This window comes from Micromonospora parva (genome assembly GCF_000718515.1).
GTDB lineage: Bacteria > Actinomycetota > Actinomycetes > Mycobacteriales > Micromonosporaceae > Micromonospora > Micromonospora parva.
Genome location: NZ_JNZS01000003.1, coordinates 57,302 through 172,644 on the forward strand (window position 1 = coordinate 57,302; position 115,343 = coordinate 172,644).

The 115,343-nt window shown below is 69.7% G+C and carries 105 protein-coding genes (2 of these 105 running past the window's edge); 54 read left to right on the plus strand and 51 right to left on the minus strand.

What is annotated here, in order from left to right:
• Positions 1-73 carry the 3' portion of a cupin domain-containing protein gene (locus IF22_RS0103495; protein ID WP_030328307.1) on the plus strand. Its footprint begins 455 nt before the window's first position, so the window shows 73 of its 528 coding nt (coding positions 456-528); its start codon lies off the left edge, out of view; its stop codon occupies positions 71-73.
• 4 nt (positions 74-77) lie between these two features.
• On the opposite strand, the gene IF22_RS0103500 is transcribed toward IF22_RS0103495, so the two are convergent.
• Together IF22_RS0103500 and IF22_RS0103505 are read right to left on the minus strand one after the other, a co-directional pair.
• Positions 78-587 carry a hypothetical protein gene (locus IF22_RS0103500; RefSeq protein ID WP_245233508.1) on the minus strand — a complete coding sequence of 170 codons (510 nt, stop codon included), beginning with the start codon at positions 585-587 and terminating at the stop codon, positions 78-80.
• Positions 584-1,096 carry a DUF1772 domain-containing protein gene (locus IF22_RS0103505; protein WP_036410727.1) on the minus strand — a complete coding sequence of 171 codons (513 nt, stop codon included), beginning with the start codon at positions 1,094-1,096 and terminating at the stop codon, positions 584-586. The genes IF22_RS0103500 and IF22_RS0103505 overlap by 4 nt, the downstream gene beginning before the upstream one ends.
• 195 nt (positions 1,097-1,291) lie before the next feature.
• On the opposite strand from IF22_RS0103505, the gene IF22_RS0103510 reads away from it, so the two are divergent.
• Both IF22_RS0103510 and IF22_RS0103515 read left to right on the plus strand, forming a co-directional pair.
• Positions 1,292-2,440 (plus strand): sensor histidine kinase, encoded by a 1,149-nt coding sequence (locus IF22_RS0103510; protein ID WP_030328313.1) that lies wholly within the window; start codon positions 1,292-1,294, stop codon positions 2,438-2,440.
• Positions 2,437-3,099, plus strand: a complete 663-nt coding sequence (locus tag IF22_RS0103515; RefSeq protein WP_030328315.1) for a response regulator transcription factor — start codon at positions 2,437-2,439, stop codon at positions 3,097-3,099. Before IF22_RS0103510 ends, IF22_RS0103515 begins: the two co-directional genes overlap by 4 nt.
• A 33-nt stretch (positions 3,100-3,132) precedes the next feature.
• Here the strand turns inward: IF22_RS0103515 and IF22_RS0103520 are convergent, their stop codons facing one another.
• Positions 3,133-4,065 carry a helix-turn-helix domain-containing protein gene (locus IF22_RS0103520; RefSeq protein WP_036410730.1) on the minus strand — a complete coding sequence of 311 codons (933 nt, stop codon included), beginning with the start codon at positions 4,063-4,065 and terminating at the stop codon, positions 3,133-3,135.
• Between the two features lie 181 nt (positions 4,066-4,246).
• Here IF22_RS0103520 and IF22_RS0103525 point away from each other — a divergent pair, with 181 nt between their 5' ends.
• Positions 4,247-4,621 carry a CU044_2847 family protein gene (locus IF22_RS0103525; protein WP_051708143.1) on the plus strand — a complete coding sequence of 125 codons (375 nt, stop codon included), beginning with the start codon at positions 4,247-4,249 and terminating at the stop codon, positions 4,619-4,621.
• On the opposite strand, the gene IF22_RS0103530 is transcribed toward IF22_RS0103525, so the two are convergent.
• Positions 4,554-6,716: a peptide deformylase gene (locus IF22_RS0103530; RefSeq protein ID WP_156057265.1), complete on the minus strand. Its 2,163-nt coding sequence runs from the start codon at positions 6,714-6,716 to the stop codon at positions 4,554-4,556. The two genes, IF22_RS0103525 and IF22_RS0103530, sit on opposite strands and share 68 nt — an antisense overlap.
• On the opposite strand from IF22_RS0103530, the gene IF22_RS0103535 reads away from it, so the two are divergent.
• Entirely contained in the window at positions 6,628-7,332 is a 705-nt protein-coding gene (locus IF22_RS0103535) for an HAD family hydrolase (protein WP_209444474.1), read from the plus strand. The genes IF22_RS0103530 and IF22_RS0103535 overlap by 89 nt on opposite strands.
• Before the next feature lie 47 nt (positions 7,333-7,379).
• On the opposite strand, the gene IF22_RS0103540 is transcribed toward IF22_RS0103535, so the two are convergent.
• From IF22_RS0103540 to IF22_RS33575, 4 genes are all read right to left on the minus strand, one after another.
• Positions 7,380-8,366, minus strand: coding sequence for a hypothetical protein (locus IF22_RS0103540; RefSeq protein WP_030328324.1), 987 nt, complete (start codon positions 8,364-8,366; stop codon positions 7,380-7,382).
• A 5-nt stretch (positions 8,367-8,371) separates the two neighbouring features.
• Positions 8,372-9,382: a S1 family peptidase gene (locus IF22_RS0103545; protein ID WP_030328326.1), complete on the minus strand. Its 1,011-nt coding sequence runs from the start codon at positions 9,380-9,382 to the stop codon at positions 8,372-8,374.
• A complete protein-coding gene (locus IF22_RS0103550; protein ID WP_030328328.1) occupies positions 9,379-9,723 on the minus strand; it encodes a CU044_2847 family protein in 345 nt (114 codons plus the stop codon). Before IF22_RS0103550 ends, IF22_RS0103545 begins: the two co-directional genes overlap by 4 nt.
• A 608-nt stretch (positions 9,724-10,331) precedes the next feature.
• Positions 10,332-11,657: a lipase/acyltransferase domain-containing protein gene (locus tag IF22_RS33575; RefSeq protein ID WP_081883677.1), complete on the minus strand. Its 1,326-nt coding sequence runs from the start codon at positions 11,655-11,657 to the stop codon at positions 10,332-10,334.
• 101 nt (positions 11,658-11,758) lie between these two features.
• Here IF22_RS33575 and IF22_RS0103560 point away from each other — a divergent pair, with 101 nt between their 5' ends.
• A complete protein-coding gene (locus IF22_RS0103560) occupies positions 11,759-16,033 on the plus strand; it encodes a WD40 repeat domain-containing protein (RefSeq protein ID WP_030328332.1) in 4,275 nt (1,424 codons plus the stop codon).
• Positions 16,034-16,059: 26 nt separating this feature from the next.
• Here IF22_RS0103560 and IF22_RS0103565 read toward each other — a convergent pair whose 3' ends face one another.
• The 5 genes from IF22_RS0103565 to IF22_RS0103585 form a co-directional block, all read right to left on the minus strand.
• A complete protein-coding gene (locus IF22_RS0103565) occupies positions 16,060-18,186 on the minus strand; it encodes a B12-binding domain-containing radical SAM protein (RefSeq protein WP_051708146.1) in 2,127 nt (708 codons plus the stop codon).
• Between the two features lie 10 nt (positions 18,187-18,196).
• On the minus strand, positions 18,197-19,594 hold the full coding sequence (locus IF22_RS33580; RefSeq protein ID WP_051708147.1) for a TfuA-like protein: 1,398 nt from the start codon (positions 19,592-19,594) through the stop codon (positions 18,197-18,199).
• Complete coding sequence (locus IF22_RS0103575) at positions 19,587-20,753, minus strand: YcaO-like family protein (protein WP_030328338.1); 1,167 nt, start codon at positions 20,751-20,753, stop codon at positions 19,587-19,589. Before IF22_RS0103575 ends, IF22_RS33580 begins: the two co-directional genes overlap by 8 nt.
• A gap of 27 nt (positions 20,754-20,780) precedes the next feature.
• Positions 20,781-21,155: a class IIb bacteriocin, lactobin A/cerein 7B family gene (locus tag IF22_RS0103580; RefSeq protein WP_030328340.1), complete on the minus strand. Its 375-nt coding sequence runs from the start codon at positions 21,153-21,155 to the stop codon at positions 20,781-20,783.
• A gap of 147 nt (positions 21,156-21,302) precedes the next feature.
• Positions 21,303-21,665: a hypothetical protein gene (locus tag IF22_RS0103585; RefSeq protein WP_156057267.1), complete on the minus strand. Its 363-nt coding sequence runs from the start codon at positions 21,663-21,665 to the stop codon at positions 21,303-21,305.
• Positions 21,666-21,988: 323 nt separating this feature from the next.
• Here IF22_RS0103585 and IF22_RS0103590 point away from each other — a divergent pair, with 323 nt between their 5' ends.
• Positions 21,989-22,768: a MerR family transcriptional regulator gene (locus tag IF22_RS0103590; RefSeq protein WP_051708148.1), complete on the plus strand. Its 780-nt coding sequence runs from the start codon at positions 21,989-21,991 to the stop codon at positions 22,766-22,768.
• 8 nt (positions 22,769-22,776) lie between these two features.
• Here the strand turns inward: IF22_RS0103590 and IF22_RS35570 are convergent, their stop codons facing one another.
• The 7 genes from IF22_RS35570 to IF22_RS0103625 form a co-directional block, all read right to left on the minus strand.
• Entirely contained in the window at positions 22,777-25,818 is a 3,042-nt protein-coding gene (locus IF22_RS35570) for an ATP-binding cassette domain-containing protein (protein WP_209444475.1), read from the minus strand.
• A 24-nt stretch (positions 25,819-25,842) separates the two neighbouring features.
• Positions 25,843-28,026: an NHLP family bacteriocin export ABC transporter peptidase/permease/ATPase subunit gene (locus tag IF22_RS0103600; protein ID WP_030328348.1), complete on the minus strand. Its 2,184-nt coding sequence runs from the start codon at positions 28,024-28,026 to the stop codon at positions 25,843-25,845.
• Complete coding sequence (locus tag IF22_RS0103605; protein ID WP_030328351.1) at positions 28,023-28,832, minus strand: HlyD family efflux transporter periplasmic adaptor subunit; 810 nt, start codon at positions 28,830-28,832, stop codon at positions 28,023-28,025. The genes IF22_RS0103600 and IF22_RS0103605 overlap by 4 nt, the downstream gene beginning before the upstream one ends.
• Entirely contained in the window at positions 28,829-30,292 is a 1,464-nt protein-coding gene (locus tag IF22_RS33585) for a SagB/ThcOx family dehydrogenase (RefSeq protein ID WP_051708149.1), read from the minus strand. Before IF22_RS33585 ends, IF22_RS0103605 begins: the two co-directional genes overlap by 4 nt.
• Before the next feature lie 81 nt (positions 30,293-30,373).
• Entirely contained in the window at positions 30,374-32,644 is a 2,271-nt protein-coding gene (locus IF22_RS0103615; RefSeq protein ID WP_051708150.1) for a TOMM precursor leader peptide-binding protein, read from the minus strand.
• Between the two features lie 146 nt (positions 32,645-32,790).
• Complete coding sequence (locus IF22_RS0103620; protein ID WP_156057269.1) at positions 32,791-33,816, minus strand: hypothetical protein; 1,026 nt, start codon at positions 33,814-33,816, stop codon at positions 32,791-32,793.
• Positions 33,817-33,967: 151 nt separating this feature from the next.
• Positions 33,968-36,847, minus strand: coding sequence for a helix-turn-helix transcriptional regulator (locus IF22_RS0103625; protein WP_081883678.1), 2,880 nt, complete (start codon positions 36,845-36,847; stop codon positions 33,968-33,970).
• A gap of 742 nt (positions 36,848-37,589) precedes the next feature.
• Between IF22_RS0103625 and IF22_RS0103630 the strand changes: the two genes are divergently transcribed.
• The 5 genes from IF22_RS0103630 to IF22_RS0103650 all read left to right on the plus strand — a co-directional run bounded on the left by IF22_RS0103630 (position 37,590) and on the right by IF22_RS0103650 (position 41,237).
• Positions 37,590-38,894 carry a hypothetical protein gene (locus IF22_RS0103630; RefSeq protein WP_030328362.1) on the plus strand — a complete coding sequence of 435 codons (1,305 nt, stop codon included), beginning with the start codon at positions 37,590-37,592 and terminating at the stop codon, positions 38,892-38,894.
• 286 nt (positions 38,895-39,180) lie between these two features.
• Complete coding sequence (locus IF22_RS0103635) at positions 39,181-39,777, plus strand: sulfite oxidase-like oxidoreductase (protein ID WP_030328363.1); 597 nt, start codon at positions 39,181-39,183, stop codon at positions 39,775-39,777.
• Positions 39,747-40,487, plus strand: a complete 741-nt coding sequence (locus tag IF22_RS0103640; RefSeq protein WP_030328365.1) for a ferredoxin reductase — start codon at positions 39,747-39,749, stop codon at positions 40,485-40,487. Before IF22_RS0103635 ends, IF22_RS0103640 begins: the two co-directional genes overlap by 31 nt.
• A 2-nt stretch (positions 40,488-40,489) precedes the next feature.
• Positions 40,490-40,783, plus strand: coding sequence for a DUF6510 family protein (locus IF22_RS0103645; protein ID WP_051708151.1), 294 nt, complete (start codon positions 40,490-40,492; stop codon positions 40,781-40,783).
• Positions 40,784-40,829: 46 nt separating this feature from the next.
• Complete coding sequence (locus IF22_RS0103650; protein WP_051708152.1) at positions 40,830-41,237, plus strand: GNAT family N-acetyltransferase; 408 nt, start codon at positions 40,830-40,832, stop codon at positions 41,235-41,237.
• A 49-nt stretch (positions 41,238-41,286) separates the two neighbouring features.
• Here IF22_RS0103650 and IF22_RS0103655 read toward each other — a convergent pair whose 3' ends face one another.
• Complete coding sequence (locus IF22_RS0103655) at positions 41,287-42,204, minus strand: alcohol dehydrogenase catalytic domain-containing protein (protein WP_030328371.1); 918 nt, start codon at positions 42,202-42,204, stop codon at positions 41,287-41,289.
• A 444-nt stretch (positions 42,205-42,648) separates the two neighbouring features.
• Between IF22_RS0103655 and msrB the strand changes: the two genes are divergently transcribed.
• The 8 genes from msrB (at position 42,649) to IF22_RS34845 (ending at position 49,231) form a co-directional block, all read left to right on the plus strand.
• Complete coding sequence (msrB, locus tag IF22_RS0103660; RefSeq protein ID WP_030328373.1) at positions 42,649-43,140, plus strand: peptide-methionine (R)-S-oxide reductase MsrB; 492 nt, start codon at positions 42,649-42,651, stop codon at positions 43,138-43,140.
• Positions 43,137-43,643, plus strand: coding sequence for a peptide-methionine (S)-S-oxide reductase MsrA (gene msrA / locus IF22_RS0103665; RefSeq protein WP_030328375.1), 507 nt, complete (start codon positions 43,137-43,139; stop codon positions 43,641-43,643). Before msrB ends, msrA begins: the two co-directional genes overlap by 4 nt.
• A gap of 283 nt (positions 43,644-43,926) precedes the next feature.
• Positions 43,927-44,583 (plus strand): TetR/AcrR family transcriptional regulator, encoded by a 657-nt coding sequence (locus IF22_RS0103670; protein WP_030328377.1) that lies wholly within the window; start codon positions 43,927-43,929, stop codon positions 44,581-44,583.
• A 472-nt stretch (positions 44,584-45,055) separates the two neighbouring features.
• Positions 45,056-45,484: an OsmC family protein gene (locus IF22_RS0103675; protein WP_081883679.1), complete on the plus strand. Its 429-nt coding sequence runs from the start codon at positions 45,056-45,058 to the stop codon at positions 45,482-45,484.
• Positions 45,485-45,982: 498 nt separating this feature from the next.
• Entirely contained in the window at positions 45,983-46,411 is a 429-nt protein-coding gene (locus tag IF22_RS0103685; protein WP_051708180.1) for a carboxymuconolactone decarboxylase family protein, read from the plus strand.
• 78 nt (positions 46,412-46,489) lie between these two features.
• The gene (locus IF22_RS0103690) at positions 46,490-46,921 is read left to right on the plus strand and encodes an NUDIX domain-containing protein (RefSeq protein ID WP_036410734.1); all 432 of its coding nucleotides are present in this window, start codon (positions 46,490-46,492) and stop codon (positions 46,919-46,921) included.
• 134 nt (positions 46,922-47,055) lie between these two features.
• Positions 47,056-48,348, plus strand: a complete 1,293-nt coding sequence (locus IF22_RS0103695) for a serpin family protein (RefSeq protein WP_030328386.1) — start codon at positions 47,056-47,058, stop codon at positions 48,346-48,348.
• A gap of 88 nt (positions 48,349-48,436) precedes the next feature.
• Positions 48,437-49,231, plus strand: coding sequence for a hypothetical protein (locus IF22_RS34845; protein ID WP_167337269.1), 795 nt, complete (start codon positions 48,437-48,439; stop codon positions 49,229-49,231).
• Here the strand turns inward: IF22_RS34845 and IF22_RS0103700 are convergent.
• The 3 genes from IF22_RS0103700 to IF22_RS0103710 form a co-directional block, all read right to left on the minus strand.
• A complete protein-coding gene (locus tag IF22_RS0103700) occupies positions 49,146-50,030 on the minus strand; it encodes an alpha/beta fold hydrolase (RefSeq protein ID WP_081883698.1) in 885 nt (294 codons plus the stop codon). The two genes, IF22_RS34845 and IF22_RS0103700, sit on opposite strands and share 86 nt — an antisense overlap.
• Positions 50,031-50,049: 19 nt before the next feature.
• Positions 50,050-50,619, minus strand: a complete 570-nt coding sequence (locus tag IF22_RS0103705) for a DJ-1/PfpI family protein (protein WP_030328390.1) — start codon at positions 50,617-50,619, stop codon at positions 50,050-50,052.
• A 96-nt stretch (positions 50,620-50,715) separates the two neighbouring features.
• Positions 50,716-51,459: a GntR family transcriptional regulator gene (locus IF22_RS0103710; protein ID WP_030328395.1), complete on the minus strand. Its 744-nt coding sequence runs from the start codon at positions 51,457-51,459 to the stop codon at positions 50,716-50,718.
• A gap of 356 nt (positions 51,460-51,815) precedes the next feature.
• Between IF22_RS0103710 and IF22_RS0103715 the strand changes: the two genes are divergently transcribed.
• From IF22_RS0103715 to IF22_RS0103745, 7 genes are all read left to right on the plus strand, one after another.
• Positions 51,816-53,174 carry an extracellular solute-binding protein gene (locus IF22_RS0103715; RefSeq protein WP_245233510.1) on the plus strand — a complete coding sequence of 453 codons (1,359 nt, stop codon included), beginning with the start codon at positions 51,816-51,818 and terminating at the stop codon, positions 53,172-53,174.
• Between the two features lie 47 nt (positions 53,175-53,221).
• Positions 53,222-54,121, plus strand: a complete 900-nt coding sequence (locus tag IF22_RS0103720) for a carbohydrate ABC transporter permease (RefSeq protein ID WP_036410793.1) — start codon at positions 53,222-53,224, stop codon at positions 54,119-54,121.
• A complete protein-coding gene (locus tag IF22_RS0103725) occupies positions 54,121-55,032 on the plus strand; it encodes a carbohydrate ABC transporter permease (protein ID WP_030328402.1) in 912 nt (303 codons plus the stop codon). The genes IF22_RS0103720 and IF22_RS0103725 overlap by 1 nt, the downstream gene beginning before the upstream one ends.
• Positions 55,032-56,099, plus strand: a complete 1,068-nt coding sequence (locus IF22_RS0103730; RefSeq protein ID WP_030328404.1) for an ABC transporter ATP-binding protein — start codon at positions 55,032-55,034, stop codon at positions 56,097-56,099. The genes IF22_RS0103725 and IF22_RS0103730 overlap by 1 nt, the downstream gene beginning before the upstream one ends.
• Positions 56,099-57,175, plus strand: a complete 1,077-nt coding sequence (locus IF22_RS0103735; RefSeq protein ID WP_030328406.1) for an ABC transporter ATP-binding protein — start codon at positions 56,099-56,101, stop codon at positions 57,173-57,175. The genes IF22_RS0103730 and IF22_RS0103735 overlap by 1 nt, the downstream gene beginning before the upstream one ends.
• Positions 57,176-57,370: 195 nt before the next feature.
• Positions 57,371-58,831, plus strand: a complete 1,461-nt coding sequence (locus IF22_RS0103740) for an NAD-dependent succinate-semialdehyde dehydrogenase (protein ID WP_030328408.1) — start codon at positions 57,371-57,373, stop codon at positions 58,829-58,831.
• A gap of 63 nt (positions 58,832-58,894) precedes the next feature.
• Positions 58,895-60,148 (plus strand): iron-containing alcohol dehydrogenase, encoded by a 1,254-nt coding sequence (locus tag IF22_RS0103745; protein WP_030328410.1) that lies wholly within the window; start codon positions 58,895-58,897, stop codon positions 60,146-60,148.
• Between the two features lie 97 nt (positions 60,149-60,245).
• Here IF22_RS0103745 and IF22_RS0103750 read toward each other — a convergent pair whose 3' ends face one another.
• Positions 60,246-60,854, minus strand: a complete 609-nt coding sequence (locus IF22_RS0103750; RefSeq protein WP_030328413.1) for a VOC family protein — start codon at positions 60,852-60,854, stop codon at positions 60,246-60,248.
• 113 nt (positions 60,855-60,967) lie between these two features.
• Complete coding sequence (locus tag IF22_RS0103755; protein ID WP_030328415.1) at positions 60,968-61,324, minus strand: VOC family protein; 357 nt, start codon at positions 61,322-61,324, stop codon at positions 60,968-60,970.
• Between the two features lie 146 nt (positions 61,325-61,470).
• On the opposite strand from IF22_RS0103755, the gene IF22_RS0103760 reads away from it, so the two are divergent.
• Positions 61,471-64,269, plus strand: coding sequence for an ATP-binding protein (locus IF22_RS0103760; RefSeq protein ID WP_245233511.1), 2,799 nt, complete (start codon positions 61,471-61,473; stop codon positions 64,267-64,269).
• A gap of 102 nt (positions 64,270-64,371) precedes the next feature.
• Here IF22_RS0103760 and IF22_RS0103765 read toward each other — a convergent pair whose 3' ends face one another.
• From IF22_RS0103765 to IF22_RS0103780, 4 genes are all read right to left on the minus strand, one after another.
• Entirely contained in the window at positions 64,372-64,599 is a 228-nt protein-coding gene (locus IF22_RS0103765) for a ferredoxin (RefSeq protein WP_030328420.1), read from the minus strand.
• Positions 64,596-65,825, minus strand: coding sequence for a cytochrome P450 (locus tag IF22_RS0103770; protein ID WP_030328422.1), 1,230 nt, complete (start codon positions 65,823-65,825; stop codon positions 64,596-64,598). Before IF22_RS0103770 ends, IF22_RS0103765 begins: the two co-directional genes overlap by 4 nt.
• A gap of 185 nt (positions 65,826-66,010) precedes the next feature.
• Positions 66,011-66,640, minus strand: coding sequence for an NAD(P)-dependent oxidoreductase (locus IF22_RS0103775; RefSeq protein ID WP_030328423.1), 630 nt, complete (start codon positions 66,638-66,640; stop codon positions 66,011-66,013).
• Entirely contained in the window at positions 66,637-67,584 is a 948-nt protein-coding gene (locus IF22_RS0103780; RefSeq protein WP_051708155.1) for an EamA family transporter, read from the minus strand. Before IF22_RS0103780 ends, IF22_RS0103775 begins: the two co-directional genes overlap by 4 nt.
• A 79-nt stretch (positions 67,585-67,663) precedes the next feature.
• Here IF22_RS0103780 and IF22_RS0103785 point away from each other — a divergent pair, with 79 nt between their 5' ends.
• Positions 67,664-68,569, plus strand: coding sequence for a LysR family transcriptional regulator (locus IF22_RS0103785; RefSeq protein ID WP_051708156.1), 906 nt, complete (start codon positions 67,664-67,666; stop codon positions 68,567-68,569).
• Positions 68,570-69,125: 556 nt separating this feature from the next.
• Here the strand turns inward: IF22_RS0103785 and IF22_RS0103795 are convergent.
• The gene (locus IF22_RS0103795; protein WP_030328428.1) at positions 69,126-69,509 is read right to left on the minus strand and encodes a VOC family protein; all 384 of its coding nucleotides are present in this window, start codon (positions 69,507-69,509) and stop codon (positions 69,126-69,128) included.
• 1,121 nt (positions 69,510-70,630) lie between these two features.
• Here IF22_RS0103795 and IF22_RS0103800 point away from each other — a divergent pair.
• Genes IF22_RS0103800 through IF22_RS0103830 form a run of 7 tightly spaced genes read left to right on the plus strand, consistent with a single transcriptional unit; the run spans position 70,631 to position 78,251 of the window.
• Positions 70,631-71,806, plus strand: a complete 1,176-nt coding sequence (locus tag IF22_RS0103800) for an aminotransferase class I/II-fold pyridoxal phosphate-dependent enzyme (RefSeq protein WP_030328429.1) — start codon at positions 70,631-70,633, stop codon at positions 71,804-71,806.
• Positions 71,803-72,789 (plus strand): UbiA prenyltransferase family protein, encoded by a 987-nt coding sequence (locus IF22_RS0103805; protein ID WP_030328430.1) that lies wholly within the window; start codon positions 71,803-71,805, stop codon positions 72,787-72,789. Before IF22_RS0103800 ends, IF22_RS0103805 begins: the two co-directional genes overlap by 4 nt.
• Position 72,790: 1 nt before the next feature.
• Positions 72,791-73,840 (plus strand): thiamine-phosphate kinase, encoded by a 1,050-nt coding sequence (locus tag IF22_RS0103810; protein ID WP_030328431.1) that lies wholly within the window; start codon positions 72,791-72,793, stop codon positions 73,838-73,840.
• Positions 73,840-74,835 (plus strand): NAD-dependent epimerase/dehydratase family protein, encoded by a 996-nt coding sequence (locus IF22_RS0103815; protein ID WP_030328432.1) that lies wholly within the window; start codon positions 73,840-73,842, stop codon positions 74,833-74,835. Before IF22_RS0103810 ends, IF22_RS0103815 begins: the two co-directional genes overlap by 1 nt.
• The gene (locus IF22_RS0103820; protein WP_030328433.1) at positions 74,822-75,742 is read left to right on the plus strand and encodes a diacylglycerol/lipid kinase family protein; all 921 of its coding nucleotides are present in this window, start codon (positions 74,822-74,824) and stop codon (positions 75,740-75,742) included. The genes IF22_RS0103815 and IF22_RS0103820 overlap by 14 nt, the downstream gene beginning before the upstream one ends.
• Positions 75,743-75,762: 20 nt before the next feature.
• The gene (locus IF22_RS0103825) at positions 75,763-77,076 is read left to right on the plus strand and encodes a glycosyltransferase (protein WP_209444477.1); all 1,314 of its coding nucleotides are present in this window, start codon (positions 75,763-75,765) and stop codon (positions 77,074-77,076) included.
• Positions 77,073-78,251, plus strand: coding sequence for an acyltransferase family protein (locus IF22_RS0103830; RefSeq protein ID WP_051708157.1), 1,179 nt, complete (start codon positions 77,073-77,075; stop codon positions 78,249-78,251). The genes IF22_RS0103825 and IF22_RS0103830 overlap by 4 nt, the downstream gene beginning before the upstream one ends.
• 66 nt (positions 78,252-78,317) lie before the next feature.
• On the opposite strand, the gene IF22_RS0103835 is transcribed toward IF22_RS0103830, so the two are convergent.
• Both IF22_RS0103835 and IF22_RS0103840 read right to left on the minus strand, forming a co-directional pair.
• A complete protein-coding gene (locus IF22_RS0103835) occupies positions 78,318-79,655 on the minus strand; it encodes a cytochrome P450 (protein WP_051708158.1) in 1,338 nt (445 codons plus the stop codon).
• A 252-nt stretch (positions 79,656-79,907) separates the two neighbouring features.
• Positions 79,908-81,563 (minus strand): glycoside hydrolase family 43 protein, encoded by a 1,656-nt coding sequence (locus IF22_RS0103840; RefSeq protein WP_036410737.1) that lies wholly within the window; start codon positions 81,561-81,563, stop codon positions 79,908-79,910.
• A gap of 789 nt (positions 81,564-82,352) precedes the next feature.
• Between IF22_RS0103840 and IF22_RS0103845 the strand changes: the two genes are divergently transcribed.
• Positions 82,353-83,375: an AEC family transporter gene (locus tag IF22_RS0103845; RefSeq protein WP_030328438.1), complete on the plus strand. Its 1,023-nt coding sequence runs from the start codon at positions 82,353-82,355 to the stop codon at positions 83,373-83,375.
• Positions 83,376-83,517: 142 nt separating this feature from the next.
• On the opposite strand, the gene IF22_RS0103850 is transcribed toward IF22_RS0103845, so the two are convergent.
• The 4 genes from IF22_RS0103850 to IF22_RS0103865 form a co-directional block, all read right to left on the minus strand.
• On the minus strand, positions 83,518-84,582 hold the full coding sequence (locus IF22_RS0103850) for a trypsin-like serine peptidase (RefSeq protein WP_245233513.1): 1,065 nt from the start codon (positions 84,580-84,582) through the stop codon (positions 83,518-83,520).
• A gap of 265 nt (positions 84,583-84,847) precedes the next feature.
• Complete coding sequence (locus IF22_RS0103855; protein ID WP_030328441.1) at positions 84,848-85,825, minus strand: ABC transporter permease subunit; 978 nt, start codon at positions 85,823-85,825, stop codon at positions 84,848-84,850.
• Entirely contained in the window at positions 85,822-86,721 is a 900-nt protein-coding gene (locus IF22_RS0103860) for an ABC transporter ATP-binding protein (protein ID WP_030328444.1), read from the minus strand. The genes IF22_RS0103855 and IF22_RS0103860 overlap by 4 nt, the downstream gene beginning before the upstream one ends.
• Positions 86,718-87,113 (minus strand): GntR family transcriptional regulator, encoded by a 396-nt coding sequence (locus IF22_RS0103865; protein WP_030328446.1) that lies wholly within the window; start codon positions 87,111-87,113, stop codon positions 86,718-86,720. Before IF22_RS0103865 ends, IF22_RS0103860 begins: the two co-directional genes overlap by 4 nt.
• Before the next feature lie 279 nt (positions 87,114-87,392).
• Here IF22_RS0103865 and IF22_RS0103870 point away from each other — a divergent pair, with 279 nt between their 5' ends.
• On the plus strand, positions 87,393-89,240 hold the full coding sequence (locus IF22_RS0103870) for a heavy metal translocating P-type ATPase (protein WP_081883680.1): 1,848 nt from the start codon (positions 87,393-87,395) through the stop codon (positions 89,238-89,240).
• A gap of 140 nt (positions 89,241-89,380) precedes the next feature.
• On the opposite strand, the gene IF22_RS0103875 is transcribed toward IF22_RS0103870, so the two are convergent.
• Complete coding sequence (locus IF22_RS0103875; protein WP_036410739.1) at positions 89,381-90,268, minus strand: DUF1963 domain-containing protein; 888 nt, start codon at positions 90,266-90,268, stop codon at positions 89,381-89,383.
• A gap of 94 nt (positions 90,269-90,362) precedes the next feature.
• Positions 90,363-90,989 (minus strand): TetR/AcrR family transcriptional regulator, encoded by a 627-nt coding sequence (locus tag IF22_RS0103880; protein WP_036410805.1) that lies wholly within the window; start codon positions 90,987-90,989, stop codon positions 90,363-90,365.
• 134 nt (positions 90,990-91,123) lie between these two features.
• Here IF22_RS0103880 and IF22_RS0103885 point away from each other — a divergent pair, with 134 nt between their 5' ends.
• From IF22_RS0103885 to IF22_RS0103905, 6 genes are all read left to right on the plus strand, one after another.
• Positions 91,124-91,594 carry an ester cyclase gene (locus IF22_RS0103885; protein WP_030328456.1) on the plus strand — a complete coding sequence of 157 codons (471 nt, stop codon included), beginning with the start codon at positions 91,124-91,126 and terminating at the stop codon, positions 91,592-91,594.
• Between the two features lie 39 nt (positions 91,595-91,633).
• Positions 91,634-91,951, plus strand: coding sequence for an NIPSNAP family protein (locus IF22_RS0103890; RefSeq protein WP_030328458.1), 318 nt, complete (start codon positions 91,634-91,636; stop codon positions 91,949-91,951).
• 162 nt (positions 91,952-92,113) lie between these two features.
• Positions 92,114-92,248, plus strand: coding sequence for a hypothetical protein (locus tag IF22_RS36120; protein ID WP_280940595.1), 135 nt, complete (start codon positions 92,114-92,116; stop codon positions 92,246-92,248).
• Between the two features lie 95 nt (positions 92,249-92,343).
• Positions 92,344-93,195: a hypothetical protein gene (locus IF22_RS32820; protein WP_036410741.1), complete on the plus strand. Its 852-nt coding sequence runs from the start codon at positions 92,344-92,346 to the stop codon at positions 93,193-93,195.
• A gap of 266 nt (positions 93,196-93,461) precedes the next feature.
• Entirely contained in the window at positions 93,462-93,950 is a 489-nt protein-coding gene (locus tag IF22_RS0103900) for a hypothetical protein (RefSeq protein WP_156057277.1), read from the plus strand.
• A gap of 152 nt (positions 93,951-94,102) precedes the next feature.
• Positions 94,103-94,672 (plus strand): P-loop nucleotide/nucleoside kinase family protein, encoded by a 570-nt coding sequence (locus tag IF22_RS0103905; RefSeq protein WP_030328462.1) that lies wholly within the window; start codon positions 94,103-94,105, stop codon positions 94,670-94,672.
• 36 nt (positions 94,673-94,708) lie between these two features.
• Here IF22_RS0103905 and IF22_RS0103910 read toward each other — a convergent pair whose 3' ends face one another.
• Positions 94,709-95,269, minus strand: coding sequence for a hypothetical protein (locus IF22_RS0103910; protein ID WP_030328464.1), 561 nt, complete (start codon positions 95,267-95,269; stop codon positions 94,709-94,711).
• A gap of 83 nt (positions 95,270-95,352) precedes the next feature.
• Between IF22_RS0103910 and IF22_RS0103915 the strand changes: the two genes are divergently transcribed.
• Positions 95,353-95,877: an RNA 2'-phosphotransferase gene (locus tag IF22_RS0103915; protein ID WP_209444487.1), complete on the plus strand. Its 525-nt coding sequence runs from the start codon at positions 95,353-95,355 to the stop codon at positions 95,875-95,877.
• 88 nt (positions 95,878-95,965) lie between these two features.
• On the opposite strand, the gene IF22_RS34855 is transcribed toward IF22_RS0103915, so the two are convergent.
• The 8 genes from IF22_RS34855 to IF22_RS0103955 form a co-directional block, all read right to left on the minus strand.
• The gene (locus IF22_RS34855; RefSeq protein WP_156057279.1) at positions 95,966-96,109 is read right to left on the minus strand and encodes a hypothetical protein; all 144 of its coding nucleotides are present in this window, start codon (positions 96,107-96,109) and stop codon (positions 95,966-95,968) included.
• A gap of 76 nt (positions 96,110-96,185) precedes the next feature.
• The gene (locus IF22_RS0103925) at positions 96,186-97,178 is read right to left on the minus strand and encodes a hypothetical protein (protein ID WP_245233525.1); all 993 of its coding nucleotides are present in this window, start codon (positions 97,176-97,178) and stop codon (positions 96,186-96,188) included.
• A 108-nt stretch (positions 97,179-97,286) separates the two neighbouring features.
• Entirely contained in the window at positions 97,287-97,550 is a 264-nt protein-coding gene (locus tag IF22_RS35305) for a hypothetical protein (protein ID WP_167337266.1), read from the minus strand.
• Positions 97,551-97,737: 187 nt separating this feature from the next.
• Positions 97,738-98,646: an alpha/beta fold hydrolase gene (locus IF22_RS0103935; protein ID WP_030328471.1), complete on the minus strand. Its 909-nt coding sequence runs from the start codon at positions 98,644-98,646 to the stop codon at positions 97,738-97,740.
• Positions 98,639-99,106, minus strand: coding sequence for a hypothetical protein (locus tag IF22_RS35740; protein WP_030328474.1), 468 nt, complete (start codon positions 99,104-99,106; stop codon positions 98,639-98,641). The genes IF22_RS0103935 and IF22_RS35740 overlap by 8 nt, the downstream gene beginning before the upstream one ends.
• A gap of 442 nt (positions 99,107-99,548) precedes the next feature.
• On the minus strand, positions 99,549-100,280 hold the full coding sequence (locus IF22_RS0103945; RefSeq protein WP_030328476.1) for a class I SAM-dependent methyltransferase: 732 nt from the start codon (positions 100,278-100,280) through the stop codon (positions 99,549-99,551).
• Between the two features lie 393 nt (positions 100,281-100,673).
• A complete protein-coding gene (locus IF22_RS0103950) occupies positions 100,674-101,819 on the minus strand; it encodes a hypothetical protein (RefSeq protein ID WP_156057283.1) in 1,146 nt (381 codons plus the stop codon).
• Positions 101,816-102,388, minus strand: coding sequence for an RNA polymerase sigma factor (locus IF22_RS0103955; RefSeq protein ID WP_030328480.1), 573 nt, complete (start codon positions 102,386-102,388; stop codon positions 101,816-101,818). The genes IF22_RS0103950 and IF22_RS0103955 overlap by 4 nt, the downstream gene beginning before the upstream one ends.
• A 263-nt stretch (positions 102,389-102,651) precedes the next feature.
• Here IF22_RS0103955 and IF22_RS0103960 point away from each other — a divergent pair, with 263 nt between their 5' ends.
• The 3 genes from IF22_RS0103960 to IF22_RS36355 all read left to right on the plus strand — a co-directional run bounded on the left by IF22_RS0103960 (position 102,652) and on the right by IF22_RS36355 (position 105,144).
• Positions 102,652-103,092, plus strand: a complete 441-nt coding sequence (locus IF22_RS0103960; RefSeq protein ID WP_030328481.1) for a hypothetical protein — start codon at positions 102,652-102,654, stop codon at positions 103,090-103,092.
• A gap of 40 nt (positions 103,093-103,132) precedes the next feature.
• Complete coding sequence (locus IF22_RS32825) at positions 103,133-104,503, plus strand: glycoside hydrolase domain-containing protein (RefSeq protein ID WP_245233514.1); 1,371 nt, start codon at positions 103,133-103,135, stop codon at positions 104,501-104,503.
• Between the two features lie 437 nt (positions 104,504-104,940).
• Positions 104,941-105,144 carry a hypothetical protein gene (locus IF22_RS36355; protein WP_425339839.1) on the plus strand — a complete coding sequence of 68 codons (204 nt, stop codon included), beginning with the start codon at positions 104,941-104,943 and terminating at the stop codon, positions 105,142-105,144.
• 78 nt (positions 105,145-105,222) lie between these two features.
• Here IF22_RS36355 and IF22_RS0103975 read toward each other — a convergent pair whose 3' ends face one another.
• Both IF22_RS0103975 and IF22_RS0103980 read right to left on the minus strand, forming a co-directional pair.
• Positions 105,223-106,467: a family 16 glycosylhydrolase gene (locus IF22_RS0103975; protein ID WP_051708161.1), complete on the minus strand. Its 1,245-nt coding sequence runs from the start codon at positions 106,465-106,467 to the stop codon at positions 105,223-105,225.
• A gap of 109 nt (positions 106,468-106,576) precedes the next feature.
• Positions 106,577-107,701: an ROK family transcriptional regulator gene (locus tag IF22_RS0103980; protein ID WP_030328489.1), complete on the minus strand. Its 1,125-nt coding sequence runs from the start codon at positions 107,699-107,701 to the stop codon at positions 106,577-106,579.
• An 87-nt stretch (positions 107,702-107,788) separates the two neighbouring features.
• On the opposite strand from IF22_RS0103980, the gene IF22_RS32830 reads away from it, so the two are divergent.
• The 5 genes from IF22_RS32830 to IF22_RS33590 all read left to right on the plus strand — a co-directional run bounded on the left by IF22_RS32830 (position 107,789) and on the right by IF22_RS33590 (position 112,744).
• A complete protein-coding gene (locus tag IF22_RS32830; protein ID WP_081883684.1) occupies positions 107,789-109,105 on the plus strand; it encodes an ABC transporter substrate-binding protein in 1,317 nt (438 codons plus the stop codon).
• The gene (locus IF22_RS0103990; protein WP_030328490.1) at positions 109,098-110,039 is read left to right on the plus strand and encodes a carbohydrate ABC transporter permease; all 942 of its coding nucleotides are present in this window, start codon (positions 109,098-109,100) and stop codon (positions 110,037-110,039) included. The genes IF22_RS32830 and IF22_RS0103990 overlap by 8 nt, the downstream gene beginning before the upstream one ends.
• Positions 110,036-110,842, plus strand: coding sequence for a carbohydrate ABC transporter permease (locus IF22_RS0103995; protein ID WP_030328492.1), 807 nt, complete (start codon positions 110,036-110,038; stop codon positions 110,840-110,842). The genes IF22_RS0103990 and IF22_RS0103995 overlap by 4 nt, the downstream gene beginning before the upstream one ends.
• 10 nt (positions 110,843-110,852) lie before the next feature.
• Positions 110,853-112,115, plus strand: a complete 1,263-nt coding sequence (locus IF22_RS0104000) for a Gfo/Idh/MocA family protein (RefSeq protein ID WP_036410748.1) — start codon at positions 110,853-110,855, stop codon at positions 112,113-112,115.
• Between the two features lie 167 nt (positions 112,116-112,282).
• The gene (locus tag IF22_RS33590) at positions 112,283-112,744 is read left to right on the plus strand and encodes a barstar family protein (RefSeq protein WP_081883685.1); all 462 of its coding nucleotides are present in this window, start codon (positions 112,283-112,285) and stop codon (positions 112,742-112,744) included.
• 59 nt (positions 112,745-112,803) lie between these two features.
• Here the strand turns inward: IF22_RS33590 and IF22_RS0104010 are convergent, their stop codons facing one another.
• Positions 112,804-113,043, minus strand: a complete 240-nt coding sequence (locus tag IF22_RS0104010; RefSeq protein ID WP_245233515.1) for a GNAT family N-acetyltransferase — start codon at positions 113,041-113,043, stop codon at positions 112,804-112,806.
• A gap of 463 nt (positions 113,044-113,506) precedes the next feature.
• On the opposite strand from IF22_RS0104010, the gene IF22_RS0104015 reads away from it, so the two are divergent.
• On the plus strand, positions 113,507-115,343 hold the 5' portion of the coding sequence (locus tag IF22_RS0104015) for an MMPL family transporter (RefSeq protein WP_245233516.1). Its footprint extends 245 nt past the window's final position; 1,837 of the gene's 2,082 nt are visible here — the first part of the coding sequence; its start codon is at positions 113,507-113,509; its stop codon lies beyond the right edge, outside the window.

Sequence of the window (115,343 nt, forward strand, 5' to 3'; positions counted from 1 at the left end):
CGATGACGAGCTGGCAGAGCGCCGGCGACGCGCGGCCGACCTGGCTCCCGAATACCGCACCGAGATGCTCTGACCGGTCAGCAGTGCGGTGGCCGAGTCCCCCGCGCGTCGTCCGGCCCGCCCCACGTCTGCTCGACCGGCTGCTCGGCGGCTCGCCGCGACCCCATGACGAAGCGACTCAGCGCCGCCGCCACCGCCCCGGCCACCACCCCGGTGAGCACCCCGGTGACGAGACTAGAGAACACCGCCGCCACCCGAAGGATCGCTTCCTGCGCCCGAGGGTCGACGGTGCCGAGTCTCGGCTCGGTCGCGCCGAATGCCTCGTCCCACAGCACCTGGTGACCAACCGCGAGAAGAACACCGTGGACCGCCCCGATCACCACCACCGTCAGGAACGGACGCGGCGGACGCCGCCACAGCACGGCGGCCACCCAACAGATCAGGGGTACGACCGCGAGCAGCACGGCGGCTGGCTGCCCTCCCTCCACGACGCGCAGGTCGTGCAGGATCACCCGCGGTACGGCCAACGCGGCGAGCCCGACCAGGGCCGGCCACGAGAACCCGAGAGTACGCCGCGCGGCGCTCATCGCTCGCCCCGTACCGGTGCGGTCTCCCGGGCGAAACGCAGCAGGGCGGTGAACGCCAGCGCGGAGGTCACCGCGCCGCCGGCGAGGCGTACCCAGTGGCCGGCGACGAACTCCTCGGCGACCTGGCGCAGATACTCCGGGGAGTGCGTGCCGACCGGGTCGACGAACATGATCTCGTTGCGCGGCCAGAAGAACACCACGGAGAACAGGAACTCGCAGGCGATGAAGACCACCGCGGCTGCCGCGACGTACCACCGCAGTCGCCGATTGCGCCAGGTGAGGGCGGTCGCGGCGAGGCTGGTCAGCACGACCGAGGCGCCCAGCGGTGGGAAGTAGTCGCTCGGGCCGCCGGCGACCAGGAACTCGCGGGCCCGGTCCAGCGAGGCCGGCGCGTCACCGAAGATGTTCGGGTAGAGCATCACGGTCTCGGCCGCGACCCCACCAAAGGACATCATCGCCGCCCAGACGAGCACGATGAGCACGATCCACGTCAGCTTGATACGGGACACAGCGGCACTTCTCCGTCATTTCCGGGCCCTGGTGGGCACGATCGGTGATGTCGCCGTCGACGCTAGGTCGCCGACTCGGCACCGTCTGCCGCGCGGCCGCGCGAGCTGGCATCGCTTCTCGACGTACCTGGCGGGGTGGGGGTGTTGCCTGCGGACGGCAGCGGCGCGGGTCCGCACCGACTTAGGCTCACGGACGTGCCGGCCACCTCACCCACCCGAACCGAGGCGCTGCTCGCTGTCGCCATCCTGAGCCTGGTGACGGCGGCGGTGGTGACCGAGGACGCGTCCGCCGCCCAGGCGGCGTTGGCCGGCGGATTCGGGGCCGGGTGGGCCGCCCTGCTGCTGGTGGCCCGGCGTTGGACGGTTCCGGCGCTGCTGGCGACCGCAGCCGGCATCCTCGGCTACTACGCGCTGGAGCTGCCGCCGGTCGGCGTGGCCGCCCCGGCCGCCGCCATCCTCTACCTGGCCGCCCAGCGGGGTCGGGTGCAGCCGGCCGCCGCTGTCGGCGGGGGCCTGCTGGCCGTCTCGGTGGCCGCCCGGCTCATCGAGGGAGACGACATCTCCGTCGTGATCGGTGCTGGTCTCGGCTCCGAGGCGGCCCTGATGCTCGCCGTCATCGCTCTCGGTGACGCCGTGCGCAACCGGCGTTCGCTACGGGCCGCATTGGCCCGGCAGGCCGCCTCGGCGGCCGAGGAACGCCGTCGGGAGGCCGCCCGGCAGGTCGAGGCCGAGCGGCTGCGCATCGCCCGGGAGGTGCACGACACGCTCGGACACACGATGTCGGTGGTCACCCTGCAGTCGGCGGTGGCCCGGGAGGCCCTTGCCGATGCCGAGCCCGGACAGGCCGAGGCCGCTCTGGCCGCGATCCACGCGGTGAGTGGCAGCGCCATGGCCGAGCTGCGGGCCACGCTGGGCACGCTGCGCCGCGAACCCGGACCGCGCGAGCCGGCCCCCGGTCTCACCCAGTTGGGCCCGCTCGTCGAGGGCGTGCGCAGTGGTGGGCTGGCGGTCGAGCTGCGTCTCGACGGTCCTGTCGACGCCCTGCCCACGGTGGTCGGCAGCACCGTCTACCGGATCGTGCAGGAGGCCCTGACCAATGTGCTGCGCCACGCCCACGCCACCCGCGCCACGGTGACGATCCGGGCCACCCCGGCCCGGCTGTCGGCGGAGGTCGTCGACGACGGCCGGGGATCTCCCGGCGCCGCCGGGGTGGAGACGGGTCAGGGGCTGCGCGGCATGTCGGAGCGGGTTGCCCTGCTCGGCGGAACCTTCGCCGCCGGCGAGACCGCCGAGGGCGGCTTCCGCGTCTCGGTCCACCTACCGCTGGCCGGGGTCCCCGCATGAGCGACGTACGCGTCGTCCTCGTCGATGACCAGCACCTGGTGCGCACCGGGCTCCGCGCGTTGCTGGAACGCGCCGCGGACATCACCGTGGTCGGCGAAGCCGGCGACGGCCGAGCGGGCCTGGCGGTCGTTCGCGAGCACCGGCCCGACGTGGTGCTGATGGACGTCCGGATGCCCGGCGGCGACGGTATCGAGGCAACCCGGCGCATCCTCACCGACCCGACGCTGGCCGACGTCCGGGTGGTCATGTTGACCACCTTCGACGACGACGAGTACCTCTTCGAGGCCATTCGCGCCGGCGCGGCCGGCTTCCTGCTCAAGGACACCCCGCCCGACGCCCTGCGGGACGCGGTCCGCGTGGTGGCCGGCGGGGACGCGCTGCTGTCACCGGCGGTGACCCGGCGGGTGATCGCCGCGGCGGCCCGCACCCCCGTCGCGGACCCGGCCCGGCTGACCGGGCTCACCGGGCGGGAACGCGACGTGCTGGCACAGGTCGGCAGCGGCCGGTCGAATGTGGAGATCGGGGCGGCCCTGCACCTCAGCCCGGACACCGCCCGCACCTACGTGAGTCGCCTGCTGCACAAGCTGAACGCCCGTGACCGCGCCCAGCTCGTGGTCATCGCGTACGAGAGCGGGTTGGTCCGCCCCGGCGAGGGCTGACCCCGCGCATTGCGCGCGGGCGCGTCGCTCCGGTCACCGCAGACTCAGGTCGGGGTAGCGCCAGTTCAGCCGGTACTGGGCGCGTAGCCGGGGCCGGGGCACCTCCCACTCGTACTCGACCAGACCGTCGCGCTTTCGGGAAGACGGAGTCACGTCGGTCGTCACATCGGTGGTGAAGGATGTCTCGCTGCCCCAGACCGCAGGATGGCTGGAGGAGGGGAACGAGAGCCTGATGTTCAGTCGCCGCGTGGGCAGCCGGATGTCGCGCTGGAGCCAGTCGCCGAACTTCCACTCCGGCACCCGGTAGGCGTAGTGGATCAACGTGCGCTGACCAGGATAGAGCGGGTAGGGAACCCCGTCGCTGCCGAACAGAAGAACGATCTTCAGGAAGGCGTTTCGGCTGCGGGTGACCTTCCACTTCATGGGTTCCGGCTGGTCGACGCCGATCGAGGCCCGGAAGTCGACCTCGTCGGTGCTGAGCGGATGGCGGGCGTGAAACGCCATGGATCGTTCGGGGTCGTCGGGGAACCGGTCGATGTCGATCTGCACCGTGTGCCGGGTGATCGGCTCGGTGCCGACGCTGTGCAGGTGCCGCCAGATCCGGCACTCGTACCAGCCGTCGACGAGGGCGAGGGAGGCCAACTCTTCCTCGATCACCAGGTGCGGGCCAGCCGGCGGCGCGATCGCGGTAGGAGCGGGAGCCAGGCTCAGACCACGCTGCCGTCTGGTGCCGGCGAAGACGACGTACCGCTGCCACACGCGGTTCCCGGTCTCCAACACCGCCTCGACACGGCGGGCGAACTCCTCTGTGGGCTGATGCCGCCCGCTCTCCATGTGGCTGACGTACGAGGGGTCGAACCCGATCCGGCCGGCGAGCGTCTTCTTGGACATCGCGCGGTAGCGGCGCCAGTACGCGAGCTCGCGGACGAACGCCGCAGCGGCCTCGTCCTGAGCGGAGGTGTCCATCGCCCGTCCCCCCATCGAGCTCAAGTCTGACCAACGCGGTGCGTCCGCGCCAGCACCGTGGACCGGGATCGCCCCCGGCGCACCGGCCGCGACCCGTTCGCCTTCCGCTGACGGGCGATCAACTGCTACACATTGCTCAGACGACAGACACGGTTCGTGACATCAAACCCGGGGAGAGTGCATGAGCACTGTGCTGCTCAAGGTTCCGGTCGCCGAGGGTAGCGATGAATACGTGGAGGTGGAGGTGGACCGCCGCGACCTCGCGGGGATCGAACTCGCCGCGGCGGACGACGGCCGGGGCCAGTGGGCGGCGACCACGTTGACCGCGTCGCTGGAGAGGGTGCTGCCCGCGTTGCGTACCGTCATCGGCCGGCTGCGGTCGGCGGCGGCGCCGGATGAGATCTCCGTCGAACTCGGCCTGGCCATCGGCGGAGAGACCGGTCTCATCTTCACCAAGGGAACCACCGAGGCGACGTTCACCGTGAACGTCACCTGGCGGCGGAGTGAGCCCCTGGCTGCTGCCACCTCAACTGCGTCGGGGGCACCGGCGCGGTGAACGCGCCCTCCTCCCGCAGCCGACGGTAACGGGGGACGTCGACAGGCTCCTCGCCCTCGGGCATGCGGTCAGCGTCGGTGTAGACCTTGCCGTTCAGGTGGTCGATCTCGTGAGCGACGCTGCGGGCGAGCCCTCCCGTGAGTACGACGTCTCGCAGGTCGCCCGCTGCGGTCCGATGGCGTACGCGAAGACCGTAGGGCCGTTGAACGATGCCGCGGACGTCGAAGAAGCTCAGGCATCCCTCATAGTCGCGGACCTCCTCGTCGGTCCGCTCCAGCACGCTCGGGTTGATCAGCTCGATGTAGTCCCGTGAACCTGGCACCTTGACGATCGCGATGGCGTAGGCCATGCCGAGCTGAGGGGCGGCGATCCCCATACTCACCTCGGGCTTGAACGAGTGGTACCGGTTGACCCATCCGGCGACGCGGCGCAGGTGCGCGAGCACCCGCCCGGCCAGTAGCCGGTCGCTCGGTGAGTCGAAGTTGATCTCCCGCGTCTTGACCGGCAGCTCCGACGCCCGTCGCCCGCGTGCCGCGCCCCGCAGCTGCCTGATGCCGAACTGCCGAAGGACGCTCGGCGCGTCGGCGCAGACACTGCTGTCCGGGATGCGCTTCCAGAAGAACCAGTCCAGCCGGATGCGACGCTCCTCGGCGAGGTCGTCCTCCTCTGCGGTTCGATCCCAGGAGTAGATGGTGTGGTCATCCTCGACCCGTATCTGGACGTCCGGCAACGGTTCGAGGTCCGTCTCCGACGGCAGCGAGGTCACGCCCCAGCACTCCGGCTCCAACTCGCTCGGCAGGTGCGCCTCCACCGACAGCCGGTCGGTGTTCGGCTTGATGTTGCGCTTGTACCACTGCCCCCAGATCTCGTCACTGACGCGGTACGTGTACTCGACGACAACCTGCTGCCCCGGGGTCAGCAGTTTCGACGCCGGAAAACAGAGGTCGAAGTTGATCTCCTCGTGCCGCACCTTTGTCGGCTTGGCATCCATCGGATGGGATTCACCGTCGAAAACGCACCAGGCTCGCAGGCCGATGTCACGAACAGGGTCGTCAACACTGAGTGGGTGTTGCGCGTGGTGGCGCAGATTACGCACGGCCTCGTCGTTGAGAAAGCGCTGCACTGACACTTTCATCTCGTACTTCGCGCGCGGGGCGGTGCCGCCGTGGTGCAGCACACGCCGTTGGCGCAGGGTGTATTGCGTGCCGTCGTAATGGACCTCGCCGTGGTCGTGTATCAGCACCAGACCGGGTCGCGCGGTGGCGACCGCTGCCAACGCCCGCTCCAGCAAGGCGCCGTCGAGCACGAGCACCTCGGCCGAGTCGTCGGTGGTGATCGCCTGGAGCATGCCGAACACAGCGGAGGTGGCGGGATCCCAGACCGGCCCTCCGCTGAACCCGCGCTGAACCCGAAAGACCCGGTGCACCACCTCGTCGACCTGCAACCGGTGTCTGCCGACCGCGCCGAGCAACCGACCCTGCACATGCCTGCCCAGGTCACGCCCCTGGCCGGGCCCCCACATCTGCACCGGCACGTTGTAACGGTCCTTCAGGTCCGCCCGGATGCGAAGCGGTTCCGCGCCACTGCCGGCAAGGCCCTCGCCGAGCCTGAGCACCGCGACGTCAGCGACGTCGAAGTCGTCACCGGTCGGCAACCACGCCACCACCTCGGCGCTGCGTTCGATCCAACTGTTCGACGCCCCCAGCAGAGCGAAATGCAGCGAGACGCGGCTGTTCTTCGGAACTCTTTCCACCTGTCGGGCGGGACGGCCCAGCGCCACATTCACCACGTGCGCGCAGGTCAGCATCAACCGCTCCCCGACCAGGAAGGCAAGTCCGACGGGGTCGGCCTTCGCCCGGTCGAGAACGAAGGCGATCGCTTGCTCGACCCGGTACATCAGCACATCCTCCGTCGGGAAAGCGGTTCGCCGATCGTATCGGCCAGCATCCTGGCCCAGCCAGGATGGCGCGTTGATTCGTGGCCTACCGAGGAGCACCATGACCGGCATGGATGAGTGGGCAGTGCTGTTCGACCTCGACGGCACCCTGGTCGATACCGCGCCAATCTGGCGGTCCGCTTTCGTAGCCCTGATCAACGGGCGACAGCCCGTTCCGGCCGGGGCGACTGACGGCCTGCTCGGCCTCACCGCGCTGGAGGCCGTCACGACGATCCACCGCCGGATCGGCTGGTCCGGGTGGGACCCGGCGGCAGATGTGGCGGAGGTCGAGGCGGCGGTGCGGCAGCTCTACCGTGACCGGGCGACGAGCTGGCAGGCCGACGGCGTACGCCTGATCACGGCGCTGCGGGCGGACGGTGTGCCCGTCGGGCTCGTCACGTCGAGCAGCCGGTACATCCTCGACGCTCTGCTTGGTCATCCCGGTGCTCCCCGCTTCGACGTGGTGGTCTGCGGCGACGACGTGAAGCGGACGAAGCCCGCCCCCGACCCGTACCTGTTGGCGGCACGGCGGCTGGGTCTGCCGCCCGGCCGTTGCGCCGTCGTCGAGGACTCCCCCACGGGTGTTGCCAGCGCGGTCGCCGCCGGATGCCCGGTGGTGCTGGTCGGTGACCAGGGGCAGCTCGGGGCGGTCCAGGTGCCGAGCCTCGGTCAGCTCACCGTGTCCGCGCTGCGTCAGGTGGTGTCTCCCGCGACCCACGGTGCATCGGGCGATGCCCACACGACACCGGGACCAGCGCGCCACCGGCACGGCTGACCCCAGCGTCGTCGACCTTCGTGGTCACCGCGCCGACGTCGTCGGCGTCACTCCGGGCCGAGCGGTGGCAGCGGCGGGAGGCTGCTGGGCATGCTCGTCTGCCCCGAGATGCCGCCGTTGTGACGGCGTAGGTATTCCCGAAGGGTATGGATCATGCCCTCGGTGGTCGAGCCCGAGACACCCTCGATGTGGAGCTGGTCGGTGGCGGAGATACCCATCACCAGCTCGATGGCGGGTCGTCCGGCGACCATGAGCCGCAGCGTCTGCCTGCCGGTCACGTGCACGATGCTCCCGGTGGCGGTGGCGATCGGGATCGCCGTCGGGTTCTGCGGCATCGGCTGGCCGGGGGGCGGCGCCTGGTTCGCCGGCGGGAGGAAGAAGTTCACCCGGTCACTGGCGGTCTCCAGGCCGTCCACACTCTGCAGGTGGTATTCCTTCGTCGCGTCGCTGACCGTCGCGCCGGTCCGCATGTCGAGGATGGACTCGTAGGTCAGGAGCCGATAGTTCGACAGGTAGACCACCAGGATCTTGTAGAGCGAGGCGCGCAGGACGCCGTCAGCACCACGAGCGATCTGGTACGGGATCTCCGGCGGCAGACCGTGGAAGACCAGGAGGTTCTCGCCCCACTTGAGGGTGACTTCGCCCGGGTGCCGGTTCAACCGCCGACGACCGGCGTCCGCCGCGTAGTTCTCACCCTCCTGCAGCCAGCCGTCCATCTGGCTGTCGGTGGCGCGGGGATAGGCCGCGGCGACCGCCGAGTTGTAGGCCGAGTACGTCCCGGCGAGCTTGATCCCACCGAAGACGACGGCGGCACCACCGCCGAGGATGCCCAGGCAGCCAAGGCATGCCAGACCAGCCAGGCCGCTGTCGGCGGAGGCACCGACGAGCGACAACAGGCCGACGACCAGGAGCAGGCCGCCGCCGCCGAGCGCGATCAGGGCCCCGACGTACGAGGGCTTCTGCGGCACCAGGTTGAAGTACTTGTGTACCAACTCTTGCCGAGTGGGGTTCTGCGTCGTGTGGTTCTGTGTCATGCCACTCATCCCATGGATCGCCGATAGAGGTTGCGCCAGGTCAGACACTCCGTCGCCGGGACGTGGCTGACGATTTCGATCGCGTGGCCGGTCGACACGTGGCTTGTGGCCGGGTCGTAGTGGCCGTCGCGACCTGACACCGGCAGGCTGCGCAGGCCGTAGTAGTCCTCACGGACCAGCGCCAGGAGCGCCTTCGCGTGTGCCGAGCCCGGGTCGAGGCGGCACGCCTCGCCCAGCAGCCGCTCGATGCCGTCGATGACCTCGCCGGAGTGGTTCGCCGGGCGGACACCTTGGAGCAGCACGAGTGCCCAGTAGTAGTACAGATCCGAGCTGCGGCGGTGCCTGCTGTGCAGATCGGGGAGGCGGTCGAGAGCCGCGGTGTAGCGCCGGGCGTCGAGGGACCGCAGCACGGCGACGTGGTCGGGGTCTCCGGCGAGCGGGTCGGCGAGCACAGCGGCGAGCCACGGCGCGCTCCCGACGATGGTGTCGTTGGGAATGATCCAGGCGGATCGCTCCGCGAGCGACCTGTCCGCGCTGACGACCATGCCGACGACGAGTCCCGTGGCAGCGTCCGTGGCGGCACCGCCACTGAACCCGGGCTCGACCCATGCCGTGTGGCCGTGGACGGCGTCGATCTGGAGCCATTCGCCGGTGCGACTCGGGCCTGAGACGCGCGCCTGACTGCGGCGGCCTTCCTGGCCGCGGTCCGGAAGCCCGAAGAGGTCGAGGATCGTTCCCGGAGCGGGTCGGGTTGCCGGCCCCATCGGCGCGACGGCGTCCGCCGGATGACCAGTGATGTCGATCGTGGCAACGTCCGGAACCGGGTTGACGCCGCTGTCAAAGGCACTGGGCACGTCCACCGCACGGATGCCGGGCAGCGAGGCGACCCGGCACTGCCGTTGGCCGGGTGCGATGAGGTGGGCGCAGGTGAGCGCGCGGGTGGGTGTGACGGCGAAGCCGCACCCCGTGCTGGCGCCGGTCACCTCCAAGCGCCACGCCTCATCCACACCGGTCATGGCGTGCGGGTGTCCGTGGAGTCGTCGCGGCGCCAGAGCAGCTCAACCGAGATGTTGCCCTCCACCGCGGAACGGGCGATCACCGCGCCCACCTCGGTCGTCAACTTCACCCCGAATCCGATCTTGATCTCGTCGGGGCTGGACGCTCTGCGCAGGTCGGCGAGGACGGCTTCGGCCGCATCGCGGATATGGGTCAGATTCACCTCGAAGAATTCCCGCGCCTCCCGGACGCCATTCACCCGCCTGCCGGCGGGAGTCGAGCCCCGGCGCTCCTCCTCCACCTCGACAATGACCGAGGTGCCGTCACGGACAACAAATCTGACAAGTTCGGTTTCCGGCATCGTTCCCCCCAGGATTGGGCTCGACCATACCAAGATGGACAGTCGGCAAAGACACCCGAACGTTCACCGTCAATCAACGCACGGTCGTCGCGTCCGAGCCGAGTTACCACATCGGACGGATGGGTGGTAGGAGCTTCATCCGACGCTTCGGGCATGACGTACGCCGATCGACGATGGTGGCCTGGACGGCCCTTGTGGACGACGAAGCCCAGCTCGGCCCGGATGCTTCCGGCGTCTGTCCTCAGTGACCGGCCGAGGCGCCCGATGGGAAGATGACGCCTTCCGCCAGGCCGGCATCGCGCTGCTCCGGTACGCCAATCAATACGTCGGCCAACCGATTTCCGCTCAGCTCGCCGGGGCCGATGTTCGTGTGTCTTGTTTACGACAGAGGCATTCCGTCGTGCGAGAAGAACGCGACGATGTCGCGGCCGTTGTTGACACCGTCCGGGAAGAGCGGAAATAGATACTCCACCTGTCGCGGTGGCAGGACAGGGAGCCCGGTATGACCAAGGACCAGTTCCGGAAGGCGCGGGCTCTCGCGCCCCGGAAGGCGCACGAGTGCTGGAGTTTTGTTCCAGCGTCACGCCGGCTCGATGGACGAAGCTGAGCTAGCCGGCCGCCACGACGATGTCGCCGACCTCGGTCGCTGGTGAGATCCCCGAGGTCCGGACCGACACGTGCCAGACCCCGCCCGGCAACACCGGGGCGGCGTGGTAACCGTCCCCGGCCAGCCGCAGTGCCGTCGGCGGACCGAGTGGCCGGCCGTGCAGGTCTTCGATGTGCAGCCGCAACGGCAGGTCCTCGACATCGGCGGTGACATGGATGGGGCAGGGCACGCCCGGCCGCACCACCTCGGGGAGTGTCAGGCTCAGCTCCGGTTCGGGGCCGAGCGCGGCGCCGAGGTCTATCCCGTTGACGGCATCGACGAGATGATCCAGCACGCGAGGGTCGCTCTGCAAGCCGGAGTGCCGCACCGGCCAGTACGTCGCCTTGTCAGTCGAATCATGCCCGGCCGGCAGGCAGGAGAACGGGGCGACGGTGCCATCCCCGGCCAACGCCGACACATCGAGGTCGGGGAGGTCCGGGTGGTAGGTGACGCCGGTCGCGTCGAAGGTAAGACTCAGATCCGTCGGCTGCCGGCGCCCGCCGAAGTGAATCATCGTCGGCCCGCCGCTCGCCGGTCCCTCGCCCTGCCACGGGCGGGGCCGCCACCTCACTCTGCCGGTCAGTGTCGGGACATCCACCTGGTCCAGGCGCTTCCGTCCGTCGTCGCCACGCACACAGCGGTACGTCGGCAACAGGTCGGCGACCGACGGAAAGCTCGACGCCAGCTCGGCGAGAGTGTCGTTGAGTCGCGGCACAGCGGGCGCGAGGTGGCCCGTGAAGGCGCGTACCGCCTTGACCGAACCGCTGAACGGGGTGCCGATGGTGATCACCCGACGAGTGATCTCTCGGCCCACCCCGGCGGCGAAGGTGGCGGCGATGAGGCCACCCATCGAGTGGCAGACGAGAGTCACCTTGGCCTCGTGTTCTCCCGGCTCGGAGCGCCACCGTTCCAGCTCACGCTGCACCCGCACCGCGAGCTTGGCAGCGTTGTGGGCAACAGACAGGCGCCAGTCGTACGCGAAGGCGACCACACGCTGCGGCGCGGGCAGGCGGGACAGGCGACGCAGCAGCCGGTGGTAGCCGGCGCCGGCCCACAACCCTGGCAGGACGTGCCACCCCTGCACCAGGCCACAGGGTTCCAGCCGGTGCGGGCCCTCAGGCTCACCGTCGCCTATGCCCTCCGGCAACCGCAGCAGGTGCAGCATCTCGCGGTGGTGCGTGAGACCGGCCCACACACTCGGGGCCGACCTGTTCCACACCTCTCGCTGATCGTCGCGTAACACGCTGCCCATCAGCCCGGGCACGACGACCACGAGGTCATGTCCCATCGACCGATTATGCCGACCTGTCGCCTTTCGCGCGATGCACGCCCCCACCGCACTCAACTATTCTGGCCGCCTGTCCCACCATCATCTGTCGAGGACGGCGCATGTCCGCGAAGGAAGTCGCTGCGACGGGGAACGGATGCATCGCCTCGGTCGTCATCGACGAGTTCGATCATGTGGCTCCGCTGCGGATTCTGCGCCCCGCCGTCGCGGCGGTGGTCGCCGAGTTCGGCAGATTCGGTCTGACCGTCGACCCGTTCGACCTGGCCCGTGATGGTTCCGAGCCGGCGATCCGGCGAGCGTTGGGCGAATGGATACCCAGTTCGGACGCGCTTGTGGTGCTGTACTGGGCGGGTCATGGCAGCACGCACGGCGACCATCTCTACCTCTGGTCGCGGGAAACGCCGATGCGTCCGCGCGACGACAACGCGGTGGCCGGCCGGACGCTGGGACAGTTGCTCGCCGCGAAGAAGGTGAAACAGATCCTCCTGCTCATCGACGCGTGCAGCGCGGCCGGTGGCGTGCAGGACATCGCCGCGGCGTTCCGTGCGGAACTCCAGCGGTACACCTTCGCGGACCCGCGCAGCAAGCCCAGCCTGGCGGTGATCGGATCAGCCGATCACGACCAGCCGGCCAGAGAGGCGGCATTCACCACCGCGCTCGCCCTGGTGCTCCGCGACGACACCTGGTGGACTGAGAACGACCGGTACGTCTACACGATGGACATCGTCGACGCGGTCACCGCCCGGTTCGACGAGTTGGGCCTGAGCCAGGCGCCGCAGCACGACATGGTGGGATCAGTGCGGTTGCCGAACCCGCACTACAACGCCGTGTCCCTGGACGGCAGCGTGCCGACCAAACAGTGGCGGCGGAGAGCGCTGTCGAGCCGTGCCGCCCAGCACTTCGTCCTCAAGTACCGGGGAATCGACCTGCCCGCCGACGATGGCTGGCACTTCGCCGGCCGACGCGATCCCCTGCTGGCGATCGTCGGCTGGCTGCGGACCAGGCCGAACGGGATGCTCGTGGTGACGGGCTCGCCCGGCTCGGGCAAGTCTGCACTCCTGGGCCGGTTGGCGGTGCTGTCGGACCCGTACTGGCGGGGTGTGGCCGTCAGGGCCAAGGCGTTTGATCCGGAGTGCCAGGATGACACCGACCCGGGTGTCGGTGCCATAGACGTCGGCCTGCACGCCAAGAACAAGACCCTGCTCGACTGCCTTCAGGACCTGGCCGACGCCCTGGACCTCCCGAGTCCGATCGGAGGCTGGAGTTTCCCCGGCCGACTCGTCGCCGCGGTCGGCCGGCTCCGGACCCCGCTGACGATCATGCTTGACGCGCTCGATGAGGCCCAGGCCGTCGACCAGTGGCTGATCGTCACCGACCTGCTACGGCCGCTGTCCGAGCTGCCGTTCGTGAAAGTCATGGTCGGCACGCGGCCGCACCGGGCGAATCGGGACGAGGCCGAGGAGCGGGAAGCGCTTCAGGCGCGAGGGCTCGTTGAGGTCCTCGCACCGGAGACCGTCGTTCAGCTCGACGACGATCCCGGGGCCGTCGACGCCGTTGCCGAGTACGTGCGACGACGGCTGCTGCTTGAGCCCGGTTCCGCCTACCGGCAGGACACGCCCGCCGCCGGCATCGCGGCTCAGACGATCGCCGAACACAGCGGCGGTGTCTTCCTTTTCGGACGTCTGATCAGCAGTGCGGTGGCGCACAGCGGCCGGATCGTCGATTTCACGAGTGCCGGCGGGAAGCAGCTGCTCACCGGTGGCGTGGGCGAGGCCTTCGCCGCCGACCTGCAGCGTTACGGTGACGATGCCAGGAGGGTGCGGGAGTTACTGCTTCCGCTCGCGTGGGCGCAGGGTCACGGTCTGCCGCGGCGGCAGATCTGGCTGACCTTGGCCAACGCGCTCCGCGACCGGAGCCGAGGGGCGGACTATCGGGCGGCCGACATTTCCTGGATTCTCGCTCATGCGGGCGCCCACATCATCGAGTCCGGCGAGGACGAACAGACCGTCTACCGGCTGTACCACCAGTCGTACAACGACCACCTGCGGAGCCATGCCGACGTCACGGCCGTGCAGAGCACGATCACGTCGTCTCTCGTCGCGCTCGTGCACGCTGGCGGACGCCGCTGGGACGAGGCGAGCCCCTACCTGCGTCGTCACCTCGCGGCCCATGCCGCTGCCGCCGGACGACTCGGCGAGTTGGTCGCCGACCCGCACTTTCTCTACCACGCCGAGCCGCTGCGCCTGCTGCAGGTGCTGGGCACCGTCGACTTCACCGACCATGTGCTGTGCCGGCTGTACTGGCGGGCGGCCGACGAGATGGCCAACGCCTCCCCGGTCCAGCGGGCCGCGCTCCTGCAGGCCGTCGCCCTGCGTGACGAGCCAACCGCCGTGTCGCTCCTGGACTCACCCGCGGGGCTGCCCTGGAAGGGACTGTGGAGCAAGGGACCGAGTGCGCACTTTCACCGCCGGCTGCCGGGCCACCGAGGCCGGGTGCAGGCCATCGCCTTCGGGGAGGCCGACGGCCGGCAGATTGTGGCTACCGGTGGCACTGACGCGACCATCCGCATCGCCGAGTCGGCCACCGGGCAGTACCTGAGGACGCTCCCCGGCCACAGCCGAGGCGTGGAACAACTGGCCTTCGGATCCATCGCCGGGCAGGCGGTGCTGGCCTCCGGAAGCGCTGACGGCACGGTACGACTCTGGAACCCGGCGACCGGGGAACGCCTCCACACGATCAGCGTGAACTCCGCTGGCGTCAGCAGCCTGGCGTTCTGCACACTTCAGGGTCAGACCCGGCTGATCACCGGTGGTGCCGAGGGTCGCCTGTGGATCTGGGATCCCGCCTCGTCCACCCGGATCAGAGAGTTGCCGGGACACACGGGTGGGGTCCGCGGTCTGGCCGTGCTGGACCTGACCGACGGCCCGATCCTGGCCTCAGCCGGCGGTAGTGACCTGACCGTGCGGCTGTGGGATCTGGCGACCGGGGCGTGCACCCGGGTGATCAAGGGGCACCGAGACTGGGTGAACTCGGTGGTGCTCGGCAGGCACGGACACACAGTCGTGGTCGCGAGCGGTGACAGCAAGGGGGTTGTTCAGCTGTTCGACGTCAGCAGTGGGCAGCTTCGATGGCGGCAACAGATCCGCGGCTGGATCCACGATCTGACGTTCGTCAAGGTGCGCGGCGTCAACCGGCTCGCACTGGCGCGCGAGGGCCTCACGATCCCCCTTTTCGACCCCCAAGACGGCACCAGTTCCGGTGCTCTGATCGGCCACTACTCCGACACGACCGTCCTGGCCACCGCCCAGGTCGCCGGCCGATCGGTGCTCGCGAGCGGTGGGCGCACCGGTTTCACCAGGCTGTGGGACTGCGATTGGTTGACCGATGCCATGACGGCTACCCACGCCGAGACGGCTGGGGTGGTGATCCGCGCGCTCCCGCCCAACGGTGGTCGATCGCTGATCGTGTGGCAGGACGGCACCGGCGTAACCACCGTCGGCGAGGTGGCCACCGGTGAACCGCTGGCCACGATCCCGGCGGGCCCCTTCGACGCGGTCACCGTACGTTCTGACCGCCGACGTAGCCTTCTCGGCCTGGTCGAAAGTGGGCACGTCCACGTGGTGGACGTCGACGGCCGGCGACCCGCCATCAGCTTTCCCCTGCCCCGAATGACCGTCGCGAACCTGGCGCTCGACGAGTTCGGCGACGAGCTGGTCATGGCCGCCGGATCACCGACCGAGCCGGTCGTGGAAGTGTGGACGGGCAAGCCCAACTCCCGGACGTTCCGGCCGTCGGTCACGCTGCTGCCGATAAGTCAGACGCAGCCCAGGTACGGGCCGGCGGGTGCCCGGCTGACGCAGCTCATCCGAGTGGGCCAGCGAACGGTGGTCGTCGCGGCCAGCACGGAAGGGATCCTGCACTTCTGGGACGGCAGGAGCGGTGAAGTGCTCAAGCTGCACAGCCCCGCTTCCGACTACCACGACTTTCGACGCGTTGGCGCGGTAGCGACATACGAGACACCCAGGGGGGCGAGGCTTGTCACGGCGTTCGAGTTGATCGAAATCGAGGCGACCCAGACCGGCCTGGAGATCAGACACGTCAGGGCTCTTCCGTACGACGCCGGCTATCCCACCGCCGTCAATCTCGCCGAGGTGGCGGGTGAAATTCTCATCGTGATCGGCAACGACGCGGGCTGGGTCGGGGTCTGGCACTGGGAGTCCAAGCAGCTGTTGTGGCGGGTGTGGCAGGGCTACAAGCCGTCACATGTCGCGCTCTTCCCCGAGCCGACTGGCCGCTTGCGCCTGCTGGCGTCGGGGTCGGGACGGATCACGACGTACGACCTGAACTACCTGGCTGACGACCGGCCGGGCGCCTAGCGGGAATCCCCGGCCGGGCGGTCGGCTCACCGCGCCGGCTCGGCGGGGAGCCGATGCCGGCGGATCAGCCGCTGCCCGATGAAGGTGCGCCAGACCCGGTCCGCGACTGTCGGTTCGACGATCCAGAGCCGACGCTGCGCCTCGGCGAGGGTGAGCGGCGCGCTGAAGAGGTCCAGGAACAGCCGGCTGCTGCGGTTGAGTGCGAACACCTGACCGTCGATCCGGCGGAACAGGTGCCGGTCGGCCGGCAGCTCGCCGGGGACGCCGTCCTGCTCGTCGGAGCGGATCCGCCGGTACGCCTCCCAGACCTGTTCGTCGTCGCGGTCGACGAAGGAGCCGTTGGCGAGGAACTCGGTCTGGTCGTCGGTGTCGTGCCGGACCCGGTCGTTGGCGAGGACGCCACGCACCGCAGTGCCGTACCGGTCGTGGTAGAAGAACGTGTGCGGGGTGTCGGTGCTGCCCAGCCACGGGCGGTGGTAGTGCCCCGGGTTCAGGCCCGCCTTGGCCTGGGCGACCTCGGCCTGGGCCGCCTCGGTCACCGGCTCGTCGTACTTGAGCATCCGGACGATGTCGGAGCCTTCCACCGGCCGCACGTTGGTGATGCCGAACCGTTCGGGTTCCTTGGCGACGATGGCGCCCGGGGTGAGCATGAAGTCACCGAGCCCGCCGAGGGTCCACAGGTCCGGGTTGTCGCGCAGGAAGGTGACGCTGTCCAGCGCCTCTTCGCGGGTCTCGGTGGGGAAACCGGTGAAGCCCATCATCTGCACGCCGATGTTGGCCTTGGTCATCGCGGTCATGGTGCGGCGTACCTGTTCGGGTTTGGTGCCCTTGTCGATCAGGTCGAGGATGCGTTGGTTACCGGACTCGAAGCCGACCGAGATGGCCACGCAGCCGCTGCGCCGCAGCAGTTCGCAGCGCTCGTCGGACCAGTACTTCTCCAGCCGGATCTCAGCACCCCAGCGGAAGTCCAGCCCTCGCTCGACGACCTGCTCGGCGAAGCGCAGGATGGTCGCGGGGGCGAGCACGTCGACGGAGAAGTAGATGAACTTGGCGAACTTCGACAGCTCGGTGACGTCCGCGACCATGGTGGCCACCGTGTCCTGCCGCCATGGGCTGGTGGGGCCGTCGGTGTTCAGTCCGTAGTCGCAGAACGTGCACTTGTTCCAGTAGCAGCCCCGGGTCGGCGAGTAGTAGACGAACCGCTCCGGGCTGAGGTAGAGGTCCCAGGGCAGGCCGGAGAAGTCCGGCACCGGCACCTGCGCCAGGCGTTCGTAGCGCAGCGGCAGGTGACGTTGGCGGCCGTACTTGGGGTGCAGCCGGACGTTGGGGTGCCCGGCCGGCAGGGTGCCGGCCGCCACCGCGTCCAGGATCTCCGTGTACGCGCTCTCCCCCTCGCCGACCACTATCGCGTCGAAGTCGGCGAGCACCTGGAAGACGTACTCGGGTTTGCTGGCGCACTTCCAGACGTCGGAGATCTCCGTGCCCCCCGCGATGAGGAAGACGTCCGGGCAGGCCTGCCGGACGAGTCGGGCGATCCACAGCGCGAACGGCAGCTGCCACTGGTAGGTGGCGCTGATGCCGATCACCTGGTGCCCGCCCGCGGCGAGCCGTGGAATCAGCACGTCCTCGTAGTACGGCAGGAAGGGCCGGTTGAGCCGGGCGAGCAGCGCTTCGTCGGTCAGCGCGGCCACCGAACCGATCGAGATCATCGGCGGTGGGTGCAGCCGGAAGCCGGCGTGGAACTGCCCGGGAAACCCGACCGAGCCGAGCGCGTCCATCCAGGAGATCACGCCCTCGACGGCGTCCTGGTAGTGCCGGTAGTCGTAGAACAGGGTCGGATCCTGCAGCACGCCGATCGACCGACGCAGCCGCTCCGGATCCGGGTCGGGCAGGCCGAGCTGGTTGGCCCGGGCCATCAGCGCGTCCGGGCCGCTCAGGTCGTCGATCGAGAGCCGGGACAGTTCCCGCCGCAGCCAGTCGTACGCCGACGGTGTGTACGAGTGGTGGAACGCCTCGATGTTGGCGTCGATGATCTCCGCCGGCTGGTGCCCCTGGGCCCGGGCGTACGAGTCGAGGTAGTTCAGGGAGTGGTATCCCGAGGTGGGATCGGTCAGCGGGGGGTAGATCAGTGCCGCCTTCACCGTGCCGCTCATCGACGCCTCCTCAGCCGACCCGGGCCGCTGGACCGGCCAGGGTGCCCTCCTGCGCCCGCGTGCCCACGGTGGGCAGTCGCGGGGAACCGAACGCCTTGACGTACGCGACCAACGGTTCGGCGGCGTACCGGAACGCCGCGAGGTCGACGAAGCCCCGGTCCCACGCCGCCGCTTCCATCTCGTCGACGGCACAGCCCCACAGCCGGGCGAAACACGCGTCGACGATCTCGGTGCGGAAGTGCAGCCGACCACCCGGGCGGCGACGCCCCGTGGTCCGCGGGACGAGCGTCTCGTTCAGCGACGCCGCGGTTGCCGCGACCTGCCGCGCCGCGGTGAGCAACGCGGGGGTACGCAGCGGCGCCGCGACCATCCACAGCGCCAGGCTGCGGTACGGCGTGGTGCCGAACGCGCGCACCAGCACCCGCAGCACCGCCTCGCGGTCGTCGAGATCCCGTTCCCGGTCGGTCAACCAGTCCCACCCGCTCGCCGGGGCACCGGTCAGCCCGCGTCGGCGGGCCACCTCGCTGGCGCGTTCCTCGACCGCCGGGTCGGTGATGTCGACCTCGGCCAGCCCGGCCAGCACTCCCCGCCGGTGCCAGGTCGGCGACTCGGGATGCAGCAGCATCAGTACCGCGGCGGCCTCCCGGTCGCTGGTCCAGTGACCGCCGACCGATTCGCCGGCGAACCGGGAGCGCCAGCTGTCGAGAAAGCGGGTGTGCAGGTTGTCGATCGGTTGGTCGCCGGGGTGCGCCGGGCACAGCTCGGGGGCGTTGTCCGCCGCCATCGACAGCAGCAGCCGCGCGTCGGCGCCCTTGGCGTCGCTGGGGTCCTGCCGGTGCCATGTGAGGAACCGGTCCACCACGTCTTTCGCCTCGGGTGGCGCGCTGCGTTCCAGCGCTCGGTACGACCGTCGGCGGAAGGGCAGGTCCCGGCCGATGTTCAGCAGCAGCACCGCCTCGGTGTCGCTGAGCACGCCGGCCGCGACGGCGCGGCGCAGCGCGACCCGGATGTTCACCAGCGGAACGCTCAGGGCGCGGTGGCCGTCCTCGGCGGGGCCGTGCACTACGGCCACCTCGTCGTCGCCCGTGACGACCCCGTCGCGGTAGAGCTGGAAGACCTCGCCCACGCCACGCATGCCGAACGGCCACAGCTCGGCGGCGCGCAGTGCGCCCATGCTGGCCGCGCCGGCCACTGTCACGCCACGGTCGAGCAGGTCGAGGATCTCCCGGTGGCGGACCGGCGGGTGTTGCAGGAAGAACCCGTCGATGACGAGGACCCGGTCGCCCGGGGCGACGTCCAGGCGGAGCAGGTCGCCGTGCGCGACGGGGGGCAGCACCACCGCGTCGGGCAGCAGCCGACCGACCTCGTCGGCGGGCAGGCTCGGGCCGATGAAGACGACGTCAGTCACGGGGCACCCCCGGTCGGGTACTCAGCGCCCGCTCGTCGAACATCCGTAGGCCGGGGGCGAACACCTTGCTCACCGCGATGCCGATGTCGTCGTGGGTCAGGTCGACGCTGAACGGCTCGACGCCGGTGACCCGCTGCACCCGGGACGCCAGCTCGCGCAGCACCTGGGTCACGTCCCCGACCGGTGGTGGATTCCGGCGGACCGGCCGGACTGGCCGGTCGACGGTGGGCGGCGGCACCGGCGGCGCGCCGACATCGTGGTACGCGGTGGCGTCGATGTCGTCGCGGGCTCCGGAGACCATGACGAGGCGCGACTGTGCCGCCTCCGCCATGGCTCGACCGACGGCGATCTCCGGGTCCACGTGGCAGCCGAAGCCGCCGAAGGTGACCGGCAGGTCCTCCGACCAGATCGAGGCGGCGTAGCAGGGCACGTCGACGGCGTTGGTGATGTCGCAGACCTCCACCCAGCAACCGGCGCGTACCAGCGCGTCGTGCACCGTGCGGGTCATCGCGTTGGTGGCGGTGCCCGGGTCGGCGTAGGTGCGCTCGGCCAGCGGCGCGGTGCAGTACGGGGCGATGCAGTCGCGTTCGACGACCTCCAGCAGGGCGTGCAGGCTGGCCTCGGCGAAGGTGTTCCCGGTGGCCAGCCCGTTGCTGCTGGGGGTGAACAGGGCGCGGTCCCAGCCACGCCGGATGGTGAAGTCCAGTTCGATGGTGGCGCGCGGCACCAGGCAGTGCGCCCCGGTCACCAGCCCACGGCCGGCCACCCAGTCGAGTTCGACGGCGGGGGTCACTGGTGACCGTTCCGCCAGGTGCAGCCACCGGACGTCGTAGGGCAGGTCGAGCGCCTCGGCCGGGGACCGGACGACGGTCCCCGGCCGGAGGTTCTCGGCATGCCAGGACTCGATGCTCTCCATGACCGCGCTGACCCGGGCCTGCATCGCCGTGGCGCCGGTGCCGACGCTCACCGCCATGGTGGCTCCCACCGGCCGGTAGGCGACGTGCACCGGTAGGCCGATCTCGTCGAGCCGGGTGATGTCGGCGACCCGGGTGATCCGGAACCGGTCGAGCAGGTGTCCGACCCGCTCCCAGGTCTGCTCCACGGTGGCCGTCCGGTAGGTGCCGGATCGAAAGGCGATGGTCTCGGTCGTGTCAGTCATCGAGGCTCCCGGCGGGGGGTAGGGAACTCAGAGGATGAGGACGGCGATAATGTTGACGTTGTTGTCGGCGATGGGGGCCACGCCGCCGGCGACCGTCTCCAGCTCGGCCTCGGTGAGCTCGTTGAGGTCGACCAGCGGCACCTCGGGCACGTGCAGGATGTGCAGGCCGGGCGTGCCGGCCCAGTCGGCGACGATCTGGTCCTTGGTGTAGAGCGTGGCGGGCTGGGCGCGGTCGACCTCGACCCGGGCGCCGGGGGTGACCGGCAGGCCGGCCGCGGTCGCGTAGCCGGTCGGGTCGGCGAGCAGGCGCTGCAGTTCCTCGTCGCTGCGCCACACTGCGGTGACCAGTTCCGAGTATTTGGTCACGAACCTCGCGCCATATTCCTGTTCGTCGTTGCTCATCGTTCGGTCCTTTCCTCGGGTGGCTGCAAGACGGGGTGTGATCGTCGTGGCGAGAACGCTACGAAGATCGAGCTTCGACAATCAATGTTTCTCGGCTGTCTGCCATCAGAATCTGCCGTGGCGGAGAATGGGCGGCAGACTTCGGTGTCAGGTGCAGCAGCACGGGCAACAGCAGGCGCAGCTGGGGTCCAGGCCGGCGACGACGCTGTCCAGTTCGTCCTCGGCCAATTCCGCCTGAGCCACCGGCAACAGCGACGGCACGAAGAGCACGAACGTGCCGGTGCTGCCGGCCTGTTGCCAGGACTCGACCTGCACCTCCAGGTCCGGATCGGCGTCGGTGATGTCCCGGACGACCCGGACCTGCACGTCCTCGGACAGTTGGAGCCCGTAGCCGGCGAGGAAGCCGCGCGGGTCGCGGTCGAGCGCCTGCTCCTTGGCCGGGTCGGCCCAGACGTCGGCGACCAGCCGGCTGTACGCGGCCACGAAGACCGCTCGATCGACAGGTGTCACACCCTGCTCCCTTCGATGGTCGGCCGCCGATGGCGGCGACAGGCAGCGCGGGAGGGTCCGGGCCGCCGGTTTCGCTTCATCGTGGGTCACCGGTGGATCCGGTCGGCTCAGCGAGCGGGAATTTCACCGAATGTGGCCGCGAAAAGGTCGCGCTGCGGCGAAAGCCGGGTAATTGGGAATCAGCGAGTTGCGGCGGATGGTGATCCTAATGATTGTCACCACTGTGGACAAGTAGTAATTCCTCGCCTTTCACCCGCCCGGTGCCCGCACTTACGCTGCGAGCGGCGGACCGCCCAGCGTGACAGCGGTTCGACGGGGTTGCCGTGTTCCGTCACCGAGTGCTGCCGGAGGCCACCGTGACCATCGACGAGGTGACGACGACGTCCGGCGCTCCGGTCGGGTACAGCGTGGAGGAGCTGGCCCGCAAGGTGGGGATGTCGCCGCGCAACATCCGAGCCCACCAGGCCCGGCGGCTGCTGCCCCCGCCGGTGCGCCGCGGTCGGGCCGCGCTCTACGACGACACCCACGTCCGCCGGCTGGACGCGATCCTGGCCCTGCAACGACAGGGTTTCAACCTGGTGTCCATCGAGGCGATGCTCGGGGTCCGGGCCAGTGACGACGCGCCCGACGGGCTCACCGCGATGCTGCAACGGCTGACCGCCGACCGTCCCGCGTTGGCCCACGCGTTGACCCGGCACGGCGTGATCGGCCGGACCACCGACGGCACCGTCCGCACCGTCCGGCCGCGTCCGCTGCGCGCCGCCCTGGACCTGCACCGGGTACGGGTGGGCACGGTACCGGCACTGCAGACCCTCAGCGAGGTGCTGGACAGCCTCCGACCGGTGGCCGACGAGCTGGTCGCCGCCGTCACCGCCCGGCTGCTGACTCTCGCTCCGGAGCTGGTACGCAGCGACGCCCGGTCGTCCTGGGCCGATCTCGACCGGGAGACCCTGTTGCTCACCCAGGGCGTGGTCAACGTGCTCACCGAGGCGTTCCGACTGGCGGTGGAGAACCAGTCGGAGGCACACATCGCCGAACTGCTGGAGAACCACCTCGACGCGGACGTGTGCCTGGAGGACAGCACCGTCATCGACAACGGCTGACCGGACCGTCAGCCGGTCGCGGGCTGACCGTCCGCCTGTCGGCTCTCCGGCACGGCGTCGGAGCGTTCCGGTTCGGTGAGCAGTTGCCGCCGCGCCAACCGGTGGAACAGCCCGTCACTGTCGCCCATCAACTCGTCGAAGGTGCCCCGCTGGACGATCCGCCCCGCTTCGAGGACCACTATGGTGTCCGCCGCGCGGACCGTGGACAACCGGTGGGCGATGACCACCCGGGTCGCGGCCAGCGCCGCGGTGCTGCGGCTGACCACCTCCTGGGTGCGGTTGTCGAGGGCGCTCGTCGCCTCGTCGAGGAAGATGATCCGGGGTAGCGGGGCCAGCGCGCGGGCGATCAGCACCCGCTGACGTTGCCCGACGGAGAGCGTCCCGCCGCCGAACGGCACCATCGTGCTCATCCCCATCGGCAGCGCCTCCAGGTCGTCGGCGAGGCCGGCCATCCGCGCCGCCTCCCAGACCTGGTCGAGTCCGAAGCTGCCGGCGCCGCAGATGTTGTCGCGTACCGAACCGGCGAAGAGCTGACCGTCCTGCAGGACCACTCCGCACTGCCTGCGGACCGCGTGCACGTCGAGTTCGGAGAGGTCCTGCCCGTCGTAGAGCACGGCGCCCTGCTGCTGGCGTTCGAAGCCGAGCAGTAACCGCAGCAGTGTGGACTTCCCGCAGCCACTCGGCCCGACGATGGCGACGAACTCGCCCGGGCGGATGTGCAGGTCGATGTCGACGAGCACCGGCGGCTCGTCCGGCTGGTAGGCGAAGGTGAGCCGGCGCAGCGCGATCTCGCCGCGCAACTCGCCCGGGTCCACCCGGTCCGGCCGCGCCTCGGGGTCAGCGCGCAGGATCTCCCGCAGGCTGCCCAGCCGGGGCACCGCCGCGATCACCTCGACCCCGGCCGACACCAGCACCAGCAGCCCGCCCAGCAGCATCGCGAAGCCGACGTTGAGGATGAAGAAGTCGGCCGGCGCGACCCGGCCGGCGAGCGGCCCCATCAGCACGGCGAACAGGACCAGTTGACCGGCGACCGGCAGCACGGTGCCGAAGGCGACCAGGCCCGCCTGACTCTGCCGGACCCGTTGCAGCGCCGCTCGGGCCGTCGCGGCCACCTCCGACCAGCGCGCGTGGGCGCGGGTTTCGGCGGCCGCCAGTTTGATCTTGACGATGCCGCCGAGCAGTTGGTTGGTCATCGCCGCCGCCCGGTGCTCGGCCGGCAGCGCGGACCGTTGCTGGTGGACGATCAACACGGCGAACCCGCCGAAGGTCAGCATGGTGACGGCGACGATCCCCGCTGCCCAGAGCCCGAGCACCGGCTCGACCACCAGGAGCATGCCGAGGGTCACCGCGACTGTCGCCGCCGCCGTGACGAGCTGCGGCAGCAACGCGCTCAACGCCTCACCGACGAACGAGATCCCCAGCATCGAGTTGGCGATCTCGCCGCTGCTGCGACCGGCGAAGAACCGGGCCGGTAGCCGCATCAGCCGGTCCCAGATCGCCAGCTGCGCCCCCGACTGCATCCGGCCGTCCAACCGCAGCAGACGCAGGTTCTGCACCACACCCACCAGCCCCGCGACCACCGCGGCGCTGAGCATCAGCGCGAGGAAACCGACAAGGCCGGTCACCTCGCCCTGCCGGGCCAGTTGACCGAGCACCTCGCCGGTGGCCAGCGGCACGCCCAGGCCCAGCACCGCCACGCAGGTGGCGGCGAACACCAGGCCCCGTACGTCGCCGGACGCACCGACCAGCCCGGCCCGAAGCAGGTGGCGCATCCGAGCGGTCGACGGCAGCGGCGCCTGCACCTCGGTGGCCTCCGCGGCGAACGTGGCGGCCACCGTCGCGTCGACCGGGCCGTACGCCCTCGTGTCCGGGTCGACGTGGTGGTAGCGGCCACGGCGGAACACCAGCGGCACCGCGACCGCGCGCTGCGGGTCGTCGCCGGGCCGCCACCCCACCAGCGGCCCCAGGTCCCGCCGCCACCACCGCTCCGGCAGCCGCACCTCCCGCAGGAACAGGCTGGACGCGCGGGTCACCGCGTGCACCGCCGCCCGGTCGTCCAGCGGCGCACGGCTGCGGTCGGCCGGCTCGTTGATCGGGCTGCCCATCCCCTCGGTGACCACCCGGAGCACCGAGGCCGCCCGTCCGTACCGGTCGAAGCCGGCCTCGCCGTCGGGAAGCGGAACCACACCGCCCGCACCGCCGGCGCCGATCACCCCGATCGACCGGCGGGCCGCCGCGGCGAGCACCGCGGCGTCGGCCTCCCGACGCCGATGCACGGCACCCAGCACCGCCGCGTCGGCCTCCTCGATCCGGATCTCCACCATTCGCAGCAACCGGGCCACATGCTGGTCCACCGCCGACCGGAGCTGACCGTTGACCAGCAGGTCCCAGCTGCCGTGGCTCTCCACCGCGCACGCCGACTCGGCCACCACCCAGTCCCGCTCGGCGACCAGCAGCAGCTCCCGCTCCCCCGACATCTCCGCCGGACCACCGTCGTTGCGTCGCAGTTGCCCACCGGCGCTGCGCAGCCACCACGCCCCGCCGGTGGAGGTGACAGCACTCCCCTGCGCCAACGAAATGATCTCGCGTCCCTGGAGGGTGGACGCCTGCCGGGGCGCCTGCCCGCGACGCAGCGCGTCAGCGACGGCGACCAGCACCAGATCCACCGCCGCCACCAGCTCCGTCGCGGCGACCCGCGCCCGCAGCGACGCCCCCTCGTCCGCCACCCGACCGAGCCGAACATGCCGTTCCAGCACCGACAGGTGACGCCGGGACAACCCGCGCAGCTCCGTTCCGGGCAACGGCACCAGGATCAACTGCCACGCACCGATCGCGGTGGACGTCGGCACCAGGCCACCCGCCGGCAGCCGGGCCACGTGGTGCCGACGCGAGGGGCTCATCCCGGCCCGGCGTACCGCGAAGAGGTCGGCCTCACCGCCGGTGACCAGCCAGCCCGCCGCCGGGCCGTCCAGGCGACACACCTGGCGTACGCCGTCCGAGCAGAAAGCGCTCAGGCCACCGGCCGGGGCATCCTCCACCGCGCCACTCATCAGCGTCTCCTCGGATCGTCGTGGTCAGTGGTCGCGGACGAGGCGCGCGTACGCCCCGTCCTGGGCGACGAGCTGCTCGTGGGTGCCGCGCTCCACTTCCCGGCCGCCGTCCAGCACGACGATCAGGTCGCAGTCGCGGACCGTGGACAGGCGGTGGGCCACGATCAGGCAGGTGGCCCCGCGCCGACGCAGGTGCAGGTCGATCCGGCGTTCGGTCTCGGCGTCCAGCGCGCTGGTGGCCTCGTCCAGCACCAGCACCCGGGGGTTGCGTACGAGCGCTCGGGCGATCTCCAGCCGCTGCCGCTGCCCACCCGAGAAGTTGCGGGCGTTCTCCCGCACCGGGCTGCCGAGACCACCCGGGCGGGCCGCAACCTCGTCGTAGAGGCACGCGTCGGTCAGCGCGGTGACGACGTCGTCATCGGCGACAGTGAGGTCCCACATGGTGACGTTGTCCCGCACCGTCCCCTCGAACAGGCGTTGGTCCTGGTCCACCATGGCGACGGTGGCCGCCCAGAGACCGTCGTCGGCGGCGGCCCGCTCCAGACCGTCCACCGTGACCCGCCCGGTCCAGGGCCGGTAGAGCCCGGCGACCAGCCTGCCGACCGTCGACTTGCCGCTGCCCGACCGCCCGACGAGCGCCACCCGGGCACCCGGCGGCAGGTCCAGGCTGAAGTTCTCCAGCAGTGGACGGCCCAACGGGTTGTAGCCGAAGGTGACCCCGTCGATGCGCAGGTGCCCCTCCATCGGGGCCACCGGACCGGCGGGTCGGTCCTGGACCGTGGGCAGTGGGTAGCGCTCCACGTCACGCAGCCGGTTGAGGTCGGCGCTCATGTCCTGCAACCGGGAACCCAGCGCGGTCAGATTGCCCAGCGGGCGGTTCATCGCCGCCGCCAGGCTCTGCATGCCGACCAGCACACCGACGCTCATCGACTCGGCCACCACCTGCCGGCTGCCCAACCCCAACAGCACCGCCGTGGTCGCCGAGGCGAGCAGCGCCGGCAGGACCGAGAGCACCGCGGTGGGCACCCCCAGCCGTTGCTGACGGGTGGCGACGGTGGCATGGCGCGCGGCGAACCGGGCCACCGCCCGTTCCTCCTCGCCGCCGGCCTTCACCGTCTCGATCATCTGAACCGTGGTGTACACGGTGGTGACCAACTTGCTGCGGTCCGCCTGCAGGCCGACGACGGCGGTGGACCGGGTCGAGGCGACGTAGCGCAGCACGCTGACGTTCAGCCCGGCGAGGACCACCGCGCACAGTCCGAGCAGCAGGTCGTACTGGCAGAGCAGAGCCCCGTACGCCAGCACCAGGCCGGTGTCCACCACGGTGGTGGCCGTCCGGCGGGTGAGCACCTCGGCGACCACCTCGTTGCCGCGGACCCGCTGGCTGAGGTCGGCGGCCTGCCGCTGGTCGAAGAAGGTCGGCGGCAGCCGCAGCAGATGTCGGAAGAACCTGGCGGCGCTGGCGAGGGCGAGCGCCGTCTCCGCGCGTACGGTCAGGCGTTGCTGCAGCAGGCTGGCCAGGAAGGTCAGCACGGTGGCCACCGCCACCGCCGCCACCAGGCCGGCGAACGCGGCCCGATCCTCCTGCAGCAGCACCCGGTCGACGAAGACCTTGGCCATCACCGGGATGGTCAGACCGACCACGGCGATCAGCAGGCCCAGCAGCAGCATCTGCGCGATCGCCGAGCCCGGGCCGCGCCACCGCTGCGCCAGCGCCCGCACCAGCCGGTAGCGGGTGCCGCCGGGCTGGAACTGCGGGCCGGGCTCCATGGTGAGCACGATGCCGGTGAAGGCGGCGTCGAACTCCTCCCAGCTCACCGCACGGGGGCCGGTGGCCGGATCGTTGATGTGGACCTTACGGCCGAGCCCTTCCAGCACCACGAAGTGCTCGAACCGCCAGAACAGCACCGCCGGCAGCGCCACGGTGGCCAGGCCGGCCAGGTCCATCTGGAAACCCTTGGCCACCATCCCGTACCGGCGGGCCCCCTTGAGCACGGTGGCCGCGGTGGAGCCGTCCCGGCTGACCCCGCACACCCGGCGCAGCTCCTCCAGGGGCACGTGCCGACCGTGGTGCGCGAGCAGGATCCCCAGCGCGGCGGCACCGCACTCCACCGCCTCCATCTGGATCAGGGCGGGCGTGCGGACCCGGCGACGCCGGATCCTGGGCAGCTGCGGTGTGCCGCTGGCGGCTGTCGTCGGCGCGCTCATCGCCGCAGCAACCAGTCGATCGGGTGTTCCCGGTCCACTGTGAACCAGGCGGTGACCTCGCTGGCCGAGTTGAGCTGGAACGGCGGTGGGGACTTGGTCCAGCGCAGGCCGCCCGGGGCGGCCGGGTCCGGTTCCAGGGCCACCGTCACCCGTACCACGCTGCCGCGGGCGAGCAGTCGCCGGACGTCCGGCCCGGTGCCCAGAAAGGCGCGCAGCGAGGCCTCGGTCTCCGGGAAGGCACCGACAGTGGTGACCTGGCCGGCCAGGGTGCCGAACACGTTGCGCGGCGCGGCCGCGGCGGCCACCTCGACGGAGACGCCGGGTTGCAGCAGCGGCGCGGCGACGGCGGGGGCGTAGACGACGGCCTGCAACGCGTCCCCGGCGGCGTCGAGCCGTTCCAGGTCGGCCAGGTGAGTCCCGGGGGTGACGATCTCGCCTTCGGAGACCAGCCAGGCGACGACGTACGCGTCACCCGGCGCCGTCTCCACCCGTACCTTGCCGTCGGCCGTGCGCAGGCTGTAGAGAGGCGTGCCCTTCGGCACCCGCTGGTGCGGTGCCGCCCACACCTTGGTCACCTGGCCGGCGTCGAGCGCATCGAGCGCGGAGATCCCGTTCGAGTGGATCAGCACCCCGGCCGCCTCGACGGTCCGGGGCACCACAGTGCGTACCGACCAGACACCCGCGGCGACCACGACGATGACCAGAGCGGTGGTGGCCAGCCAGTTCGGCACCGTGGTCAGCCGGACCGCCCGGTCCAGTTGCTCGGGCGCCTCCAACTGGCGCAGCGCCTGCCGCCGGAACTTCATGGCCGGCCCTCCCCGGCGGCCGGGCCGGTGGCGCGACGCGAGCCGAGCAGGAAGTCGGCCACGCTGGGCTCGACCAGCGGGTCGAGCCCGGACAGCTCGGCGAAGGCCTGCGAGTCCCCGGCGCCGAGGGCGCACGGCGCCAGCCCCATGGCGGTGGCGACGAGATACATCTGCTGGGTCAGCACACCCGCGTCCTTGAGAATCATGGCGTAGCTCATCCCTTCGTACTTCCACATGAGCCGCTGCACGCGGGCGGTGACGACCAGGACCGTCTGCGGCGGCCGGGGCAGGGCCCCGGACGCCCGGGCGTACGCCAGCAGCCGGTCGGCGGCCGTCCCCCAGGCGGCGACCGGCTCCAGCCGGTGCCCCACCGGGTCGTAGTGGTAGAGCCCGGGATCGAGCCCGGCGCAGCGCGCCACCAGCGGATAGATCTCCAGTTCGTAGACGCCGCCACCACCCGGGTAGGGCCGGTGGCCGACCTCCTGCCCGCCGGCCTCGCCGACGGCGGTGGTGTGCTGCGACCGGTACAGGAACTCCGCCAGCCGTTCCAGCGGCAGCGGTGCCGCGTCGTCGTGTTCGCGCACGCTGCGCCGGTCCGCGACGACCTGACTGAACGAGGGTTCCTCCTTGGCGATCGTCGCCAGGTCCGGCAGCGGCAGCTCGACCGCCCGACTCCCGTCGTACGGGCGGCGCAGCGGTTGCGGGGTGAAGCGCTCCCGCATCCGGTAGGTGCCGCCCACCGGCAGCGCGTGCCGGCCGGCGCGGGAGCGGTGGTGCAGCCGCAGCTCCTCCGGCGACCAGTAGGCCAGCGGCGCCTCGTCGCATTCCGCCTCGAACTCGGCGTCGGTGACCAGGACCCGGGCGGTGGTCAACTCGTCGAGCACCCGGCCGGCGACATCCGGCGGCACGCCGAGCGTGCGGGCCACCACGTCGGGTCCGACGCCCGGCGCGGCGGCGGCCAGCACCGCGCCGAGGGCGGCGTCGGCGCAGCCGACGACGAGGGTGCTCAGCGCCGACGCGGCCACCAGCATGTCCCGGTCGTGCTGGAGGGTGGCGAAGCGGGAGAGCCGGTAGCGGACCCCCGGGGTGTGCGGGCGCGTCTCCGGCAGACTGCCCCGGCCCAGGCCGGTGGGCACCAGGTCGAGCAGCGGCCGATCGTCGACCTGGACGCGGCGCTCCAACCAGGAGTGGGCGAGCAACCGGCGCAGCAGCAGCTGCGCGGGCAACACCCGGTTCTCCCCCTCCAGGCCGCTGATCAGCCGGCCGACCTCGACGTCGTTGACCCAGTCGGCGGCGAGCCGCAGCAGCAGCGCCCGCCGGCCCATGCCCGGTTGCTCCAGGCTGAGCTGGAAACGGGTCTGCCGCAGCGTCAGCGCGCCGTCCGCACCGATCCGCAGCTCCGCGTCACGGCGCAGCCGGTACGACTCCTGTATCGGCGGACCGCCGACGGAGCCGCTCATGACGGTCGCCGACCGACCGGGTCCATGACGGTGGTCATCCCCACATCCTTCCCGCGGTCCCGGTGGGCCCGGGATCACCGGCTAGAAGAAGACGTTCAGCGGATTGGCCGACGTCTCGTCGACGGCCAGTGGGCTCCGGGCAAGGTGGGCCGGCACGTCCCACAGCCGGCCGGGACCGAGTCGACGCCAGAAGTGCCGCAGGCCCGGAACGACGACTTTCACCACCGCCAGATCGACGTCCGGTCGGGACTGGTCGACGACGATCACCTCCAGGCCGGCCTGCTCGGCCCGGCGTACGCACCACCGCACGTCGTCCCCGACGTCGCCGGTGGTCAGCGGCGGGTGGTCCGCCGCGGTGCGCGGCGGCCGGCTGGGATCCGGGGCCAGCCACTGCTGCTCGGCCACCCGCACGGTGCCGAACCAGCGCGCGGTGTCCGGGTCGTCGACCCCGTACCGGTTGCGCCCGGGGCCGGCGACGGCGGGCAGGAACTGGTTCACCTCGGTCAGCGCCCGAGTCAGCGCGACCCGCGCGTCCAGGTGCGCGCCGAAGCCGACCAGGACGTCCTCCGGCCCCCGGTCGACGCGACGGGACACCGCCGCGAACGTGGGTACGCCCAGGTCGGCGGTCAGGTCGAGGGCCCACAGTTCGCGGCCGAGGGCGGTGGCGTGATGGTCGACGCAGGCGGCCGTCCACGGGTCGGCGAACGAGGTCAGGTCCACCCCGGGCATCCGGGAGCGGTGGTACCACCACAGGGCCACGCTGTCTCGCTCCACGAGTTCGCAGAAGCCCTGCAGGATCGCGTCGGACAGGTTGCCGCCGGCCGCGCAGCCGTTCGAGTCGGCCGAGCACACCCCCAGCCCGGTCAGCTCCGGATGCCCGTACCAGCAGTGCGCTGCGGGCAGCTCGCGCGGTGTCTGACGGGTCAGCGACCAACCCGTGGTCCAGTCCAGCTCCACCTCGTCGGGCAGCGGGCGGGGAACACGGTGCAGGTGCCCCAGGTCGCGGTTGAGCCGCTCCCGGTCGGCGTACTGGCGTTCCGAGAACAGCAGCAGCTCCCGCAGGTGCACCGCGCGGTCCGGGCCGAGCTGCCGGTAGGTCGCCCGGTGTACGGGCCGGTCGCCGCGCCACACCCCGCAGTAGCGCTCCACCGCCTCCCCGAGCGCGCTCATCCGGGCCTGCAGGTCGGTCCGGCCCTTGCCGCCGCTCTGCCCGCGCAGGTTGCGGCGCAACGCGGCGAGCTGGCGGGGCTGGGCGAAGTTGTGCCCGGCCGAGTAGGTGTGGGTGACGCCGTTGTCGGTCGCCTCCAGCGGGGTCAGCCGGCTGACCACGCCCAGGTACCGGCTGACGTGGTGGACGAGCGCGGCGTACGCCTCGGCGGGTTGCCCGGTGCGGGAGTCGACGGTCCGGCTGGGCTGGGCGCCGCTCGGTGGCAGGTCGATCCGCGCATCGGCCTTGCGGACGAGGTCCGGGTCGCCGCAGGCGGGGCACTGCGGCTGGCGTACCAGTTGGTGGCTCTCCGTGCTCAGGTCCCGGGTGTCCAGGGCGACCATCCGGCCGGTGAGGCGGGGCGACGCGCCCCGGACGGCGAGCACCGCGAGTTCGGCGGCGAGCAGCCCGGCCGCCATGGTGGCCAGACCGGGCAGTACCGCACGGCCGGGCTGCGGCAGCGGACCGGCCAGGTCCTGCCCGTCGAGGAAGGCGTTCACCTGTTCGTTCTCCTGCCAGCGTTGCCGCAGGCAGGCCCAGCAGCCGGTGCGGCCCGGCACGAGGTGCGGGCCGAGGAAGACGACGTTGCCGTGTGGCCGGGCCAGGGTCCACGCGCGACCGGCGGCGAGGTGCCGGTCGTTGATCAGCGCCAGCCGCGGGTCGAGCATCGACGACGGCAGCACCAACACCTGGTCGGTGGCCGCGCCGGGGTCCGGCGCGTCCGGCCCGACGACCGTCGGGGCGAGCCCGAGGGCGCGCAGGGCGTCGGCGGTCTCGGCCACCCGGGGCGCGCCCAGGTCCACGATGGTGACCGCTCCCCCGGCCATCCACCGTCGTGCGGCGTCGGGCGGGACACCCCGGGCGTCCCAGCCTGCGGCCTCGGCCGGCGTGGTGTGCGCCGGACCGGACACCAGCAGGCCGTGGTCGCGCAGCCGGGCGAGGGCCGCGGCGACGGCGGCGACCGGGTGCCGGGTGGCCAACCGGGCCACCACGTCGGCCAGCGGCGCGGCACCGTCGAGCTGGTCCGCCAGGTCCGCGGCGACCGGGTCGTCGATGAGCAGGCTGCGAGTCTCCCCCAGCACCACCAGCGGGCCGTCGGGCAGCCGCACCGGCACGTAGTCCGTTCGGAAGCGCGGACGCCACATCTGGGTTCCTCCCGGGCCTGGTGACCGGACCGAGCGGGGCCCGCTCTGATCACGGCTGCTGCCATCGTCGCGGTCCGGTGCGCCCCGATCCGAGCGATGCCACCGGTTTCTGCCGTCGCCGGTGCCGTGGCTGCGGGGCGGCGGGGTCAGCCGGCGGTGACTGTCAACGCGGTGTCGTTGAGCCCCAGCACCGAGGTGCCGACGGTCTGCGCCGGCACGAGCAGCGCGAAGGTCTCCACCCGGGTGACCCGGATCGACTTTCCGCTGACCGCCGTGCGATGACCGGTGGCGATCAGGTCCGGGCTCTGCGCCTCCAGTCGGACGGTCGCCGGGCCGCCCGGCGCCGGACGCAGCGTGTCGGTGGCGTGGATCGTCAGAAAGGTGAGCGTGCCGGTCGGCACGGCGACCGCGCAGTCGGACCACTCGGCCCGGTCCATCGTCCGTCGCACCGCTCCGCCGACACCGGCGAGCTGCTGCCCGTACACCTCCCAACCGCCGGCGAACTGGCCGTCGAGCAGCGGACTCGACGCGACGAGGGAACGGTTGCCCGTCGTGGACCCGATGCTGCGGGCGAACACCTCGGCGGCGAGGGCCCGGCGACTGGTCTCGTCCAGGGCGGCGCCGCCCGCGGTGGCCGGTCGGCCGTCAAGGCTGCGGGCCACCACCAGCGAGGGTTGGGTGACCTGAACGTTGTGGCTGAGCTTCCACTGGCCATCGGCACCGCGCACGAACTGGCTCACATCGGTGGGAGCCAGCTCCGATCCGGTCAGCCGCAGCGTGGCGGTGGCGAGGAAACAGGACGGTTCGCCGGGTGGCACCGCGAAGGCCGGGTTGATGTGCTGAAAGGACGGTTGCGGACGCTGGTTGTACTCGGCCCGCCGCACCGCGGCGATGCTGAGGTCCAGCGAGGGCGACACCTCCTGGGTCCGCAGCGCCTCGACGTCACCGGCCACCGAGGCGGCCGAGTCTGCCTGGTCGAAGGCGGTGAGCAGCAGCGCGGCCCGGTCCCGACCGAACGCGGCCGAGCCGTGGGGCGCCGGGGTGGCCGCGTCCACCGGCTCGCCACCACAGCCGGTCAGCACCAGCAGCGCCACCGTGGCGGCGGCGAACGGGATCGCCGGCACCGGCGCGGCGAGGGTACGCGGGTTCCTGACGGACCTTCTGCGCAGCATCTCGTCCTCCATCCACCACCGGCGCACGGGAATCGCACCGGATGCAGTCGAGTATGTGAGCGGCTGTCGGGCTACGACGGCGGCGGCGCTGCCTCGTGCTGCCCGGCCTGTCGACGTTGCACGAAACGACGTCATCCGGCCCGGGCCGTGGTCACCGATCGGTGTCATCGAGCCGAGCGACCCAGGCGACCAGAGCCGATCGGGAGGCGACGCCCGCCTTGCGGTAGATGCGGGTCAGGTGCGCCTCCACCGTGCGGGGGCTGATGTTCAGCTGCCGACCGATCAGTCGGCTGGTGGCCCCGGTCGCCGCCAGCCGGGCGATGTGCCACTCCCGGTCGGTCAGGGCGGCGACCTCGCGCGGACCGACCGGACGGGCCAGTCGCAGGCCGACCCGTTCCGTTGCGCACCACCCGGCCAGTTCCAACGCCCGGCGGCGGGCCCGCGCCGCCAGGCCGGTCTGGTCGGCGGCTTCCGCCGCCCGGGCCAGGGAGGCCAGCGCAAGGCTGCGCCGCAGCACCATCCCGCCGGTACGGAACAGGTCGGCAGCGGTCTGCAGGTGCGGCAGCGCCGCCCGGAACTCGCCGCGGGCGAGCAGCACCTCGCCGTACGCCGACTCGGCGAAGCCCCGCTGCCCACGCAGACCCACCTGGTCCGCCTCTGTCATTGCCAGCCGCGCCTGCCGCTCGGCGTCGGCCATCTCGCCGGCGGCGAGCGCGGCGGCGCACAGCAGTTCGTACCACCGGGGCCGCAGGGACGTCTGGAGCCGGCTGAGTCGGCTGTCGCCGCCGGCCGAGAGCACCAGCTCGGCACAGGTCGCCGGATCTCCCGACAGCAGCGCCGCGGTCGCCAACGCCGTCGCGGCGGTACGACCACACCAGGTGCTGAGGTCGGTGGCGATGCCGACGGCGCTTCGGGCCAGCGCCACCGCCCGGTCGTCGTCCCGAAGCCCACCCCGCCACGCCGTCGCCTCGGCCTCGAACGCCAGGGCGAAGCTCAGCAGGTGGTGACTGCCGATGCGCCGGGCAACGATGCCGGCCTCGGTGGCCAGTGCGATGGCGGTGGTCAGCTGCCCGCCGTGGTAGGCCACCTGGCTACGTCCGAGCAGCAGCTGGCACAGCCCGTCGTCGCGGTGCGAGGCGCGGACGAGCGTCAGCCCGCGGTCGAGGTGTCGTGCGGCATCGGCCTGCCGTTCGAGGTACAGCTCGCTCAGACCGAGCGCGGTGAAGCAGTCGGGGTGGTCGCGCATGTCCCGGTCCGGCAGCGCGTCGACGATCCGGGCACCGGCATCGAGCAGGCCCCGGGCGTCGTCGAGCGCGCCGTCGTGGGCGGCGGCCAGACTGCTGACGGCCAGCAGGCTGGCCCGGTCCGCTCCGGAACCGCCGAGGTCTCCACTGAGCATGTCGGGCACCCCGGTCACGGGGTGCCCGGCCAGGATGCCGGCGACGCCGATCTCGGTGGCGAGTCGGTAACCGCCGGCGGGTCTGGCACCCGCTGGCAGGGCGGCCAGTTCCCGCCGACTGATGGCCGACGCCTCCGCGTAGTTGCCGAGCAGACGTTCCACCCGCGCCCAGAGAGCCACCGCCCGCGCCCGCCGCCCGTCCGCGTCGACGGGGAACAGCGGCACGATCTCCTGGAGCAGGGCCCTGCTCTCGGCCAGATCGCCCGCCTCCCCGGTGATCTGGGCCAGCGCGAGCGACACGTCCTGGCGACGTTGGGTGAGCCCGGCCGTCGGCCGTAACGCACACAGCGCCAGCCGCAGCCAGCGGATGGCCAGGTCCGGCGTCTCGCGCCGGACCTCCTGCGCGGCCCGGCAGAGCACGGTGACGCAGCGGTCGACCCAGCCACCGTTCGGCAGGGAGAGCAGGCGTTCCGCGTAGCGGGCCCGGTCCGTTGGTGGCGCGCCCAGTTCGACGAGCGCGGTGAGCGCGCGCACACACGCCTTCACCTGCCACGCCGGGTCGGTGTCCTGAGCGACCGCCATCCGCAGCACCGGGTGTCGGAAGGCGAACCGTCCCGTTCCGGGTACGCGGCGGATCAGGTCCAGCCGGGCCAACCGCCAGCTGGCCTCGACCGCCACTGGCGGCGGGACCTGCGCGACCTCGGCGAGCAGGTCCGTGGTGAAGGGCGCGTCGACGATCGCCCCGGCCCGCAGGCAGGCCAGCTCGGCGGGGGGCAGGTCCACCCACTCGCGGCGCAGCACGGCCACCGCCGCGTCGGCCAGCCGGGCGCCCTGTGCTTCCCGGATCGGGTCCGCGCTGGTCGAGGTGGGGCCGCTGGGCAGCACCGCGAGGTAACCGGGGTTGCCACCGCTCAGGTCGTACCGGGCGCGCAGCTCCACCTGGTCGACGTGGGGGTGCAGGAGCCCGACCTCGGCGACGCTGAGCGGGTGCAGTTCGATCCGATCGTGTGACGTCGGTTCCGCGTCGGCGTGCTCGGCGGGAACCGGTGGCCCGAAAGGCATCGGCGTCGCCATCTGCCGCGGTCGGTAGACCAGGACGAGCAGCAGCGGCGCGGGCACCGGGTATCGCAGCAGGTGGGCGATCAGACCGGTGGAGGAGGCGTCCGCCCAGTGCAGGTCGTCGAGGACCAGCACCAGACCGTCCCGGGCCGCCAGACCGATCAGCCGGCGGGCCAGCTGGTACGTCCGGAACCGCCGGGCGTCCGACGCCCGCGCCGGCGCGGCCGGCACCGCCGCGACCGACTCCGCCCAGGTCGCCTCGGTGGGCTGCCCGGCACGCACCTCGTGGCGAAGTGACTGCCCCTCGGTGAAGGCGTGTCGGAACACATGGAACGGAACTCCTCGTTCGTCCGGCGAACAGGTCCCGACGGCCCAGGGGATGGTGGGCCCGCACCGCTGCAGAGCCTCGTGGACGAACCGGGTCTTGCCGATGCCCGGCTCTCCGACCACCTCGCACACCATTTGCCACCGTCGGCTCAGCACAGTCGCCTTGGCTCTCCCGATACGCGCCAACTGTGGCCGCCGCCCAACGAAGCGCGGGCTCAATGATGCGCTTTCCAGCCCAGGTGTCATCACGCAGACCAGACGCCTTCCGGCACACTCAAGGGGAATTGATCGCACTATACCGAAGCACCGCCGAATGTCGAGACATACCGATGCCAGCCACTCCCATTCCAACAGTTGGCGTCGCGGTGCAGGTTCTTTCCGACATCACCTCACAAGCCGCAGAAAAGGACCGGTGGCCAGAAGCGCGGAACAATATCCCGGAAACCCCTACATCGCCCGCGACCTGCCGGTCTCGGGCTACGACCGTCAACGACCCGCGACGGCTGCCGGACTGCGCTGTGACCACCCGGGCACCTGGTCAATCCCGCGTACGGCCACGTCTAATCTGATATCACCACGATCATGGCCGGCTATGGTGAATCACCCTAAGCGGTCATATTCCTGCCTTCGCCTTCACCCTGACGCCCGTCCCACTTGGTGAACCATCGGCGCGGGTTCCCACTGCGGACAAATGGCCGCAATGCCGCGCCCAGAATTGACCGGCGGTCGTCGGCGTTCAACATGCGATCCGCAACATGCAGACGCGGCACGAACGGAGGGAAAGTCGCAGGCGATCCCGCCCACGAAAAACGCACCGCGCACCTCTTCACTGCGCCACCTTCACCGCCGCTGAACGAACTGGCCACCGGACGGGCGGCGGTACGACATCCTCCGATCCCGAGATCATCGAGACGAGCGGACCATGGTGAGGCCGACGACGCCGGCGGTAGCGTGAGGCCAATCCGTGCCACGCCTCAAGGAGCCGACGGTGGACAACGCCATCCAACTGATCAGCGACGGCGATGGCCTGGCGGTCATCGGGCATCCGGCGGCTGTCGATCGTTTCCTCACCGCGGAGCGACTGCCGTCGAAAGACCTCGGGCTGCAGCGACTCAGCTCCACCCTCCGTACCGGATCCACCATCGCCAAGGGCGGCGCCGAGATCGCCGACCATTCCGGCCGCTGGGTCCGGTTGACCGCGGAGTCCACCGAGGCGATGAAGAAGTACAACCTCATGACGGGCTCGGAGAGCGGTGTCAGCCGGGCCGTACTGACCGACCACGGCAAGATCACCGGTCTGCTCGAAGTGGTTCGGACCCCCAGCGCGATGCTGACCAACCCGGCGATCCTGACCGGCGCCGCCGGACTCATGGCGCAGCTCGCGATGCAACAGACCATGGAGGAGATCACCGACTATCTCGCCGTGATCGACGCGAAGGTCGACGCCGTGCTGCGCGCGCAGACCGACGCCGTGGTGGCGGACATGATCGGGGTGGAGTTCGTCATCGACGAAGCCCTGACCATCCGCGAGCAGGTGGGCCGGGTCTCCGAGGTCACCTGGTCGAAGGTGCAGGCCACGCCGGTGCCGCTGGCCCGGACCCAGGTGTACGCGTTGCGGCAGCTCGACGCCATCGCCGAGAAGCTGGAGACCCAGACCAAGGTTGGCGACCTGGCCAAGACGGCCAAGGAGGCCGAGAGCAAGGTTCAGGAGTGGCTCGCCGTTTTGGCCCGCTGCTTCCAACTCCAGGACGCGGTCGCCGTGCTCGAACTCGACCGGGTGCTGGACACGTCCCCGGGAGAGCTGGAGGAGCATCGCGTCGCCATCCGGGCCGCCCGCCGCAACCGCCTCGACCTCATCTCGCGCAGCACCTCGCGCCTGTTGTCCCGGATGGACGCTGCCGCCGGCACCGCCAACGCGAAGGTGCTGCTGAACCCGAGCACATCCCGTGCCGTGGTGCACTCGACCAACCACGTGGCGACCACCGTCGTCGACTTTCACGGGCGGCTCGGCCTCGAACGCGACCGACGGTCGTGGGATGCCAGGCGGTGGCTGGACGCCGCCGTGGAAGTGCGTGACAAGGTCCTCGAAACGGGGACCGAGGTACGCGACAAGGTCCTCGACACCGGAACCGGGGTGGGAGAGAAGGTTCTGGAGACCGGGGCGGAGGGTGTGGGCGTCGCCAGCCGGTTCGGTGTGGCGGCCTTCGGCCGGGCCAGGTCGATGATGGGCAGGGCCTCCGGCGAGATCGCCGAGCGGGCGCAGCGCCAGTTGGGCAGCAGAGAGGAATCCTGATCGGCGGGCGTTGTCGTCCCTGGTGCGAGCATTCCGCGCACCCCCGCCGCCGCTTGACTTCTTCTGCCGACCGGCCGCGAGCACATGGACGATCTGGTCCATCAAGTCGCCAGTGCGGCGAGGCCCGTCGGACCACCTGCGCCGCCGTGTCGGACGGCAATCACTGTTGGGCGCACTCGCCGACGGTGAGCAGCGTTTGCCGCCAGCCAGCACGTCGGCTTACCATGGACGAGATGGTCCAATTACTGATGTCGCGATCATGCGGCCGCTGCTCTGGGAGGGGCGCATGGCAGTGATTTCACGCGGTTTCGGTGGCCGCCGACGCGATGACACCGATCTTCCGCCCGGCCAGTACCACACTGACGACTTTCCGGTGCTGTCGGCGGGGCCCACGCCCCGCATCGGGCTCGACACGTGGGAGCTCGCCGTCATCACCGAGATTGGCGAGCGGAGCACGTGGTCATGGGCGGAGTTCACCGCCCTTCCTGCCGACGAGACAACCGTCGACATCCACTGCGTCACGCACTGGTCGAAGCTCGGCACGCGCTGGCGGGGCGTCTCGGTGGACACGTTGCTGGCCGATGTCGAATCCTCGGCCGAGTACGTCGTCGCCCACTCCTACGGCGGCTACACCACGAACATTCCGCTCGAGGACCTTCTCGACGGCCAGGCCTGGGTGGCGTACGAGTTCGACGGCGAGCCGCTGGCTGCGGTGCACGGCGGTCCGGCCCGCCTCCTCGTTCCGCACCTGTACTTCTGGAAGAGCGCGAAGTGGCTGCGCGCCCTGGAACTACGTCACGACGATGAGCCTGGGTTCTGGGAGACGGCCGGCTACCACAACTACGGTGACCCGTGGCGCGAGCAACGCTACCTGGCGGACTGACCTGGCGGCCGGCGACCGTCGCGGGCGCCAGGGCGGAGACCGCGACGGCGCGGACGGTGGTCCTCGACGTCGACGGCTGGGTGGGTCACGTGCCGGGCCAGCACGTCGACGTCCGGTTGACGGCTCCCGACGGTTACACGGCGCAGCGCAGCTACTCGATCTCATCCGCCCCGCTGCCCGACCGGTTTGAGGTGACAGTTCAGACGGTGGCCGACGGTGAGGTCTCGCCGCACCTCGTCGACGTCGCGGAACCGGGTGACCAACTCGAGATCCGTGGGCCGGTCGGCGGCTGGTTCGTGCGCCGACCCACCGATCCGCGCCCGGCGTTGTTGATCGGCGGCGGATCCGGCGTGGCGCCGCTGATGTCGATGGTGCGGGCGGCGACGGCTCCGACCAGGCTGCTCTACTCGACCCGGTCCCCGTCGGATGCGCTGTTCACGGCTGATCTCGCGAGTGCAGAAGCCGCAGGAGGCGATCTTGTCGCCGTCACCCACGTCTACACCCGGGTGGCGCCCGCCGGCTGGCCGGCCCCACCTCGACGACTGGACGCGGACACCCTGGCCCGCGTCGCGTGGCCCCACGACGCCCACGCCGTCGCGTTCGTCTGCGGGCCCACCGGATTCGTCGAGACCGTGGCCGACCTTCTCGTCACCATCGGCCACAACCCGGCGACCATCCGCACCGAACGCTTCGGACCCACCAAAGGATGATCATGTCGACCACCACCGTCGGAGCAGACGACCCACACTGGGTGGACGGTAACGCCCTCGCCGGCCCGCTCGGCGAGATCATGGGGGCCGACCTCACCGTTGCCGACCTCACCTGCGCCGGCTGCCGGATGACCCGTCCGCTGGCCGCGATGCGCGTCTTCGACCGGGCGCCCGGCCTGGTGGCCCGCTGCCCCGGCTGCGGGGACGTCGTCATGCGCCTGGTACGCACGACCGCGCGGGCCCTGGTAGACCTGCGTGGATCGCTCGTGGTCAGCCTCCCGCTGCCGCGGGTCTGAGCACGAGATTCGAACAATCGCGACGAAGCGGGATTCAGGAGACATTGTGGCGAACAACGCCGAAGACATGATCGCGTTGACCAGCGCCGAGCAGGACTCGGGCGACTCGACCCTGCCGCCCGCCGGCCCGGCTGACGCGGAGGACTTCGTCATCACCAACAACAGCGCGGACGGCATCTACGAGGCCACGGTACGGGGCCGGACAGCGGCAGGGCTCGTCTACAGCACGGCCGGGGACCGCGTCATCCTGTCGGCGACATCCGTGTTCCCCGAGTTCCGGGGGAAGGGAGTGGCGAGCAGGCTTCTCGGCGGCGTCCTCGACGAGCTGCGCGGGCAGGGAAAGACCGCTGCCGTGACGTGTCCGTTCGCGGCAGCGTTCGTTGATGCTCATCCCGAGTACGCCGACGTGCTGGACCCGACATTCCGGTCACACCCCGGCCAGCGAGGGCACTGAGCACCCGTCGGCACGCCTGAACGCGCCCCGACCGCTGTCCCCCGAGTCCTTACGAGCGAACGCGGATGATCGTCTTGCCGGTGGCCCGTTCGGTCGGGTTGAGGGCGGCGACGGCGTCGTCGAGGTCCGCGACCTTGGCGATGTTCGTCAGCAGTCGCCCGTCCCGTACCCGCTGGACGATTTCACCCAGTTGGGCGCGATCAGACGTCACGACGAAGTCGATCGTCAGGGCGTCCGCGGGTCGCACATCGGGCGGCCCGACGACGGACACCAGGCTTCCGCCGGCGCGAATCAGGCCTGCCGACCGCTTTCCGATGTCACCGCCGATGACGTCGAAAACCAGATCGATTCCACCGACGTCTTCCAGGACGTCGTTCTCGAGGTCGACGAACTCCTGCGCGCCGAAGTCGAGCGCCCGCTGCCGGTCGGCGGCGCGCCCGGTACCGATGACGTAGGCGCCGAACTCATGGGCGAGCTGCGTCACCATCGAACCGACAGCGCCGGCCGCGCCGTGCACGAGGACGCTCTGCCCCGCCCGGAGGCGGCCGTGCTCGAAGAGTCCCTGCCAGGCGGTCAGGCCAGAGATCGGCAGGCTCGCGCCCACCGTGAAGTCGACGTCGCCGGGCAGCGGTGCGAGGTTGCGCGCCTCGACCGCCACGTACTCCGCCAGGGTGCCGTCTCGGCTCCAGTCAGTGAGGCCGAAGACCCGCTGCCCCACTGACAGCCCCGTCGTGCCGTACCCGAGTGCGCTGACCACTCCGGCCAGTTCGTGCCCGGGTACCGACGGCGTTCGGTCCCGACCGAGGCGATCGGTCCAGGTCGAGGGCCACGTCAGCTCGGTCGGCACAAATCCCGACGCGTGAACCTGGACAACGACGTCGTTGATGGCAGGTTCCGGCGCAGGCCGGTCCACCAACGTCATTCCGGCCGTTCCGGCGGCCTCGTCGGTCACCACGATCGCCTTCATCAGATACCTCCTGGATTCCGCCCTCGCCGCACTGCCACGAGAAGCACTGTTCGTTCCCAACACCGGCGGCGCCACGCCTCGGCGCCGTGCCACACCACGCCGACCGGTAGCGACCGGAGTGCGATGGGGTGTCGGCGGGAACGCCTGTCGACCTCGATGCCGACGGGCGAGTCGGCCAGCTCGTCGGCCGTCCCGAACCTAGCCATGGCAAAAGTGGTCTGTCAAGTCCAGTATGCGACCGTCCAGTCATCGCCGCAGCCGCAGTAATTGCAGTTCAGGACCGTTATAACGAGACCTCTTCGGGCGAGGAGGGAATTCTGCTTGGACTTTGGCGTCCAAGTGTGACGACGGCTGCGGGAATACGGCCGGCCCGGAGATTGTCTGTACCTGCGAGTCCAGGTGCGCTCCGCCTGGCTCCGCAGCTGAGGCCACGAAGGGAGAGCTGTGCACCAGCAGACCCAGTACCACAGGAACCCGGAGGCCGTTTCGCGGCTCAACCCGGAGCAGTACCGGGTAACCCAGCAGGACGGCACCGAGCGACCGTTCGCCAACGCCTACTGGGACAACCATGAGCCCGGCATCTACGTCGACGTCGTGTCCGGCGAGCCGCTGTTCGCGTCTGTCGACAAGTACGACAGCAACTCCGGCTGGCCGAGCTTCACCAGGCCGATCGCCAGGACGAACGTCGTGGAGCGCCAAGACTCGAGCCACGGAATGATCCGGACCGAGGCCCGCTCGTTGCACGGAAACAGCCACCTCGGCCACGTCTTCACTGACGGTCCCCCCGAGGAGGGCGGACTGCGTTACTGCATCAACTCGGCGTCGCTGCGGTTCATCCACCGCGACGACCTGGAAAACGCTGGGTACGGCGAGTACCGCACCCTGTTCACGAGTGACACCAACACGGGCACGACATCAGCCAAGGAGACGATGTGAACACCGAGAAGGCAATCCTCGCCGGCGGCTGCTTCTGGGGCATGGAGGAGTTGTTCCGCCGCCAGCCCGGCGTCGTGTCGACGCGCGTCGGGTACAGCGGCGGCGACGTCCCGAACGCCACCTACCGCAACCACGGCACCCACGCGGAGTCCATCGAGGTCGTCTACGACACCGACAAGACCGACTTCCGGGCGCTGCTCGAGTTCTTCTTCCAGATCCACGACCCGTCGACGAAGAACCGCCAGGGTAACGACATCGGCCTCAGTTACCGCTCGGCGATCTTCTACACCAGCGACGAGCAGAAGCGGGTCGCCGAGGACACGATCGCCGATGTCGACGCCTCGGGCCTGTGGCCCGGCAAGGTCGTCACCGAGGTCACCGCGGCAGGAGACTTCTGGGAGGCCGAGCCGGAGCACCAGAACTACCTGCAGACGTACCCCAACGGATACACCTGCCACTTCCCCCGCCCGGGATGGAAGCTGCCGAAGCGGGCGACTGCCTGACACCCCCGGCGCGCGGACCCAGGGTCCGCGCGCCGGTCCGTACCCATCCGGGTCTCCCACCTCGGCTCTCGCCGGAGTGCGGCGCCCGAGGCGTCGCGGTACAACACCGGAAACCCCATTTTCAATAGGACCAAATAGTCCATAAGAGCCGCCTCTAAAGATGTCTGGCGGTGCGGAAACACGGTCATTGGGGCGACGCATTGGGTGAATGGGACGTGACACGAGATGGACTCAACCGTCCCATTCGCACGAGATCATCTGGCGCGCTGGATACACTTGACAGATGAGCGACGAGCAGGTGGCTGCGCCGACGAATAGGCGGAGGATCAGTCAACGGGGCATCGCGACCCGCGAGCGGATCCTCGACGCAGCGAACCGGCTGATGCTCGTGCGCGGAGTGAACGCGACGACCCTCGACGACATCCGCGAGGCAAGCCAGACGAGCAAGTCCCAGCTCTACCACCACTTCGCCGACAAGCAGGAACTCGTGCGCGCCTTGGTCAAGTATCGAGGCGCGCTCGTGCTTCAGCGCGAGCGCGCGGGGCTCGAACGACTGAGATCGTTCTCCGGGCTGGTTCGGTGGCGCAACGCGCTGGTCCAGGCCAACTCACTCAACAACGGCAAATACGGGTGCGGCCTCGGGTCGATGGCCCTTGAGCTGTCCGATCAAGATGAGCAGGCTCGATCGTCGCTGTCGGAGACGTTCGCGGCATGGGAAAAGTTGATCAGTGATGGTCTGCACCGGATGCGGGACAGTGGTCTCCTGCGCCCGGACGCCGACCCGGAGAAATTGGCCACGGGGTTGATGGGCGCACTACAAGGCGGCTACCTGCTGGCGAACGCCGCGCACGACGTCGCCCCGATGGAAGTCGCACTGGACATGGCGCTGGACCACATCAAATCGCTCCTCGTGCAGCCGTCCGGTGAACCGACCCGTTAATTGGCCCCATTGGTGGTGATGAGGCTGCTCGCGGTGGGTGCGAGCAGCCGGAGGTCGATGAGGGCGTCATCGTGAGAGCGAGGCGCCCCAGCTCGCGCAACCGCCGCCGGCATGATTGATTCCGCCGTCGATCGACGCTGACTCCCGCCCGGCGGGCATCCAGTTGCAGCCGCCACACCAAAGGGACCTGTAGGTCCAATTAAAGCCTTGGCATCGCTCAAGCCAGCTCGGGACATGATGTCGCGTGCCACCAGTTGACCCAGCTTGGGCTGCCAGCTGTCGAGATTCACCCGCCGAAGGCGGCTCTGAGCTGACTAGTCGATTGGACTATCTAGTCCGCGAAGGCTAACCTCCGGACGTACCGACCCCGGGCTGACCTGCCTGGCCACGGCCCCGCACAGACTGCGGCGCGGCTGCTGCCGGCCCGGTATCCCTGGACCCTCACCACCGGATGTAGAGGAAGGCACGGCTGATGGAAACCACCCATGATCATGTCGTCGCATCGGCCCGCGTTGTCCTTCCGGCCACCGAGCGCCGACGCACGGACATGACCACCCGCGGCTTCACCCTCGTCGCCGACGAACCGCACAACGGCGCGATCGGTGACGGCCCCACCCCGACCGAGTACCTGTTGATGGCGCTCGCCTCGTGCACCGCCCAGACGCTGCGGCAGTACGTCGACTACAAGTACGACACCGCCGGCGATATCACCGTCGAGATCAACTACCACGAACCCGAGCAGGAAGGCGCGGAGCGCTACCTGCAGCGCACCATCACGCTCAGCGAGGACCCTGACCCCGACGACCTGGCGGTGATGCACGAGATCGCCGAGAGGTCCCCGGTGACCCTGCTGATCCAGTTCGCGTGGAGCGTGCGGACCGAGTTCGTCGGACCGCGCTGAGAACACTCCCGGCGACGGCTACGGCCGCGGGCAAGCCCTCTCGTGGATGTCGCCGGGGAGGGCTCCAGCTATCCGTGCTGGCTCGGTCAGCACGTCGAAAGGTGACGGGTGACCGAGACCAGCACCAGCCGAACGCTCCGGAAGCGGCACCTGAGGTCACCGCTGCGGGCATTCCTGCGAATCTGACCAGCCAGGCCCACGCCGGGCGGATCGACAGTGACATCGACTCCGCCGACAGCAGCGGCGTGTCCGGCACCCCGACGTTCTTCATCAACGGCCGCCGCCACTACGGCGCCTACGACATCACGGCCTTGACCGAGGCCGCTCCGCAAACCCCAGAAGCAGAGGTACGACCCGGAGCAGGCGGTTAATACCTCGGGTCCCGCCGCACCGATATGGACATCCCCGGCACTGGTGTTGTCGTTGGGACGTGGAGGAGGTCACCGCGTGGATACCGGTTTTCAGAACGTACGGCTGAACGCCACAAACGAACACCTCATGGCGCTGGCGAATGCCGGGGCCGCAGCGTTCGGCCACACCGCCACCCTGCGGGTGGACCGGGCCCTGGCCCAGCTTCTGCGGTTACGCGTCGCGCAGCTCAACAATTGCAGCTACTGCCTGCTGGTGCACCACGCCGCCGCCCGTACCGCCGACATCCCGTCCGCCAAGGTCGAAACCCTCACCGCGTGGTGGGAGACGCACCTGTTCACCGAAGAGGAGCAGGCCGCGCTGGCCTACGCCGAGGCGTTGACCCGGGCCGCCGACGCCACCGTCAACACCCGGCTCCAGGAGGCGCACGACAGGATGGCCGCACACTTCACCGAGGACGAGATCCTGGAGATCGTGGGCGTTGTCATCAACATGAACGTCTGGACGCGACTCAAGCTCGCCGAGGGTGCCGTGCCCAGCACGGCGACTCCCGGATGAGGCGACGTCATCTGCGGCCAGCCGCCCACGGTGTCGAGCCGGGACGGGCTTGTCCCATCCCCGTGCTCTAATCCCGTCATGCATGTCGTCGTCTGCGGCGCGCTCGTCACCAACGGCGCGGTCCTGCTGGTCCATCGCAGCCCGGCCCGCCGGGCGTACCCGGATCTGTGGGACCTGCCCGGAGGGCACGTCGACGCCGGCGAGTCGGAGCTCCAGGCCCTCGCGCGTGAGATGCACGAGGAGCTCGGGGTGCACATCGTGGCGCGGTCCTCGTCACGGTTGGGCGACCTGCGTGCCGGCAGCGGCGAGGACGCCGTCAACGTGGGCGTCTGGCACATCGCTGACTGGGTCGGCTCCCCCACCAACCGGGCACCCGAGGAGCATGACGACATCGCCTGGGCCACGCTCAGCCAGATGGCCGAGCTTCCGCTCGTGTTCGACGCCCTGCCGGCATTGCTTCGATCGCTGCCGGAGGTCGGCCTGCTGGCCCGCCACGACGAAGACGGTTAGCGTCCGGCGGGCTCCGATTCACCACCACGCCCCGGGCACCACAACCGGCGCACTCCACGATAGACATCGCCGAACTTCGATTAATTCGGCTCTGTGTCTGGTGGGTTTCCGTAGGACTGCTCTACCGTCGACACATGGTCTCGCGTCGATCTGTTCTGCGGGCGGTGCCGCTTGCCGCCGCTGCCCTCACCGCCGCCCCAGGTCACTCCCGTTGGCTCGGCTCGTCGTCGACCTCGACGGATGCGGCCCGCGTACCACCGGACCCGGCCACGATGCAGGCCGCCGCCACCGCGGTTCGTGGCTTCACGGCCGACCTCTACCGCACACTGGCCTCGACTGAGGCAGGCGGAAATGTGGTGTGCGCACCGTACTCGGTCGGGCTCGCGCTCGCGATGACCCGGGCGGGCGCCCGCTCGACGACGGCCGACGAGATGGACGCCGTGCTCCACGCGCCGCACCCGCGTCCCAGCGCGCTCGACAGCGGGCTCAACACCGTCGATCAGACGCTCGCCGAGCGCTACCAGAACGGGGACGGAACCAAGCAGCCTCGGCTGACCACTGCCAACGCGTTGTGGACACGACGCGACCTGTGCCTGCGGCCCGGGTTCCGGGACACTCTGGCCGGCTACTACGGCGCCGCGCCGCATCCGGTCGACTTCGGCGGCAACCCGGAGGGAGCCCGCCAGGAGATCAACACCTGGGTGTCCGATCGGACCAACGCGAAGATTCCGGAGCTGTTGCAGCCCGACGGCGTCAGCCCCGACACCCGCCTGATCCTCACCAACGCGATCTACCTCATGGCGGCGTGGAAGTACCCGTTCACCCCCACCGCCACGGCGCTGGGGCCGTTCACCCGGGATGACGGCAGCGTCGTCGACGTCTCCATCATGCGCGGGCCGTTCGACCGGATGGGCTACCTCGAGGGCGACGGTTGGCGCGCGGTCGACGTGCCGTACGCGGGCGACGGGCTTGCCATGGCCATCGTCATGCCGACCCGGGGCGACCTCGCCGCGGTCGAGGCGAACCTCGACGCCACCTGGCTGGGCGCGTTGCTGACCGGGTTCCAGGTCACCGACGTCCAACTACGCCTGCCCCGATGGAGGTTCCGTCTGCCAGCCGAGCTGGGAGCCGCGCTGGGCAGCCTCGGCATGCCCACGGCATTCACCGCACAGGCCGACTTCACCGGCATGAGCACTGACCCGTCCCTGTGCATCGACGACGTGGTGCACGAGACGTTCATCGCGGTGGACGAGAAGGGCACCGAAGCCGCGGCCGCGACGGCCGTCGTCGTCCGGCCGCCGTCGATTCCGCAAGGGCCGCAGTTCTTTGTGGACCGACCATTCCTGTACGTCATCCACGACCGCCTCACCGGCGTACCGCTGTTCCTCGGCCGGGTCCACGACCCCTTGGTCACCAGCCGAGCCTGAGCGAAAGGCGGAATTGGCGTCTCCCTGCCCAAAGGCGGCCTTCCACAACGTGAGCGCAGGGCGAATCGGCTGGCGCAGGCAGAGCAGAATGGACGGCATGGGAGAAGCGCAAGATCGAGCAGTCGCTATCGTCCAACGTGCCGCCGGAAACACAGTGGCACCTGCGGTTGCAGCTCTCCTGACGGTGGCAGCGGCGGTGCTCAACAGACCAGAACTCGGCGTCGCAGCCGTTCCCGCCAGCGCACTTGCGGGCTCCGTCGTGGAGGAGTCGGTGTCGTTGGTTTACCGTCTCTGGGCTGCGGAAGGTGCACAGCGCTTTAGCGAGGCCGTTGAGTCGGAGAGCGGATCAACTGTCGATGACCTCGCTGCGGGAGAGCAATCCGATCGTAAGACCCGGCAGTTGCTGGGCGAGGCCGTCGGGGCCTCAACCACCACAGCCGACGAGTGGAAGATCAGGGTGCTCGCTCGGGCCTTTGTCGTGGGCGCAAAAGACAAGTCCAGAGCTGACGAGATGCGCATGCTGATTGCACTCTTGGAGGATTTTGAAGGGGTCGACGCGCGATGCTTGTCAGTGATAAACAAGGCACCTGAGCAGTTCCGCGTAGAAGATATCGCCAAGCGAGACAGAGGCATCGCCCATGTTGCGCCGATCCTCGTCCAGAAGTTGGCAAAGTTGACCTTCATCGAAGCGGCCCCACGTAGTCAACAACACCTGTCCGGCGAGGAGAGAGATGAGTTGCGGGACGCGCAACAGACGATGGGCGAGCCTGAACCACGGTTGCCGACGAACTACCGGCTTACGGACTTGGGACAGACGGTCGCTCATCTCCTTGGCCGTATGGGTGCGCTCCCTCGTCAGCACCCTGCCGAGAGCGCTGACTGAGGAAGCACGACAACAGTTGCCTGAACTCCTGCGGGTGTTCGATCGCCGGCACGTGCCCGCATCGGCCGAACACGTGCAGACGGACGTCGGTCAGGTGTTCGAGCAGGGGCCGGGTTGCCGTTTCGAGCGGAGTGATGCGGTCCTCGGCGCCGTGCACGAGCAGCACGGGCGCGCTGATCGCTGCCAGCGTTCGCGCCGAGAGGGTGAGGTCGTCGACCCATCGTGCCCGGGGTGGAGGAAACAACGACGCGAAGGCCGCCTCCCCCGCTCGCATCGCGGCCGCCCGGGCGTCGACTGCCGATTCGGTCACGAGCGCCTGGTCGAGCACGAGGCGACTCAGCATGTCTCGTGCCCCGAGCTTGCCGGCGGGGGCGGCCCAGATCGCGTCGAGCCCGGCGGACAGGGGCGCGCCGGGGGCGCCCATCGTCGCGACCGCCACGACCCGGGTGACCTGTCGGGGGCGTGCGGCCGCCAACGCCAGCGCCACGGCACCGCCCATGGAGTGACCCACCACGGCGTAGTGCTCGATACCGAGAGCGTCCATCAGGCCCGCGGCCTGCTCCGTCCACAGCCGAAGCCCGCCCGTGGAGCCCGCCGGGACGGGCGTACGGCCGAACCCCGCCTGGTCGGGAGCCACGACGTGCCAGGACGTGCCGAGCGCCTGCGCCGTCGCTGCCCAGGCGCCGGACCCGGTCGTGCCGGGTCCGGAGCCGTGCAGCATCAGCACCGCGGGTCCGGTGCCGCTTTCCAGGACGTGAACCGGGGAGCCGTCGACCGTGACGGTCCGAAGTGCCGTCACCGGCACAGGCCAGCTGTGCTCATGCGGATGCGGGGTTGACGGACTTCGAGAAGACCTCCATCATCGCCCGGCCGAACTGCGGCATGTCGGGCCAGCCCCGGCAGGAGACGAGGTTGCCGTCCACGACGTCGGGAGCGTCGATGACGGTCGCGCCGGCGTTCTCCATGTCACCGGTGATGGGCGGGAAGCAGGCCGTCCTGCGGCCCTTCAGCAGCCCGTACACCGCTGGCACCTGCGCTCCGTGGCACACCAGCGCGATGGGGAGGTTGCGGGCGAAGAAGTGCTCGGTGATGCGCCTGACGTCGGCGTCGACCCGGATCCATTCGGGGGCGCGGCCGCCGGGGATGATGAGGGCGTCGTAGCGCTCGACGTCCACGTCGGCCCAGGGCACGTCGACCGGCAGCTTCCGGCCGTTCTTCTCCACGTAGGCGTCGGAGTTGGGGTCGAACTCGTGGATGACCAGTTGCACGTCACGCATCGTCCGTGACGAGACGTCCACGTCCCAGCCGCCCTCCTGCACGCGGTAGTAGGGATACATGGTGTCGAGTTCCTCGGCGGCGTCGCCGGTCAGCAGCAGCGCTCTGGGCACCTGCTTCTCCTCGCGTCTGGGGGCGGGTGAGGTGGTGGATCCGATCGAATCCAATCCGATCTGATTGCGCTAGCATTCCCCGGCCCGGCCCGCCCGTCAAGCGTCTGCCGCCATCCCGTCCGCGTCCCTGACGCCGTCGAACAGTCGCCGGAAACGCTCGCCGGAGCGCAGGATGTGCCGACGCATCGCGTACGCGGCGGCGTCCGGGTCACGCGCGGCGATCGCGGTTACCACGTCCTCGTGCTCGGCCATCGCCAGGTGCGTGACCTGGGTGTCGTGGTGGAGCCGGAAGAGGTGCACGTGGCTGTGCAGGCGAGCGAGCGCTTCACGGATGACCTGGTTCTCCGCGCTCAGGGCGACGAGATCGTGGAAGGCGGCGTCGCGTAGCCCGAAGGCGCCGTACGCCGTGGGCCCGTTGCCCCCTTCCAGCTCCGCCATCTCCTCCAGCATTCGTCGCAGACCGGCCACCTGCTCCGAGGTCGCGCGTTCGGCGGATCTGCGCGCCGCCGCCGGTTCGAGGAGCAGGCGGACCTCGAGCATGTCCTCGAATCGCTGGCGGGTGATGTGCGGAGGGATGCGGTAGCCGGCATGGGGCACCCGCACGACCAGGCCCTCGGCCTCCATGCGGTTCAGCGCGTCCCGGATCGGCGTCTGCGAGACCCCCAGCTCTCGCGCCAGGACGTCGATCGTGACGCGGGAGCCGGCCTCGATCCGTAGCGACATCAGCTGTCCGAGCAGCGTGTCGTACACCTCGTCGGCAAGCCGGCCGCCGGATCTTCCCGGCGGCGTTCCGCCCGCGACGGCCCTACGGCCCCGCGCGATCATCGCTTCGTCGTCCATCGTGACGTGAGGTCCTTTCTTGCGCCTTCGGGAACCTGTTGACATCAGTCACAACGCTGCGACATGCTGACGCCCCACACCGGATCGTATAGGAAAAGCGCTGGATGATCTTCATTCTGCGCCATCGCGGAACCGCCCGCCATCGCACCTGTGACGCCAGCCCGCGGGTCGGCACCCCGCGACAGCCCGGCGGCGACACGCCTGAGCAACCCCGCAACTGCACGGCGAAGCACATAGCGAGGCCTTAGAAGTCCCCACCCCAGAAAGCAGGCCCGAAGATGCGATATCAGAAGCGAACAGGACGATTGTCCGTTCCCGCCCGGAAGGTGCAGCTGGCGACGGCAGCCATGCTGCTGATGGCCACGACCGTGGCGGCGTGCGGCGGCGACAGCAAGGACGACGGCGCGAAGGCGAGCGCCCCGAAGGCGCCGGCGGCCATCCCGGAGCTCACCAAGGACCCGCTGACCCTCAGCTTCATCTGGTTCGACTGGCCCCCCGCCCAGGCACTGGAAGCCTTCGCGAACGCGGAGTACAAGAAAGAGCGGCCGAACGCCACCATCAAGGTCAACACCGTGCCGAACGCCAACTGGCACGACGCGATGTTCACCCAGTTCGCCGCGCGCAAGACCGACTTCGACATCGCGATCCTGGACTCGCAACACATCGGCGAGGCCGTGACGAACGGCAACATCCTCGACCTCACCGACTTCGTCAAAGAGAACATCGACGTCAACGCCTACAACCCCTACCTCCTGGCGGCGTACGGTCAGTTCCCCCAGGCGGAGACCGGCAAACGCGACGAGAACGCCAGCCTGTACGGGCTGCCGCTGCTCGGCGACACCTGGACGATGATCTACCGCAAGGACCTGATCGGCGACAAGCCACCGCAGACCTGGGACGAGATGATCTCAGCCGCCGAGAAGTGCCAGGCGGACAACCCCGGTGTCAGCGGGCTGGCCTTCCACCAGGCCAACGGCTCCGACGCCGCGGCCGTCACCTACAACACCGTCAACGGCGTCTACGGCGGCAACCTCTGGGACCCCAAGACGCGCAAGATCGACGGTGTCCTCAACGACGCCGCCGGCCAGGAGGCGATGGACGTCCTGGTCAACAAGATGAAGCCGCTGACCGCGAAGGGCTCCGGCAACTGGTTCATCGACGAGGTGAACGCGGCTGTCGCTCAGGGCAAGGCCTGCATCGCGTTCAACTGGATCGCCGCGAGCGGCGGCCTGCTCGACCCGAAGCAGTCGACGCTCGGCACCAGCCGGGAGCAGATTCTCGACAAGCTGGGCTTCGCCACCCTGCCGAGCCAGAAGACGAACCTGGTCCCGCTCGGCGGTATGGGGATGCACATCTCGGCCTACTCCTCGAAGGCGAACCAGGCGGAAGCCCTCAACTTCATGAAGTGGTTCGAGCAGGCTGACGTCCAGAAGAAGTGGGCCGCGGCCGGTGGCGTGCCAGCGCGTACGGACGCCCTGGCGTCGCCGGAGTTCCTCAACGCCGGGCCGTTCAACAAGGTGTACGCCGACTCGGTGCCGCGGATGCGGGACATGTGGAACGTGCCCGAGTACGCGCGCCTCGTCGACATCGAGAACACCAACGTGAACGCGGCGCTCAACGGCGCGAAGAAGCCGAAGGACGCGCTCGACGACATCGCCAAGGAGCAGCAGAACGTGCTCGACTCCAGCAACCGCAAGGGCGGCGGCGGACTGTGAAAGACCCCGCACCGCTGACCACCGACCACCCCGGGCAGGTGGTGTCTGTGACGCCACCTGCACCGGGGCGGTCCCGGCGGCTGAGCGACCGCTGGCTCGCCGTCACGTTCATCTCCCCCGCGATGCTGCTGTTGCTCGGCATGTCGGTGTTCCCGCTGCTGTGGGCGTTGTACCTGTCCTTCACCGACTACTCGGCCACCCGCGGCGGGCCCGCCAACTTCATCGGGTTCGGCAACTACACCGCCATCCTGACGTCGGCGCAGGTCCACACGAGGGCCCTGACCACGCTGATCTACGTGGTCGGCGCGGTCGGCCTGCAGACGGTGCTCGGCTTCGGCATCGCCTACCTGATCTCCCGGCGCACGCGCGGGCGGGGAGCGCTGACCACCCTGTTCCTGGTTCCGATGATGCTGTCGCCGGTCGTGGTCGGGCTGTTCTGGCGGTTCATGCTCGACGCGCAGTTCGGCGTGGTCAACAGCATGCTCGGCTCGGTCGGCCTGGGGCAGGTGGAGTGGCTCACCCGGCAGCGGACGGCACTGGTCTCCCTGATCGTCGTCGACACCTGGCAGTGGACGCCGTTCATCATGCTCATCGCGCTCGCGGGCCTCACCGCGGTGCCCAAGTACCTCTACGAGGCCGCCTCGATCGACCGGGCCTCCGAGTGGTTCCGGTTTCGCACGATCACTCTTCCGCTGGTGTGGCCGCTGCTCCTCATCGCCGTGATGTTCCGGGCGATCGAGGCGTTCCGGCTGTTCGACCTCGTCTACATCCTGACCAGCGGAGGTCCGGGTGTCTCCACCGAGACGTTGTCGTTCCACATCTACAAAGTCGCGTTCCTGGGCTTCAACTCCGGAACCGCCTCGGCGTACGGGATCCTCATGGTCCTCGTCGTCATCGTCCTCACGCAGTTCTACCTGCGCTACCTGAACAAGCTCAAGGAGGACTGATGGCCGTCTCCGTTGACGAGGCCGTGTCCACCGGTCCAGCCCCGGACCACGGGCCCCCCGCGCGCCGCCTCGGCGGTCGGGGCCGCTCCGTGGTGGAGATCGCGCTGCTGACCGTCCTGGCCGTGGTGATGCTCTTTCCGGTGCTGTGGATGCTCGAGACGTCGATCAAGGAGAACCGGGACGTCTACGCCATCCCGGCCAAGTTCTTCGACTTCGCCGTCACTCTGCAGCATTACAAGGATGTGTTCGTCGCTCAGGGCGACGGCCGCACGCCGGTGTCCGTCAACTTCCTCAACTCGGTGGTGGTCGCCGGAGCTTCCACGGTGCTGGCCACCGTGCTGGGGGTCCCGGCGGCCTGGGCCTACTCGCGCTTCGCGGTGAAGGCCAAGAAGGACCAACTGTTCTTCATCCTGTCCACCCGCTTCATGCCGCCCGTGGTGGTCGTGATCCCGATCTTCCTGATGTACCGGCAGATCGGCCTCTACGACAACAAGCTCGGCCTGATCCTCATCTACACCGCGTTCAACGTCCCGTTCACGATCTGGATGATGAAGGGGTTCGTCGACGAGGTGCCCGCCGAGTACGAGGACGCCGCCATGCTCGACGGGTACACGCGCCTGCAGGCGTTCTGGCGGTACACCCTGCCGCTGCTCGTGCCCGGCATCGCCGCGACGGCGGTCTTCGCCCTCATCTTCTCGTGGAACGAGTTCGTGTTCGCCACCTTCCTCACCTCCAGCGACAGCGTGCGGACGGCTCCCCCGGCCATCGCCGGCCTGATCGGCGGTACCACCACGGACTGGGGTCTCGTGGCCGCCGCCTCCGTGGTGTTCGCCCTACCGGTGCTCGTCTTCGCGTACCTGGTGCGCAAGCACCTCATCGCCGGTGTGACGCTCGGGGCGGTGCGACGCTGATGGCGGGCATCGAGGTGACCGCGCTGCACAAGCGCTACCCCGACGGAACGGTAGCGGTCGAGCACGTCGACCTGTCCATCGGCCACGGCGAGCTGTTCGTGATGCTCGGCCCTTCGGGTTGCGGCAAGACGACCACGCTGCGCGCCATCGCCGGCCTGGAGAGGCAGACGGCGGGCGACATCCGCATCGGCGACACGCTGGTCAACGACCTGCGGCCGGCCGAGCGCGACATCGCCATGGTGTTCCAGTTCTACGCTCTCTACCCGCATCTGCGAACCCGCGACAACCTGGCGTTCCCACTGCGGGCCGAGGGCCTGCCCAAGCAGGAGGTGAACGCGCGGGTCGAGGAGGCCGCCCGGCTGATGCGGCTCGGTCCGCTCCTGAACCGACGACCGCGCCAGCTGTCCGGCGGGGAGCAGCAGCGTGTGGCGCTGGCTCGCGCCCTGGTACGCCGACCGCGCGCGTTCCTGATGGACGAACCGCTCACCAACCTGGACGCGGAGCTGCGGGCGGACATGCGCACGGAGATCAAGCACCTGCAGGGAGAGCTGGGGGCGACGATGGTCTACGTCACCCACGACCAGGTCGAGGCGATGTCGCTCGGTCACCGGATCGCCATCCTCAACAAGGGCCGCGTCGAGCAGATCGGCACCCCGCTGGAGGTCTACGACCGTCCGGCGAGTCTCTTCTGCGCCGCGTTCATCGGCTCCCCGCCGATGAACCTGATCGAGGTGGAGATCGCCGACGGGCGGCTGCACGCTCAGGGCGGGTTGGTCCTGACGCCACCGTCGGGCCTGCCACGCGATCGTCGCCTGGTCGCCGGCGTCCGGCCGGAGGCGCTGGAGGTCACCGCACCGGGGGCGGAAGGCTCGATCCCGGCCCGGGTGGTCTCGGTGGAGTGGCTGGGCGACGAAATCATCTACGTGGTCGACCACGGCGGCCAACGTGACGTCCGGGTCCGGATGCCACCAACTGTTCGTTTCGCCGCTGACGCGAAGGTCGGGCTGCGGCACACCGGCGGAACCCCGGCGGTCTACGACGTGAGCACGGAAGAGCTGGTGGCCTGATGGGAACCGTTGCAGCACAAGGGCTGCGCAAGTCCTTCGGCAAGGTCCAGGCGCTGGACGGGGTGACGCTGGACGTGCCGGACGGCTCGTTCTTCGTCGTACTCGGGCCCTCCGGGGCAGGCAAGACGACGACCCTGCGAGCGATCGCCGGCCTGGAGAAGCTCGACGCGGGCACGGTACATCTGGACGGCAGGGACGCGACCGGCGACGCCCCGGCCGCACGCGACCTGGCCATGGTCTTCCAGAGCTACGCCCTCTACCCGCGACACACGGTGTACGAGAACATCGCCTCGCCGTTGCGGGCACGCCGCTGCTCGTCGAGCGAGATCGCCGCCGCCGTGCAGAAGATGTCGAGCCTGCTGCACATCGAACGCCTCCTGCAGCGTCGTCCCGCCCAACTGTCCGGCGGTGAGATGCAGCGTGTCGCACTGGCCCGGGCACTGGTCCGTAGCCCGCGCGCGTTCCTGATGGACGAGCCGCTGACGAACCTCGACCTCAAGCTCCGGGTCGAGATGCGCACCGAGCTCACCCGCATCCACCGCAGCCTCGGCGCCACCTTCGTCTACGTGACCAACGACCAGGTCGAGGCGCTGTCCATGGCCGACCAGGTCGCGGTCCTCAAGGAGGGCAAGGTGCAACAGGTCGGAACGCCGACCGAGGTGTACGAGCGTCCCGCCAACCAGTGGGTCGCCGGATTCGTCGGGAGCCCGCCGATCAGCCTGCTCACCTGCCGCGCCGAGGGAGATCGTCTGGTCGGCGCCGACGGCTGGACGCTGCCGCGACCCCGCTGGGCCACGGCTGAGGACGGTCAGGCGCTGCTGCTGGGCCTGCGCGCGGAGGACCTCTCCGTCGAGCAGCGTGGGGACGCGTCGTTGTCGGGCGAGCTCTACGGGCTTGAGCCGCTCGGTGACCGAACGGTGGTCGACGTCCGGGTGGGGACGGAGATCGTCAAGGTCAAGGCACGACCCACCGTCAGCGGTACGCCGGGCGAGCGACTGTCGGTCACCGTCGACCTGGACCGTGCGCACCTGTTCGACGCGGGCTCCGGGCTGTCGTTGTCCGAGGCGGGGCGGTAACCGCGGCCGGCGGCGACGGCACCACGCGCCAACGAGTGGCAGCCGGGCGCCGGCGGACCGTCAGCAGTGCGTACGGCCTGACGACGCCCGGCCGGGCGCGGCCCGAGAAGACGACCGGTGGCGTCGGTCCGTGCGCACAGCCGCGGTCGCTGAGCCACGACGGACATCACCAGGAAGATCACAGGAGGCGACGGAATGAGTGATCCGATGAACGTCCTGGCCCCGGAGCACCGGCGGCTCCGGATCGGCGACGCCTGGCGCGACGCCGCAAGCGGAGCCACGTTCGCCGTCGAGGACCCCGCAACCGGCAAGACCATCGCCGAGGTGGCGGACGCCGACGTCGGTGACGGACTCGCCGCGCTGGACGCGGCGAGCGCGGCGATGGCGGAGTGGGCGGCGACCCCACCGCGGAAACGGTCAGAGTTGTTGACAGCGACGTACCGGGCGCTGACCGGGCGATCCGAGGAGGTCGCCCGGCTGATCACGCTCGAGATGGGCAAGCCGCTCGCCGAGGCTCGGGCGGAGGTGGCCTACGGCGCCGAGTTCTTCCGCTGGTTCGCCGAGGAGGCGGTGCGCGTCGAGGGCCGGTACAACACCGCTCCCGCAGGTGGATATCGCATCCTCACCGTGCCGAAGCCGGTCGGGCCGTGCGTCTTCGTGACGCCCTGGAACTTCCCGTTGGCCATGGGTGCCCGCAAGATCGCTCCCGCCCTGGCGGCGGGCTGCACGACGATCACCAAGCCGGCGGCCCAGACGCCACTCACCATGCTGTTGCTGGCCCGCATCATGGAGGAGGTCGGCGTACCCCCGGGGGTGGTCAACGTGGTGACCACCAAGCGTTCCGGCGCGGTGGTCTCCGCGCTGCTGGCCGACGGTCGGACCCGCAAGCTCTCGTTCACCGGGTCGACCGAGGTCGGCCGCGTGCTGCTGCGACAGGCAGCGGACAACGTGCTGCGTACCTCAATGGAACTGGGCGGCAACGCGGCCCTGATCGTGTGTGCCGACGCGGACCTGGACGTCGCGCTCGACGGCGCCATGGTGGCCAAGATGCGCAACATCGGGGAGTCCTGCATCGCGGCCAACCGGATCTACGTCGAGGAGCCGGTGCGCGAGGAGTTCACGGCGCGCTTCGCCGAGCGGATGGGCGCGCTGTCGATGGGCCATGGTCTCGACGACGGCGTGACCGTCGGGGCGTTGATCGACGAGGTCTCGGTCGCCAAGATTGACGAGCTCGTCGCCGACGCGGTCGACCGCGGCGCCCGGGTCCTGGTGGGCGGTGAGCGTCCGGATGGGCCGGGCCACTTCTACCCGCCCACGGTCCTCGCCGACGTGCCCGACGATGCGCGGATGCTGCAGGAGGAGATCTTCGGCCCGGTCGCGCCGATCATCTCGTTCACGTCCGACGACGAGGTGATGGCGAAGGCCAACGACACCGAGTACGGCCTGGTCGGGTACATCTTCACCCGTGACCTTCAGCGGGCGCTGCGGTTCGCCGAAGGGCTGGACACCGGGATGCTCGGCATCAACCGTGGCCTGATATCGGATCCGTCAGCTCCGTTCGGTGGCGTGAAGCAGTCCGGGATCGGCAAGGAGGGATCACACGAGGGAATCCTCGAGTATCTCGACGTCACCTACGCGGCGATCGACCTGCCGTGACCGACCTGCCACCCCGGGCACCCGCCCCGCCCATCGCCGCCGACGTTCCGGAGAGGCACCGACATGCTTGAGACCGTCCGCGGACCACGCCAACTGATAGTGGGCGAAGGGGTCGCGCAGAACATCCCACGAGTGGTGGCCGAGAGTGGCTCGCGAGTCCTCGTCGTGACCGACCAGGTTCTTCTCCGGCAGCCGGGGGTGGCCGAGATCGTGGCCGCCGTGCGGGAGAAGGTCGAGGCCGTCGAGGTGTTCGCCGACGCGACTCCCGACGTGCCGCTGACCGATGTCGCACTCGCCGTCTCGGCCGCCGCCAAGGTGGACGCCGACGTGATCCTCGCCATCGGGGGCGGCACGGTGATCGACCTCGCCAAGATCGTCGGCGTCATCCGGTGCCACGGTGGGACGCCACGCGACTTCTACGGCGAGTCGAAGGTGCCGGGGCCGACGATCCCTCTCGTGGCTGTCCCGACGACGTCGGGCACCGGCTCGGAGCTCACCCCCGTCTCGGTGTTGACCGACCCGGACCGCGAACTGAAGGTGGGCGTCTCCAGCGTCCACATCGTGCCCGACTTCGCCATCGTCGACCCCGAACTCACCTACTCCTGCCCGGCGAGCGTCACCGCCCACTCGGGCATCGACGCGTTCTGCCACGCGGTGGAGAGCTACACCGCGCGGCCCCGCGCCCACGGACCGCGCGACCCGGTGGAGCAGGTCTTCCTCGGTCGTAACCCGGTCACCGACCACTACGCGCTGCTGGCCGCGGAACGGATCGCCCGTAGCCTGCGTCGTGCCGTCAGCAACGGAGGCGACACGGACGCCCGCGCGGACATGTCCTACGGGTCCATGCTCGCCGGGATCGCCTTCTCCCACGCGGGCAACGCGGCCCCGCACGCTCTCCAGTACCCCATCGGCGCGGCCACGCACACGCCGCACGGCCTGGGCGTCGGGCTGCTGCTGCCCTACGCGCTGGACGCGGCGAGGGACGCCATCGCCGACCGGTTGGCCGTCCTCGCCCGGGTGTGCGGGCTCGACGTCGCCGACGCCTCCGACGCCGAGGCCGCGGAGGTGTTCCTCACCTGGCTCGACGGGCTCCTTGCCGACATCGGCATCCCCCGCACCCTGGCCGACATCGGCGTGGCCCGCGCGGACCTGCCGCGCTTCGCGGAGATGGCCAGTGGCGTCACCCGGTTGATCCAGAACCATCCGGGCCCGACCGACACCGCCAGCCTGACCGCGATCCTCGAAGCGGCCTGGACCGGGGACCGGACCCGACACGTCCTGACCCCGAGCACAGCCAGCGACCTGCCTTTCCCCTGACGACGACCGTCCCGGGGGCCCGTACCGTCAGCCCCCGGCACACGTCGTGAGCAGCGCGGCGTCGGCGATTCCCGGCACGCCGACGTGGGCGGCGGTTTCATTCGCCGGCCTTCCACTCGAAACCGTCAGGGTCGGTGAAGGTTCCGGCGCCGCTGCTGCCGATGACGAGCCGGTGTGATCCGGTGCCGTCGGGCGAGACGCCCGCGTCCTTGGCGGCGGCACGACGGCCGTACAACGCCAGCTTGATGTTCGACGTGGCGAACTCGACGTACTTGCGGCCGAAGCTCTTGGCCACGGTGAGACCGTGGTCGACGTAGAACCGTTTGGTCGCGGCGACGTCGTCCACTCCCAGCAGGAGCACCATCTCGTCGATGTGCCGGTTGGCCGGTCCGGTGTCCTTCTTCGCCGATGTCGCGATCTTCCAGATCGTGCCGTACGGGTCACGCAGTACCCCGCCGTAGCCCCAGAAACTCTTCGCGGCCGGCTTCAGTGTCGTCGCTCCGCCGGCAAGGGCATCGCCGAAGAGGCTGTTGACGGTGCCCGGCTGGGACACCACGAGCGAGACGGCGAAGCCACGGAAACCGGTGGTGGGTGCGTCCGACGCGCCGACGCGCAGACGGGGACCGAGGCCGAAGGCCGCGGTGTAGAAGTCCTGGGCGGGCGCCGGGGCCGGCACTTCGAGCGTGACGGAATCGATGGTGAGCATGAGTGGTTCCTTTCGGGCTGTGCGGTTCTCGGTTGCCGGACCGCGAAGGAGTGAAGGCGGATCGGGGATCTGGCGGTGCTGATCGCGACGGCGGCTCGGACGAGCCCTGCCGCTCACCTGTCCTGAAGCAGTCCCAACAGGTTGCCGTCGGGATCGGCGACGGTAGCCACGAGGCGGCCGCCGCCGACATCGTGTGCCGCTTCGGTCACCGTGGCGCCGACGGCGCTCAGCTCGGCCAGCTTCGCTTCGATGTCCGTGACGTGCCAGTAGGTCAGGGGCGCGGTCAGGCCCTGCGGTCCACCGCCCGGCACCAGGCCGATGTGCTGGCCTGCCGCGTTGAAGCCGACGTAGTAGACCGATTCGTCCGTCGGCGGTACGCCGAGCAGCGCCTCGTACACCGCCGTGGCGCTGGCCAGATCCGACACCGGGTGCAGCACGGTCCGGATGCCCTGCGTGGACGAGTTCGCCATGGTCACTCCCTAGGTCGCGGGCCGCTGCCGGCCCGGTCGGTTGCGTGTCCACAGCATGTCCTCCGGCATGCCCGGCGCGGATCCGTGGCGACCACGGAGTCGACCACGGAACCGGCACACGGAGAGGCGTACGACAGAATGGGGTGGTGGTTGACGTCTCCCCTCGGGAAGCCGAGGTGCTTGCCCTGCTCGGAGACCATCTCAGCAACGCGGAGATCGGCGCACGACTCTTCATCTCGGTCCGTACCGTGGAGACACACGTCTCCTCGCTGCTGCGCAAGCTGGAGGTCCCGGATCGCCGTGCGCTCGCCCAGCGGGCGCGTGAGGTGGCCGGCGGTGGTGCCGCGCCCCAGGCGCCGGTTCTGCCGGCCCCGCTGACCTCGTTCGTCGGTCGGGTGAGCGAGCGAGCTGAGCTGAGCGAGCTGATCCGGGCTCACCGTCAGGTGAGTGCGGTCGGGCCGGGCGGAGTGGGCAAGACCCGCCTCGCGCTGGCGGTGGCCTCGCACGCAGGTGGTGACTACCCCGACGGTGTGTGGTTCGTCGATCTGGTTCCGGTCGCCGACCCCGACATGATCGCGGCTGCGGTCGCCGTGGCGCTCGGTCTGGGCGAGCAGCCCGGTCGGGACATGACCGAGTCCGTTCTCGCCGCGTTGGCCGACCGCCAGGCGTTGCTGGTGCTCGACAACTGCGAACACGTACTGGACGGGGTCGCGGTCCTTCTCGAGCGGCTCTTGGCGGCGTGTCCGGCAGTGACGGTGCTGGCTACCAGTCGGGCACGGCTCATGGTGCCGTTCGAGCGGGTGTATCCGGTGCCGCCGCTGTCGCTGGGTGTCGACGGCGAGTCGGACGCGGTCGCGTTGTTCATGCAACGGGCGGCAGCGGTGGGCTGGCCGCTGGATCCTCCGCTGCGCGACCAGGTCGCCTCGATCTGTGAGCGCCTCGACGGAATGGCGTTGGCGATCGAGTTGGCTGCCGCACGCTATCCGATGCTGGGTCTGGATGGCATCACCGCCGCCCTGTCCCATCCGCTCCGAATGCTCACCGGCGGTGCCCGTACCGATGACCGGCACCGGTCGGTGCGCGCCACACTGGACTGGAGCCACGCCCTGCTGGAGCCTGCCGACCGGGCGCTGCTGCGCCGGGTGTCGGTCTTCGTGGCGCCGTTCACCACTTCGGCGGCGGCGGAGGTGGCCGAGACGGAGGAGGGCATCGTCGCCGACGGGCTGGCCCGGCTCGCTGAACAGAGCCTGCTGGTGGTGAGGACGTTCCCTGGTGGAACCGAGTACCGGGCGCTGGAACCCATCCGCCAGTACGGGACGGAGCGGCTCGCCGAGGCCGGCGAGCTGGTGGAGTCCCGTCACCGGCACCTTCGCTGGTGTCTGGCCACTGCCGCTGACCTTGCGGTGGTGCGGGCGGATTGGCGTGCCCGGTTCGACCCGGTGGCGGACGAGCTTCGCGCCGCGCTGTCGTGGGCGGTCGACCGGCCGGAGCAACGCATGGACGCCTATCACCTTGCCCGCCAGCTGGCGGAGATGGCCTTCATTCGTAACCTGGTCGGCGAGTCTCAGCTGCGGTATGAGCAGGCGGCCGCGCTCGCTGTCGAGCCCGCTGCCGAGGCGTCGATGCTCCGGCACGCCGCTGCCGTGGCTGGATGCCGCATGCGCGGTGACGACATGCACCGTCTTTGGCAGGCGGCCGCGCAGGCCGCCCGCCGAGCGGGAGATGCCGCCGGTGCCGCCTCCGACCTGGCGACCGCTGCCACCAACACCTACCGGTTCTGGAGCAGGTTCGAACTACTTCCGCCGCCGGAGGAGTCGATCGCGCTCATCCGCGAGGCACGAGAGCTGGCCGGCGACGACCCGGCCGCCCAGGCCGCGGTGGCGCTGGCCGAGGCTGGGGTGCTCAGCGACGCGTTCGGCGCAGCCCAGGGCCCACCCGACAACGCGGTACCCGAGACGATCGCGCGCGCCGAGCGGGCCGTCACACTCGCACACCGAACGCGCGACCCGCTCGCCGAGGCCGCGGCGCTCGATGCGCTCACCGGTGCCCAGTGCTGGGCCGGCGAGACGTTCACCAGCGCAGCCACGGCGCGACGCCGGGTCGCGCTGCTCTCGTCCCTACCAGCTGCCCCGGCCAACACCCATGAACTGCTCGACGCCCTCGGCAACGCCACCGAGGCCAGCCTTGGCGCGGGCGATCTGCCAGCCGCCCGCCGATTGGCACGGCAGATCGCCGACCACCCGCTGCTCGTGGAGGTTGGTCATCGTGCCACCAGTTGGCTGCTGGTGGCCGACGCGCTCGCGGGTAACACCGACGACGTACTGGCCGGCAGTGTGCGGTTCCTCGACGCGTGGCAGCGGGCCGGCAGCCCCGCCAGGTCAGTCCTCGGTCCCGCGGCAGCCGGCGTTGCGATGATCCATGGTCTCCGTGACGATCGGGAGGCCCAGAGCGTCTGGACCGCGGTCCTGAAACAGCTCGGCGTCTCACACGAACAGACCTATGGCTACGGACCGGTCTTCGACGCGATGCTGCTGCTGCACCGGGGGCAGGCGCCAGAGGCGCTGGAACGGATGGCTCCCGAACCGGGCGACGTGTGGAAGTCAGTCACCTGGATCTGGTTGCACTGGTATGTCGCGCTGCGCGCCGAGGCCGCGGTGCTCGCCGGGGGCCCGGGCGCTCGTGACCATCTGGCCGAGGCCAGGACCGTCGTGGCCGGCAACGTCGTCGCGGAGGCCATGGTGCAACGAGCGGAAGCGCTGCTCGACGGCGATCAACAGGCGCTGCTCGCTGCGGCAGGTACGTTCGACGCCGCCGGCTGCCGATACCAGTCCGCACGGACCCTGGTGTTCGCCGGTGGCGGCCATGCCCGGCGGGGCGCGGCCATACTCGGCGACCTTGGGCTCGCCCCCATGGTCCCCTGCCGACTCCAGATCACCTCGACCTGAGCTTCCGCCGATCCGGTGCACCGCCATGACCGCCTCGTCGCTGGTCTGCCGGCCTCCACAGCTGCTCCGCTCATAGTGCGGACGGCCGGGCTCGACGTCGGGTCACTCCTGCGGTGCGATCAGCGTGTCGTCGGTGGCGTCGCGGACCGTGATCGCCTCCACCGGGCAGGAGTCGGCGGCGTCGAGGATGACCTCGGCCGGGGCGACGACGTCGGCAAGCGGCGCGGACTGGCCGCCGACCAGGCGGAAGTGCTCGGGTGCGGTACCGGCGCAGATGCTCGTGCCGATGCAGCGGCGCGAGTCCACCCCGATCCGCCAGGCGGCACTCACCAGGCCACCGGCATGCCGAGCAGGCCCCGGACCAACATGCCCCGCTTCCACTGCAACTCCTCCTCGGGTACGGCGAGCCGCAATCCGGGCAGGCGGGTCACGAGTGTGGCGACGGCGACCTGCAACTCCATGCGGGCCAGCTGCGCGCCGACGCAGTGGTGAACGCCGTGCCCGAAGCCCAGGTGCGGGTTCTGCTCGCGGCCGAGGTCCAGCCGGTCCGGGTCGGCGAAGACGGTAGCGTCCCGGTTCGCCGACGACAGTGAGCCGAGGACCGGCTCACCGGCCCGGACCAGCACCCCGCCGACCTCGACGTCCTCCTTGGCGTACCGGGCGAAGGAGGAACCGACGCCCAGCGGCACGTACCGCAACAACTCCTCGACCGCGGCCGGCACCAGCGACGGGTCGGCCCGTAGCCGAGCGAGCTGGTCCGGATTGTGCAGCAGGACGTACACGAAGTTGGGGATCTGGGTCACTGTGGTTTCGTGGCCGGCCGCGAGCAGCCCTCCGGCCAGCTCCACCAGCTCGGTCTCGCTGAGCCGATCCTCGTTCTCGTCGCGGGCGCGCACCAACGCGCCGAGCAGGTCGTCGATCCCCGGCTCGCGGCGGCGCTCGGCGACCAGATCACCGATGTAGCCCCAGAGATTGTTCAGGTACTCCTGGATCGTCTCCATGGGCAGCGAGGTGGTCGAGACGATCGCCTCGGACCAGGTGTGGAAGCGGTCGCGGTCGGAGTACGGGACGCCGAGCAGCTCGCAGATCACCTGGATCGGCAACGGTGTGGCGACGTGCTCCACCAGGTCGGCCGGAGGACCGAGGCGGACCATGTCGTCGACCAGCGTGTCGGCGATCTCCTGGGTGCGGGGGCGCAACGCCTCCACCCGGCGGGCCGTGAACGCCTTCGCCACCAACCGGCGCAGCCGAGTGTGATCGGGTGGGTCCATGGTCAGCATGCCGCTGTACTGCTGGCGCGGGGTGAGCCTGGGCTCGTCGCGCTGGACGGCCGGGGCGCGGCCGAACCGGACGTCGCCGAGGACCGTACGGACGTCCTCGTACCGGGTGGCGAGCCACGCCTCCTCACCGTAGGGGAGCTGCACCCGGGTCATCGGCTCGCTCTCGCGCAGCTGGCCGTAGGTCGGGTCGACGACGAGGCGGTCAGGAACGCTGAACGGGTACGCCCGCGCGGGTGGAACGGTTCGGCTCTCGGTGGTCGGCGCGCTCTCCGTCATCCGGATTCCCTTCGTCGAGGCGGCGTGATCCTCAGGCCGGCGCCGTGTGGTGGCGGCGCCGGACTGCCAGCGTCCAGAACCTCACGACAGCACACACATCAACGCTCGGTGACATGTCGATGTCGGATCGTAGCGATAGATGGGGATGATCGCCATGGCGGCCGGTCCGCGCCCGTACGGGGAACTCATCCCACGGTGAAGTGTTTGTCCCCGCCCGGGCTCTCGAGTTCGTCGAGGACGGCGACGGCAAGGTCCTCCGCCGAGATTCGGGACGCGCCGTCGGCACCGGTGATGAGCGTCGCGGTGCCCCGTCGGTACGTACCGGTGCGGGTTCCGGGTTCGAGGATGGCGGGCGGGCTCAGGTAGACCCAGTCGGCCCGGTGCGCCCGGCAGGCGTCGAGTTGCGCGATGCTGGCGGCGGCGATGCTTCGCCAGGCCCGCGGCACGTACTCCGGGCTGTCGAGGACGAGGCGGTCGGGATGCCCGGGGGTCCGCAGCGGGGCGGCACCGCCGACGACGACGATGCGCGTCCGGGCCGCCTCGGCCGCGTCGAGCAGCGTCGTGGTGGTCGCGGCGACGGTGTGTTCGTACCCGGGGGCGGGACGGATCGCCGCCACTATCGCGTCCGTGCCGTCGAAGAGGCGGCTGAGCCGGCCGGGATCGTCAGTGTCGCCGGCGACGGCGGTCACGCCGCGCGGCAGTGCCGCCGGCCTCCGCCTTCGGAAGATGGCGATCGGGTCGTGTCCCCTGCGTGCGGCCTCGTCGACGACGCGCGAACCGACCATTCCGGCGGCTCCGACCACGGCGATCTTCATCGAGTTGCCCCTTCCGGTACGAGTTGGGCGCCCGGGTGGCGCGGGCGGGTCGGCGCGGGTAGCTGCCCCGCGACGATTGCGGCCAGTGCGAGCCCGAAGCCGAGAAGCTCGATCGGGCCGAGCGTCTGATCGAGCAGGACGGCACCGAGCAGTGCGGCGACCAGCGGCGACAGCAGACCGAGGACGGCGACGGAGGTCACCGGCAGCGCGATGACGCCACGGAACCACAGCACATACGCGCACAGGCCGCCGACCAGGCCCAGCCAGAGGTAGCCGAGAACAGCGGGCGGGTCGATCGCTGGTGGTGGTCCTTCGACGAGGAAGGTGACGGGCACCAGGAAGAGACCGCCCGCGCTGAGCTGCCAACCGGCGAAGGCCATCGGGCTCACCCCGGCGGGACGTTGCCAACGCTTGGTGAGGGTCACCCCGAGCGCCATCGTGGCCGCGCCGAGGAGACCGGCCACGATCCCCACGGCGTCGAACGTGGCATTCGGTCCGATCACCACCAGGCCGACGCCCAGCACCCCGGTGACGCCCCAGACGGCACGCCAGACGGAGAACCCCTCCCGCAGGAGCGTCGCGGCCAGGACGGCGACGACGAGCGGCTGCACCGCCCCCAGGGTCGCCGCGACGCCTCCCGGCAGCCGCTCGGCCGCGACGAAGAGCAGCGGGAAGAAGAGCCCGATGTTCAGTACGCCGAGCGTCGCCGCTTTCCCCCACCACGCGCCGCTCGGCAGCGTACGGGCGAACGCCAGCGCCACCAGTCCGGCGGGCAACGCGCGCAGGAGTCCGGCGAACAACGGGTGGCCGGGCGGAAGAAGCTCGGTGGTGACGACGTAGGTGGTGCCCCACGCCAGCGGCGCGAGCGCGGTCAGTGCGGTACGCGGCAGGTTGTTGGAGAAGCCGGCTCCGCCGACGGGTCTCTCCGCTCCGGAACGTGTCATGTCAGAAGTCTCGTCGCGCGCTCATTGATGAGTCCAATGCATGTTTGTCATCCGACCGATCTACAGAGAAGATGGATCGGTGGAGCTTCACCAACTGCGCTACGTCCTCGCCGTGGCCGAGACGAGCAGTTTCACCAGGGCCGCCGAACGGTGCCTGGTCGTCCAGTCCGCGTTGAGTCACCAGATCGCGCGGCTGGAACGGGAACTCGGTGCGCGGCTCTTCGAGCGGACCAGCCGCCGGGTGCGGCTGACCCCGGCGGGCGCGGCGTTCCTCCCCGCCGCCCGCCAGTGTCTGGACGCCGCCGAACGCGCGGCCGCCGAGGTCGCGGCGGCGGTGGGAGAGGTACGGGGACGACTGAGGGTGGGTCTGATCCCCACGGTTGCGGCCGTCGACATTCCGGCCACCCTCCGCGCGTTCCGCCAGCGGTACCCGTACGTTCGCGTCGGCCTCCGTGTCGGCGGGAGCGACGCACTCGTGGAGCAGGTCAGGCAGGGCGTCATCGACGTGGCGTTCCTGGGGCTGCCGGAAACGGTGCAACCAAAGGGCGTCGACGTGCACGAATTGGCCCGGGACCGGCTCGTCGCCGTGGTCGCCCCGGACCATCCGCTCGCGGAGGAACCGGCAGTCGACCTCGACCGGCTCGCCGCCGAGGTCTTCGTCGACTTTCCGGTGGGCAGCGCCGGGCGGGCCCAGACCGATCAGGCGTTCTCCGCCGCCGGCCTCGCCCGCGACGTCGCGTTCGAAGTGACCGCCGCCGACCTGATGGCCGACCTCGTCGCTGCCGGTCTCGGCGTCGCCATGCTCCCCTCCGCCTACGTGCCACGACTCAATGGCGTGACCACCATTGCGGTCGCCGACGCGCCGGCCCGGGTCGAGCACCTCGTCTGGAGTCGCCTGGGCCGGACCCCTGCGGTAAACGCCTTTCTCGCTGTTCTGAAGATCCCGGGCGGGGCACACCCGGAGCGGCAGCGACCCGGCCGGTAATCACGACCCTGGCGGACGTGCCCGGCGACTGGCGGTGAATATGTGGCGGACAGGTCGTCCCTGGCGATGATCGAGCGGGGACGCGTCGTCACCATCTCCTCGATCGTCGCCGCAATGGGCTTCCACCGCTTGATCGCGCACCGGGTGACGACTCCCGGGCGGGAGGTATTCACTCATTAGCTGGCCCACGACGTGGGACCACGCGGCCTGACGAGGAGCGCAGTGGTACCAAAATGACCAGCGCCTTCGCGTGGCACACGCCCGGAACGCATTAATGGGCGACGTCGATCGGTTGCGTCGGAGGTATTGACGAAATGACGGCGACCGTCGCCTACCTACTCCCCCAAACCGCAGCGGGCCCACCAGGTGGATGGCGATTCCCCCAGCAGATTCGCGGCGCAATCAGATCCCTGCGACTGTTACGAACAGCACGAGAGGTGGGCCGCGTCGGTTCAGGTGGCCGCCCGCCGAGAAATGCGCAGAACAGTTCCTTCGCTCGGCCCGGACCTCACGGTGCTGTGCATTAACGACGCCGCGATAAAATCGTGGTCCGCGCCTACTCCCACGCCTGGGAAAGAGACTCGAAGGTCTCCGGATCAGTGTGACACGGAATTACGCAGACGAGATGGCCACCCGGGGCCCGCAGGGTTACGCACTCCAGCCAGCGACCGACCTCGACGGCGCCGTGGGCGATCAGTCGGCGGGCCTCCGCCTCGACGTCGTCGGTCTCGATGTCGACGTGGTAGCGAGCCTGGTCATCCACTGCCTGCACCGCCAGCACCAGCCCGGGCAGTGCGCCGTGCAGGGAGGTGAACTGCTGCTCGTCGGGGACCGTACGGGCAGGCACGCCGAGGGCCTCCGACCAGAAGGCGGCAGCTGCCGGTGCCTCACCTCGGGGTACGTCAATCAGGATCGTCGAGAGTCTGCTGCGATGCGCCACGATCAATCATTATCCACATCCATGCGGAGATTCGCCGCCATCGCATGACGGCCAAATGGGGCAAAGAGGAGCCGTCGCGACCGCCCCGACCAGGTCAGGAAGCAAGCGAACCAGCTCAATGCCGTCCATGCCGGATTCGACGACCCGCGGCAGCCGGTCGCCGCCAGCGACTACCCGTAGTAACCGTCGATCCGTAGCGGCACTGGCGCACAGCGGCGACGCCTCGCGGTGGGCCGCCACTTTCACTGACGCCTATTCGTTGATCTTGCCCAACGGGCGGAGATGGCGCTCGATCCCGCCCACTCGCTTGTCACCTGGCGCAATACTCCCGCAAGGCAGCTGAGGCGCGGTGTCCGGGCGGATCCGACGACCACATTGGGCTGGACGTGCGCTGCGGATCCGGCGTAGCATCCTGCTCCAGAGAGATCGTCAAGCGATCGCCGCTGGTGAATGCAGCCAGCGGATCGGGGGGAGTAATGAACTATGCGCTGCCGCTGCAATACCACTTTTCCTGCGCTGCCATAGCGCCACATCCCTGGATTCTTGCCACTGCGCCAGAGGAATGCGGCGAAACACGATGACAAGGCCAGTGCCGACCTTCACGAGCCTATTGGCGTGATGTCGGCTGGTGCGCGCCAGCCTCGGACCGCACTGCAGGCCGCGACGGCCCGGCAGGCATTCCCGCCTTCACGGCGGTCGGACGGCGATACCAGCAACGCCGCCGGCATCGCACCCGGCGGCGTGTCCAAGGCCGGGAGCCCGCGTCGGTTCCGTCGCTCGTCGGGCCGGCCGGCCGGGCCAGGCGCATCAGCAGCACCTTCGACCGTCTTCTGCACACACGTCGCCCTCACTCCGCCGGGGACGAGGAACGCCCTCGCGCTGCGGTTCACCGAGCCGCGCCGCGGCGTCCCCGCGCTGGCTCAGCCTGCGAGCCGGCGGCACCAGCGGGTGTGAGACGACCGGCCACCTCCCTCCGCACAGTGGCTACGTGCTGGCCGATCCCGATCGCCGGCGCGCCACTGTCCGGAGCGATTGTGCCGACTACTGGAGCAGCAGGTCCGTTGAACGGCCCGATGCACACGGGGCACCAGATGAGAGGGGTTTCGCGAACCGTGGTGACAGTGGATATCTTCGGTCGCTGCCAGTCATACACCGAGAGCCAGGAGGCTCGCGCAGCCAACGTTTACCCGTACTTCATTCCCTTCGAGGGGCACGACGCGACAGTCGCGCAGACACTCGACGGCGACATCCTCATGTGCGGCTCGAACAACTACCTCGGGCTGACCTCCGACCCGCGCGTGAAGGCCGCGGCGCAGGCGGCGATCGAGGAGTACGGCACATCGCGCACGGGCTCGCGCCTGCTCAACGGCAACACGCCGCTGCACGACGCACTGGAGCAGGAGCTGGCCGACTTCCTCGGTATGCCGGCGGCACTGGTGTTTCCGACCGGCTACCAGGCGAACGTCGGCGTCATCGCATCCCTGCTGTCGCGTCACGACGTGGTCATCCTCGACCGTGAGGCGCACGCCTCGGTCTACGACGGCTGCGGCATGAGCCGGGCCAAGACGCGACGGTTCGCCCACAACGACATGGACGACCTGGAGCGGCAGTTGGCAGCCAGCCCCTCGGACGCCGGCCGGCTGGTCGTCGTGGACGGGGTGTACTCGATGGCCGGCGACCTGTGCCCGTTGACCGAGGTCGTACGGCTGTGCCGGCAGTACGGGGCCCGCCTGCTCGTCGACGACGCACACGGCATCGGCGTACTGGCCGACGGCCGGGGCACCAGCGCGCACTTCGGCGTCACCGACCAGGTCGACCTCATCACCGTCACCTTCAGCAAGTCGCTGGCGTCGATCGGCGGTGCCGTGGCCGGCCCGGCGGATGTGATCGAGTACCTGCGCCACCACGCGCGCAGCCTCATCTTCAGCGCGTCCGCCCCGCCGGCCAGCCTGGCCGCCGCGTACGCCGCGCTGCGCATCCTGAAGGCGGAGCCGGGGCTGTGCCAGCAGGCGGTGGAGAACGCGTCGTACGTGCGTCGCGAGCTGATGGCCCTTGGCTACGACCCGGTCCCGAGCGAAACGCCGATCGTGTCGGTACGGCTCGACGGCGTACCGCAGACCCTGCTCGCGTGGCGCAACCTGCTGGACCGGGGCGTCTACGTCAACGCGGTCATCCCCCCGGCCGCCTCGCCCCGGCTGCGAGCGAGCTTCTCCACCACGCACACACCGGAGCAGCTCAAGCGCGTCGTCGCCGCGTTCGCCGAGGTCGGCGACCTGATGTCAGTGGAGGACCAATGACCGTCAACCAGCTCGAACCCGCAGTCAGGACCTGGGACCTGGTGGTTGCCTGGGCGCGGATGTGGCGCCTGCACTTCGTGCCCTTCTCGCTGTCGGCAGGTCTGGTCGGCATGACCGCACCGCCGGCCGGGGCCAACGCCGCGAGCATCGTGATCGGGCTGCTGTTCTGCACCCTGGGATACGGCGTCGGCGTGGTCATCAACGACTGGTTCGACCGCGAGGCCGACGCGGTCAACGCTCCGGACCGTCCGTTCGTCACCGGGCTGATCAACCCCCACATCGGCTTGGCGTTGACGCTCACGCTGTCCGCTGCGCTGATGGTGGTGGCGATCGTGGTCGCACCGACGCTGGCGCTGTGGAGCGTCATCGCGATCGGCGGGCACCTGGTCTACTCGTGGACCAAGCGCATCCCCATGCTGGGCAATCTCGTCAACGGCGTCGACATGGCGCTGTTCACGGTGCTCGGCGCCGTGGCCGTCCGACCCGACGCGGGATGGCTCGAGATCCCGGCGGTGACGTGGTTCCAGACGGCACTGGTCGCTGTCACGTTCAGCGGCTTCTGCCTCGTCGGGTACTTCAAGGACATCGAGGGCGACCGGGTCGCCGGCTACCGCACGCTGCCGGTGGCCATCGGCACCAGGGCCTCCAGCCGGATTGCCGTGATATTTCCGGTCGTGGCGGTGATAGCGGCGGGCACCGCCGCCGTGGCGGAGGCCGACAGCGCGAGTGCCTACGCCGAGATCGTCTGCTGGGTGCTGCTCATCGCGTCCGCGCTCGGGTTCACGCAGAGCCTCGTGACAATCAACCGGGCGCCAGAGACCCGGGCGTACGAGGCACTGGTCTGGTTCATCAGGGCGACCACACTGTTCTTCCTGTCGCTCGGCGCGCTGCACCGACCGACGCTCTTCCTCATCGTCGGCGTTCCGATGATGGTCTACCTGGAGCTGACGCTGCGGGCGACCCAGTCCTCCCGGCAGGCGTGACATGACCTCCACCGCCCGCGAACGGTTGCCGCTGAGCGCGGCCGAGAGCAGCCTGATCATGGCGATCCGCGAGCGCATGACCCGGTCGCCACGGCAACTCAACAACGCCTTCGAGGCCGACGCCGAACTCCTCGACCTGGGCGCCGCCGGGCTCCTGGCGGTCACCGTCGACACCTTGAACGACGGAGCCGAACTGGCCACCGCCACCACGCCGTACGCGAAGGGCTGGTTGACCACCACCGTCAGCGTGAGCGACCTCGCCGCGGTGGCCGCCGACCCGGTCGCCGTGCTGATCTCCTGCTCGCTGCGCCCGGACAGCTGGACCCTCGAGGAGGCCCGTGAATTCGGGCGCGGCGCATCCGAGGCCGCCGAGCGGTACGGCTGTCACATCGTGGGTGGCGACACCAACTGGGCCAACGAGGAGAGCTTCACCTCGTGCGCCCTGGGAACCGTCCCTCGCGAATCCATCCTGAACCGGATGGGTGCCCGGCCCGGCGACGCGCTGTACGTGACCGGCCCGATCGGAGCCGGCAACGCGGTCGGGTTCCGCGCGCTGGCACTGGGCGGTACGGGCGCGGGCGAACCGTGGCTACCTGAGGCGCGGGTGACCGCGTGCGAACCGCTGCGCCGCTACGCCCGGGCGTGCATCGACACCAGCGACGGTCTGTTGAGCGCGGCGGTCAGCCTCGCCGAGGTCAACGGGCTGGGGGCCGAGGTGATGCTGCACGACGAGGTGTACGCGCCGATCGTCTCCGCCGTCGCCGACTCGGCGGGCCTCCCCCGGTGGTGTTCGGCTGCCGCCGAGTGGGGTGAGTTCGAGCTGCTGTACGCGATCGATCCCGCCGACGCCCAGGCGTGCTCCCAGGCGCTCACGCAACAGGGACTGCGTCCGTTTCATGTCGGACACCTCGTCGCCGGTCCGGAGCTGCTGATGGTCGACGAGTCAGGCCAGCGCCGTGAACTGCGAAACCTGCTGACGCGCATGCGCGCACTCGACCCGGCCGGGTCGCTGCTCACCGACCTGCGGGCCCTGCTGGCGGAGGGTTCGTGATGGGGTCGGGTCTCGCTCTGGTGACCGGCGTCACCGGCTGCGTCGGCCGCGCGGTCGCCGCAGCCCTGCGGGAACAGGGCTGGTCGGTACGCGGGCTGGTGCGGGCACCCGCGCCGGACGACGCGACGTACTCGGCCCACCGTGGTGACCTGACCGACCCGGAGTCGCTGCGCGGCTCCTGCACGGACGTCGACCTGGTGGTGCACGCGGCCGCCGATCTGACCGACTGGCGACCCGGCCCACGCATCTGGCAGGTGAACCGGGACGGCACCCGGGCGGTGCTGGACGAGGCGCGGCGCTGCGGCGTCTCCCGATTCGTCTACCTGAGCACCGTCGACGTCTTCGGTTTCCACGCCAGGAAGGTCATCGACGAGGCGTCGCCACGGCGGGTGCCGCGCTACCCGTACCCGCTGTCGAAAGCTGCCGGCGAAGACCTGGCGTGGTCGTACCACGGGAATGGTCTCGATGTCACTGTGGTGTACCCCGCCTGGGTCTTCGGCCCCGGCGACCGCACCTTCCTGCCCGAGCTCGTGCGCGGGCTGCGCGCCAACCAGCTCGTCCAGTTCGACCGTGGGCTACCGCCGATCGAGTTGACGTACAGCGCGAACCTGGCCGACGCGATCGTGCTGGCCGGCACCACTGCCAGCTGCGCCGGCGGCCGGTTCATCGTCGGTGACTCGTACGGCCTGACGTTGGGGCAGCTGTTCGCCTCGGTGGCCGAACGGATCGGGGCACGGCCGCCGACCACCTCGGTCCCCTTCGGCGCTGCCCTGGCCGCGGGGGCCGTGTCCGAACTCGCCGGGATGGCCGGCATCGGCATCAGATCCGGCCGGCCGCTGCTCACCCGTTACGCGGTTCGGTCCGTCGCCGGAGGCATGCGGTACGACGTCGGCCGGATCCGGTCGATCGGCTATTCACCCCGGTACGGCTTCGAGGAGGCGCTGAGCCTCGCCATGGCGGAACTGGAATTGGAGCAGGCGCATGGCAGCCGATGAGAACGACCCGGTCGTCTGCATCACCAACCCCGCGTCCGGTGTCCAGCGCAGGGACACCATCATGCGGCGGATCGCCACGGAACTGCCCGAGGCGCGGTGCTGGTCCACGCGCTATCCCGGGCACGGCATCGCCCTCGGGCGGCAGGCGGTCGAGGACGGGTACGCCACAGTGGTGGCGATCGGCGGCGACGGCACGCTGTCCGAGGTGGCCAACGGGGTGCTGGAGGCGGGCGGGGAGAAGGTGCGGCTGGCGTACGTGCCGGCTGGCACCTGCAACGACTTCGCTCGTGGCCTGCGGCCGGTCACCGACCTCGGTGACCTGCTCGACCGCACCCGCGACCGGGAGACCGACGTCGGAACGGTGACCTTCACCCGGCCCGACGGCACCCGGGACCAGCGGTACTTCCTGGTCAGCTGCACGGTCGGGCTGATCAGCGTGATCGGCCAGCGGTTCACCGAGAAGACACCTGTCAACCGGGTGCTCAAGCGACTCAACCTCCAGCTCGCCGAGACGGCGTCGAGCATCCGGACGCTGGCCCGCTGGCGGCCGGTGGCGGTGCGGTTGGAACTCGACGGCGAACCGTCGCACCAGAGCATCAGCAATCTCGCCGTGCTCAAGGTGCCGTACTTCGCCGGTGGGCTGACCTTCGGCCGCACGCAACCCCCGCCAGCGGGCTACCTGGACGCGGTGCGGGTGTCGGGTGTCGGCCGCCTCGGCGTGGCCGGGCTGATGTGGCAGGTGTTCCGCGGGGCCGCAGCGGGACATCCGGCGATCCACCGGCAGGAGGTCCGCACCGTGTGCGTCGACGCGGACAGCCCGCTGCCGGTAGAGGTCGACGGCGAGATCGTCGGATACACCCCGGCCGAGTTTTCGATACATCCGTCCTGCCTGACGACGGTGGTATGAACCCAGCGAGGGAGCGACACGTGAGTGCCCCGACCATGTTCCACATCGGACTCGTGGTTCCCGACTACACCGGCCAACTCAGCCCGATGGCCACGCTCGGCAGAGAACTGCTCCGGCGGGGCCACCGGGTCACCCTGATCTCCCTGCCGGACGCCGGAACGAAGTCGTTCACGGCCAGGTTCGCCTTCGCACCGATCGGCGAGCGCGAGTTTCCGGTGGGCTCACTGGCGCGCTTCTCCGAGGAGCAGGGTCGGCTGACCGGCCTGGCCGCGGTGCGTTTCATCGTCCGAGGGTACGTGCGCGAGGTCGAGGTTCTGCTGCGGGACCTGCCGGTCCTGGTGCAGCGGCACGGCATCGACGCGCTGCTGGTGGACCAGGTCTACGGCGCCGGCAACACCGTCGGGGACCACCTCGACATTCCGGTCGTGAACGTGTGCAACGCGCTGGCGCTGAACACCGAGCCCGGTGTGCCGCCGTTCATGACGGCGTGGCCGTACCATCCCTCGCCGCTCGCGCGGGTGCGCAACATGGTGGGCGACCAGGTGATTGCCTGGGTCATCCGGCCGGTGCTGCAACGGATCAACGACCGTCGTGCCGCGTGGGGCCTGCCGCTGATCAAAAGTGTGAACGACGGCTCGGATCTGGCCCAGATCACCCAACAACCGCCGTTCTTCGACTTCCCCCGCACCCGCCTGCCGGACTCGTTCCACTACACCGGGCCGTTCCACGACGAGGACAGCACCGAGCCGGTGTCGTTCCCGTGGGAGCAGCTCGACGACCGCCCGTTGATCTACGCGTCGATGGGCACCCTCCAGAACCGCCTCCCGCACATATTCGAGGCGATCGCCACGGCCTGTGCCGGACTCGACGCGCAACTGGTCATCTCCCTCGGCAGCACCGACGTCGAACCCCCGACCGGCCTTGCCGGAAACCCGATAGTGGTCCGGTACGCGCCCCAGCTCGATCTGCTGGCACGGGCGTCTCTCGTCATCACGCACGCCGGCATCAACACCACACTGGAAGCGCTCGCCCATGGCGTGCCGATGGTCGCGCTGCCCGTGGGCAACGACCAACCGGGCGTGGCCGCCCGACTCACGTACCTCGGCGCCGGCGAGTTCATCCCGGTGCACAAGGTGACTCCGGCGCGGCTGCGGGCGGCCATCGACACGGTGAGCGGCGACCCCGCCTACCGGGCGAAGGCGCAGCACTACAAGCGCCGGATCGCGGAGTTGGACGGCGTACGACGGGCGGCCGACATCGCCGAGGAGGCGTTCCGGACACGCCGGCCGGTACGCCGAGAGATGTCCGAAACGACGGAAGGTGGCCGCCGATGACCCCGCAGGCGGGACGGATGGCCCGGCAACTGCCGACCCTCAACGGTCTGCGGGGGCTCGCCGCGGTCACTGTCTTCTTCTCGCACACGACGTTGTTCGGCTTCTTCGCCGACGAGCGGATCGACGACTGGTGGTACCTCGTTCTCAGCCGTACCGGCTCCGCCGCGCTCGGCTTCTTCTTCATCCTCAGCGGTTTCGTCCTGACCTGGTCGGCTCCCGACCACGAGCCGAATCGCCGGTTCTGGCGCCGCCGGGCCGCCCGGATCCTGCCGAACCACCTGGTCGTCTGCGCCGTGTTCATCCTCCTACTGATCCTGGTACGGGGCGGCGCGCCGCTGTGGCCGACGGTGGCGAACCTGGCCTTGGTGCAGAGCTGGATCCCGAACGAGTTCATCTTCAACGGGGTCAACCCGCCGAGCTGGTCGCTGAGTTGTGAAATCTTCTTCTACGCGTCGTTCCCGTGGGTGCTCGCCGGCATCCGACGGCTCAACGCCACCTGGCTCTGGTCGCTCGCGGGTGGCATCGTCGCCGCGATACTCGTCGCGCCCGCCTTCTCCCTGGCGTTTCTTCCGGCCGAGCCGACGTACACCTACGCGGACGCGGCATTTCCGCAGTTCTGGTTCGTCCAACAGTTTCCGATGATCCGGATGCTGGACTTCGTCCTCGGAATCGTCATCGCCCAGCTCGTCATGCGGGGGCTGTGGATCAGACTGAGCCTTCCCGGCGCCGCACTTGTCACGCTGGCCTTCTACGGCCTCTCCGAGGTCGTTCCGCTGCTCTACTCGGTCGTCGCGGCGATGGTCATCCCGCTCGCGTTGCTGGTGGCCGCTGCGGCCCGGGCGGACGTCGAGGGCCACCGCTCACCGCTGCGCGGGCGGGTCACCGGCTGGCTGGGCGACACGTCCTTCGCCTTCTACCTCCTGCACATCCTGGTGTTGTACGGCGCCGCCAACATGGCTCCGAACGGCTTCGGCGTCGCCGCCGCGCTCGGCGTGATGATCGGTGCCTACCTGGTGACCCTCGGCCTGGCCTCGCTGCTTCACGTCGGCGTGGAACGGCCGATGATGCGCCGGTTCGCCAAGCCCCGCAAACCGGCGGCTGCCCCTGCGGCCGCCGCGACGCCGGCCGCTGAACCGCTGCCCGTCGCGACGGGTGACGGGACGCGGGTCACGTAGCGACAGTCGGACCCGGAACCGAACGGCGCCCTGGCTGATCCGGTCCGGATCAGCCAGGGCATCAGGTCACCTGACGGTCAGCGTGGCCCGGACCGCGCCGGCCGGACGCAGCGTGACCATTGGTACGACCTCCAGCCGCTCGCCACGCGTGTCGACCCGGTATCGGGTGAGCAACGCGCTCAGCAGGACGGTCATCTCCAGCAGCGCGAAGTGTTCGCCGATGCAACTGCGCGGGCCGCCACCGAATGGGAAGTAGGCGTAGCGCGGTCGGTCCTGCTGCCCGAGGAACCGGTCCGGCGCGAAGCGCTCCGGGTCGGGCCAGAATTCCGGATGCCGGTGCGTGACCCAGGGGGCGACCACCACCTTGGTATTGGCCGGAATGCGGTGTCCGGAAACCACGACGTCGGTTTCGGCCATCCGCTCCATGCTGTACACGGGCGGGTACAGCCGCATGCCTTCCATGATCGCGGCCCGCACCAGCTCCTGGTCGCCGGTGCCGGCCGCTGCCGCGACCCGTTCCTGCACCTCCTGGTGCTGACCCAGCAGATGCATGGTGAAGGCCAACCCGGCCGAGGTCGTCTCGTGCCCGGCGAGCAGGAACACGAGCATCTGGTCGCGGATCTCCTCCATGGACAGGGTCTGCCCGGTCTCCGGATCCTTGGCCGCGAACAGCCGGCTGAGCATGTCCTCGGTCTCCTCGCCGCCGGTTCGCTGCCGGGCGGCGATGATGCGGTCGATGATGTCGTACTGGGTCGCGCGGACCTGCGTGATCCGGCGCGATCGTGGAGTCGGCCAGCTCAGCGGCAGCTTGACGACCTGTAGGGCGCGTGCCAGCGCCAGGTCGCCAAGGATGGGCATGAGCTCCTGTAGCCGGGGAACGACCTCGTCGATGTCGTCACCGAACAGCGCCCGGCCGACCACCCGCATCGTGTAGCGCTGCATGACCTGGTAGAGGTCCACGACGGACCCGGCGGTGACCGCCATGTCGTCGACGACGCGGGCCGCCTCCTCGGCCATCAGCTCGGTGTAGCGGGCCACCCGGCGCGGCGTGAACAGCGGTTGCAGCGTCCGCCGCTGATGCAGCCAGCGGTCTCCGTCGCTGGTCAGCAGGCCCTCACCGATGAACTCCCGAAGGATTTCGTACGCGCTCGCGCGACGGCTGAAGACCTGGGGCGTGGTGAGGACCTGGTGGATGCCGTCCGGGTGGTGCACGTTCACCACGTCGACGCTGACGGCGCGTGGCCCCCGTGGCAGCCCGACGTGGTAGGCCACCACGTCGCCGTACCTGTGGAAGCCGTTCAGGATCGATCCCAGCAGGTCCTGGCGGAGTTCCGGCAACATGCCGAGGAGCGGATGACCGGTCGGACCCGGTAGGGCGGTGGCCTTGGACAACTGTGTCGTCACGGTGATCCCCGTTCAGTCGATCGACGGACGTCGACTATATTTCCACGCGCCGTACCCCTTTTTCAGCACAGAATCCCGGCAGCCGGCAGCGATGGTTGCCACTGTCGCCGTCGCCAGCAGGCAAGAGGTCGGCACCAACCGACGCCCCGCCGGTCGGTCGCGCAACGACAGCCGGGCGTGGCACCGCTGGACGGCGCACGCCCGGCTGTGCGGGGCGACGGGCGCGGCGGGCGCGCTCGCGTCGGCGGGTGCTCACCAGTGGCGGTACGACGCCCAGTCGAAGTCCGCGTAGACGCCCTCGGCACCCAGGTCCTGAACCCACAGGCCGACGAACGCGCCGGTGAAGCCCCAGCCCTCCGGCTCACCATCGACCAGGGTCGCGGCGTACTCGTCGGACAGGATGGTGGCGTCGAGCTCTGCCGGCAGCTCGACCCAGCGCGCCTCGCCGGCCAGTTGATAGGCGAAGGTCAGACTCGGGCCGTCGAAGGTGGCCCGCAACGTGATGTCGCCCGCGCTCGGCAGGTCGACGTGGCACGCGTCGTGCATGACCCGCCGGCCGTTGTCGCACGACATCACCTCGAGCACCGGCTGGCCGTCGTCGTCGGCGGTCACGTAGGCGTAGTGCCAGTTGCGGGTGTTGTAGTAGGCGGTGACGCCGGCGAGCTGGCGGTAGTTGGCCGGCTCGAAGCGCATGGCGGCCGTCAGCTCGCACTGCTGCGCGGTGACGCGACGCGCGACCAGGCTCGGACGGTGCCGGCCGACCGGTGACTGGCCGCCGTGAATCCGCAGGATCGAGGGGTGCGAGGTGAGATCCACCCAGTCCGCGGTGGCGGGACGGCGCAGCGTCGACCACTCGGGGCCGAGCACCGGCTCGGTGAAGTCGTCGCGCTCCTCCGGCAGATCCGCCGCAGGCTCAGCCTCGCCCGGCACGGGCACGAGCACCGCCGGTATCCCGTCCTCGATGCGCGGCCACTCCCCCTCCGGCCAGTGCACCTCCTGGATCGCGGTCTCCCGGCCGAGCACGCACCGGCCGAGGGGGGTGTACGGCCGGGCCGTCAGGTGCGCCAGGTACCAACGCCCGTCCGGCGTGGACACCAGGCTGCCGTGACCGGACTTCTGCAGCTCCAGCTCGGGACGGCCCTGCGAGGTGAGCAGCGGGCCGTCCGGATGGGCCTCGTACGGCCCGAACAGGCTACGGGAGCGAGCCATCGTCGCCTGGTGCGTCCAGGAGGTGCCGCCCTCCGCGGTCAGCAGGTAGTACCAGCCGTCCTTCTGGTACACGTGCGGTGCCTCGGTGACGCCGGCGGTGGTTCCCTGGAAGATCGTCCGCTCGGTGCCGACCAGGCGACGGGCCTCGCGGTCGTACTGCTGGATCTGAATGCCCGCGAACCGATCCCGGCCCGGCCGCCAGTCGGCGACCATCGACAGCATCCAGGTGGTGCCGTCCTCGTCGTGGAACAGCGACGGGTCGAACCCGCGCCCGTGCAGCACGACCGGGTCGGACCAGGGACCGGCGAGGTCGCTCGCGGTCACCAGATAGTTCTGCGGATCCCAGTATCCGCTGGCGAAACTCGCCACGTCGGCGTACAGGAGATGAAACTCACCATCCACATAGGACAGATCGGGCGCCCACACGCCGTTGGAGTCGCCCGCTCCGCTCAGGTCGAGAAGCCGCCGCTCGGTGATGACGCCACCGAGCGGGCGCCAGTGCACCAGGTCGGTCGAGTGGTGCAGCCGGACGCCCGGGTACCACTCGAAGGTTGACGTGGCGATGTAGTAGTCAGTGCCGACGCGCAAGATCGACGGGTCGGGGTTGAAGCCGGGAAGGACCGGGTTTCGGATCAGCCGGCCAGGCACCTCGCCGCCGTGGGGCCCGGCCGCTGCCGGACTCTTTGTTGCGGTCGTCATTTCGCTTCTCCGTAACGGTAGCCTCGTCGAAAGTTTCGACGAGGTTCGATCGCCTGATCGGCACAGACTAGCCGCTATTACACCTTAGTGACAATGGCGTTGGCCTGTACAGCCGCGTCATGTCCACTGTCGCTTGCTTCCGGAAGTTGCTCCGATAGTTCACCTTCACCACCTTCTTGCAGGCTTCGTAATTAGGGGCCGGGCGGCCCACTCCGGCACCGCTGACAGCCGGCCGGATCCGGTGGTGAGGCGACCTGCCGACCAGAGGTGCGGGCGGGCGGCGCGGCACGGGACACGGTGGCCGGTACGGCCACCGGGCAACCGCCACCGGTGCTGTCGCGTCCGCTCCACGACACCCCGACAGCGGTGCCACCGCCCCGACAAGGTGCCGAAGCGGCGGTCGTGGTGTGACACCCGACTGGCTGCGGTTTCACATCATTCAGCGGCGCAGGAATTGCGTGGCCCCGGCCGCCGCCACCGTTGTCAGCCGCCTAATGCCGCCACGATCTGCTGCCCTCTCACCGGCACGCCCGGACGGCATCCAGGAAACTGCGGGCGTAACGCGGGGGTGGCACCGGACGGCGGCAGACGTACGCGCTGGTGATGGCCCCGCGCAGCCGCGGATGGGATGTTTGCCCGGTCCGAACGGGATGCGAGGCTGAACGTGTGGCCTCCCGATCGGCGTACACGTGAACAACCCTTGGCCGTCCGGCGGCCTGGACGGAACCGCGCTCCCCCTGCGGCAGCCCGACGACATTCTCGCCACGGCCGCCCACCGGTGACGCCCGGATGAGCCTGGTGTCGGCGTTCGTACCGATCTGGATTCTCACCGCGGTCGGCTACGCGGCCTGTCGTTGGGGCCCGCTGGGCGAGGGGGCGGCGTCGGTGCTCGGCCGGTTCGTGTTCCAGCTTGCGATGCCGGCCGCCCTGTTCCTGGCCCTGTCCCGAATGCCGCTGTCCGTGTTCGACGGCCGCTCGCTGCTCGCCTTCGCAGTGAGCACCGTCGCGGTCGTCGGGTTCGGGTGGGTCGGCGCGAGCTGGCTGTTTGGTCGCAGGCCCGGCGAACGGCCGATCTGGGGCATGGCCGCCGGGTACGTGAACTCGGCGAACCTCGGCATCCCGATCGCCACGCAGGTCCTCGGCAACGTGTCGTTCCTGGCGGAGGTGGTGCTGCTGCAGGTGCTGGTGGTGACGCCCGTGATCCTGGTCGCCCTGGACCGGCACAGCGACCCGGCCGGGCGGGTACGCGTCCGCCGTATCGCCTCCCTGCCGATCCGTAACCCGGTGATCCTGGCGTCGCTGCTCGGCGTCGCGTGCTCGGCCGCCGGCCTGCGACTGCCGTCGGCGGCCGGCGCGTCGCTCACCCTGCTCTCGGCAGCCGCCGTTCCGGCCGCGCTGGTCGCGCTCGGCGCGTCGCTGCACGCTCCGGCGCCGACACGAGTAGAGCCGACAGAGCGGGTAGAGCCGGCGGAGCGGGTGGAGCCGGCGGAGCGGGTGGAGCCGGCGGAGCGGGTGGAGCCGGCGGAGCGGGTGGAGCCGGCGGAGCCAGCCGGGCTGGCCGAGCTGGCCGTGATCACCGTGCTGAAGCTCGTCGCACAGCCGGTCGTCGCGTACGTGACCGGGCTGGCCCTGCACCTGTCCGCGCCACAGTTGCTCGCCGTGGTGGTGTGTGCGGGCCTGCCGACGGCGCAGAACACGTTCATCTACAGCCAGGAGTACGGCGTCGGCGAGGCGGTGACCAACCGGGCGGTGCTGGTGACCACGACGCTGTCACTGGCCACAGTGGCCGCGGCGGCGACGCTGCTCGGCTAGGGCCTGAGCTGACCCGTCCAGCATGCGTCTCGGTACGGCGAGCGCCCGACCCGCTGGCCGCCGTCGTCGACGACCAGCGGGACGGCAGCACGGGTGCCGATGGGCCGCCAAGGCGCCGAGCGCGCATCGGCGGCCCACCCCCTCAGCCGTTGTCGATGAGGCTGGCGATCTCGTTGTAGATCAGGTGCGCCTTCGCGCCCTGGTTCGACGGACAACCGCCGAGGTGGTGCAGGGCGATCACGCGGTGGCTGGCGTTCAGCACCGGTGAACCTGAGTTGCCACCGGAGGTGTCACAGCTGTAGCTGATGTTCCAGGTGTTGTAGTTCGCGTTCCGGACGGCGCAGGTCGCGCCGTTCTGGGCGTCCTCGTAGATCGACAGCCGCTTCGGGCTGCCGTCGCCGTGCCCGGGGATGTAGATCCGGGTGCCGTTGCTGGTGGCGGTGGTCGCCAGGTACAGCGTGCCGAAGCCCTGGATGGCGGCGAAGTTGTTGACCGAGAACAGGGTGTAGTCGAGTTGGCTGGAGCCGCCGCTGCTCACCTTGTAGAGGGTGGCACCGCTGACCTTGGTGCCAGCGCTGGGATTGGCACCGCCACAGGTGGCGCACTGGTAGTTGAACTGCATCTCGCTGCCGCTCACGGCGGACTGCGTCGAGAAGCAGTGCTTGTTCGTCAGCATCCGGTTGGTGTTGCCGACCCGCCAGGTGGTGCACATTCCACCGCCGCTGATCAGCAACCGCGCCACCGCCCTGCCGCGGGCGTACTCGGTGGGGTGGCTGTTCTGGTAGCACACCACGTCGCGGCGGGCGTCGGTGCTGCACACGGACTGGGTGGAGAAGTTGTGCGCGGCGACCTCGGTGCGGTCGTATCCGCGCCAGAACCGGTCGATGGTGGCCGCGCTGCCCCGTGCGGGGCGGCTGCTGTGCAGTGTCACCACTGCGGTGTCGCCGTCCACCGACATCGCCCAGAAGCCCGGCTGTCCGTCGGTGGTGTAGTCCGAACCGGTCGCCCGGTTCAGGTGGCGGTCGTACCGGTAGCTCTCCTTGCCGTCGCGGCTCGACACGGTGACGTAGTCGCCCTCGGCCAGTCGCAGTGAGCTGAAGTGCACCTTGATGTAGGTGGCGCCGGGGTGCTGGATGACCTGTGTCCCGCCGTTGGGGGCGTAGGACAGCGAGCTGCCGACGGTGCGGAGTTCGCCGATCGTGGTCACACCCTCTGCCGAGAACTGGTTCGATTCCGGTGCCCGCTCGGATGATGGCGCGAGAGGGGCAACCGAGTACGCCTCGGCGGCGGGTACCGACAGTAGGCTCAGCCCGAGTGTGCAGGCAGCGAGCGCGACCGCCCCCGTTCGTAGGCGGTGCAGGGCATGTTTCATCTGTCGCTCCTTCTCAGGAATCAGCACCGAGACGTGCCTTCGGTCTTCCTACCTGAGATGACGCAAGAGATATAATCCCATCTATGTCATAGCGGTGCCGCTAGATCAGCCGGCGCCGTATTCGCCACACCACCACACCGATCAGGATCGCCGCGACGGCGACGAACACCGCCGCCTCGATGAGCTGGAACGTCCAGAACCGGTCGGCCGGGTGATAGACCCCGAATCGCTGGATGCCCCGCGCGTGCAGGAACTGGTTGAGGTTCTCGCCGGCCCGGTTGGCGGCGCCCTCCAGCTCGTGGTACTCGGTCCCGCTCAGCCTGCGCCCGCTGGCGTCCACGTAGCCGCGTTCGATCACCCAGTCGGCGAAGCCGGGCACGGCCCGGCGCCCCGCCTGGTCCGTCGTGCCGCCGACTCCGACCGGCTCCGTGGTGGTGAGCGGCGTGGCGTACGCGGGACGGGCCAGCAGCGCCACCGCCATCCGGGCGGCGAGGAACGCCCCGAACGCGACGCCGAACGCGGGCAGGCTGCGCCGCAGGATCGCCCCGGCGGCGGTGGCGACGCCGAACGCGAACAGCGCGTACGCCACCGGAACAAGTCCTTCCAGGTCGAAGGCGTCGTACTGGAACCGTCCCTCCCAGGCGTCGAACGGCTGACGGAACCAGGTGAGCACCGCGGTGAACATCCCGGTGAGCGCGACGGTGACGCCGGCGAGTGCCGCGAGCTTGGTCGCCAACCAGCGCATCCGCGGGACGGCCTGCGTCCAGGCGAGCTGCCAGGTGCCGTCCTCCAGTTCGCGCGCGAGCAGCGGCGCACCGAGGAACGCACCGATGACGACGGGGACCAGATAGAAGCCCGCCAGGAGGTTCTCGACGTACCCGTACTCCTCGTCGAGCCGGCGGAAGGACGCCGCGCAGGCCTCGTTGACACCGGCGTCTCCCGCGCACCCGGCGGGACCGCCGGGGAACAGGTCGTGGGCCTGCGTCCCGAGCACGAGCAGGACGACGGCGAACATGCCGACGAACAGACCCAGGACGCAGACCTCGGCCCGGTGCTGGCGCCAGATCAACCACGTCATGCCGGCACCCCGGACGGGACGGTGGTGCTCGGCTCGGACGGCCGACGCAGGTACGCCAGCACCAGCTCCTCCAGCGCGACCGGCTGCGCCTGCCACCCGGGCGCGGGCGGGAGCCCGCCGTCGCGTACCAGCAGGCTCGTGTGGCGGTCGCTGTGGACGGCCTCCACGACGGCGCCGGATCGGTCGAGGTCGGTGGGCGTGCGCGGGCCGACGAGCCGCCGGTGCTCGACGAGGAGGGTGTCGATGTCACCGGTGAGCGTGACCCGGCCGTTGTTGAGCACGACCAGGTGGTCGCAGACGCGCTCCAGCTCGTGCACGACGTGGGAGGAGAACAGGACGGTCACCTCGCCGTCGGCCACCGCGCCCATGAGGACCTGAAGGAACTCGTGCCGGGCCAGCGGGTCGAGGCTGGCCACCGGCTCGTCGAGGACGAGCAGGTCCGGCCGCTTCGCCAGGGCCAGCGCCAACGCGACCTGGGCCTGCTGGCCGCCGGAGAGCGTGCCGGCCCTGCGGTCGAGCGGGATGCCCAGCTTCGCCAGCCGGCGCTCCGCCAGCCCCTGGTCGAACCGCAGGTTGCAGGCCCGGCCGAAGCGGAGCATCTCGGCGACGGTGAAGCGCTTGTACAGCGGGTGGTCCTGGGCCAGGAACCCGACCCGGGACAGCGTTTGCGGGGTGCTGGCGGTGACGTCGTGGCCGAGGACCTCCACCGTGCCGGTGCTCGGTGCCAGCAACCCGACGACCAGGCGCAGCAGCGTGGTCTTGCCCGCGCCGTTCGGCCCGACCAGGGCGATCACGCCGCCCGCCGGCAGGGCCAGTGTGCAGTCACGCAGCGCCCAGCCCTTCCGGTACCGCTTGCCCACAGCGTCGGTGCGCAGCGCGAACTCGGTCGCTGTCACGCCACGTCCTCGTTTCGCGTCTGCTGGTGCACGGAGGTGAAGAGCGCGTTGACCGCCTGCTCGTCGAGGCCGGCGTCGTAGGCGCGGCGCAGCCAGGTCGCCAGGCCGCGGCGCAGCGACGTGTACGTCGATGGCGACATCGCGGCCGACTGCTGTTCGTTGACGAACGTGCCCTGGCCGGGCCGGCCGGTGACCAGGTTTTCCTGCTCCATCTGCCGGTACGCCTTGGCGACGGTGTTCGGATTGATCGCCAGGTCCTCGACCACCTCTCGGATGAGCGGGAGGCGGTCACCGGGTTGGAGGAAGCCCAGCAGCACCGCCTGGCGGACCTGCTGGACGAGTTGCAGGTACGGCGGCACGCCGGAGCGGGTGTCGAGCCGGAAGACGAACACGATGACCCCTTACTGATTTACTAGGAACATAGTAAAGCAGCACGATGGCGGTCAAGAGAGGTCACCCGCCCGCCCGAGCGCGGCACCGGATCCGGGGCCCCGCCCGCGCGGGCGTCGGCCGGCACCCGCGCGGTCGGGGCCGACGTCGGAAAATCAGGATGTTTCGACCACGCCGGCCTCGCGTTGTTGAGACCCTTGTTACTCGCCGGCGCCGGGCCCGGCCGGCCATGGTTTCGCCGGCCAGGGGTGCGCGATGGCCCCTCGACGTGGGGGTGGGACGTGGTTGGCGGGTCTGCTGCGCAACGGTGGCGTGACGTCGCGCCGTTGGTCGTGTTGACGGTGCCGGTGCTGGCGGGCGCGGGGTTGTGGTTCGCGGGCCAGCGCGGGGCCGCCGACGTGTGCTGGGCGGCGACGACCTCGGTCACCCTGCTGGTCACGCTGCGCTGGTTGGTCCAGTCGTTGCGGCGGCACCGGATCGGCGTGGACGTGATCGCGACTCTGGCTCTGGCCACCTCGCTGCTGGTCGGTGAGTACCTGGCCGGGGCGGTGGTGGCGCTGATGCTGGCCAGTGGGCACACGTTGGAGCGCTACGCCCAGGGGCGGGCCACCCGGGACCTGCACGAGCTGCTGGCGCGAGCACCCCGCCGGGCACGGCGCCGCGGTCCGAACGGCGACATCCAGGACGTCGACGTGAACGACATCCGGAAGGACGATCGGCTGCTGGTCGGCCCGGGTGAGGTCGTGCCGGTGGACGGCTTCGCCGAGGACGCGGCGACGCTGGACGAGTCCGCGGTGACCGGCGAGTCCCAGGCGGTCGAGCGCCGGGCCGGGGACCGGCTGGCCAGTGGAGTGGTCAACGCGGGCCCGGCGTTCGGGTTGCGGGTCGCCTCGGTGGCGGCCGAGAGCACCTACGCGGGAATCGTCCGGCTCGCGGAGGAGGCGAACGCGGAGAAGGCGCCAATGGTGCGGCTGGCCGACCGGTACTCTGCGGCGTTCGTGCCGTTCACCCTGATCCTGGCCGGTATCGCGTGGGCGGCCTCCGGGCAGTTCGTGCGGGCGGTGGCGGTACTGGTGGTGGCGACTCCATGCCCGTTGCTGCTGGCCACCCCGATCGCGATAGTGGCGGGGTTGTCCCGGGCGGCCCGGCGCGGTGTGCTGGTCCGCAACGGCGGCTCGTTGGAACTGCTGGGCCGGGCGCGGACGCTGCTCGTGGACAAGACCGGGACGCTGACGGCGGGGCGTCCGGAGATGGCCAGGGTGCTGACCGCGCCCGGCGGCGACGGGGACGAGTTGCTGCGGATGGCCGCCTCGGTCGAACAGCTGTCCTCCCATGTGCTGGCCGCCGCGATAGTGCGGGCCGCCAAGGACCGGAGCAGTCGGCTCGTGGCGCCCACCGAGGTGACGGAGGAGCCCGGACAGGGGGTGCGCGGCCGGGTCGACGGCCGGCTGGTCCGGGTCGGCCAACACGGCGGTGACCTACCGGACTGGGCCGCACGCGCACGGCAGCAGGCGGAGGAGGACGGCCTGTCGACGGTCTGGGTGGGCCTGGACGGCGTCCTCGCCGGGGCGGTGCTTCTCCGCGACCCGGTACGGCCCGACGCGAAGGACACCGTACGACGGCTGCGGCAGGCCGGCTTCCAACGGGTGATCATGGTGACCGGGGACCGGCCGGAGGTCGCCGAGCGGGTGGCCCGCGCGGTGGGCGTGGATGACGTGGTCGCCCGCTGCTCCCCGCACGAGAAGGTGGCCCGGGTACGGACCGAGTCCGACCGGGCGGTGACGGTGATGGTCGGCGACGGGATCAACGACGCACCAGCGCTGGCAACCGCCGCAGTGGGCGTGGCACTGGGGGCGACCGGGGCGACGGCCTCGGCGGACGTCGCGGATGCGGTGCTGTCGGTGGATCGGCTGGACCGGTTGGCGGACGCGGTGGAGATCGCCCGCCGGTCGCGGACGATCGCGGCGCAGAGTGCTGGCGTGGGCATGGGATTGGCGGTGGTGGCGATGATCGCCGCCGCGTTCGGCCTGCTGCCCCCGGTGGCCGGCGCGTTCCTGCAGGAGGGCATCGACGTGGCCGTGATCCTCAACGCGCTACGCGCTCTCGGCGGCGGCAGGACCCGCGCCTGAGCGCTGCCCAACCGGCGCGCGGCTTCTTGGGCACGTCAGCTCCTGTCGGCACCCGACGACCCTTCTGAACCAGCCCGGCGAGACGAAGCGAGGCGACGGTGCAGGACGTCAGGCACCGGCGGGCGGGCGCCGCCGGTGTTCTATGGGACCAGCTCGGCCACGGAAAGCGCCTCGTCCAGCCGACCAGCGGCCAGGTCGTCGTGACGGATCACGAAACTCCCGACGCTGCGGTAATAGAGCTCGTTGTCGACGGGAAAGCGGGCGAGCGACACCCACTCACTCGTCAGCCGGTGCGTCTCCAACTCCACCTGGGAATACCATTTCGCGACCGGGATGACGATCTCGCCGGTCTTCTCGCGCCACGCGAGGGTCTGCTCCGCAAAGCTCTGGACGACGTTCTCGTCGGCATACCCGCCGATCCAGGCGCTGACGTACTCGCTGTTCGGCGGCCAGAGGTCGTTGGCCAGCGCACAGAGTTCGTCCAGGTGCGGCAGGTCACGTTCGAGGTCACGGGCCACCTGCTGCTGAACGGGCGACAGGTCGTCCTCATCTTCGTCCTCGTCGTCCTCGTCGACCCCGAACCAACCGGGGAACTCCGCGCGCAGCGTGGCAGAGACGTCGTACTGCTCGCCGACGAACGCTTCGTCGGTGGATGCCGTCGCCACCTCGGTATCGGTACCGGCCGGCACATACACGACTCGCCCGTACCGCCGCTCCCCGGTGGCGGCGGCCTGCTCGTGGTTCAGAAAGAACAGCAGCGAGCCGTCTGCCGGCAGGCCGAAACCGTCGACTCTCGGCAGCGCCGCACAATCGACCGAGAAGATGAACGGCAACGGGCTGACCCCGTCGGACGGCCAGTCCATGCCCACCGGCAGTCGGGGCAACCCACCGAACTGCCCGACCGGAACACCGCCGACTCCCCCGCTCAGCCGGATCGACAGACGCAGGTGCTGGACGAACCGGCCGACCTCGTCGTCCGGGAGGCCCAACGCGAGCGCCGCCCGACGAAACTGCCCCTCATGATCCATAACGCACCATGGTGCCACGCAGTCAACAGCCAGAGGACGGAGCCCGGCAACCGGGTGCGCCCATCACGACCTGAGCGGACGCCGGCGGCGGCAGTCATTCCCGCAGGGACGGGGAACCATCGGCAGCTTCCATCCGCTGACCGTGGAGCGCGCGAAGCGCGTCGAGCGCGACTGCGGTGAGAACGGCGCGGCCGACACCGGCACGGCCGAGCAACTCCATTCCTCGGGTGACGGCGACGAAGTAGACCGCCAACGATTGCACGTTCGCGTCGTCCGGTAGATCCCCGTCCTCCCGCGCATGTTCCAGGCATTGGGCATAGACCTCGGCGAGCTGCTCGATACCGGCCTTCGTGGCCGTCGACAGCGGGTCATCCTCGCCTGTCGATTCGACAAGCGCCCGCGTGGTCAGCGAGACCCGCCGATCACTGCTGCTGAGCTCGATCGCCAGCCGGAGCATGTGGCCTCGAATTTGTTCCAGCGCCGAAGCGTCCTCGTGTCCGAGTGCTTCCGAGACGGCGCGCGTCGCTTCCTCGCGGTCCTCGGAGAGCGCTCGGAGGAACAATTCCCGCTTCCCGCCGAACGCGTTGTACAAGCTCTGCTTCCCCAGACCGGTGGCCCGCACCAGGTCGTCCAGCGTCGCAGCGGCGAGGCCGTGCGCCGCGAACACCTCGCCGGCGCTGCTGACGACATCACTCTCGACGAACTTACGGGGACGAGGCATGTGAGCAAGCATACGTTATTGACCATGTGGTCAAAAACCTGTTAGCTTGGTTGGAGCGCCCGTCAATACTCGACTCCTGGCGGGCGTCGGCACCTCAATTCCGGAAGCGACACCAGGGCTTAGGAAAGAGCGACGTGAGAACCAACGAAGAGGTTGTCCGCGAGGCATACCGGCTGGCGGAAGGAAGCGTCCTGGACGGGGATGGCTTTCGCGCCCTGTTCACCGAGGACGGGGCGTTCAACGACATGCCGAACTCGATGAGCTTCCGCGGGGACGAGATTCCGCAGGCATTGATGGGCTTCGCCAGCGTCTTTCCCGACGTCCACCGCGAGCTACTCGCCGTGCATGCGCTCGGTGCTGTCGTTGCCGTCGAACTCCGAATTCAGGGAACGCATCTCGGCGGGTTCCCCACCCCGGCCGGTGAAATCCCGCCGACCGGTAACCGGATCGACGTGCCGACGGCGGATCTCTGGCATCTCCGGGACGGAAAAATCGAAAGGTTCGACTGCTACAACACGGCGAACGTGCTGCTCGCACAAATCGGCGTGAAGCCCGACTTCGACTCGGCAATCAAGGCCGCCAAGGCAGCCGCCGCAGGGGCGTAGCTCCATCAACTGACCCCACACCCCGGACGGAGTCCGATCATGTATCAGATCCGGACCTACACCCTGCGCACGGCAGAAGCGCTCCAGCAGTACGCCACAGTGCACTGGCCACGGCATGTCGCCAGCATGCCCGCATTCGGTGTCACAGTGCACGGCTTCTGGACCGATCACCAGGCCGGCGCGCACCGTTTGATCGCCCTGCTCTCATTTCGGGAGGGCACCCACCCCGCCGAATTCACCACCGCTTACGTCGCGAGCCCCGAACTGGCGGCGGACATGCGGGGCTTCGACGTCAGCGACATCGTCGACGTCGAGGAACTGCTGCTCGATCCGGTCGCCGGATCTCCCCTGGCCTGAGCGAGGATTCACTGTCGCATTGGTGGGGCGGTTCCGTTCGCACCGAACCGCCTCCGGACGCGGCACCGTCGGATGTGGCGAGCCACGCCGGCGGTGCCGCCGCCATGCACGACACCGCCAGCGCAGACAGCCCAGCTGACGTTGAAGTACTAGTCTCGCGCGGTGAGCATGAACGTCTCGCGCGGTGAGCATGAACGGCAACTGGCTGCGCGGGTGGCCCACTATCTACCAGACGTCCAGGCCTTCTTCGCCGCAGCCGCCCGGGACAGTGCCGCGGTGATCTGCTGGCTTGACTGATCGGTGACTCAGCGGCCGGAGCGCCGGTAGCGCTCACGTCAGGTCGTCGACGCGCAGTCCGATCTGGACGACGAAGGGGTGTGTAGTGTGTACTCATGACACTCGCTGATCTCCGGCACCTCGCGAGCCCGCTCACCCCACGCCATGCCACCCCGGTCGACGACCCGGCCGAACGGCACCGTCTTGCCGCAGAGGTCGACACCGATACGTCCGAGTACATCGCCGGCTTCATCTCTCAGACCGGCCGGGTGCTCGGTGAAGTGGTGCAGTCGGGTGAGACCGTCCTGTACGAAAGCGACATCGCGCTGGATGAGGATGGGGACTGGACGCCCGGGGACCCGTCTCTCATGTGGAGGGTGGCAGCGGGCACCCCTCAGGAGGACGTATACGACGACGCCGCCCGCATCTTTTTGGCCCACAGCCTGCGCACCGGGGCCGCCAGTCAGTTCTGTGGATGGCGGGACCGGGTTGTGGCAATCGTGCCCGAGGAAGTCGGCCCCAAGGAGTCAAAGATCATTCGTACGTTGGCTGGCGGCGGCATCGAGGTCGTACACACGTACAACGTTCTTGATGCCTACGGCACCTACGCCCGATGGGTCACCGACCTTGCCCTGGAGTACGGAAGCGGTGACGATGCAATAGCTTCGGACACGCCCCAACCGCCCGGCATGGCACGACCGGTCGTCAGCGCATGGCTGATGCGCGAGGCGGGCGAGGCACAGCTCCAGCAAGCCCGCCACTCCCTCAAGTTCGGCTTGGCGGGGTACGCGCGGGTGCCGAGTGAGGAGTTGCCGATCGCCGAACTCGCGCGCTCCCTCTACACCGACCGCGCGAACCTGACGAAGGTCATCAAGGCGGCCGAGAAAGATGCCAGGATCACCGGCATCCTGGACGCGATCGCGTCCGGGGACCGCGACCGGATCATCACGACCCTTCGCAACGGGTAGAACGGCCGGACCTCTGCCGACCTGAGACGGCAGCCCGAGCCGGAGGCCGCCATTGGCGCACGTATGTGGAACGGCCACAGAATGCACTGCGCGGCTGCCTTCGTTCACAGTAACGGCGCCGCCGCGCCAACCAGGTCCTCGGTGAGGCGCGCGTCGCGTCCAGTTGCAGCCCTGGGGCTCGGTGCTCGTCGACCACTAACTGACCCCACCGGATCGACCATGGCTGGTAGCGTGCGCCGAACATGAAGATCACGGGGGAAACATTGATGAACCGAACTCGACTCGTCCTGACTGGCGTGGCCGTTGCGGCGGCGATCGCCACGGCCGGCTGCGATCCGCAGCCCGAATCTACGGACACCTCGACCTCCTCATCCCCGGCGGCCACGAGCGCCACCCCGACCGCCGGTGCGGCCACCACCGCGGCCAGCCCCGCAGCCGACGGTGCGGCCACAGCGAAGGCCTGCGCCGACATCAAGAAGGACATCAAGGACAACGCGACCAAGATCGCCGAGGCCGAGAAGATCGGCCCGCCGGCCGGGCACTTCGCGGTCAGTGCCCAGTGGGCCGCCGGGTCGGTCGCGATCCTGGCGCACTCGATGGGTGCCAACGAGGCAGTCACCGCCGCCTCCGAGAAGGTCCAGAACGAGATGATGGGCCTGAGCGACGCGTACAACAAGTCCGCCGACGCCAAGCCCAGCAAGAAGGCACTGGAAGCCGCTATCAAGGAGCTGGACACGGCCTGCTCGGCCGCCTGACCGGTCCGACCACGCAATCGGCGGTGACCACCACCCGGGTGGTCACCGCCGATTCGCAGGTCCGTGGGGTCCTCAGCCGATCTCAGCGCGCACTGGGGCAATAGTTCGGGCCGCCTCCGACGAGGACGACGATCATGAGACCGGGAGGGGACATGGCCAGCAGCGGGGTTGTCGTGTTGTCGGGCCCTCCCTGCTCGGGCAAGTCCACTGCGGGAAGGGGTCTGGCTGAGGTGCTGACCGCCTCAGGTCACTGCCGGATCTACCTGGAGGTCGACGCTCTGTTCGAGCTTCTGTTCCCTGAGTCCGATCGGAATCGTGACGACCGCTTGCGCGCGTACGCCGGTGCGCACCTCCTCGCGCGAATGTTCGTCGATGGTGGAGAGACCGTGGTGCTCGAATGCACCTACGCCCGCCGTGACCAGCGCGCCAGTCTGGTGGAAGCGTTGGCGGGATCCGCCGCGCCACTCTGGGTCGTCGAGTTCTTCGTGACTCCCGACGAGGCCGTGAGCCGTTTCCGGGGGCGCACCCAAGCCACGGATCTTGACGAAGCACTCGTCCGCGAGCGCGCTGAGGCGTTCCCGTACTTCGACGACGCCCTTCGAATGGAATCGTCCTCGGGGTCACCCGAGGACCACGTACAGAGCATCGTCACGTGGCTGCGACAAGACCCTCGGCCGGTGGACCAGGACCTGTGGGCTCGGACTGGAAGGGGCTGGAGCTGAGGCGCCGAACCGCTCCTTGGCGTACACGGCACCTGATCACGCGTCGTCGGTCGGGATGTCCTCAAGGTGCTCGATCTCGACGACGTGGAGGCCCCTGTCGTCGGCCGCCATCTCCGCGTGGATCTGGTCGCCCCGGTCACTCATCGAGGCCTTCGACGACCACCAGGGATCCCGTACACAGCGGCCCCGCCACAGCACTGTCGTCTCGGTGGGGCTGACGAAGTAGCCGGCCAGGCCCCGGCGGGTACCGAGGGCGATCCCCGCGCCGGCGGCGGCCAGCGGCTGGCCGGCTGCCGCCGCCGTCACACCGAGGTCGACGAAGGCCTCACCGTCGGAGCTGCCCGAGACCACAGTGATTGCCGGTCCGCCGCGGGCCACCTCGCTCACCAGCACCCAGCCCCGCTCCCACTTCCCGGCCTGGTGCCGGGCGAGGATCCGCCGGTCGACCTCGGCGAGGTTGGCCAGGCTCTGGACGGTCACCTCGTCGGCCTTCAGCACGAACGCGCCGGCCCGGGAGAACCGGATCCGCAGCCCGGCGTTGCCGTGGGCGATGCCGCTGACCGTGGGGTCGCCGTCGGCAGCCAGCCAGGTGCTCACCAAGCCCGGGTTCGGTGCCGCCGGAAAACCTCTCGATCCACGCGACGGAAATCGACCACAATGCCACAGTGGAACGCGAGCGCATGGTCACGTTGAGCAAACGGATGTCAAAGGCACTGCGGCACGATCCCGGGCGGGCCGGCCTGGTGCTCGACCCGGCCGGTTGGACTCCCGTCGACGCCCTGCTCGCCGCCCTACGGATCGAGCGGGCCGAGCTGGACGCGGTCGTCGCCGGCAACGACAAGCAGCGGTTCGCTGTCGCGCGTGGCCCCGACGGGGTGCTGCGGATCCGAGCCAACCAGGGCCACTCGGTTCCGGTGGACCTCGGGCTGCCCCCGGTCACCCCACCGGACCGGCTCTATCACGGCACCGGCGCCCGTGCGCTGGAGTCGATCCGGGCCACCGGCCTGCACCGGGGCGGCCGGCACCATGTCCATCTCTCCGCCGACACCGAGACCGCCCACCGGGTCGGGGCCCGACGGGCCGGTCGGGTCGTGATCCTCACCATCGACGCTGCGGCGATGGCCGCCGCCGGGCACGTGTTCCACCGCAGCGCCAACGGCGTCTGGCTCACCGAGGCGGTCCCGGCCGACTATCTGCTCGACTGAACCCGGCAGCGAAATAGATCGTCTCGTACGAGCCGACCATGGACGATCAGGCTTATCCCGAATCCCACTGACAGCCGCGACGAGTCAGTCAGGGGCCCTCGTGGACGCCGTCCGGGCAGAGCGTCTCGACCAGACGGTCGGTCAAGGCATCGACCTCGCTGGCCGAAGCGATCACGGGGATGGTGATCCGCCAAAGCTGCGCCTGGCCATCGTCGAGCTCGGGAGTGGTCATCGGCGGTACCTCCAAAGGTCCGCGTGAGGCCGGCGTCGGCCCAGCAAGCCCGGCGCCGGGTGCCGGCCTGCCGCTGCTAGAACCGCGCGGGTCGCCAGGACGGCCCCGCAATCTTCGGCGGTTTGGCGATCGTGGGGATGATGGCGTGCCAGGTGGCGTGCCAGCCGCTGGGAGGGAGTGCCAAGGTGGCACACACTTCGCCCGCCAATTCCCCAGGTCTGCGGCCATGCCACGGGGTGTCGACGAAGATCTGGTAGTCACCGTCGAGCTGCAAGGCGACCCGGAACAGCTCCTGATTGCCGTAGTCGTTGGCGACCCAACTGGGTCTCAGGCCGTAGGTGAGCAGCCGATCGCGGTCCATGTCCGTCAGGACATGTCGTCCGGCCGTACGCTCCGGCGTCTCCCACGAATGATCCGCAGCCACCCGCGCGACCTCAGCGTCGTACTCCGCAGCTGCGAAGGAGACACCCCGCATCATGGGCACCTCGAGCGACCAGTCCCAGTGCACCAGATCGCCGTCACGCACGATGATGACGTCCGTGGATCCACAGCCGTACACGCCGCACTCGCATCGGGCGATGGCAACGGTCCTCGGCTCGGGGGTGGCCGCGAGACGATTGGTGGGAACAAGGACGTCGTACGGGTCCATCCCGAGGCCTGCTCCGGCAGAGGTCATCTCCGTGCCGTTGACGTAGACCTGCACTTGGAAGCCGCCGCCTGCGTCGCCGGGCACCGGCGATACCTCCAGACGGAGAGAGTCGACTCCTGGTCGACGCACGACTCCTCCACCTGAGGCAAGGGTGAAGCCCGGGGGAACAGTGCCCGGACAGGGGATCCCAAGTTCCTCAAACGACTTGCCCACGAGATCACGGATATCCCAGGAAGAATCATTTACCGAAGCACCGGCGAGTTCACGCAGCGTCGGAGAGTCCAGCCCGTCGACCAACGCCTGACAAGCGGAATGGATCAGGTCCGCCAAGCCGTACCCGGTCTCGACGTTCCATTGCGCCACCGCGTCGTACAGGCGCTGCTCCGCGAACCCGCCGCCATTCTCAGTCACGCCGGTCATCATCCACGGCCCTTGAAAGAAACGCGCCATCATTTCACGTGCCGTCCTCGGGTCCGCCGCTCCTCACTCGACGGACAACCCGGGCCGTCGGTCCTGACGCCTCCGAGGTCACCGTTCAGGAAGCAGGGCCCCGGCAAAGTCGTCAGGTGATGCCGAGTAGAACGAGTGGGCGGGTGCTGTCGCGGGCGTGGTGGCGGTTGGCGGCGGCGATGTTGGTGATGCCTGCGGCGCGTAGTGCGCGATGGCGGCGTTGCGGAGGACGGCCATGACTTGGGGTCCGGTGCCGGTGCGGATCTGGGAGCGGTCTTCGTCGTCGGTGACGTCCCGCACCCAGTGGACCTGTTCTCGATGGACCTGTTGCCACGGATCCACCTGGTGAGTTTCGCCGGGTTGGCCTCATGGACGTGGAGGTCGGTGATCGCGTAGACGGTCTCGGCGATGCCCGGCTTCCATCCGCCACGCCGTCTCGACGGTGCGCCGAACCTCGGTCTCTCCCATGGCCCTCATGACCGCAGGCGGGTCCGACCTTCGCCAGGAAGCGGGCTCCTGCGGGTCACCCTCAGCTGTGAGGGCCGAGGAAGTCGGTGATGAGGGTAGCGAGCTCCTGTGGGCGTTCGGCGACCATCGCGTGGCTGGCGCCGGCGAGGTGCCACACCCGCAGAGACGGGTTGTCCACAGCGGCAAGCCGTTCGGCGGTGACGTTGCGATACGCCTCGTACAGGTCGTGGAACGGCTGTTGTTCGGGCAGGTCCTCGGTGGCGAGAACGAGCAGCAGCGGGCAGCGGACGTCGCCGTAGGCGGGCATCAGGTCGAGGGAGTCCATGGCATCCCGGAGCTGCCGGGTGAGGTCCGGGGCGGGCCGCAGCCGGCTGCGGCCGTCGTCGCCGGGCACAAGGTTGCGTTCGAAGGCCGCCGCCCAGTCGTCGGGTGCGGCGCCGTAGCGCTGGGCCATGGCTCGCTGCCCCGCAAGCATGGCGGCCACCTGTTCGGCGGTTAGTGGTTCGGCCAGCATCGCGGCCATCCCGTCGAAGACGGTCCGCAACTTGGCAAGCTCGGTCTCGACCTGCTCCGGGTCCGTCCCGGCGAGCTGGTCCGGACGGTTCAACGGCGGATTGCCGTCGAAGCTGACGGCACCGGGGCAATCCGGGTGACGCTGCGCCCAGAGGGTGGCGAGCATGCCGCCGAGGGAGACGCCGACCACCGCGGGTGAGGTGAGGCCGAGATGGTCGGTGACGGCGGCCAGGTCGGCCAGTACGTCGTCCCAGCGCCACGGGCCGTCTCCGGACCGGCCGTGACCGCGCAGGTCGACGGCGACCACCCGGTGGGTGGGGTGCAGGTGCTCGGCGAGGGTGGTCATCTGGGCGAGGTTGCCGCCGGCGCCGTGAAGGAGCAGCAGCGGTTGTCCGGGTCCGCCGACGTCGCGGATCGCGATGGGCACCGTCCCGGAGTCGATGATGGTTTCAGACACGTCGGGTTCCTTCCTTGAGCAGTCGGTCGCGTACCGAGGCGGAGCGCACGCCGCCTTCGGGGTGGCGGGCGAGCTTGTCGCGGGAGACCAGGTCGTGGACGCCCTGGCGGGTGATGCCGAGCATGGCGCCGGCCACTGTGTACGACACGGATTCGGCGGTCGGGTGGCCAACCCGTCGCGCGACGGCCTGGCCGAAAGGGCTGCGCCACCAGTCGATGGGTGGGTCGAACGGTCCGTCCCCCGGGTAGAGGGTGGAGATCGCGCGCATCACCACGCCGACGGCGGCCCGGTCGTCGCCGCTGACGATCGTGGTGGCCCAGGATCGGGCCCGCTCCCGGATGACGGCACGCAGCGGGTCGATGGCGTCGTGGCCGTCGACCAGGATTTCGAGGGGGTCGAGCAGGCGGATGTCGATCAACCGGATGAGATGCTCGGTCAGTTCCTCGTGGGTTGGCGACATGCTGCCTCCTGCTACTTGACACCCATTGTCAAGTGCTTGACGTCGAGTGTCAAGCATGATGGCGCGAACACGGTGGGCGGTTGACGGAACCGTTCAGCGCGGGCATGCCTCACTTCGGACAGATCAACAGGCGTAGGAACCTCGATGACCTTCTGAACCGGTCACGCCCGACCTGATACCACCAAGGAGGACCCGTCTACGCCAACCACCTCAAGCCGAGCACCTCACGACTTTGCCGGAGCCCTGGTCCAGGAAGCCCTGCTCAGATCTTCGCCAAGGGAATCGGTGTCGGACGACGGACTCGCAACAGGCTTCAGCCCGCGCACCCATGACGCTCTGCGTCGATGAGGCGGTAGGACGCTTCGACCGAATCGGGGGCCGTGGCGACGCGCTCGCCTGTGCGGGCGGATCGCGGCATGTGCGGACATTACCGGTGGTGCGGTCAGTGGTTTTCGGTGTAGTAGGAATGCACGGCGGGTTGTCCGGTGTAGTTGGCACCAGCGCGATCGTCGGCACCGAGGTAGCGGTACGGGAGGCGGGCGTCGCGGCGGCCGGTGCAGCTGATCCGGCGGCGACGGGAGTCGTAGGAGAACCCGGCGGCGCGGAGTTGGGCGGTGAGGCGCCGCCCCGCGGGTCGCCCGTCAGGAAGCCGAATGCTGGACAGGTCCAGGTCGGCCACGAGGCGGCCGGTGGGAGTCAGCCAGCCGGCCGCGCGGGTCAGGACGGCGAGTTTGTCTCCGACGTAGTGCAGTCCGTGCATACAGGTGATCAAATTGAACGTCCGCGTTGGTGCCCAGTTGACCACCGAGGCACAGATCAACTCCAGGTTCAGCGGTGGTGTAGGGACGGGATCGAAGGCGTCAACCAGGTCCACCCCGACGAGGACTGTCCGCTCGGTCAACCCTGCCAGCCGCAGCTCCCCGGCAGCCTGGATAAGCGCTCGACCGGTGCCGCAGCACAGATCCAACCAGCCAGCGGCTGCCAACGGCTCGGCTCCGCCGACGCGAACTGGGCCGGCGGCGAGAACGTCAAGAGGGTTGAACCCCAACTCCCGGGTGTAGCTGTTGACCCCGGAGAGCTGCCGCTCCCGGTTCATGACGCAGTTCGCCACCACCGCGGACTGCTCCAAGGCCTCGTTGCCAAGCAACTCGAAACTGGCGCGTTGGTCGACCACACCAACATCATCCCAGGATCAGTTCCTCAGGCCGAACCTCGACCAGCGGCATAAACGTGCCTGGTGACCTGAGTGTGGGTGTCGGCGTGGGTGCCGTTCGTTGAGGCAGATCGCGCAGCCGTTACCGCCCAGGCACGTCGCCGCCATGGAACGCTAGGCCCGCCCGGTCCCGTCGACGCGGCCGAAAGGTGGTGAACGCGCTCGGCGACACCCCCATCGTGCTGTGCGACGTCGATCCCGCCGATAACGCTCAGTGCGACTCTGAAGCTCGCACAAGCCTCGCTGTGGTGGTGACCTCCGAAGAGGTCACCACCACAGGGCGCGCTGGTCAGGGCGTATACAGCGGGATCGGTGCCCCGTCTGCCGGAACGCTGGTGGGTGGGAGTTGCCGGCCTACAGGTCGGCCTTCGTCACGCGGGAGGATTCGTACGTCGTGGAGGCCGTGGGGAGGCCCGGCACGGTGGAGACGTCCTTGACGAGCATGCCGGTCGTGGCGTCGATGGTCAGCACCTCGCTGCCCGCGCCGCCGAACACCTCGGGGCCGGCGGTGATCGTCAGCGTGGCCTTGCCGTGGGTGGTCGAGTTCTTGACGCTGACCGCGGAGATGGTGGACAGCAGACGCAGCACACCGGCCCGGACCTGCGTGTTGCCGTCGCCAGCGGACAACGCTTGGGTGCTGTACGTCCACAGGGCGTTGTCGAAGTGCCGCTGAACGGCCTGAGGGCTGTACGGCTTCGGCTCGGCGTTGCCGCCCTTCTGCTTGATGATCACCTGGGCGTCCGCCTGCTGCTTGTCCCACACCGCCTTCTGCGCTGCGGGGTCGAGGCCCACCAGCGGATCGTTGGCTGCCTTGAGCATCTGGGTCCGGCCGTCGGCCGGGCTGCTGTCCGCCGCGGCGATGGCCGCCTTGAGGAGCGGAGCGTAGCCCCCGTCGGTCATCTGGTCCTGGTGACGGGCGATCGCACGCTTGATGTCCTTCACGCTGTTGCCCGTGTAGATCGCGTGACCATCGGTGTACAGCGTGTAGACGACCTGCATGGTCTTGGTGCCGTCGACCTGCGTCGCCTTCACCAGCCACGCGTCGCCCGCCGCCGGGGTGACCGTCTTGATGGACCCGGCCAGGGTCATCAGCGGCGTACGCTCGGCCGACCCGTCGGCTGCGGTCGAGGCCGAGGTGGCGGCTGACGAATCCTTGCCGGCCTCCACGCCCCCGGTCGCCGGCGAGTTGAGCACCACAGCGACAACTGCCGCCGCGGCGGCGACCCCCACCCCGGCGCCGATGCCCCATCGGCCCGCGATGCCGATCCGGCGGCGGGGCTGAAGTGCCGGGCTGGATTCGTGGTCCCGCGTGGTTGTCGTCGTTTCCATGGTTGAAGTCGCCTCCATAGTCGTGTCCTCCGCTGAATTCGCGCGCAGAAGCCGCACGGTTCCGGGGTCGGCCATAGCCGCCCGCAGCACCGCCCGCGCCCGCTGATACGCCTCCGGGCGTAGTGGTTCCGCGCTGCCCAACGCACCGACCAGATCGAGCTCGTCGGTCATCGGTGTCTCTCCTTCGCGCTGTTGCGGTCCTTCAGAAGCGCGGACACCCCCGGGGCGTCGCGCAATGCCGTCCTGGCCTGGCTCAGCAACCGCCGCGCGGTGCCGGCCGGTATGCCGAGTGCCCGCGCGGCGTCGGCCGCGGTCAGGTCCTCCCAGGCGACGAGCCTCAGGACCTCCCGCTCTTCGGGTTTGAGCCGTGTCAGGGCCGACCGGAGCACCGCCCGGGCGTCCACGCCGAGGTCCACCGCCGACCACGGATCCCATCCAGTAGCCACGTCCGGCACGTCCGCGACCAGGTCCTCGGCCGGCCGGGACCGCCAGTAGCGCCGCAAGCGATTCAATGCCACCCCGTACAGCCACGGCCGCGCATCGTTGTACGACCGGTCGTACGATCGCCGCGACTCGAACGCCGCAACCCACACCTCGCCCAGGAGGTCCTCAGCCGCATCCCGCCCAACCCGGCGAACGAGGTACGAACCGACGGCGGCCTCATGACGCTCGACCACCTCCACGAAGGCGTCGACATCGCCATCCAGCGACCGGCCTATCAAATCCGCATCCGAAGCCATAGCCCTCCTCGGCAAAGTCCGCGCTTCACCCTGACATTGCCGATCAGGCGGGAAAGTGTTCAGGCCCCGAGGTCCGACGGCAAGCGGTCGCCCAGTAGCGACCTCTCAGCGGCCGCGGTGCGGTCAGCGTGGGGCCCAGGCCAGGGCCGGGATTCGAAGTGAGGAGGTAGCGGCAGCGATGCTCAGGGTGAGTAGGTATGCGGACACTCACGGTCGGCGGGAGATCGCTAGCCTCGTAGTCCACCGAGCGGGGAGGGGCCAGCATGGCGGCGCTGGTCGAACACACCGAGCTGTACGTCGATGTCGACTATCGACTGTTCGCGATGATCGACGACAGCAACGACCGGCGCAACGCTCCACCCTCACCGCACGAGCTCGATCAATGGGTCAGCTCGGCGCCAGGCTACGTGGTGGTCGAGAACATCGACGACGCCGTGGTGCTGGGTAGCGACACCCGGCTGGAGACCTGGGACGGGCCGGCCGACTTCGATCCGGCCGGCTGGGACCGCAGCCACGTACTCGAGGTGGTCTTCGAGTCGGGCATCCTCGGGTTCTCCAGCGGCACGGCCGGCGGCATCGCCGACGCCTACCGCCTTCCGCCGGGCCGCCGATGGAGCGTACGGCTGGCCTGGCGCACCGAGGCGCCACCCGCTCCGGACGAGCTGCCGACCGCGTCGGTCCTCATCCAGTTCAGCCCGGCCTGAGCCGCCGGGCCGGCACTTCGCGGTCGGGCGGTCTGTCCCCGTGAGCTCGGCGCCGGGTCGGCGGCGACCCTCTATTGCTACTCATCGATTCATGGTAGAAATCTTTCGCACGGCCAGTTCCCAGGCAAGGATTTCTTCAGATGGAGGCGACGTGAGAGTCACTGCCGGGTGGCTGGCGAGTCTTACCGTTGCCGCGGTGATCGTGGCGCCCGCCGAGCCGATTGCTGTGGCCGCGACACCCACACAAGCATCAACTGCAGTGACGCCGCTGGCCACCGGCCCGCAACCCGGCACCTTCACCGGCCGGGGATTCGACACCTGTGCCGCTCCGTCCCAGACCACGATGAACGCGTGGCGGACCAGTTCGCCCTACGGCGCGGTCGGCATCTACATCAGCGGGGCCAGTCGCTCCTGTTCCCAGCCCAACCTCACCGCAAGCTGGGTGGCCAACCAGACCAGCAACGGATGGCGGCTGATCCCCATCGAACTGGGTTACCAGGCACCATGCGGCACCCGCACGCCGAAGATGTCCGCCGATCCCACCACCGCTCGGTCACAAGGCGTCTCCGCGGCCAACAGCGCCGCGAATGCCGCCCAGGCACTGGGCATCGGCGCTGCGAGCACCCTCTACAACGACATCGAGCAATACCCGTCGAACGCGTCGTGCCGGGCCGCCGTGCTGTCGTTCCTGTCCGGTTGGACCGAGCAGTTGCACGTACGGGGCTACCTCGCCGGCATGTACTCCAGCGGTTCGTCCGGCATCAAGGACGTCTGCGAGGCATACGACAACCCGAGCCACACGCGACTCGACCAGATCTGGATCGCCTGGTGGAACGGGGTGGCTGACACCGACGCCGGAAGCTACTGCGCCGATGCCCACTACGCGGACCAGCAGCGCATACACCAGTACGCCGGGGAGGTCACCGAGACGTGGGGCGGCGTCACGATGAAGATCGACCGCAACTACCTCGACGTGAGGGTTACGCAGACCCCGCCGCCGCAGTGGACCACGACCATCGACAACAGCACCTCGGGCGGCTTCACCGCGAGCACCGAATGGGGCACGTCGGCCTACTCCGGCCAACGGTTCGGCACCGACTACCGGTTTACCAGTCCGGTGTCGTCCAGCGACGTCGCCTGGTTCCGGTCGACCATCCCGGCGACCGGAAGCTATGAGATCTCAGTCTGGTACCCCGCCGACGCGGGCTACAACAACCAGACGCCATACCTTGTGGAGACAACCACAGGCAGCAGGTCCGTCCTCGTCAATCAGCGGATCAACGGCGGTAGGTGGGTCTCGATCGGCGTGTTCACGCTGGCGGCCGGCACGGGCAACAAGGTCGGCGTGAGTCGCTGGACCAGCGGCACCGGACTCGTGGTCGCCGACGCGGTACGGATCACCCGGGTCTGAGCTAGCTCACTCGCCCCTCGGCGAGCAGCGCGGTCACGGCCCGAACTGCCGGCGCCGCAGCCGTCTCCGGGAGAAACCCCAATGCAGCACCGCCATGACCCGCGCCCCCGCGCCCGCGACTACATCGGCCGATACATCCCACCCTGGGCATAGCCCCTTACCCAGGTGCTCGCCTCAACAACGCAGGTCTCCCGAACGGAGCCCAGCTACGCTTGGTGATGGCCGCACCGGCTCTTGTCGGACCGGCGTCCCACCTGAAGTCCCACCTGGGACCTCACCTTCATCGATCACGTTCCTTGCAGGTTCACGTTCGGCACCAGGCGTAGATTCACGGCCGTTCAGGGCATCCCGCTGATCCCACCCTGCTCCCCCTGGACCCACCTCCGGGCGCGGCGCTCGTCCTCTACACCGACGGACTGGTCCAACGCCGCAACGAACTGATCGACACCGACATCGAGCGCGTCGCCGACGGCGTACGGTCCGGGCCGGCCGACGCGTTGTGCGACCACGTCATGGCCACCACCGCCGAGGAGCACCGGACGACGACATCGCCCTGCTCGTCATTCGCCGCCAACCATCACCCGACGAGACCACTCAGGCAGCCGACAGGCCGCCTCCAACACCCTGGAGGCGGCCTGTGAACTACGAGACCTGACAGTGGGCGAGGCTGATGTGCGGCCCTCGTCGATCCCACTGACGGACGGTTGGGTTACGGTTCGTCAGGAGACGGGTTCGAGATTCCACTGACTGGTCCACCAGTTGGCGGGCGCGGCGCCGTACTGGATGCTGCCGGTCATGTTTTCGGTATGGGCGTAGGTGCCCTTCCAACGGTTCTTCAGGCGCAGGCGGCCGTCGACAGGCTCCTGGGCCCACTGCGCCGACCAGTAGGTGCCGGGTACCGCACCGGTCTGCACGTTGCCGGTCTGGTTCTCCACGTGCAGGTAGTTGCCGGTGGCACGGTTCTTGAGCCGGACGTAACCGTCGACGTTCTCGACTGCCCACTGGGCGGACTGGTCGGTGCCGGAAGCGGCGACGTACCTGGCGGTGCCGCTGCCGTCGTCCTTGACGTACTGGCCGGTCTGCCGGTTCTTCAACCGCTGATAGGACACCGGGTAGCCGCCGTCCTTCTTGTAGACGCGCAGGTAGTCGACACTCCAGGTCTTGGGCCAGACGTCGTTGTGCCGACCGGAGCCGGCATCGGTGTAGATGCCCATGATCAGCCCCATCGGCATGTTGGGAGCGTCGTTGATCGTCCGGTAGAGCTGGCCGTCGTAGTAGAACTTGATGTCGGTGGGCGTCCACTCCATGCCGTACGTGTGGAACTCGGTGGTGGGTGACCCGCTGGGGACGGGGGCGATCGACGCGTACGAGCTGGACAGGAAGTTCGGGTCGCCCCAGCCGTGGGCGGCGATCCGCCAGTTGTTCGGCTCGTTGAAGAACGTCTCGACCATGTCGACCTCGGGGTTGCGCGAGGCGCTGGAGGTGTCCCCGGTGCCGACCAGCCAGAGGGCCTGGTGGCCGCCGCCGCCGACGTTCGACTTCTTGGCGCGCAGCTCGACGTAGCCGTACTGGAACGTGTAGCCGTTGAAGTCGGGCTCGTGGTGGTTCAACGGCATCGAGCTGTTGAACTTGTGCCAGTAGTCCTTGTTGTAGGTCTGGATCGAGGAGATCTTGACCGTGCCGTCGTACTGCGGGTTCCACGCCGGGGTGTCGGCGTCGAGCCGCTGGGTAAGCACGCCGTCGGCGATCGTGTAGCGCGCCTTGGCACCCAACTCGCGGTTGGCGGGGGAAGTCCAGTGCGGCAGGTAGTAGGGCAGCCAGCGGTTCGTGTCGAGGGTGCTGACGTCGAACTCTTCGGAGAAGTCGAGCGTGTAGCCCGGCTTGGCGAGCGGGCTGGGCGGGGTGTCGCCGGCCTGCGCCGGCGGGGCGGTGACGATGCCGGCGAGGGTGACGCCGAGGATCATCGAGCTGGCTGCGGCTAGAACTCTTCGAAAGCGATGCGCCATGAGGGCACTCCCGGGGGGGTAACGAAAGAAAAGTTCTTTCGGAATATGCCGTTGAGCGCTACCGCTGTCAAGAGCCGTCAGTGAAGAGCTCCGCGCGGACCGCGTCCCGGGCGGTTTCGACCGCGCCGATGGCCACCGCGTCGTCTCCCAGCGCGGAGATCGCCAGGCCTGGCAACTCGTACAGGATCTCGGCGAGGTGGCGCCGCACCGGCTCCATCACCGTCTCGCCGGCACGCGCGACGCCCCCGCCCACCACGACCAACTGCGGGTCCATGGCGAGAACCATGGCGCCCACTCCCTCGGCGAGTGCTCGCGCGTAGTCGTCGACGGCCTCGACCGCGCGCCTGTCCCCCCGCCTAGCCTGCGCGAAGACCCACTCGCGGGAGTTCATGCCGGGAGCGACCCCCGCGTCGGAGAGCAGCTTGCGGGGTGCCGCCTCCCAGCCCAGGCCGGGGTGCCGGCCGATTTCTCCGGCAGCCCCCCGGCCGCCGCCGAACGGCCTGCCGTCCACCAGGACGCCGACGCCGAGGCGGTGCCCCGCATGCACGTACAGAACGTGGTCGACCCCCTGGGCGGCACCGACGCGGTGCTCGGCGAGGACCGCGAGGTTGGCGTCCTTGACGGCGCTCACCGGGCACTCCAGACGGGCGGTGAGTTCCTTGGCCAGCGCCGTGCCGGTCCAGTCCGGAATGGCCACGCTCAGCCGCACGACACCGTCGGCGATGATGCCTGGGGAACCGGCGCAGGCCGCCCACAACCGCGGCGCGCCGGCCGGCATCGTCCGTCGCAGCAGACTGACAGCGGCGTCGATGCGCCCGGCCGGGTCCAGAGCCGGGTCGATGGCGGTCCGAGCGGCCGCCACCTGCGCGCCGGCGAGGTCGGCGATCCGCACCGACACCGCGTGCGCCCCGATGTCGAGGCCGGCCACGATGCCCGCGTCCGCGGCGAAGCGGTACCGCTGCGCGGGTCGCCCCCCGGTCGGGGCGTTGTCGAATCCGTCCAGGACGAGGAGTCGAGACTCCACCAGTGAGGTCAGGATGCCCTGCACGGTGGGGCGGGATAGCCCGGTCTCGCGGGCGACACCGCTGATGGTCAGCGACGGCCCTTCGTAGAGGAGCCGCAGCACACGACGCGTGTTCAGGTGCCGTAAGGCGCTCTGGTCCCCGCCTGGAAGAGCATCTCCCACGGTCATTCGCTGCCCCTTGACGTGCGTTCGTCGACGGCTCACTATAGCGAACGCAAGTTTCCTTCGAAACTACTCCTGCCCAGGGAGACCCCCATGAAATCGATGACATCAGCGAAGAGTGCGCTCAGCGCGGCCGCCGTGCTCCTCGCGCTCGGAGCGTGCGCGCCGGGCAGTTCGTCGGACGGTGAGCCGGCCGCCGACGCCAACGCGGCGGTCCAGACCGGTGTGCCGGCCGGACCTGTGGAACTCAACCTGATCGCCACCCCCGAGTCGGGCGCCGCCATGAAGGACATCATCCCGGCGTTCCAGGCGAAGCACCCCAACGTCAAGATCAATTACGTCGACACCACGTACGACGACTACAACAAGTCACTCAACCTCGCGTTGTCCAGTGACACTTCGCCCGACATCGTGCTGCTCAATGCGGTGGGCACCACGGTCAAGGACCAACTGATCCTCAACCTCCAGCCCTACGCCAAGGCGTACGGCTGGGAGTCGGCGTACCCGGCCGGGCAGCTCAACCAGTGGCGGGTCGCCAAGGACGGCACCACCCTCGGGTCGGGCGACCTGTACGCGGCACCCGCGTCCTTCTCCCAGGTCGGTCTCTACTACAACAAGGCCACGTTGAAGAAGCTCGGCATCGACGCCGCTCCGGCCTCACTGGAGGACCTGGAGGCCGCGCTGGCCAAGGCCAAGGCCGGCGGTGAGACCCCGCTGCAACTCGGCAACAAGGAGGGCCACGCCTCCTTCCCGATCCAGCTCATCGGTCAGTCCACGGACGGCCCGGCCGCGTACGCCAAGTGGGTCTTCGGCGAGGGTGGATCCACCTTCGACACCGCCGGGAACACCAAGGGCGCCCAGAGCATCACCGACTGGGGTACGAAGGGCTACTACTCCAAGGACGCCAACGGCATCGACCTGCAGGGTGCCGTGGACAAGTTCACCAAGGGCGACGGCGTCTTCTTCGTCGACGGTTCCTGGGACTCGAAGAAGATCGGCGACGCACTGAAGGGCGATGCCGGCTTCGTGCCGTTCCCCGGCCCCAAGGCCACCGCGATCGGCACCTCGGTCGCGTACGGGATCTCGCGGAAGTCGAAGAACGCGCAGGCCGCCGCCGCCTTCCTGGACTTCCTGCGCGGCCCGGAGGCTGCCAAGGCCTCGTTCGCGCAGGGTTTCCTGCCCTCGGACACCTCGACGGTGACCGCTGAGCCCGGCACCATCTCCGCCGACCTGATCGCCGCCTGGAACAAGGTCAACGCCGATGACGGGCTCATCGGGTTCAACAACAACGCCACAGCGACCATGAACGACACGCTGGTCGCCGAGACTCAGAAGCTGATCGCCGGCAAGGTCGACCCGGCCACGTTCATCCGGGCCGTCCAGTCCGACTGGGCCAAGACGCATGGCTGACAGCCTCGCGAATCGCGTGGCCGTCCGGGACCGCACCGTCGTCGCCCCCGCGACGCCGGTGCGGGCCCGGCGGTCGCGGGCACGACTCGTACCGCTGCTCTACACCGCACCGGCGCTGCTCTTCTACGCGGCCTTCGTGATCGCGCCCTGGCTGCACAGCCTCTGGATCTCGTTCTGGGACTGGAACGGGATCGGCGTCGCCACCTGGGCCGGGCTCGACAACTACCGGGAGATCCTCGCCGACCCGGCGCTACGACTCTCCCTGGTCCACGCCTTCGGGCTGATCCTCTTCTACTCGGTCATCCCGATCTGCTTCGGCCTGGTGCTGGCGGCGCTCGTCGCGAACGTGCCCTGGAAGGGCATGCCCTTCGTCCGTACTGTGATCTTCCTGCCGCAGATCCTTCCGCTGGTCGCGGTCGGCAGCGTCTGGAAGCTGTTCTTCGACGACGACGGACCGTTCAACGCGCTGCTGCGCGCGGTCGGCCTGTCCGACCTCACCCGGGCCTGGCTGGGTGACTTCACCTGGGCCTATCCGGCGGTCGGAGTCGTCGGGACCTGGGTCTCGACCGGGCTCTGCTTCCTGCTGCTGTACTCCGGAATCGGCAAGATCGATCCGGCCCTGTACGAAGCCGCCCGGCTCGACGGCGCCGGCGCGATCCACGAGTTCTGGCACGTCACAGTGCCGGGTCTGCGCCGGGAGATGTCGGTGGCCGCGACCGTCACCGTGATCGCCGCCCTGGCCAGCTTCGACGTCGTCTACGTGATGACCGCCGGCGGCCCCGGCGAGTCGACACTGGTGCCCGGTGTCGCCATCTACCGGCTGACCTTCACCGCGGGGCAGGTCGGCACCGCCTGTGCGCTCGCCGTCGTCCTGTCCCTGCTGACCTGCGCGGTCATGTTCGCCCTGAACCGCCTCACCCGGGAGAAGACATGATCCGGTCGATGACCCGGTTGTCGCTGCTGGCCGCCACCGCCTCGGTGCTGGTCCCCTTCTACGCGATCGTCGCCGCGTCGCTGCAACCACAGGACAATCTCAGCCCGGGCCTCGCGTGGCCGTCGGATCCGCAGTGGCACAACTACGTCGACGCCTGGTCGACCGGCGGCTTCGCGGACCTCATGCGGTCCAGCCTGATCATCGCGCTCGGCGTCGTACCCCTCGCGCTGGTGCTCGCGACGCTCGCCGGATACGGGCTGGCGATGATGCGGCTAGCCGTCCGGGGGCCGATCTTCGCGTTGCTCATGCTGGGTCTGGCCCTGCCGTACGAGTCGATCGTCATCCCGCTCTACTACGACCTCAAGTCGATCGGACTCCTCAACACCTACTGGGCGGTCATCCTGCCGCTCATCGGGGCGTTCATGCCGTTCGGGGTGTTCTGGATGCGGAGCCACTTCGAGTCGCTGCCGCCGGAACTCACCGAGGCCGCCGAGATGGACGGCGCGACCAGCAGGCAGATCCTGCGCCAGGTCCTGCTGCCCACCGCCCGACCGGCGCTCACCACCCTCGGCCTTCTCTACTTCATGTGGGCGTGGAACCAGTTCCTGCTCGCGCTGATCCTGATCCAGGACCCGGCGATGCGGACGGCGCCGTCCGGGCTCGGCAAGTTCATCCAGGCCTACGGCCGCAACATCCCGCTGCTCAGCGCCGGAACGATCATCGTCATCGTGCCAGTGGTCATCCTCTACCTCTTCTTCCAGCGCCACTTCGTCAAAGGCATCCTTTCCGGCGCCATCAAATAGGAGACACCTGATGTCCATCACACTGGCGATCGTCGGTGCCGGAGCGCGAGGCGCCGCCTACGCGCGGCTCGCCGTGGCCACCGCAAACGCCACGATCGCGGCTGTCGCCGATCCCGACCCCGCCCGCCGCATCACCCTGGCCGACGAGTTCGACGTACCCGCCGAGCGCCGGTTCGCCTCGTGGGAAGACCTCGCCGCACAGCCCCGGCTCGCCGACGCGGTGATCGTCGCGACCCCCGATCGCGCGCACGTCGAGCCGGTGGTGGCCTTCGCCGAGCGCGGCTACGCGATCCTGCTGGAGAAGCCGATGGCGCCGCTGCCCGAGCAGGCGGAACGCATCGTCGCCGCAGCCGTCGACAACGACGTCCTCCTCGCCGTTTGTCACGTACTCCGGTACACGCCCTACTCCCAGACGCTCAAGCGGCTGATCGACGCCGGGCGGATCGGTGCGATCGTCAGCATCGACCACCTGGAACCTGTCGGCTGGTGGCACCACGCCCACAGCTACGTGCGCGGCAACTGGGCGGTGGAGGCCGAATCCTCCTCGATGCTGCTCGCCAAGTCCTGCCACGACATCGACTGGCTCGGCCACCTCATCGGCCGGCCGGTCCGCCGGGTCTCCTCCTTCGGCGGCCTCGCCCACTTCCGGCCGGAGAACCGTCCGGCTGGAGCGACCGAACGCTGCGTCGACTGCCCGGTCGAACGATCCTGTGCCTACTCCGCGATCCGGATCTACGAACGGTTCCTCGGTGACCCCGTCCACGAGGCATGGCCGCTGGGCGTGCTCACCGACGATGTCAGCGCGGACGGCGTCCGCAAAGCCCTGGAGGACGGCCCGTACGGCGTCTGCGTCTACACAGGTCGCAACGACGTCGTCGACCACCAGGTGGTCAACCTCGAATATGAGGGCGGCAGCACCGTCGCTTTCACGATGACGGCCTTCACGGCGCTCGACTTCCGCAAGACTCGAATCTTCGGCACGCTCGGCAGCATCGAGGGCGACGGTCGCACCCTGCGGGTCCACGACTTCCTCACCGACACCGTCGAGACCATCGACCTGGATCCCGACGGCGACGCCTCGGCCGCCGACGGGCACGGCGGCGCCGACGCGGCACTCATCGAGGCGTTCATCGCGGCGGTCACCACCGGTGACCGCTCACTGGTCACCTCCGGACCCGAGGAGAGCATCTCCTCACACCGGGTCGTGTGGGCGGCGGAGCAGTCCCGCGCCACCGGCAGCGTCGTCGAGCTCATTCCCGCAACCCCGGTCTAGGGGTACGCCGCAAACCGCCGAACGACACCCCGGGGCGATCGACTCGCGATCGCCCCGGGAGCTGCGGGCCCCTGTCGACCGGTGGAACCGTCGATCAGCTCCCGCAGGATGTCGGCGTGACCGGCATGCCGGAGCCTCATCGAACGCCGTCGCGTAGCTTGGGCTGAATGACGAGCAGTGGGCGGAACGACTCCGCCGATCACCTCGTGGTCTGCTCACGCACTGCCCTGGTCGAGCTGGCGGCGGTGTTACCCGCAACGGGCAGGTTCGTCGTGGCCCGACTTGACGGAACGAGGATGGCGGACGCGGACCTCGCCTTCTACGAGTTCTCCGACGCGCTGCTCTTCCCCGGTTACTTCGGTTGGAACTGGGACGCGTTGTCCGACTGTCTTCGTGATCTGAACTGGCTGCCCGCGGACGGGTACCTGATCGTCGTCGACAACGTGACCCGGATGCTGTCGAGCAGTGCAGACGATCGGAACACGCTGTTCCGGATCCTGTCGCAGGCCGTGCGGCACTGGGCGTTTCCGGTCGGTCGGCCAGAGTTCACTGTGCTGCTGCTGTGCGACAGCGATGACGAGGCCGCACTGTTGCGGCAGGAGATCGCTAACGCGCTTCGAAAATCGTGACGCGCTTCGCAGGCCGGCCCGGCCAACGCTGACCGCCAGGCTCATGCCTCAATGCCGCGCTACAGGTCCATCGCGTACACCCGGACCCGGCGGCCGGTGCCCGGCTGCACCGTCTCGCGATCCAACGACATGCCCAGCTTGACCATCACCCGAGCGGACGCCTCGTTGCCGACGACGTGAATGCTGACCAGCCGCCGGAGGTCGAGCTCGGCACGAGTGCGCGCGACGACCGCCTGGGCCGCCTCGGTGGCCAGGCCCCGACCCCAGTGCGTACGGCCGAGCCGGCAACCGATCTCCACTGCCGGCATGATCTCGGGCAGGAGTGAGAGACGACGACCTGCCGATTCGGATCCTGTGCACGTGATCCGGTCCGCGGACCTGCTGCGTGAGGGTCGTGTGCTTCTGCTCGGCCTCGCCGACCGCGCAGATGTCCGCGACGGCGCGACCGCGTGGACCGGACGGTCAACACCGTCGCCACCCGCACGGACCGGATCGACGTCGACGCCTAGCTGATCCGGCCCGACGGCTGCGTCGCCCGGGCCTTGCCCACCGCGCAGGATCTGGACCCCGCCACGCTGGTGCGTGCGCTCGGCATCTGGCTCGGCCATTCGGCCTGACCGGCGCATTAACGGTCGTCTCAGATTCGCTCGGTACGAAGTCGGCATCAGATAAGCGATGTGACCCGTATGGAGGAAACTAGTGATGGCAGTCAATGCAGCACCGCCCGGGGAAGCACCGGCCGGTCGCTTGGCAGGCCGGTGGGTGCCATGGTTGGTGATCGGGTTGTGGGTGGCGCTGGCGGCGGTCATGGTGCCGCTGAGCGGGAAGTTGAGCTCGGTAACCACCGACAGAGCCGTGGACACCCTGCCGGCCAGCGCCGAGTCCACCAAGGTGGCCGTGCTGGAGGACAGCCTCCCCGGCGGTGAGGACAACACGTTCGTCTTCGTGTACCACCGTGCCAGCGGCTTGACCGACGCCGACCGCGCGTCGGTCGAGCGCCACCACGACACCCTTGCCAAGCGGTACCCGCCGAAGGCGACGGCGGCGGGCGGCGAGGACGACGAGGGCCCAGCGACGAAACCCTCCACCGACGGCAAGGCGATGATGTTCACCCTCGACGTGAGCACGACCTACGGCGCACCAGAGACCATCGTCGGCCCATTGCGTGAGGCTGCGAAGGACCGCCCCGCCGGCCTGGAACTCGACGTGACCGGACCCGCCGCGGTCGACGGCGACATGGACGCCGTCTTTGACGGCATCGACCTGCAGGTCTTCCTCACCACCGTCGTCGTCGTCACGCTCCTGCTGATTCTCACCTACCGCAGCCCGGTGTTATGGCTCATCCCGCTCATGGCTGTGGGCGCGGCCGCACTGACCGCGATGGCGACCGTCTACCTGCTCGTCAAGGGCTTCGGCATCGTGATCAACGACCAGAACTCGGCGCTGCTGACGATCCTGGTATTCGGCGTCGGCACGGACTACGCGCTATTGCTCATCGCCCGGTACCGGGAGACGCTGCACCACCACGAGAACGTCCGGGTCGCGATGGTCCACGCGCTACGCGGCGCGGCGCCGGCCATCGTCGCGTCCGCGGCCACCGTGATCGCTGGCCTGCTCTGCCTGCTCGTCGCCGACCTGAACAGCACCAGCGGGTTGGGCCCGATCGGCGCGGCCGGCATCCTGTGCGCGCTGGTGGCCATGCTGACGCTGTTCCCGGCGGTGCTCGTGGTGCTCGGCAGGCGGATCTTCTGGCCGGCCATCCCGCGGTTCGACACGGCCGTCCAGGAGAAGCCGGGGCTGTGGGGACGGCTCGGCACCGCCATCAGCCGCCGACGGTGGGTGGCGACGCTAGGCTCGCTCGGAGTCCTCGGCGTGCTCGCCATCGGGCTGGCGGGCAATACCGGCGCCCTCCGGGAGCAGGACCAGTTCCTGTCCGCGCCGGAGTCGGTCACCGGCTTCAGCGTCCTCCGCCAGCACTTCCCGGAGCTCGGCGGCCAGCCGATGACGATTTTCACACGGCCGGCGTACCAGGAGCGGGTGCTCGACGTCGTCCAGGGCACTCGCGGTGTGGCCTTGGCCGTCCCGGGGCAGACCAGCGGAGGGTGGGCCGACATCTCCGTGTTCCCAACCGACGCGCCGGACACCGCCGCGGAGTACGACACGATCAAGCGGGTGCGTACCGCCGTGCACGCGGTGAACGGGGCGGAGGCGATCGTCGGCGGGCCGAGCGCGGAAAACCTCGACACCGAGGTCACCACCACCCGCGACGAGAAGCTGGTGATCCCGCTGGTGCTCATCGTCGTCCTGATCGTCCTCGGGCTACTGCTCCGAGCGATCGTGGCCCCGCTGGTCCTGATGGCGACCGTGATCGTCTCATTCGCCGCAGCCTTCGGCGGCAGCGTGTTCGTCTTCGACACGATCCTCGGGTTCAAGGGCGTCGACTATTCGGTGCCGCTGCTGGCGTTCCTGTTCCTGGTGGCGCTCGGCATCGACTACAACATTTTCCTGACCAGCCGGGCTCGGGAGGAGACTGTGCGTCTCGGCACCGGAGAGGGCATGCTCAAAGCCCTCGCCGCCACCGGTGGCGTCATCACCTCGG

Coding starts and splice junctions, on each gene's coding strand:
- IF22_RS0103625 (WP_081883678.1), bottom strand. CDS start 36,847: ATGACACCTGGGCTGGAAAGCGCATCATTGAGCCCGCGCTTCGTTGGG.
- IF22_RS33585 (WP_051708149.1), bottom strand. CDS start 30,292: ATGAGCGGCTCCGTCGGCGGTCCGCCGATACAGGAGTCGTACCGGCTG.
- IF22_RS0103925 (WP_245233525.1), bottom strand. CDS start 97,178: ATGACCGGCGTGACTGAGAATGGCGGCGGGTTCGCGGAGCAGCGCCTG.
- IF22_RS0103695 (WP_030328386.1), top strand. CDS start 47,056: ATGGTCTCGCGTCGATCTGTTCTGCGGGCGGTGCCGCTTGCCGCCGCT.
- IF22_RS0103955 (WP_030328480.1), bottom strand. CDS start 102,388: ATGGCTTCGGATGCGGATTTGATAGGCCGGTCGCTGGATGGCGATGTC.
- IF22_RS0103840 (WP_036410737.1), bottom strand. CDS start 81,563: ATGACGACCGCAACAAAGAGTCCGGCAGCGGCCGGGCCCCACGGCGGC.
- IF22_RS0103830 (WP_051708157.1), top strand. CDS start 77,073: ATGACCCCGCAGGCGGGACGGATGGCCCGGCAACTGCCGACCCTCAAC.
- IF22_RS0103855 (WP_030328441.1), bottom strand. CDS start 85,825: ATGACGTGGTTGATCTGGCGCCAGCACCGGGCCGAGGTCTGCGTCCTG.
- IF22_RS0103975 (WP_051708161.1), bottom strand. CDS start 106,467: ATGATCCTCGGCGTCACCCTCGCCGGCATCGTCACCGCCCCGCCGGCG.
- IF22_RS0103690 (WP_036410734.1), top strand. CDS start 46,490: ATGCATGTCGTCGTCTGCGGCGCGCTCGTCACCAACGGCGCGGTCCTG.
- IF22_RS0103780 (WP_051708155.1), bottom strand. CDS start 67,584: ATGACACGTTCCGGAGCGGAGAGACCCGTCGGCGGAGCCGGCTTCTCC.
- IF22_RS0103730 (WP_030328404.1), top strand. CDS start 55,032: ATGGCGGGCATCGAGGTGACCGCGCTGCACAAGCGCTACCCCGACGGA.
- IF22_RS0103820 (WP_030328433.1), top strand. CDS start 74,822: ATGGCAGCCGATGAGAACGACCCGGTCGTCTGCATCACCAACCCCGCG.
- IF22_RS0103980 (WP_030328489.1), bottom strand. CDS start 107,701: ATGACCGTGGGAGATGCTCTTCCAGGCGGGGACCAGAGCGCCTTACGG.
- IF22_RS0103775 (WP_030328423.1), bottom strand. CDS start 66,640: ATGAAGATCGCCGTGGTCGGAGCCGCCGGAATGGTCGGTTCGCGCGTC.
- IF22_RS0103550 (WP_030328328.1), bottom strand. CDS start 9,723: ATGCCGGAAACCGAACTTGTCAGATTTGTTGTCCGTGACGGCACCTCG.
- IF22_RS0103770 (WP_030328422.1), bottom strand. CDS start 65,825: ATGACGGAGAGCGCGCCGACCACCGAGAGCCGAACCGTTCCACCCGCG.
- IF22_RS0103905 (WP_030328462.1), top strand. CDS start 94,103: ATGGCCAGCAGCGGGGTTGTCGTGTTGTCGGGCCCTCCCTGCTCGGGC.
- IF22_RS0103875 (WP_036410739.1), bottom strand. CDS start 90,268: ATGGATCATGAGGGGCAGTTTCGTCGGGCGGCGCTCGCGTTGGGCCTC.
- IF22_RS33575 (WP_081883677.1), bottom strand. CDS start 11,657: ATGGGACATGACCTCGTGGTCGTCGTGCCCGGGCTGATGGGCAGCGTG.
- IF22_RS0103565 (WP_051708146.1), bottom strand. CDS start 18,186: ATGAGCGGCACGGTGAAGGCGGCACTGATCTACCCCCCGCTGACCGAT.
- IF22_RS0103580 (WP_030328340.1), bottom strand. CDS start 21,155: ATGAGCAACGACGAACAGGAATATGGCGCGAGGTTCGTGACCAAATAC.
- IF22_RS0103535 (WP_209444474.1), top strand. CDS start 6,628: ATGGATGAGTGGGCAGTGCTGTTCGACCTCGACGGCACCCTGGTCGAT.
- IF22_RS0103915 (WP_209444487.1), top strand. CDS start 95,353: ATGGTCACGTTGAGCAAACGGATGTCAAAGGCACTGCGGCACGATCCC.
- IF22_RS0103890 (WP_030328458.1), top strand. CDS start 91,634: ATGTATCAGATCCGGACCTACACCCTGCGCACGGCAGAAGCGCTCCAG.
- IF22_RS0103745 (WP_030328410.1), top strand. CDS start 58,895: ATGCTTGAGACCGTCCGCGGACCACGCCAACTGATAGTGGGCGAAGGG.
- IF22_RS0103540 (WP_030328324.1), bottom strand. CDS start 8,366: ATGACACAGAACCACACGACGCAGAACCCCACTCGGCAAGAGTTGGTA.
- IF22_RS0103615 (WP_051708150.1), bottom strand. CDS start 32,644: ATGTGGCGTCCGCGCTTCCGAACGGACTACGTGCCGGTGCGGCTGCCC.
- IF22_RS0103900 (WP_156057277.1), top strand. CDS start 93,462: ATGAACCGAACTCGACTCGTCCTGACTGGCGTGGCCGTTGCGGCGGCG.
- IF22_RS0103685 (WP_051708180.1), top strand. CDS start 45,983: ATGGCGCTGGCGAATGCCGGGGCCGCAGCGTTCGGCCACACCGCCACC.
- IF22_RS0103645 (WP_051708151.1), top strand. CDS start 40,490: ATGTCGACCACCACCGTCGGAGCAGACGACCCACACTGGGTGGACGGT.
- IF22_RS0103755 (WP_030328415.1), bottom strand. CDS start 61,324: ATGGCGAACTCGTCCACGCAGGGCATCCGGACCGTGCTGCACCCGGTG.
- IF22_RS0103500 (WP_245233508.1), bottom strand. CDS start 587: ATGAGCGCCGCGCGGCGTACTCTCGGGTTCTCGTGGCCGGCCCTGGTC.
- IF22_RS32830 (WP_081883684.1), top strand. CDS start 107,789: ATGAAATCGATGACATCAGCGAAGAGTGCGCTCAGCGCGGCCGCCGTG.
- IF22_RS0103525 (WP_051708143.1), top strand. CDS start 4,247: ATGAGCACTGTGCTGCTCAAGGTTCCGGTCGCCGAGGGTAGCGATGAA.
- IF22_RS0103620 (WP_156057269.1), bottom strand. CDS start 33,816: ATGCTGCGCAGAAGGTCCGTCAGGAACCCGCGTACCCTCGCCGCGCCG.
- IF22_RS0103810 (WP_030328431.1), top strand. CDS start 72,791: ATGACCTCCACCGCCCGCGAACGGTTGCCGCTGAGCGCGGCCGAGAGC.
- IF22_RS0103990 (WP_030328490.1), top strand. CDS start 109,098: ATGGCTGACAGCCTCGCGAATCGCGTGGCCGTCCGGGACCGCACCGTC.
- IF22_RS0103740 (WP_030328408.1), top strand. CDS start 57,371: ATGAGTGATCCGATGAACGTCCTGGCCCCGGAGCACCGGCGGCTCCGG.
- IF22_RS0103675 (WP_081883679.1), top strand. CDS start 45,056: ATGGAAACCACCCATGATCATGTCGTCGCATCGGCCCGCGTTGTCCTT.
- IF22_RS0103655 (WP_030328371.1), bottom strand. CDS start 42,204: ATGAAGGCGATCGTGGTGACCGACGAGGCCGCCGGAACGGCCGGAATG.
- IF22_RS33590 (WP_081883685.1), top strand. CDS start 112,283: ATGACGAGCAGTGGGCGGAACGACTCCGCCGATCACCTCGTGGTCTGC.
- IF22_RS0103600 (WP_030328348.1), bottom strand. CDS start 28,026: ATGAGCGCGCCGACGACAGCCGCCAGCGGCACACCGCAGCTGCCCAGG.
- IF22_RS0103575 (WP_030328338.1), bottom strand. CDS start 20,753: ATGACTGACACGACCGAGACCATCGCCTTTCGATCCGGCACCTACCGG.
- IF22_RS0103545 (WP_030328326.1), bottom strand. CDS start 9,382: ATGACCGGTGTGGATGAGGCGTGGCGCTTGGAGGTGACCGGCGCCAGC.
- IF22_RS0103750 (WP_030328413.1), bottom strand. CDS start 60,854: ATGCTCACCATCGATTCCGTCACGCTCGAAGTGCCGGCCCCGGCGCCC.
- IF22_RS0103960 (WP_030328481.1), top strand. CDS start 102,652: ATGGCGGCGCTGGTCGAACACACCGAGCTGTACGTCGATGTCGACTAT.
- IF22_RS34845 (WP_167337269.1), top strand. CDS start 48,437: ATGGACGGCATGGGAGAAGCGCAAGATCGAGCAGTCGCTATCGTCCAA.
- IF22_RS0103950 (WP_156057283.1), bottom strand. CDS start 101,819: ATGACCGACGAGCTCGATCTGGTCGGTGCGTTGGGCAGCGCGGAACCA.
- IF22_RS0103710 (WP_030328395.1), bottom strand. CDS start 51,459: ATGGACGACGAAGCGATGATCGCGCGGGGCCGTAGGGCCGTCGCGGGC.
- IF22_RS0103805 (WP_030328430.1), top strand. CDS start 71,803: ATGACCGTCAACCAGCTCGAACCCGCAGTCAGGACCTGGGACCTGGTG.
- IF22_RS35570 (WP_209444475.1), bottom strand. CDS start 25,818: ATGAGTGGCGCGGTGGAGGATGCCCCGGCCGGTGGCCTGAGCGCTTTC.
- IF22_RS35740 (WP_030328474.1), bottom strand. CDS start 99,106: ATGTCGCCAACCCACGAGGAACTGACCGAGCATCTCATCCGGTTGATC.
- IF22_RS0103735 (WP_030328406.1), top strand. CDS start 56,099: ATGGGAACCGTTGCAGCACAAGGGCTGCGCAAGTCCTTCGGCAAGGTC.
- IF22_RS0104000 (WP_036410748.1), top strand. CDS start 110,853: ATGTCCATCACACTGGCGATCGTCGGTGCCGGAGCGCGAGGCGCCGCC.
- IF22_RS0103635 (WP_030328363.1), top strand. CDS start 39,181: ATGGCAGTGATTTCACGCGGTTTCGGTGGCCGCCGACGCGATGACACC.
- IF22_RS0103845 (WP_030328438.1), top strand. CDS start 82,353: ATGAGCCTGGTGTCGGCGTTCGTACCGATCTGGATTCTCACCGCGGTC.
- IF22_RS0103715 (WP_245233510.1), top strand. CDS start 51,816: ATGGCCACGACCGTGGCGGCGTGCGGCGGCGACAGCAAGGACGACGGC.
- IF22_RS0103725 (WP_030328402.1), top strand. CDS start 54,121: ATGGCCGTCTCCGTTGACGAGGCCGTGTCCACCGGTCCAGCCCCGGAC.
- IF22_RS0103880 (WP_036410805.1), bottom strand. CDS start 90,989: ATGCCTCGTCCCCGTAAGTTCGTCGAGAGTGATGTCGTCAGCAGCGCC.
- IF22_RS0103670 (WP_030328377.1), top strand. CDS start 43,927: ATGAGCGACGAGCAGGTGGCTGCGCCGACGAATAGGCGGAGGATCAGT.
- IF22_RS0103815 (WP_030328432.1), top strand. CDS start 73,840: ATGGGGTCGGGTCTCGCTCTGGTGACCGGCGTCACCGGCTGCGTCGGC.
- IF22_RS0103995 (WP_030328492.1), top strand. CDS start 110,036: ATGATCCGGTCGATGACCCGGTTGTCGCTGCTGGCCGCCACCGCCTCG.
- IF22_RS34855 (WP_156057279.1), bottom strand. CDS start 96,109: ATGACCACTCCCGAGCTCGACGATGGCCAGGCGCAGCTTTGGCGGATC.
- IF22_RS32820 (WP_036410741.1), top strand. CDS start 92,344: ATGACACTCGCTGATCTCCGGCACCTCGCGAGCCCGCTCACCCCACGC.
- IF22_RS0103560 (WP_030328332.1), top strand. CDS start 11,759: ATGTCCGCGAAGGAAGTCGCTGCGACGGGGAACGGATGCATCGCCTCG.
- IF22_RS0103605 (WP_030328351.1), bottom strand. CDS start 28,832: ATGAAGTTCCGGCGGCAGGCGCTGCGCCAGTTGGAGGCGCCCGAGCAA.
- IF22_RS0103520 (WP_036410730.1), bottom strand. CDS start 4,065: ATGGACACCTCCGCTCAGGACGAGGCCGCTGCGGCGTTCGTCCGCGAG.
- IF22_RS0103515 (WP_030328315.1), top strand. CDS start 2,437: ATGAGCGACGTACGCGTCGTCCTCGTCGATGACCAGCACCTGGTGCGC.